The organism is Planosporangium thailandense, assembly GCF_011947195.1.
Taxonomy (GTDB): domain Bacteria; phylum Actinomycetota; class Actinomycetes; order Mycobacteriales; family Micromonosporaceae; genus Planosporangium; species Planosporangium thailandense.
Genome location: NZ_JAATVY010000008.1, coordinates 57,672 through 173,014, shown reverse-complemented (window position 1 = coordinate 173,014; position 115,343 = coordinate 57,672). Strand labels below are relative to the sequence as shown.

The following is a 115,343-nucleotide window of genomic DNA, read 5'->3' as shown; positions in this document are numbered from 1 at the left end:
GTCGTGGCGTTGAGCGGTGACGTTGACCTTCTCGTACCCGAATTCACCGTCTGCGATCACGGGGCGGATCGGCTTCTCGGCGCCGGAGAACCCGCCGCCGGCCGACGGTGACCACTGCATCGGCGTACGGATCGAGTCGCGGCCCGGCAGCGACAGGTCGTCACCCATGCCGATCTCCTCGCCGTAGCGCAGCACCGGGGTGCCGCGCAGGGTGAACTGCAGCGAGTAGGCGAGCTCCAGCCGGCGCCGGTCGTTGCCGAGCATCGGGGCCAGGCGGCGGCGGATACCCCGGTCGTACAGTCGCATGTTCTCGTCCGGGCCGAACGCGGCGAAAACGTCCGCGCGTTGTTCGGCGGTCAGCCGGGACAGGTCGATCTCGTCGTGGTTGCGCAGGAACGTCGCCCACTGCCCGCCGAACGGCAGCTTGGGGGTTTCCCGCAGCGCCTCGATGATGGGCTCGGGATCCCGGCGGGCCAGCGCCAGCATGAGGCGGCCGTTGAGCATGAAGTCGAACAGCATGTGCAGCCGGTTGTTGGAGCCGCCGGCGTCGGCGAAGTAGTTGACGAGCTGGTCGGGCTCCACGTTGGCTTCGGCGAGCAGTACGGCGTCGCCGCGGCGCCACTGGGCGTGCTGGCGAAGCTCGGTGACGAACTCGAAGTCCATCGGGCAGGGTTCCTTGCCCGGCTCGGTCAGCTCGATGATGAACGGCACGGCGTCCATGCGGAAACCGGCGACGCCGAGCTGCAGCCAGAACCCCATGATCTTTTTGATCTCGTCGCGCACCTGCGGGTTGCGGTAGTTGAGGTCGGGCGGGAAGTCGTAGAAGCGGTGGTAGTACCAGGCCTTCGCGGTCTCGTCGTACGACCACGTCTCGCGCTGCTCGCCCGGGAAGACCAGGCCCTGGAACCGGTCCGGCGGCTCGGTCGGCGACCACACGTACCAGTCGCGGTACGGCGAGTCCGGCGACGACCGGGCCGACTGGAACCACGGGTGCTCGTCGGAGGTGTGGTTGACGACCAGGTCGATCATGACCCGGATGCCCCGGTTGGACGCCTGGTGCAGCAGCTCGGCGAAGTCGCCGAGGCTGCCGATCCGGGGATTGACGGTGTAGAAGTCGGTGATGTCGTACCCGTCGTCGCGGCCGGGGGAGGGGTGGATCGGGTTGAGCCACAGGCATGTGACGCCGAGGCGCGCCAGGTAGTCCAGCCGGCCGATCAGGCCACGGAGGTCACCCACGCCGTCGCCGTCGGAGTCGGCGAACGTCTCGACATCGAGACAGTAGATGACCGCCTCCTTGTACCAGTGCTCGCTCATGCTGTCGGTCTCCATCGTTGAGGGGGCGGTCTATGTGTGCCCGCCCCCTCGACGTCGGTAAACCTAGGCAGCTGTGACGGCGTCGAACTCGACCTCCAGCCGGGCCGGTCCGCGCAGGTTGAAGTTCTCCTTGTACGCCACCGTCGGCGTCGCCAGCCGGGGCGCCACGACCCGCTGCGCGAACGCGTCCAGCGCGACCGCCGACTCCAGCCGGGCGAGCCCCGCGCCCAGGCAGAAGTGGATGCCGGCGGCGAAGGCGAGGTGGCCCGTCCCGCCGCGGGTGATGTCGAAGCGGTCCGGGTCGTCGAACACCTCCGGGTCCCGGTTGGCCGCCGCGATGAGCAGCACGGCGATCCCGCCGTCGGGTACCTCGGTGTCGCCGACCGGCAGCGGGCCGCGCGCGATGCGGGTGGTCAGCTGTACCGGCGGGTCGAAGCGCAGCGTCTCCTCGACGCAGGGCTCGACGAGCGCCGGGCGGGCCCGCAGGGCGGCGAGCTGGTCGGGTTGGCGCAGCAGCGCCAGTACCGCGTTGGCGATCAGGTTGGCCGTCGTCTCGTGCCCGGCGACCAGCAGCAGCACGCACGTGGCCAGCAGTTCCTCCTCGGTGAGCTGGTCGCCTTCGGACTCGGCGTGCACCAGCAGCGACAGCAGGTCGTCGGCCGGGTGCGCCCGGCGCTGCGCGATCAGGCGGCCGAAGTATCGCTCGAACTCCTCGCGCGCCTGCGCGGCCGCGTCCAGGCGCTGCTGGTCGGGGTCGGCGAACTGCGGGTCGAGCGAGCGGGCGAGCCGCGCCGACCAGACGCGGAACTGCTCGTGGTCGTCGGCGGGTACGCCGAGCAGCTCGCTGATGATCTGCACCGGCAGCGGGTACGCCAGGTCGGCGACGATGTCCGCGCGCCCCTGCTCGGCGATCCGGGCGAACAGCGCGTCCACCACCTCGGTGATCCGCGGCCGCAGCCCCGCGACGACCCGTGGGGTGAACGCCGAGGACACCAGCCGGCGCAGCCGCGTGTGATCGGGCGGGTCCAGCGACAGGAACGACAGCGCGCCTCTGGGCAGGCCGGCCGGGACGAGCTCCGAACGGGCCCGCTCGGAGCTGGCGTTGGGGTGGCGGAGGAGGGCCGCGCAGTCGCGGTGCCGGGCGGCCACCACGAGCATCCCGTCCATCAGCGACAGCGGGGAGGCCGCGCGGAGCTGGCGCAGCAGCGGGTACGGGTCGGCGCGCAGGGCGGGGTCGGCGAGGAGGCGGAGGTCAACCGTCGGCGTGGACATACCTCCAGGCTCCCGCGCCCGATGCCCCCGCCGGAACCCTTGCCGGTTTCGAGATAGTAGGACCAGCCAAAAATAGAGGAGAGCTGATGTCCTTCTTCGACACTCCGGGCATCCTGCCGGCTCAGATCGCCGGCGCCCGGTCCAGGGTGGTCTCGGCCGGCGTCGACCCGGCGCAGTACGACGCCGTGACGTCCCGCCTGGCCTCGCTGCGGGAGTGGCCCGAAGCGTTCGCGGCGACCGCGGCCGGGCACCTGGCGCGCGGCGAGCGCGCCGAGGCCGCCGGCCGGCTCGTCACGGCCGGCGAGGCGTACCGCGACGCGGCGCTGTGGTTCCACTTCGCCACGATCCTGCCCACCGCCGTGGCACGGGCGCACGAACGGGCCGCCGGCGCGATGTGCCGGGCCCTCGGCCTGCTCGACCCGGCGGCCGAGCACATCGGTGGAGCCCGCTTCCGCGCCGTCCTGCGGCGCCCGGCCGGCGTCGAACGCCCGCCGGTCGTCCTCGTGATCGCCGGAATGGACTCCAGCAAGGTCGAGTTCCACTCCATCGCCGAGGCCCTGCTCCGGCGTGGTATGGCGACCTACGCGCTGGACGGCCCCGGCCAGGGTGAGCTCGCCGTGGCCTGCGCGCCGGAACCGGACTTCCACGAGGTCGCCGCCGCCGCGATCGACGCGCTCGACGGGCGCGCCGACCTCGACCTGAGCCGACTCGGCGCGATCGCGCTCAGTCTCGGCGGCTTCTACGGCGCCGTCACGCTGGCCCACCTCCCGCGCGTCCGGGCGGGTGTCATCGTCAGCTGCCCGTACGCGCTGTCCTTCGACGACCTGCCGCCGTTCGTGACCGAGACCCTCGCCCTGCGTACCGGCAGTCGCGACGCCGCCCGCGCGTTCGCCGACCGGGTCCGGCTGGACGGGGTGGCCGCGCGGATCCGGCAGCCCCTGCGCGTCGTCGACGGCGGCCGCGACGTCATCCCGGGGGTCGCGGGCGGCGCGCGGATCGCCCGCGAGGCCCCACGCGGCGAGTACCTGCTCGTCGAGGAGGGCGAACACCTGGTCGGGAATGCGCGCTGGGCCTGGCTGCCCGACACCGCCGACTGGATCGTGGCGGCTGTCAGCTGAGCGCTTCGACCGCCCGGGCGAGCCGGCGGACGCCCTCGTCGAGGATCTCGGGCGGTGCGGCGGCGAACGTCAGGCGCAGGTGCGGCGCCGGGGGCTCGGCGGCGAACCACGGGCGGCCCGGGAACACGACCACCCGCTCGCCCGCCGCCGCCACGGTCAGTTCGACGTCGTCGAGGCCATCGGGCAGGCGGACCCACAGGTGCAGCCCGCCGCGCGGCGCGGCGGCCGGCACGAGGGCCGGCAGGTGCCGGTGCAGAGCGGCGAGCAGCGCGTCCCGCCGCTGGCGCAGGGCCGCGCGGAGCGCCCGCCGGTGCCGGGACCAGGCGGGTGCGGTCACGAAGTCCAGCGCCGCCTGCTGCAGGGGGCCGGCTACGAAAAAATCGTCGAGTACGCGGGCCGCGCGCAGTCGCGCGCCGGCCGCCCCGCGCGCGCCGATCGCCGCGACCCGCAGCCCCGGCGCGGCCGACTTGGTCAGCGACCGCAGGTACACGACGTGGCCGTACGGGTCGTCGGCGGCCAGCGGGGCCGGCGGGTCGCCGTCGATCGCGAGGTCACGGGCGTAGTCGTCTTCCAGCAGGAACGCTCCTGCGGCGTGGACGGCGTCGGCCACCGCCGCGCGACGGTCGGCGGCGAGCACGGCGCCGTGCGGGTTGGCGTACAGCGGCTGGCAGTAGAACAGGCGGGCGCCGGTGTTGCGGAGCGCGGTCGCGAGCAGGTCCGGCCGTACGCCGTCGGCGTCGGCGGGCACGCCGACGACGGTGAGCCCGGCCGCGCGGGCGGCCGCCAGAGCACCGAGGTAGGTCGGGGACTCGACCAGCACCGTGTCGCCCGGCGCGGCGAGCGCGCGGAACGCGGTGGCAAGGGCGGCCTGGCCGCCGGGGCAGATCACCATGTCCTCGGCCCGCAGCCCGCCACCGGCCTCGCGGGCGAACCACGCGCGCAGGTCCGCGCGGCCCTCGACGGGGCCGCGCTGCCACGCGGTGGGGTGCCGGGCGGCGCGGGCGAGGGCCGCGCCGAGCGCCGCCGCCGGCTGCAGGTCCTCGTCGAGATAGCCGCCGGACAGCGGGATCGCGCCGGGCCGGGGCACCGCCAGCAGCGCCTGCATCGCCTCCTCCCCGGCCGGCCTGGGGCGCAGGGCCACCGCCTGCCACGACAGGTCGGCGTCCGGCCGGTCTGCCGAGCGGCGGGCGACGAACGTGCCCAGGCCCGGGCGCGCCTCGAGCAGCCCTTGGGCGGCCAGGGTGCGGATCGCCCGGGCCACGGTGACCGGCGACGCGTGGTGCCGGGCGGTCAGCTCGCGTACCGAGGGCAGCCGCGCGCCCGGCTCCGCCGCGGCCGCGAGCACCCGGAGTTCTCGGATAACGCGAGCGGATGCGTTATCGTGATCCATGAGAGAGCACAGTAACGCTACCGAGCCGGGTCGGGTAACGGGTATCGCGTTCGGCGCCATCGGGGTCCTCGCCTTCAGCCTGTCGCTGCCAGCCACCCGGGCCGCCGTCGCCGGGCTCGACCCGTGGTTCGTCGCCTTCGGCCGGGCGGCCGGCGCCGGCCTGCTGGCCTGGGGCTACCTGCGCCTGACCCGGGCCCCGCGCCCGACCGCGGCGCAGTGGCGGCGGATCGCCGGCGTCGCCGCCGGAGTGGTGGTCGGGTTCCCGCTGTTCACGTCGCTGGCCCTGCTCACCCGGACCGCCGCACACGGGGCCGTCGTCATCAGCGTGCTACCCGCGGTCACCGCCGTGTTCGCCGTGGTCCGCGGCGGCGAGCGTCCACCCCGTACGTTCTGGGCCACCAGCATCGCCGGCCTGCTGGCGGTGCTCGCGTTCCTCGCGCTCAGCGGCGGCGTGTCCGGCGCCGTCTCACTGGCCGACGTGTTCCTGCTCGCCGCCGTCGCGCTCTGCGGCCTCGGGTACGCCGAGGGCGGCGCGCTGGCCCGCGACCTGGGCGGCGCCCGTACCATCTGCTGGGCGCTGGTCGCGTCGCTGCCCGCGACCGTGCCGGTGACCGTCGTCTCCGTCCTCGCGCACCGCCCGCACGCCGACGCCACCGGATGGCTCGGTTTCGGGTACGTGACCGTCGTGTCGATGTTCCTCGGATTCTTCGCGTGGTACGCCGGGCTGGCCCGTGGCGGGGTCGCCCGCGTCGGCCAACTGCAGCTCGCCCAGCCGGTGTTGACTCTCGGCTGGTCCGCCCTGCTGCTGCGGGAACGGATCTCAGCCGGGTCCGTCGGGATCGCACTGCTCGTTCTGGTCTGTGTCGTGCTGACCCAACGGGCCCGTACGGTCAGCTCACGTGCAGATGCGACGCGATGGCGTCGCCGATTCCCTGCTGTACCCGCGGATCGAGCATCGCGTTGAGGACGGCCGTGTTCACCTGGTCCTGGGTGGGTGCGCCGATCGCGTGAACGGCGCTGTCGAGCGCGTCGACCTTCCCGTTCAGCGTGTCGAACGAGTCGTTGAAGGAGTTGAACGTCTGCTTGACGCCGTTACGGGCGCCGCCGGCGGCGTTGGCCGCATCCCACACCGCGGGGTCTCCACCCGCCGCGACCCACTGGTCCCTGGTGGGGTCCCAGTTTTCGAACAGGAGCTTGAGGCGGTAGTTCTGCACTGCGTCCATGTCTACTCCCGTGATGAGTGCGCGCATCTGGGCGACGGTGCCGCGGAACGCGTCGGCGTCGCAGTACGGCTGCGTTCCGATCGTGAGCCGGCTGCCGTACTGCAGGATCGTGGGTGTGCGGCCGCTGTAGGACGCCCAGCCGGACGAGCCGTCACCCGGATACGCCTGCCGGTACGGCACTGCCGGATTGGCGCCGTAGGACGACGCCCACAGTGGATCGTTACCGGGAATGCCGTCGCCGTAGGCCCAGCGCGGGGCGTAGAGGACCACCCACTTGCCGGTCCGGGCGCGCAGGAGGGAGCAGGCGGTGACGCCGTACTGTGGCGCGACGTCGTCGTATCCCCAGTGCTCCGTGTCGACCTGGATGAAGAATTCGGGGGTGGTACGCCACCACGGGGTCTGTGAGTCCAGGTACGCGAGGGCGTAGTCGACCTGCGCCGGCACGGCGCCGTGGCCGTTGTTGCCGGGCGTGCGCACGACCATGTACGCGCCCATCAGCGGCATTCCGGCGGCGCGCGCCCGGTTGAGCGCCTCGCCGTAGTGGACGTGCCGGATCGTGGTGCCCTCGGTGGCCTTGTGGGTGAAGAACGTGATCCCGTCCCGGACCGCGGCGTCGACGTCCATCGGGCCGCGGTCCCAGTCGTAGTCGGATGCGTCAATCCCAGCCGAAGATCGACATGGTGGCATCACCGCCCTCGAGTGCGGGGTGTCGTTGGCAGATAGGCCGTCTGTCGCCGGTGTGGCCCTGTGGTGTGCGGCCCTGTGTGGTGTGTGGCCCTGTGGTGTGTGGCCCTGTGGTGTGCGGCCCTGTGTGGTGTGCGGCCCTGTGTGGTGTGCGGCCGTGTGCCGCGTGTGCGGCCGTGCGTGACCTATGTGGCCGCGTGCCGTCTGAGGCCGTATCGCCGATACCGTCACCCACGGTGACGAAGCGGAGGTTGAAAATATATTCCGTCTACTCTGTGTAGTCAAGACGTTGCTCTTAGTGCTTGCACAGGGAGTCCGACCCTGGCTTACCACCGTATGCATCCCTCAGAATTCGGCGGTCCCGGTCGATGGGGGAAGCGACGGCTGACCGCCATCCGCGTGAGAGGACCTCCGAGCGAACGCCATGACCCCTGCTGACCCGACCGTCACCCCGCCTGACCCGCTGTCGCGGCAGGTGCGGGCGATCCGTGTCAGCAACGTCTACTCGGCAGTCGGCCCTGTCATCGCGCTCGGGTACGTCCTGGGAACCCTAGGGCAGCCGCACCGGCCGACGATGCTCGCCGTGCTCGCCGCCATGCTGGCCGTCGCTGCGCTCGGCTGGTGGCAGGCGAAGACGATCGCCCGGTCCCGGTTGAGAGTGCCGATCCAGCTGTCCGGCGTCGTAGCCAACCTTGCCAGCTCCGCCCTGCTCGGGCTGCTCGACGGCGGAATCGCCAGCCCGCTCGGCGACCTGATCCCGTTCTCGCTGGTGTTCTTCGCGATCCTGGTACCGCCTCGGCTCTACGCCGGGGTGGCGGCACTGAGCCTGGCGGCCTACTGGAGCGTCGTACAGTTCGGCGATCCGGCGCCCGCCGGATACGCCGTCGCCCACGTGCTCGGCTTCCTCGGCACCGGGTACCTGTGCCTTTGGCACGCCGGCCTCGTCGCGCGGCTACGGCGCCGCCTCGTCGAGCTGTCCCGGATCGACCCGCTGACCGGCTGCCTCAACCGTCGCGGCTTCGACCAGCGGCTGGAACGGAAGCTCGCCGCGGGCACCCCCATGACCCTGGTGCTGGTGGACCTGGACCGGTTCAAAGACGTCAACGACACGTACGGCCACCGGACCGGCGACCGGCTGCTGTCCTGGGCCGGTCGTACCCTGACCGACGCGCTGCGCGCGCCGGGCGCGGTCGGCCGGCTGGGCGGCGACGAGTTCGCCGTCATCGTCGGCGACACCGGACCGGACGCCGCGGCCGCCGTCGTCGAGCGGCTGCGTGACGCGATGCAGGTAGCCGCCACGGCCAGCTTCGGCCACGCCAGCTTCCCCGCCGACGCGTACACGATGGAGGAGGTCAAGCGGATCGCCGACGAGCGGCTCTACGCGGACAAGGCCCGGCCCGACCGACGCGCCCCGTCGGCCGACCAGGTGGCGGCCGCCCGCGTACCGGTGGAGCGCCGCGTCCCGGCGCCCGTCGCACCCGGGGAACGGCGCCGGCACTCCATCGCCGACACCGGCCGGATGGCGGTCATGATGGGCGTCATCGGCCTGCAGTACGTGGCGTTCTTCGCCACTCACCACCCGCACCGGCTCGGCATGGCGCTGCTCAGCGTGTTCGGCGGCATGGTCGGGCTGGGGATCATCGCGATGACCGGCTGGCTCAGCCGGTCCCCGGCCGCCCGCATGGTGATCAACCTGGCCGCGGTGGTCCTCTTCGCCATCATGGCCAGCGTCGCCATTCTGGACGGCGGGGTGAGCGCGCCGACCGGTGTCGGGCTGCTCATGGCGATGCCGCTGCTCGCCCTCGGTACGCGGGCCCGCGCGGTCCTGCCGGCGCTGACCGCCGCGTCGCTGCTGTACCTCGGCATCGCGGTCTTCGCGGGGACCTCCAGCGGCTGGTACGCGGCTACCCACCTCGCCGGTGCGGTCGCCGCCTCCCTCGCCTGCGCGCTGCAGGGATGGTCGGCAGCCCGCCAACGCGCGTTGGTCGACCAGCTCTCCCGGATCGACCCGCTGACCGGCTGCCTCAACCGGCGGGGCTTCGAGGAGCGGTTCACCGCCGAGCTCACGGCCGCCCGCAGCTCCGGTCGCCACGTCACCCTGCTCATCCTCGACCTCGACGGGTTCAAACAGACCAATGACTCCGGGGGCCATGCGGCCGGCGACGAACTGCTCCGCTGGGTCGGGCGGACTCTACGCGACGGCGTCCGCCCCGACGACGACGTCGTCGGCCGACTCGGCGGCGACGAGTTCGTCGTCCTGGTCGTCGGAGGCGATGCCGATACCGTCACCGCGCGGCTGCGCGCCGCGCTGAACGTACGGGCGTCCGTCAGCATCGGTGCCGCCACCCTGTGGCGCGACGGCCACGACTTCGACACCTTGTACGCCCGCGCGGACGCCAGACTGTACGCCGAGAAGGCGCAGCGCCCCTACGCTTCGGCCCCGGTCGAGAACTGATCCGGTTGTCCGACCGCTCGTCTAGCCGCTCTAGCCGCCCATGACAACGTCTGCGGCGATGATCAGTACGCCGAGCAGCAGCAGCGCCGTCGCCGAGACGGTCAGGTGCCCCGATCGTCCCCGGTCACCCGCGCCCAGCACCTTCGCCGCCGCCACGAACCCTGCGGTCAACGGCACGAACGCGACCGCGATCACGACGCCCAACGTGCCGTGTGTGAGGAAGTACCGTTCCTTGCCCGTCACGATCAACCCGACCGAGACCAACAGGAAGAAGTAGACGAGGATGACGCCGCGCGCCACCCAGCGCCGCAACATCCGCGTACGGTCGGACGGGCCTCCAGCGATCGGCATGTCCACAGCTCCTCCCCAGGGGGCACCGAGTCACAACCTGACAAGTACGTGAACCGGCCGCCGGTGGTTCACGGTCCCGGTGGGTGACCAATACTGGGAGGCGCGGAAGGGAGCCATGATGGAGATCGCCGGCAAGGTCGTCCTGGTCACCGGAGCCTCCTCCGGCATCGGCGCGGCCACGGCCCGGCTGGCCGCCGAGGCGGGCGCCCGGCTGGTGCTCGCCGCCCGCCGCACCGACCGGATCGAGGCGCTCGCGAAGGAACTGCCCGACGCCGTCGCCGTGACGACCGACGTGACCGACCCCGACCAGGTACGCCGCGCCGTACGGGCCGGCCTCGACGCGTACGGCCGGATCGATGTCCTGGTCAACAACGCCGGCCAGGGCCTGCACCTGCCGTTGGAGCAGGTGGCGGCCGACGACTTCCGCGCGATCATCGAGCTCAATGTGGTCGCCCCGCTCGTCGTCATGCAGGCGGTGATCCCGGTGATGCGGGCGGAGGGCGGCGGCAGCATCGTCAACGTGAGTTCGGGGACCACCCGCGGGGTACTGCCCGGCGTCGGCGCCTACGCGGCGACGAAAGCCGGGCTCAACATGCTCTCCGCGGTCGCCCGTCAGGAGCTCGCCGACGACGGCATCGTCGTGTCGACCGTCTATCCGTTCATCACGGCGACGGAGTTCCACGACGTCCTGCGCGCCGGCCGGTTGGCGAACGGCTCGGGCCGGCCGCCCGCCCAGAGCGCGGAGGAGGTCGCGGCGGCGATCCTGGGGCTGCTCCGCTCCGGGGACGAGGAAGCGGTCCTGGTGCTGCCGGGGTTCGGGCGCTGAGTTCGTCAGTGTCGTCGGCTTCGTCGGCTTCGTTGTTTTCGCCGGTTCCGTCGGCGGTGGCGGCGCTGGTGGCGTTGGCGGCGCTTCCCGGCGAGCGGTCGGGACACTGTAGTCGTTTCATCACCGAAATTCGATATCGAGTTTCTCCTGGTCAGCTTGGTAACATGCCGCCAATCCTGGCCGGTGTCCCCGCTGCGACGCGGGGCTGACGACGAAACACCGGACGTCGGCTCGATCGACCGACGTCCCATCGACATGAAGCCGCGCGTGTGAGCTCGAACCTACGGAGGCCTTCCGTGACTGACAACCGGATGACGGAGCGGGTCAAAGTGATGCTCAACGGGATGCCGACCCCGGACATCGCCGGTGCCGAGCCTCCACTGGCCGCGCCGGAGCCCGGCCTGCCGAGCCAGGCTCTGCAGGTGCTGACGATGGCTCAGCGTACGGCCGACGAGCATGTCCGGAACGCGCACCGGCAAGCGGACAAGATCCGCTCGGATGCGATGGCGGCCGCGGAGCAGATCGCCCGCGACGCCGCAGCGCACGCCGAGAACATGCGGCGCGAGGCGGACAAGGTGCTCGCCGAGGCGCGGGCGGCGGCCGAACGCGCGGCGCGGGAGGCCCAGGCGCGCGTGGAGGAGGCGCGGCGGAACGCCGACGTCATCGTGGCGAAGGCGCGGACGCAAGAGGAGACGATCGTGGCCCACGCCGAGCGGAACGCCGAGGAGCTGAAGCAGCAGGCCCAGCGGCGCTACGACGACGTGGTGGGCAGCCTGGCCACCCGGCGTGAGGCGCTGCAGGAGCAGATCGAAGCTCTGGAACGGTTCGACCGTGAGTACCGGGCGCGGCTGACAACCTTCATGCAGGGTCAGTTGCGTGCGCTGTGGGTCGACCAGCCGCAGGTGACCGGCGAACTCGACGAGCCTGACGCCGAGGCCTCGGACGAGCCGGCGCCGCCGGAGCAGCAGGCCTCGGAGGGGCCGACGGTGTCCGTACCGCCGCAGCGGAAGACTCCGGGACACGCGGCCCAACCGATGGCGGCGGCCAGCGAAAGCTGAGTGGGACAGGCGCTCGGCCGGGACGGCGCCTGATACGCGGCGGACGCCGGTGCCCTGCGGCGGTCGCCGGTACCGTGCGGCGGTCGCCGGTGGACGGGTGGTGAACGCGCCCCACAAACGTTGCCGGCCGCAGCGCGGCGGCCGGCAACGTCGTGACGTCCTACGCGGTCGTGACGTCCTACGCGGTCGTGACGTCCTACGCGGTCGTGACGTACTACGGGACCGTGGCGGTCAGGTGCCGACGTAGGTCGCGAGGTGCTCGCCGGTGAGGGTGGAGCGGGCGGCGACGAGGTCGGCGGGTGTGCCCTCGAAGACGATCCGACCCCCGTCGTGGCCGGCGCCGGGGCCGAGGTCGATGATCCAGTCGGCGTGCGCCATGACCGCCTGGTGGTGCTCGATGACGATGACCGACTTGCCGGCGTCGACGAGCCGGTCGAGCAGGCCGAGGAGCTGCTCGACGTCGGCGAGGTGGAGGCCGGCGGTCGGCTCGTCGAGGACGTAGACGGCGCCGTTGGCGGCCATGTGGGTGGCCAGCTTGAGCCGCTGCCGCTCGCCACCGGACAGTGTCGTGAGTGGTTGGCCGAGCGTGAGGTAGCCGAGCCCGACGTCGGCGAGCCGACCGAGGATGGCGGCTGCTGCCGGCGTACGCGCCTCACCGGCACCGAAGAACTCCACGGCCTCGGTCACCGACATCGCGAGCACCTCGCTGATGTCACGGCCGCCGAGGGTGTACTCCAGCACCGAGGCCTGGAACCGCTTCCCCCCGCACTCCTCGCAGGTGGTCGCGACGCCGGCCATCATCGCCAGGTCGGTGTAGATCACCCCGGCGCCGTTGCAGGTGGGGCACGCCCCCTCGGAGTTCGCGCTGAACAGCGCCGGCTTCACGCCGTTGGCCTTCGCGAACGCCTTGCGGATCGGGTCGAGCAGCCCCGTGTACGTCGCCGGGTTGCTCCGCCGCGAGCCACGGATTGGGGTCTGGTCGACCGACACCACCCCGTCCCGCCCGGAGACCGAGCCGTGGATCAACGAGCTCTTGCCCGAGCCCGCCACCCCCGTGACCGCGACGAGCACGCCGAGCGGGATGTCGACGTCGACGTCCCGCAGGTTGTGGGTGCTGGCGCCGCGTACCTCGAGCACTCCCGACGGCGTACGCACCGACGGCTTCAAGGAGGCCCGGTCGTCCAGGTGCCGCCCGGTGAGCGTGCCGCTGGCCCGCAGCCCGTCGACGGTGCCCTCGAAGACCACCTCCCCACCGCCGGTACCGGCGCCGGGGCCGAGGTCGACGACGTGGTCAGCGATCGCGATCGCCTCTGGCTTGTGCTCCACGACGAGCACCGTGTTGCCCTTGTCCCGCAGCCGTAGCAGCAGGTCGTTCATCCGCTGGATGTCATGGGGGTGCAGACCGATGGTGGGCTCGTCGAAGACATAGGTGACATCGGTGAGCGACGACCCGAGATGGCGGATCATCTTGGTTCGCTGTGCCTCGCCGCCCGACAGCGTGCCCGTCGGCCGGTCGAGCGAGAGGTAGCCCAGGCCGATCTCCACGAACGACTCGAGGCTGTGCTGCAGCGCGGCGAGCAGCGGTGCGACCGATGGTTCGTCGAGACCGCGCACCCAGTCAGCAAGGTCGCTGATCTGCATTGCGCACGCGTCGGCGATGTTGATGCCCTTGATCCGCGACGACCGGGCGGCGTCGCTGAGCCGGGTGCCGTCGCACTCGGGGCAGACGGTGAAGGTGACGGCCCGCTCCACGAAGGCGCGGATGTGTGGCTGCATCGCCTCCGTGTCCTTGGAGAGCATCGAGTTCCGGATCTTCGGGACCAAGCCCTCGTACGTGAGGTTGATCCCCTCGACCTTGATCTTGGTCGGCTCCTTGTAGAGAAGGTCGTGCAGTTCCTTCTTGGTGTACTTGCGGATTGGCTTGTCCGGGTCGAAGAAGCCGCAGCCTCGGAAGATGCGGCCGTACCAGCCGTCCATGCTGTACCCAGGGATCGTGAGCGCACCTTCGTTGAGCGACTTGCTGTCGTCGTACAGCGCGGACAGGTCGAAGTCGTTCACGCTGCCCATGCCCTCACAGCGCGGACACATGCCGCCGAGGCGGGTGAAGGTGGCCTTCTGCGCCCGGGCCTTGCCGGCACCGCGCTCGATGGTGATCGCACCGCTCGCTCGGACCGAGGGCACGTTGAAGGAGAACGCGTTGGGTGGGCCGATGTGCGGCTGCCCGAGCCGGCTGAAGAGAATACGCAGCATCGCGTTGGCGTCGGTCGCGGTGCCGACCGTGGAGCGGGGGTTTCCGCCCATCCGCTCCTGGTCGACGATGATCGCAGTCGTCAGCCCTTCGAGCACGTCGACCTCGGGCCGCGCCAGCGTCGGCATGAAGCCCTGCACGAAGGCGCTGTAAGTCTCGTTGATCAGTCGCTGCGACTCCGCGGCGATCGTGCCGAACACCAGAGAGCTCTTGCCCGAGCCGGAGACGCCGGTGAACACCGTAAGCCGGCGCTTAGGGATCTCGACGCTGACGTCCTTGAGATTGTTCTCGCGCGCGCCGTGCACGCGGATCAGATCGTGGCTGTCGGCAACGTGCAGCGCAGGCGACTGCGCGTCCGTACTCGTGGCCATGCTCATCGTGTCTCCATCTGTTGGACGGGGCCGCCTTCGCGGTCCCCATCGGCGTCGCCTGGCTCGATCTGACCAGCTTCGAGCGGTACATTTGGTTCTTCTTAGCTTCGGCCTGTTCTTCTTCGCTTCGGCCGGTTCTTCTCGCTTCGGTTTGTCGAGCGGCTGGCCCCGGCCACGCGGCGTGCCCGCCGAGGCGTCAGACCGACCAGTGGCCGTCGCGCATCAGCTCACGATCGGGCCGTTCGTTCACCTCGCGCCCGGCCCGGGTGCGGCGCGGGGAGATCCGGAACCAGCGGTCCGGGGTTGCCAGCGCACGCGGGTCGAAGCCTCGATCGTGGACACGTCGCGGGTGCGGCCCAGCCCAGCCGAACGGCTCGGCGTGCCTGACGCCACGCCGAGCCGCAGACCAGCCGCCGCTGGGCGCGGGGGCCGGGGTCGCACTCACCGGTCCTGAAGCAGCCCGAGGACGTTGCCATCGGGGTCGGTGATGCTGGCCACCAAACGGCCGCCACCGACGTCGCGGACGGGGTCCTTCACGGTGGCACCCGCGGCGGTCACCTCGGCCAGCTTCGCCTCGATGTCCGGCACGTGCCAGTAGGCCACCGGTGCGGTCATGCCCTGCGGTCCACCGCCCGGCACCAGCCCGATGTGCTGGCCCGCGGCCTCGAAGCCGACATAGTAGGAATCGTCGTGCTGCGGCGGTACGCCGAGCAGGGCGGTGTACACCTTCTTGGCCGTCTCCAGGTCGGAAACGGGATGCAGCACGGTCTTGATTCCCTGGGTGGAAGAGTCGGTCATGGTCACTCCTGAAGTCGTGGGTCTGGTCGGGATTGTCTGGCTCGGAGACAAATGGGAAGTTCGGAAATCGACAGCCCGATCGTCCCGGATGGGGATTTCGCCGTTGGCCGTTCGTGTTCACCGGGCAGTTGGCCGTTCGTCTCAACCGGGCCCAGCGCGGGAGAGAAGATCGCCTCCGGGTGGCCGCGATGGAAGGCCAGAGACCCGTCCTGGTCGTCGTGCGAGAGGAAGCTCGCGTGAACGGCGATGTCCATGACGATCACGCTAGCTGCGGCTCGGGAGTCAGCGCTTCTCGAATCCTGATCGGTCCGGTCAGCTGTTTCGCGACGGACGACGGGATCCCCGCCGTCGCGCGCTCGATGCGCCGTGTCATGAGGTAGCCGTACGGCGACTCGTCGTAGGCGCGCCGGAGTTGCGGCTGAAGCGGCCGGCTGACATGTACGCGCCGCACGCGGGCACCTCGACGTCCAGCGGCTGCGCGTACTCCCGGTCGGGCCGGTCGCGGACGCGGCGCAGTCGCGCGAGGTCGTGCAGGTGCTGCGCCACGGCGTGACCCGCAGCCCGATCCCGGCGGTGCGATACACCACCCGACCCGCAGCCGGATCTCGACGCCGAGGCATGGACCACACCTCATCACACCGGTCCGACAAAACCTGGCCGACGTTTGTGGTCACAGCGCCGGTGAGGCGATTCCTATGGTCTGTCACCGTCGGCTGTTCCACTGTGGATCATTCGCCTGTCAGCGTACCCTGACACCGGGGCCGCGGGGGTAGCGTGGCCCGCCCAGTTGCCCCTGGGAGGCATGGATGCCGCACGTCATCGACCCCCGGTTCCGTGACCGGCTCGTCACGCTGATGAAGGGCGCCGACATCAGCGCGAAGACTCTCGCAGCCAAGGTGCCGATGCAGCGTTCATACCTGAGCGAGATCATCAACGGCCGCAAGATGCCGAGCGAAGACATGGCCCGGAAGATCGACCAGGCCCTCAACGCCGGTGGCCAGCTCGCCAACCTCGTCGGTGTCGCCACTCTCGCCGGCGACCGCGACCACCTCGCGGACGCGGCCGTGTTCCCGCACCGCATCAGCGACACCACCCTCGATGCGCTCTCCCGCATCCTCAACGCCCAGCGCTACCTCGAGGACAGCGTCGGCGCGGCAGCCGTCATCGGCCCGGTCCTGCCACAGCTCGACACGATCCTCGCCATGGCCCGCAGTGCCCGCGGAACGATCCGAACCCGGGCTCTGTACGTCGCCGGCCAGTGGGCCCAGTACGCCGGTTGGCTGTACACGAGCCTGGGAGAGTGGGACGAAGCCCGCGTGTGGAACGGTCGCGCCCTGGAGTGGGCTGTCGAGATCGCCGACCCGGACCTCACCGCGACGGTCCTGTCGTACCAGGCACACGTCGCCTGGCTGAACCTGCACGTCGGAACCACCATCGGACTCGCCCGGGCGGCTCTGCGCGACGAGAGGGTGTACCCCGGCCAGCGCGCCTACGACGCCCTCCAGGCCGCCCGCGGCTACGCCTACAGCGGCGACATCATCGAGGCCGAGCGCCTCCTCGAAGCCGCCGACCGGATCATCGACCAGGTCGACGTCTGGGACGGTGAGACTCCTCCCTGGCAGTACTACCGCGAGCCGTGGCTCTGGGAGCTGGAGCGCGGCCTGGTCCACCTGTACCTCAACCGCTGGGAGCGCGGGCACGCCGAACGCGCGGTGGCGCACCTGTGCACCGGGTACCACGGGATGCCCGAGCAGATGCACGCCTCGGACTGGGCCGCTGAATACCGGGTCCACCTCGCCAACGCCTATGTGAAGGCCGATGCCCCGCACACCGCCCGCGAGGTGCTCGCCGGGGCCCGCCAGGTCGCCGAGGCGACCGAGTCGCGACGCGTGCTGTACCGAGTGGTCGACCTGGAGCGTCAGCTCCGCGACGCGATTTAGTTCGCTCGTTCGCTCGTTCGCTCGTTCGCTGGTGTGTTCGCGACCAGCGACATCCTGTGATCCGACCGCCGCACGCATGACCTTGGGATTAGGCGCGGCGCTCGTAGACCCTCCCTCCCTGCATGTCGCGGGCGCCGCGTCCCCTGTCCACTCAAGGGAGGCGATGCCAGTGCGATGGCCACGGTGGTTGAGACTGCGACGAAGGCGGCCGGACGAGTCCGCCATGCCGGCGGGGAAGCCGCCCGAGTGGCCGATGTGGCCGACCGAACAGATCCAGGTCCTGCCGGCGTTCAGACCTGAGGAGCCGGGGATCGTGCGGCCGTATGTGGAGCGCGAGTGCGACGGGTGAGCAGGGGAGTCAGTTGGTGCTGGCGTCCTCGCCGCTGTCCGGGCTCTGGAGGTCGACGAGGGCGCGCTCAACGCTGGCGGGATGGATGCACCTGTCCCCGCGTGCCAGGAGCCGGCGCATCGGCACCGGGGCGTTGAAACGGCCGGCGTCGGCGTACCGGCGGGCAGTGTTCGTGTCCACGTCGACCAGGTCGGCGACCTGTTTGACGGCTCAGTTACGGCCCACAAACGACCCTGAAGATCGGCGGTCAGCGCGGCTCCGTGGCGCGGCGCGCCGGATCATCAGTCGGTCTCGGCGATCAGGTAGATGTCCTTGTCCTTGCCGTTTGGGTCGACTACCAGGTAGATGCGCTTTCGCTCCCCGATGGCTTGGTCGTAGGCGGAGTAGGTGGCCGTCGGGTTGAAGGTCCAGCCATAACTCTCCGGCACGTCCCGGAAGTGGTAGTCAAGCTGGTCGCCCATGACGGCGTGTGGCTCGCTGGCTGAATCGTCGGTCATGCCGAGGCTGTGTACGAGGGTGTCGAGGCAGCTCGCGGAGGTGGTGAACCGGAGGTACAACTCGCCTCCGGACCCGACCAGCGACGTGTCCTCGGCGTACCGCAGGCGCTCGACGCCGCACGACAGCCGGATGCCGTATTGCGGCAGGATGTTCTTCTCCAAGTCGCGGTCGGCCAGGCGGACGACGTTGCTCGGTTGGGGATACTCACGAGGGTCCATTGGTCGCGTGTCTACCAGCATGGAGTACAGCACGCCCAGCAACGCCAACGGCACACCGAGTGTCAGCGCAGCCCACCACACTGGTCTCGGAACCCGACGCTTGCGAGCCGCCAGCTCCCTGTCCGCCATGGCGTCAGAACCTAGCCCTTCGGGGAGCGGGCCAGCTCCGGGGCCGCCACGATGCGCGGACTGGGGAGCGGCTTACGGACGCTGGCGGCCCCGGGTGACGGTCTGCTCCGTTTCGCCTGGTCGATGGCAGAGGGGAGGGCCGCCGAAGGCATGTTGGTTTCAACCGCCGCGCTTTCGGGGTGCCTTGACCGAAGTTGGCACGCGCTCCGAGCCAAGGTCAGCATGTACGTGCACGTGCTCCCCCGAGATCGAGCGGGCTTCGGCCGACGCCGTGACAGAGCATCTGTTCGGCTGATGGCTGTACGAATGGCTGTACAGGCAGTGTGGCGGAACCGTCCGTCAGCGGCCCGGCGACTGACCTGGCGGTATGCGTGCGCCCGGCAGGATTCGAACCTGCGACCTTAGGATTAGAAGTGAGGTCCTCCGGATTGACCGTGGCTTCTACCTTGAACTTTAGCGGCGGTCGGGTTGGCTCCACGGACTCTGGCGACGCGGGTGGGCTGTAGTTCGCTCCACGAATAGCTCCACGGTCCTGGTTTCCTGAGGGCCGCTGGCGGCCTGCAGGGGAGCCGGCTGCCAGTCACCGAGAGTTGCGTGGGTGGGTGTGCGGACCTCCCCGCACAGTACGGGCTGGGGTGCCGTCCCGTCGCCTGGTCATCGACATGCCCGGCGTTCTGCCGGGGCGCAAGGGATCGGGCGAAGCCCGACCGCGGAGCGGCCTGTCCCTTGCGGTCCGGCAGGTTGTCGGGCATCCCCTTAGGGCAGGGGAGGGGATGGCACGACCCGATCCAACCTACGGCCGCGGCGTTCGGACGGATCTTGCTGCTCCCGGAGCCTGCCTCGCCGGCGAGGCGTGGGGTTAAGTGTTGCCCCAAGACTAGATGCGTCGAGGACGCCAAACTACTCACAGTGCTGAACGAGCGCTCCGTCATGGTCGGCTTGATCGGCCAGCGAAACTGTGGGCGGACAGGCTCTCGGCGGCATCCTGGTTCCCTGTCGACCAACTGTCTCCGTGGCCCATAGTTTGCCGGCCAAGTTGCTCTCCTATTCGTGAGTCGGCGATGTTGAGCGCTGGCGAAGTTGTCGTTTGCTTGACTAGCAAAGGTCGATACGCGATACGCTCCCTCCACGACCTACGGGCAAGATCATGAAGGGGACACGGTGGCCGAGGCAGAGTGGAATATGGGCGACCTCGTCGTTCAATCGAGCGACATGGCGCTCATGAACGTTTCGGCGTTGGCGAGCTCTGGCGCCCTCGATCTGAGTCCACGGTTCCAGAGGCGCAACCGATGGGAACGGGACAGGCAGAGCCGCCTAATCGAGTCCTTCATTTTGAACGTTCCAGTGCCGCCTGTGTATTTGGCGGAGGAGCGACGCGGCAAGTTCTCAGTAATCGATGGCAAACAGCGTCTGACAGCTATCGCGAAATTCTTGAATAATGAGATCCGGCTTACGTCGCTCGTCTTCCTGCCCGACTTGGATGGCTTGTCCTTTGAAGAGTTGTCGCCCGCTCTGCAGAGCACCCTTAATATGCGTCCCCTGCGTGCCGTTACGGTGATGCGGCAGACGCCCGAATGGATGAAGTACGAAGTCTTTATTCGACTTAACACTGGCGGGCAGCCGCTCAATGCCCAAGAGGTTCGTAATGTGGCCTTTGCGGGGCCCCTAAATGATATGATCATCGAACTGGCGAATGACAAGTTTCTCCGCCAGCAGCTGAAAATTCGGTCGTCGGCTTCGCCCGCATATGCTGCCATGCTGGACGTTGAGTATGTTCTCCGCTTCCTGGCGTTGTCGAGCAATTGGCAAAGCTTCAGCGGAAGTTTGCGTTCTACCCTAGACGATTTCATGTTGAAGAATTACGAGGCGCTACCGCGTGACGTCGAAAGGTATGGGGAACGATTTACTCGGGCGATATCGGCATGCAGGGACATCTGGGGATCGTTGGCATTCAAGCGCTACGATTCCGGTTATTGGCGCGACCAGATGATAGGTGGCGTTTATGACGCACAAATGGTTGCTTGCGCCCTGGTCTCTGATGACACGCTTGAAATTGTGAAGAGGCGTAAGAAAAGAGCAACTGATGCAATGGTTGACCTCTTCGGTGATCCCGATTTCGACGCAGCTGTGCGAATTGGAACGAACACACCGTCACGTGTTCGGCTACGGATTGAATTCGTTCGCGATCTGCTGACTGTTGTCGCGGCGGAGTGAACCATGGCCGCGGTTGACGACCTCTTGCAGCGCCTTCGAGCAATTGACCGGGCCATTGACGCTCTTAGTGAGCCAGCGTTCAACGAGCAGGAGATTCAGGACCACCTCATTCGAGGAATAGCGGTCAATGGCCTCGTCTGTGTTGAATCCTTCTTGCGTACGCGAATGCGAGAGTGGGTATCTGCGCTAGCTGGCGCCAGAGTGCCGCCGTCGCGTTTGCCGGGTGGGACCAAGCAGTACGAGGATCGACTGATCGAAGTACTGCCGAGGAGTTTGCGCGACCAAGATGTTGTGCAACGGTCGGCGCTCCTTGACGAGGTTGGAAAGTCTCTCACATCGCTCTCGACCGGCATCTTTGTCCCGCATGCCCTTGCGTTCAGCTGGTCGGGATACAACGTTCAGTCTTCGGATATTGAGTCAATTGCGTCACTTGTTGGCGTGGAAAGAAATAAAGTGTGGTCAGATTTGACGCGAATCTGGCAGTTGGTTGATCAACAGTTTCCGGGAAACAGTAGTCTGAAGCGCGTGTTCGAGGAGGTTGCGGAGTTGCGCCATATCGCCGCACACTCAGCAAATCCGAATATCCCAATACCTAATCTTACTACGATTTCTCGGAATGTTAAAATCGTGTGCCTGTGTGTCGATATTCTCGCCTCATTTAAACTTCGGAATATAATGTATGTCCAAAGCTCTGGGGGTGTCAGAAGTCAGGCGCTGAGCATAAAGATACGCCGAATTGTGCGCGATGGAGGGAAGTGGCCCGAGTACGCTCCGGGAGTAAAGCGGGCGGCCAAGCGGCACAATTCTTTGGAAGAGGCGATGCAGCTCGCTGCTGGAAGGGCGCGATTGACTGGTGAGCTGGTGCTGGCGACGAACTCGGGTGACGTCGTTGACTGGTCGTGTCCGATCCCATGACCGTGATGGCATTTTGGGTTGGCGCTCACTGGCGGGTCTTCCTACGTGCGACGAGCGGGGCGATTAGCGTCTGAAATGCGCGGGGTTGGCACGTCGAGGCGGCCGCCGGGCTCGTGGGCCTCGATCGAACACCCGGCCGTGCCCTGGGCGACTCGAGTCATGACGCCTGGTCGATGGCGCTTGTGCCAGTCGACTGCCCTGGATCCGCTCGCTCGGTCGCTCTGGTATGCCTCGGACCAAGCGGCGCGGAGCGCTAACAACTCCTCGACGATCCAGGGGTGGAAGGACCAGCACTGACCGAGCGCGTCGGCGGTGCCGGGGTAGTGGATGAGTACCTGGTCCATCCACCCGACGAGTTCATCCAGAACTGCGGGTCGAGATGCGGCCAGCCAGGACTCCACGCCGACACGCCGGCCGTCCTCGGTATTGCCAGCGCCAACCGGGCGGTTGTCGGCAACCGCGGCCACGCGGTCCACGAGGTCAGCAATAACCCGGTGCGCGGTGTCGCCGGTCTCCTGGGCGCGGTCGATCTCGGCCCGGTGCTGGTCCACCTCTCGGCGCAGCTGCTCGACATCACGAGCCAGCGCGACGACTGCCGGATCCGGCGTTGGCCGGTTCATGCCGGCACCTCCGCGTCTGCGTCGGCCGGGCGCGGGTCAGTCACTGACACCCGCTCTGCGGCACGAACTGCCTTCCGGTCGGCGGCCGCAGCCCGGCGCACGTCGCGACGCTTCCAAGCGATTGGGGTGCGGGCGAGCGCGACCGGCATGCCGCGCCGGATGAGCAGGGCGTGGTGGTTCTTCAAACTGGCCAGGTGCGAGGCGGCGATGACCGGGTACCCGGCGCATGCTGGTCGACGTGACGTTGCCGTCGGCGTCGCGTACCACGGTCACCTCGTCACGCTCGCCGGCGAGCTGACCGAACATGGCAAGGTCGGACGCGTCCTTGGCGCCGCCGAAGACAAGCACGGCCGCAGCCGAGTTCACGATCATCGAGGCGCCAACGACGAAACCGAACCGGGGACCGGACCTGTGAGTGAACGGGGCCGATGAGCAATGTCCTAGAGCCAATTGACGCCGAGCGCGCTTCATCTCCGGCCTGTTCCGCCGTCTCGGGACGGAGGTCTTCAGGCCGCCGCCTTCCGTGTTCGGACGCCGCGAACGGCGGCGATGACGGCGAGGGCGATGGCGGTCATCTCGGCCTTGCCGATTATCTGACCGGGCACGTAGCGCCAGGTGTGGAAGGCGACGACGACAAACAGCACCGAGTCCACGACAAGGCCGGCGGTCGCGGCGAGGCTGTAGGCAACGAGCATGCGACGTCGCCGTAGCCAGGTGTAGACGGTGAAGTCGGCCAGTTCGCTAAACCCGAACGCGGCGGCCGAGGCGATGGCGAGTGTCGGTGTAGCGATGGCGTAGGCGAGTACGGTGCCGGCGGCCATCGCTGCGACGGTGGGAATGCGGCCGGCGAGGTCTTGAGCTGCGTTGCGCAGGGTGAGTGCGAGCCCGGCGAAGGCAACGCCGGCGGGGGCGACTTGGCCGAAGCCTACGGGGATGGGCCCGTGGTGGGCGACGGCCCAGTTGGCGGCACCGATCGTGGCGATGTAGGCGGCGAGGATGGCCGCTCCGAGCGTGGTGCGGGTGTTCAAGCGGCGAACTCCTTCGATAGCAGACTGGTGTGCGGCAGCGGTTGGCGGGGCGGTCACGCGACCATTACCCGGTGTCGGTCGTTGCCGGCCGCGGTTGCGCGAGCATAGTTCTCGACTAGCCGGAAGGGCCGAGGCACTCCCTGCCGGTAGACCCCATCTGGGTTGTCCCATTTGCATTCAGAGGGCCGTGATTGTCAACCGCGGTCGGGGGTCGCTGCCGGCTTCGATAACGGCTTGGACCAGTGTGGTCGGCAGTGTGGTCTGCGCCGCTACGTCGTGAACGCTGAACTGTTGCCCGGCGAGCAGGTCCACAGCTTTGCCTAGTAGCGATGGCGTCTCGCGCGGTCCGATGTCGCCGGGTTCGGGGTCGCCCCACTCGGCGAGTAGGTTCATGCCACGGCGGTAGCTGTGCTCGCGGTAGACACCTATGGCGTGACCGCGGTAGATCAGCGCCTTAAGGGAGATGCCCCAGCGACGCTTAAGTTCGTGCAGTCGGTCGAAATCGAGCCGAGTCGGTAGTTCGTCGCCTAACACGTTGGTGGGGGCGAGGAACTCGGAGGCGAACGCAGTGGCCTGCCGCTCCAGGATCTGGCTGCCGGGTTCGGCGTCGTGGTGCAGCAACAGGTGCGCTAGTTCGTGAGCGGCGTCCATCCGTGAGCGTGCCTTGTCGTTCTTGCTCGGGCTGGCGAACACATACGGGCGTTGGCCATACCAGTGCGAGAAGGCGTCGACCCGATCGGAAACCTCAGGCAGGGTCAGCACGATCACACCGTGGGCCTCAAGCAGTCGGACCATGTGCCCGACTGGACCGGCACCGACGCTGAATGCGTCTCGGGCTGAGGCGGCCACGGTTTGCAGGTCGGCTGAAGTGGAGGCGTCGGGCAGGTCGAGGTGGGGCAGTCGGAGTTCGGGGAGCCGGATATGGCTCTCGATAACCTCGACGACTCGGCGGGCGATCTCGCCGAACGCCTCGGCCTGGTCGCGCTCGGCCTGACTAGTAGCTCGCAAACTGCGGAAGTGGGCCTGCCCCGCCATCGCCGGCGCAGGGAAGGCCGCAGCGAAGAACTCCACAGGCATGGACAACGCCAGCGCCAGCCTGGCCAGTACTGCCGCCGAGGGGCGGACCTGGCCGAGTTCGTACTGGCTGATTGCTGCCGCCGTCACTCCGACCTGCCGGGCGAGTTCGTTTTTGCGCATCCGCCGCCACCGCCGCGCTAGTGACAGTGCCCGCGGCTGGAACGCTGCCGCGGCCACCGTGGGTGACACCGGTCCCCGTGCGCCACCTGTCATGAACTGACGATGGTGCCGGTGCGAGTGGCGCCTCGGCGGAGACGTAGCTGCATCTCGAGTTCGGGGATGGGCAACTCGTCGTGACGCTGACGCGGGATCTCACCCTCCGCGCTGCTTTCAGATGAGGCGGCGGAGGTGCGGGTCGGCTCGCCGAACCACAGTCGTACGTCGAACCAAGGCGAGCCACCGTCGCGGTTGTCGCGCGGTAGCCCGATGTAGGCTACTGCCTCGCCAGTGGCGATGTCGCCGGCGTGCGCCACTCGCAGGTGCCGCTTGCGCGGAACAACGCCGACGAACGCGGGACCGAACTGCCCGTCGTCATCAAGGGCGAGCTGCTCGGCCTGGCTGTTCTCCACGGCCCCACCGAGCCGGGCCTCACTGCCCTCCCATCGGATGGACTGCACGTTGCTGTCCAAGCCGCCTTGCAGTGAATACAGCCTCAGCACGTACCCAGCAGAGAGGATCGCGAGCGAGTTGTCCTCGATGCGCGTCTCCACGCACGGGAGGTCCTGGAAGGCTGCGGCGCCGAGGTTGACCAGGTTGCGCCACACGGTGGTGCCGAAGCTCATTGCGTCGTCGCCGAGGTCGGGCTCGTGCCGATCGGCGGTCCGCCGGTAGACCTGTTGGATCAACTCCGCCAGCCGGCCTAGCACACCGCGCTCGCTGAGAACCGTGACTGCCTCGCCCAGCAAATCCATGAGCTGAAACCTAGCAGGGGCACAGTTTGATGTTGGGAAAATCAAGTCCGACACGCTGGTGATCTTCATGTCGCCTGGTGGTCCGCCCGGTCGGGCGACCCTGAAGGTGGGCGGGGTTCAGGGCCGACCGCATCGACAGGGCTGACCCGGTAAGGTGCGTTGTCGGCCGAGATGGGGAAGTCCGAAAGTGCATCGGCAGTTCCAAGCGCCGCGCTGCACTTACTGGGGGAGATGTGGCCCACATGCGTCCCGTCGTGACGCTCGGCCTGTCGGCTCGTTGCTGGTCGTGGGCAGCCCATGCTGACCACCAGATCTCGACGAACCTGGCGGCGTGGGACCTTTCCGTCGTACCCCTCGTGTAGATAACGTAGTGGCGTTCTTGGCAGAAAGTGCGGCCCACTGATGGCAAGGGTTGGCGCAGTTTCACCGCGACCAGGAGAGGAAGAGGCCTGTAGATGGCGACGGAGAAGCCCAAGGCAGTTGTCCTGCTCAGTGGAGGTCTCGACTCCGCGACCGTGCTGGCCATTGCAGTTAATGAGGGGTTCGACGCCTACGCCTTGAGCTTCCGCTATGGTCAGCGCCACACGGTGGAACTGGATGCTGCCGGACGGGTGGCGCGTGCGCTGAGCGCCGCCCGGCACGTGGTCGCCGACATTGATCTGCGGGTGTTCGGGGGATCGGCGCTGACTGACGACAACCTCGCCGTACCGCATCACGACAGCGTCGACGACCTCGGCTCGGACATCCCCGTTACGTACGTGCCGGCACGCAACACGATCTTCTTGTCGTTCGCGCTTGCCTGGGCGGAGACGCTCGGTGCATCGGACGTCTTCATTGGGGTGAACGCACTCGATTACAGTGGCTACCCCGACTGCCGTCCGGAGTACATCGCCGCCTACGAGCTGATGGCTAACCTCGCGACCAAAGCGGGTGTCGAAGGCCGCCAACAGCTGAAGATCCACACGCCGTTGATCCAGTTGACGAAGGCGGAGACCATTCGCCGCGGTCTTGACCTTGGCGTTGACTACTCGTTGACCCACAGTTGCTACGACCCGGTCGACGGGCGCGCCTGCGGCTCCTGTGACTCGTGCCTGCTGCGCGGTCGCGGCTTTGCCGAACTCGGTTTGACGGACCCCGCATTGGCAGCGGCGAAGTGAGATCGCGGTACCGGGTCAAGGAGATCTTCTACACCTTGCAAGGTGAGGGCAGCCATGCCGGTCGACCGGCGGTGTTTTGCCGCTTCACCAGTTGCAATCTGTGGACTGGCCGTGAGTCTGACAGGCATCGAGCGATATGCCAGTTCTGTGACACCGACTTTGTCGGCACTGATGGCCCGGGCGGGGGACGGTTCAGCAGTCCGGCCGACCTCGCCTCAGCTATCGCGAGCACGTGGCAGGGCAAGGATCATGCCCGCAGCCGACCGTACGTCGTGTGCACGGGTGGGGAGCCGCTGTTGCAGCTCGACGCCGAAGCCGTCGAGGCGCTGCACCGTAAGGGCTTCGAGGTTGCTATCGAGACCAATGGGACCCGGCCGGCACCATCCGGGATCGACTGGGTCTGCGTTAGCCCCAAGGCGGGTGCTGATCTCGTGCTGACCAGCGGCGACGAACTGAAGTTAGTGTTCCCGCAGCCGGGCTTGGACCCGGAGCAGTTCGTCGAGCTGGACTTCACGCACCTGCGACTGCAGCCGATGGATGGGCCCGATCTGCCGGCGAACACTGAGGCTGCCATCGAGTACTGCCTTGCGCACCCGCAGTGGCAGCTCAGCCTCCAAACTCACAAGTACATAGGGATCCGATGATGGAGATCTTCCGCGAGTTCACCTTCGAGGCGGCCCACCGCCTACCGCAGGTACCTGAAGGCCACAAGTGCGCGCGACTGCATGGCCACTCGTATCGGGTCGAGGTCTACGTCAGTGGCGAGGTGGATCCGTCGGCCGGCTGGGTGATGGACTTCGCAGAACTCAAGGCCGCGTGGGCCCCGCTGGACAAGCAGCTTGACCATTACTACCTCAACGAGGTCCCAGGACTGGAAAACCCGACCAGCGAAAACCTGGCGGCGTGGATCTGGGATCGGCTCGCTGCGGCGTTGCCCCTGTCGAAGATCGTTGTCCGTGAGACGTGCACGTCGGGCTGCATCTACCGGGGGCCCGCGGCATGAACCTCGAGGACGTGCAGCAGCGGCAGGATCACCGCCGGCTCCCCATCGACGAGGTCGGCATCTCAGGTCTCCGTTACCCGATCACTGTCTGGGACCGTGACGAGGGGCAGCAGTCGACTATTGCAGAGTTCTCGCTGTCTGTAGACCTTGAGGCGAGTACCAAGGGCGCACACCTGAGCCGGTTCGTCGAAGACCTTCGCGACTATGCCGCGGGAAGCCCCCTGGGGCCGTCTTCAGTGGCTGAACTGGTCGTCAAGATTCGGGAACGCCAGCGCGCCGGCCGGGCGCGAATCGAGATCACGTTTCCGTTCTTCTCACACCGACCGGCGCCCGTGACCGGGGCAGGGGCACTGATGGATTACCAGTGCACCCTGGTGGCACAGAGTCAGGGCGACGAGGTCACGTGGCGCCTGGCCGTACGCGTTCCCGTCACCAGTGTCTGCCCTTGCAGTAAAGCGATCAGCGACTACGGCGCCCACAACCAGCGCGGCCATCTCACCTTGACCGTGAAACCGGCTACGGCAGGCCAAGCCGCAACCGTTTGGATCGACGACCTCATCGACCTCGGTGAGGCCTGCGGGTCGGCACCCGTGCGGCCGCTGGTCAAACGGCCCGACGAGCGTCACCTCACCATGGCCGCATTCGACAACCCCGTTTTCGTCGAAGACATGGTCCGCAACGCAGCTGACGCGCTGCGGAAGGACGACCGCATCGGCTGGTTCTCCGTGGAGGCGGTCAACGACGAAAGTATCCACAACCACGAGGCGTACGCACGCATCTACTCCACCGCAGTCGGCGCATCCGCTCCGAAGTCTGGGCGTGGGTAATGGGACAGCCGTTAACCGCACGTACTGCCAGCGGGCGGCTCCATATCGTGGTGACCTGCTCAAACCGCAAGACCCGGAAAGTACCGCCGCAACTTCACCTCGGCGTGGTGCCCGGTTCGACACCGACTGCACGCCGCCAGTGGTGGACTGGTCGTCTGTCGATCCCCCACCTGCCAGCCCAAGCGGCCCGGGACACCTATGCGGGCGAACACTGGTCCATCGCGACAACGCTTCCCGACCTGCACGCCGGTCCAGGAGGGGCGCGGCTATGGGTTGCCTCGGCAGGCTACGGCCTGATCCCCGCCGAAGCGCCGATCATGCCGTACTCCGCGACGTTCGCTGCCGGCCATGCCGACTCCGTGATAGGGCCGTCCATCACTGCTGACGAGTGGTGGCAAGAGTTGTCGACGTGGCCGGGCCCGATGCCCGGTGCGAGCCGTACAATTGCCGCTCTCGCGGCAACCGATCCGGACGCCACCTTTCTGCTGGTGCTGTCGCCGCCGTACCTGCGTGCGTGCCGACAGGACATACTGACAGCCGCCGAGAAGATCAATGACAGCGAACGGCTAATGGTCGTCTCTGTCGGTGCGGAGCGTTCAGGACCGATCGCCGATCTGCTCGTGCGAGCCGACGGCCGCCTCCAAGGACTCTTCGGTGGATCGAAGCTGAGCATCAATGTGCGGGTGGCTGCCCATATGATCAAGGCAGGTGCGCTCGCTCGCTCGGCCGCGTCCGCGGCGCTGACGGAGCTCGCCCGCACGCAACCTGCTCCCGTCGTGTTTTCGCGGCAACCGCTGTCGGACGCAGAGGTCACCGCCTACATCAGTCAGAGCTTGGCCGCTGACCCCAAGGCGTCAGCCACCCGGCTCCTGCGGACGCTTCGTGACTCCCAGTTGGCGTGCGAGCAGCATCGCTTCCACCGGCTCTACCGCGACCTGGTGGGAGGGGCCCATGGGCACGCGCGCTAGCGCGGTACTGAGCCGCCGAGCGGTGAGGATCACGCAGAGTCAGCGATCGCCGCTTTACCTGTTCAGTTTGACCGCCCGGGAGATCCTCGAGGTCGCTGACATCTCGCGGGTCAGCCGTGACAAGGGCGGCAAGCTCATTGGCTACCAGCGTCGAGAGGTCCGCCAGCACGTCCAGGAGATTGTCGACTATCTCGATGGCGACGACGTTCTGTTTCCGAACTCGATCATCATCGCGTTGCCGTCGTCGGTGAAGTTCGTCAGCAGTCGTGGTCTGCACGTGTCAGATGGGGTGGCGGTGGCGGGCAGCATAGAGATTCCGCTGCCCCAGCCGAACGAGCCAAAGCCGGGCTGGATCGTCGACGGCCAGCAGCGTGCCCTTGCCTTGGCGCGTTGCAAGCGAGATGACTTTCCCGTTCCAGTGAATGCCTTCGTGGCCGACTCCGTCGACCTGCAACGGGACCAGTTCGTTCGGGTCAACAACAGCAAACCGCTACCACGTGGGCTGGTTACCGAACTGCTGCCGGCCATCGACACCCCGCTGCCGCCACGCTTGTCGCTACGACAGACCCCATCCGCGCTGTGTGAGCTACTCAACCAAGCCAACGACTCTCCATTCGAAGGCTTGATCAAGCGACCGTCGACGGGCGCCGAGGAGCGGCGATCTGCAGTCATCACCGACACGAGCATCATCAACATGCTCGAGGAGAGCCTCAAGTCTTCCGCCGGCTGCCTCTTCCCATACCGCAACCTCACCAGCGGGGAGACCGACTTCGGCGGCGTGTGGGCCTGCCTGGTGCAGTACTGGAGCGCCGTACGCGACACCTTCCCAGGCGCGTGGGGCAAGGCTCCCACTCAGAGTCGGCTCATGCATGGCACTGGCATCCGCGCCATGGGCCGGCTCATGGACCGCATCATGGCCACCGTTGATCCTCAAAGTGCCGACGCGCCGCGCCGAGTGCGAGAGGAGTTGGCACTCATTGCTCCGTACTGTCGCTGGACCGAGGGAACCTGGGAAGCGCTCGGAATGCGGTGGAACGATCTTGAAAACGTTCCCCGCCATCTCAACGAACTGTCCAACTTCCTCATCCGTACGCATATCCAGGCCCGCTCCGCGGCGCAGCGCACCTCATAGAGGCCAGACATGAAGTTCTACTTTCCTGACAGCCAGGACATGATCAGCCCAACGTACGACTTCGTCCACGACGAGTACTCGCCGTACCGAGTCCGTCAGCGTGACGATCAGTACGCTCACGAGGCGTTAACCCCACGGCCCTACGACGGCATACTGGTCAGCAAGGCCATCGTCGACGGCTCCGTGCGCGGCGCGGGCAAATACACGGCGGCACAGCGCGAGCGGCTATACCGGCTGGGGGTTCGGACCTTCTTCCGCCTCCCTGACGGCGTCGCCACGCTCGGCGACTGCGGTGCCTTCAACTACGCCGATGAATATGAACCGCCCTACACCGTTGACGAGGTGCTCGACTTCTACGAGCGTTGCGGGTTCGACGCCGGTGTGAGCGTCGACCACGTCGTCTTCCAGTACGACGCGGCCCGCACCGAGGCCACCGCCGACCCGGATTGGGTCCGGCGCCGGCAGGTGTCCCTGCGCTACGCCGAGGACTTTCTGCGGGCCGGCAAGCGGCGGGGGAGCCGTGTCCAGCCTGTTGGAGCCGCTCAGGGCTGGAGCCCGGAAAGCTATGCCGACAGCGTGCTCCAACTGCATCAGATGGGATACGAGCGGATCGCCCTGGGTGGCATGGTGCCCCTGAAGAGCCCCGACATCATTGCCTGCCTCGAGGCCATCGCGGCCCTGGACATCGACAGACCGCAACTGCACCTGCTGGGCATCACCCGTGTTCGAGACATGGCCCGATTCGCTGAACTCGGTGTCACCAGCTTCGACAGCACCGCGCCGTTCCGCCAGGCGTTCATGGATGACCGCGATAACTACCAGACCGCTGACACCACCTACGTGGCTGTCCGAGTGCCGCAGGTTGACGCCAACGTTGCCCTCAAGCGTCGAGTATTGGCCGGCCACGTTGCGCAACGCGAGGCCATCGCTGCGGAACAACAGTGCCTGAAGTTGCTGCGCTCCTACGACCGAGGCGACGCGGACCTCGACACCGTGCTGGGCGCGCTCGGCGACTACGAAGAGGTCCTCGGGGTCAAGAAGTCGTACCTAGGCGACTATGCTCGGACCCTCGGCGACCGGCCCTGGGCGGCCTGCCCATGCTCGCTGTGTGCTGAGCACGGCGTTGAACTGGTCATCTTCCGTGGCACAGAACGCAACAAGCGCCGCGGCTTCCACAATCTTGCCGTCTTCGCGGAACGCGTCCACCAGCTCGGACTGTCCGCCGTCACCTCGAGGAGCAGCCGTGGCTGACCGATACGAACTCGTGCTGCCCGCTCTTGAAGTTCGGCAAGGTGAACGCCGGATCTACTCCTTCGCGGTTGACGGCAAGAAGCTGTCCGACTTCACGGCCGTGTCACGGGTACGGCGGGACCAGCAGCACGCGCTGAAGGGCTACCAGCGGCCAGAGGTCACCAGCCATATCCGGGCCATCCGCCGCTACCTCGAATCACCCGGCGCCATGCTGCCCAATGCGCTTGTCGTGGCCTTCGACGACCGGGTCCGGTTCGAACCGGCCTCCGGCAGCGCCGCTGTTTCGTATGCGCAATTGGGCGAGTTGATCGTACCCGTCGATGAGTCATGGGACGACGCCGAGAAGCCTGCCTGGTTGGTCGACGGGCAGCAGCGCACCGCGGCGGTACGCGACGCCGCTATCGACGAGTTCCCGCTCTGCGTCGTCGGTTTCCTTGCCGACAGTGATGCCGAACAGCGGTCGCAGTTCATCCTGGTGAACTCCACCAAGCCGCTCCCGGCCGGCCTCATCCACGAACTACTCCCGGCGACCCAGGGCGAACTACCGGTCCGCTACCTCCGCCGACGGCTTCCCGCCGAGGTGCTCGCCCGGCTGAACCTCGACGAGGACTCGCCCTTCTGGGGCCTAATCGCTACGCCGACCTCACCGAACGGCGTGATCAAGGACAACAGCATCCTCAAGATGCTCGAAAACAGCCTCTCCGACGGCGCGCTGTACCAGTACCGCGATCCCGCCACCGGAACCGGCGACGTCGACGCTATGGCGAAGCACGTGAAGACCTTCTGGACGCTGGTCAAGGCCTGCTTCCCGGACGCTTGGGGCCTGCTGCCGCGCCAGTCCCGGCTGATGCACGGGGTCGGAATCCAAGCCATGGGTTACGTCATGGACGCGCTGACCGACGGCGTCAAGGCGGGGCGCCTGCCGGTCAAGAAGATCGAGAAAATCCTTGCTGAGCTGTGGCCGGAAGCGGCCTGGACCTCCGGGACCTGGACGTTCGATGACGGAACCGAACGGCGGTGGAACTCGCTGCAGAACACGCCGAACGACATTCGGCTGCTGACGGATCACCTGTTGCGGCGCGTCCGACTGCTCTCTTAGCGGGCACATCCAGTCGCCTGCGTCGCACGCCGGTTGGAAGCGTACCGACGGGCGGTGCGGCACTTGCAGCGAGACCGTTTTGCCTCTTTGCCGCCGCCCCTTTGGGTGTAAATAGTACTTTTGGCCTACTCGATCGGCTGATTGGCGGTCTTGATTGTGCCTTGAGGTCGATACTCTTCGTAAGTGCCACGCAGCGTTTTCCCGAATATTCCGGCCGTCGGCAAGTTCGCGAAGGGCACCTCGGCGCGCGGTGCTGGCCCGCTCGTGGCAGTCGCCGATGGCGCGATCCGAGGAGGCCCCCCTCGGGTTTGCTCAGAATCCGTCGTCCTCGGCCGAATGGTCGCGGCGGGCGGGCTCCGGCCAGGCGGGATCGCCTCATCTGTCACCGGCTGCCCTCGGGGTCGGACGCTGTCAGGGTTCGGGAGCACGATGCAGGTCGATCGGCGTGGCGAAGTTGCGAAGTCGGAGGAGTAGGTGGGCCAGGTTGACGCCGGCTTTCTAAGGTCGACCCCAACGCAGCCAGCCCGCCTCTTCGTCTTCCCTGCTCACGAGGGTATTCCGAGCATCGTCTTCTCTCCGCATGGTGGTGTCGCATCGGATTGGATGTCGGGGTGAAGGCTCGGTCGGCAGGGCAGTTTGCGCTCTTTTCCATGCGGGAGCGGGGGCACCTGGCGGGACGATTCGTGCGCGAACTCGGGACCGACGACGGCTTGGCCTGGTGCCAGCGTGTTGAAGGAGGCGAGGCGCACCTGCTCTACATCGACATACCAGGCGTCGCTGAGGAGGTTCGTGTCGTCCCCAGCGACCGGGTCCGTGTGGCGACGCTGCGCCGCGGTGCTCGGGTTTGGGTACCCAGCAACATATTTGGGTGGCTCGCAGGTGAGGTGGCAGGGCATCTCAGCCGCGGCCGATACCTAGTGCGGGTTGCTGGTCTGTCCCGTGAGGTGCCGTTACTCGAGGACCAACTACGGGTTCGCTGGGACCGGCCGTTGACCGATCCGATCAGCGCAGTGGCCAAAGGGCTCTGCGACTCTCCGGAGTATTACGAGGCGCGCCGGCCCTTCGTCGACCAGTTGGTGCGTCAACGGAGCGCGTCCCGCGGATATTCGGCCGTGCTCTCGGCGCCGATCGAGTTGTACCAGCACCAACTCGACACCGTCTCTCGGGTGCTGTCGGACCCGGTACTCCGATACCTGCTGGCCGACGAGGTGGGATTGGGTAAGACTATCGAGGCCGGTTTAATCCTGCGCCAGTTGCTCCTCGACGACAGCCAAGCGACCGTCCTTGTGTCCGTCCCGGTCGAACTGGTCCATCAATGGGAAGGCGAACTTCGGAACCGGCTCCTCCTCGACGACGCCACCATGGAACGCCGGTTACGGTTGGTCCCCCATGATGAGACGGCCGACGAGAGTGGGATACGCCAGCATTCGCTCGTCGTCGTGGATGAGGCACACCGCCTAATTCCTCATTTCTCGCGCAGACCAGAGCTCCGGGAGGACCTGTTACACACGAAGGGCCTGTTGCTACTGTCGGCGACCCCGTTGCACGGGCACATCTCCGCTTTCCTCGACTTGCTTAACCTGGTCGATCCCGCTGCCTTCCCGCGCGACGACCTCGATGGTTTCCGTGAGCGGGTAGAACAGCGGGAGAGAGAAGCCACTAGTCTGCAAGTCCTCGCCTCGCGGCGAGCGAACCTCCGGCAGCGCGGCGCCGTGCTCGACGGTTTGTTGGTGCGCCACGGCGTCGACCCCGTTGTCGCAGCACTCGTACAAGAATGCCGATCAACGGATGACCTGACTGCGCCGGCTTGGTCGGATCTGATCAATTATGTGCGGGAGACCTATCGCATTAGTCGACGCATGATCCGGCACCGGAGGAACAGCGCTACCACGGAGGAGTACCCCGTGGCCGGCCGACAGGCCACTGTGGTGGCCATTGCCGACCCGGCGCGAGCCGTTGTTGACGAGTTTCTTGAGCAGTACCGCGATCATCTCGTCGGGCGGTCCGCCTGCCTGCCCTTTGCCCAGGCGGTCCTATACGGGCTCGGTGGCCCGCGCGCGTTGATGCATCACCTCGAGCGACGCCTGGCGGCCGAACCGGACAGTCCGGAGGCAGTGCCTTTGCTGGACCGAGCACTTCTCGAGGCCACCGTCGCGCGCCTCCAGTTGACCGATACCAGTACCCGCCTGCGGTTGGCCATCGAGGTCGTCCAGGAGCGTTTGGACCGCAACCTCAAAGTCGTTGTCATCGGTACATCGTCGGATATTGCCCGAGAGTTTTTAGAATTCGCCAAAACCCAATGGGACGGCCTCGTCGTGGAACACCTAAGCGGCGTTGAGCGGGACATGGGGGAGAGAAACGTCTGGTCATTCCTTACCGGACCCGGCGGTCGAGTGCTGGTCGGGGACCACACTCTCGAGGAGGGGCGCAATCTGCAGGATGCGCAGGTGCTGGTGAACCTGGACCTGCCGCTTGACCCGAATCGCTTGGAGCAGCGAATCGGACGCCTGGACCGGTTCGCCCGGCGGACCCAACCCGCGGAGATCGTCGCCTTCACCGAGCCCGACAGCGACTGGGTTACCGCGCACCTGCGGTTGCTCGACGAAGGCATCGGAGTGTTCGATCAATCGGTTGCAACGCTGCAGCGCAAGCTGGGTGAGCTGTTTGAAGATGTGCTCGGCCGACTGCCGTGCGAAGGTAGCCGTGCGTTCGACGTGGATCTGCCGGCCCTTCGAGCCAGCCTCGAGGATGAACGCGTGGAGATCGACCTCCTCGAAGAACTTGAGTCTGTAACGGCCGCGTCCGACTTCGACGAGGCTGGTCTTGCGGAACTTCGCGACGCTGAGAGAGATGTCGCCGGGCTGCGAGCGTCTTTCGCTCGCCTTACCTCAGCGCGCGGCGGAATCGGTCTGCGCCCGCAGGAGGACCCGCGCACAGGCCTCGTTCGTTTCGGTGTCGAACACGGCGACGTAATCTCCGGCGTACCGGACGATCGCGCAGAGGAACTGCTGCCGCTGCTTGCGCGCCCGCGCACCTATGCCCGCGACGTGGCGATAAGCCGTGGGGGCGCGGCGCCCCTTCGGATCGGGGACCCGCTCGTCGACTGGCTCGCAGACTACCTACACGCGGATGAACGAGGCCGTGCACGCGCGGTTCTCAGGCGTTACGCAGGAGTGCGCGAAGCAGCATTGTGGTTGGCGTGCGACTTTCTCATCGAGTTCGATCCGGCCTACCTTGGCGCGGCGGACAAGGCCGCCCGTCGACGTCTCCGCCGTCGCGGTGACGCACTCCTCCCGCCGACCATCGTTCGTACCTGGACCGATTCAGTTGGCGCAGCGCCGATCATCCTGGAACGGGAAGTGTTGGCGTTACCGTTCGATCAAGGTTCCGACCTTGTCATACGGGGACAGGTGTGGAACGACGTGTTGTCGGCGCTGCCTGACTGGCGACAACTATGCCGGGCAAGCGGCGAGGCCGCTTTCGATCAGGTGCAGGCAATGCCGATCCTCACCAGCGTGCCGATGGTGGCGGCCGAACGTGCGTCCCAGGAGGCTGCAGCGCGCCTTGCCGTCCTGCACGCCAGGTCTCAGTGGCTACGCTCTGCATCGGAGCGAGCAAGCGCAGAACGCGAGCTCAAGCGCGAGGAGTTGCTCGGGCAGGCTCTGGTGCAGGGAACCCTGCGCCCAGCCGTTTCGATCATCGCTTGTGGCGCCGTCGTTCTTTGGCCCGCCTCATGACATCGGAACGGGCCTCGATCGACCACGATGAAATTTTGCTTGGCATCCTTGGCGGCTCGGCCGAGGTTGATGCGCCGCCGTTCCAGGACGACCTGTATGCGCGACTGGCGCAGGTTTGCCGGGAAGCGGAGAGCAGTGATATCGACCTTGCTGTGCTCGTCCGTCACCTACTGCGGAGGTGGTCACTGCGTGATGGCCGAAGCGTCCGGGTCGTCACGGCGGCCTCCGTTTCCATCCGGCTGCGCCGATTCGCCGCAACGGTCGACCTTCGTGAGTATCCCTCGAATACCTGGTCCGCAACTGACTGGCAGCCCGAATGGCTCGATGCGTTGGGAGTGCCAGACGCCGCGGCGGCGGCGGGCACCAACTCGGGCCGACGGTTTCATGGGGGCGAACTGGCTGCTGATCCGTTCTTCGAACAGAGCACAGGGTACGCCAGTTACCGTACGCCGGGGCAGCGGGCGGCCTGCCGAGCGGTGGTTTCCGCCCCGCGCGGCAGCACGGTCGTCGCGATGCTGCCTACCGGTTCCGGTAAGACAGAGGTCGCGCTGTGCTTGGCGGATCAGCACCGGTTCGCAGTGACCCTCATAGTCGTCCCGACTGTCGCCTTGGCCTATGATTTCGAGCGGCGATTTAGGGATCACTACGCGCGTCGTTATCCTCGGGCGGACAAGGCATCTTTGCACTTCGCCTGGACGGCCAGCACCGGCGAGGAGTTGCGGGACCGGTTGCGGTCCCGGATCCGTGATGGCAGGCAGCCCATCCTCATTACGTCGCCAGAGTCGGTTAGCCGCGCGCTTCGTTCGTTGTTGATGGACGCCGCCGCGACGGGACGTCTTGGCGGCCTGGTAATTGACGAAGCACACCTCGTCACCCAATGGGGGCGCGACTTTCGCCCCGAGTTCCGCACGCTCGCTCACCTCCGTGACGAGCTACTCCAACAAGCCATCGACGCTGGGCACCCCAGACCGACGACGCTGCTACTTAGTGCCACGCTGGGCCCGTACGAACTGCGGGACCTGCACGCTCTGTTCGGCGAGCCCGGACCGTGCACGCTGGTGGCGGCCAACGCGCTGCGGGCCGAGCCCGACCTGTGGGTGGCAGAAGCGAACACCGGACAGCAGCGCGAGGAGTGGGTGCTGGAGGCGCTCGCCCATCTTCCACGGCCGGCTGTTTTGTATGTCACGTCGCCGGATAGGGCTGAAGAGTGGTTCGCGCGGTTGCAACGTGCTGGTTATCGACGGCTCGCAGTGGTGACGAGCCGAACCAGTCACGAGGACCGTTCGCGCACTCTGGCCGGGCTACGCGCGATAGACAGCAACGCGAGCTCCGTCGACCTGGTCGTTGCAACGTCTGCATTCGGCCTGGGTATCGACTACCCGCACGTACGCAGCGTGGTGCACGCCTGCCTGCCAGAAACCGTGGATCGCTGGTACCAGGAGTTGGGGCGAGGCGGCCGCGACGGGCATGCCTCGACCGCGCTCCTGCTGACGGCACCCGGAGACCGCGGAGAAGCGACAACGCTCGTAACGAAGGTGCTTACCGACAAAACTGCGTTGAAACGTTGGTCGGACCTGTGGGACCACCGTCAGATGCTGGGGGACAGGGCTTTCGTGGACCTCGAGGGAAGCCGAGGCTCCGTTACCCGAGGTTCGTACAACCACCGCTGGAACGCCCAGCTCGTACAGGGGTTGGTCGAGTTGGAGGCGCTCAGCCGGCAGCCGACGGATGTCGAAGATCGACAGGAGTTGACAGACGAGAGCGGGCAACACCGCGACTGGATGTCCATCGAGTTACGCCGGGCTGATCTACGCAGTATGACCTTTTGGTCCGAGCGTTGGACGCCATGGCAGCAGGCGGAGTCGGAGAGGTCGAAGCAAGCGCTGAAAATGGTCGTCTCGTTGGTCAGCGGGTCGGTGCCGGCGTGCGAGGCGATCGCACAGTCCTACCGTCCGGACGCGGAAACGTACCGACGTTTCGGCCGGGCAGCGGAGGGCGTTGAGCCGCTGGCCCCGTGCGGCAGGTGCCCCGGGTGCCGACAGGCCGGCATCGTACCGCCAGAAGATCCGCCGCCGCGACCAGCGCAGGTTTGGCCGCTTCCGGATGATGCCACCCCTCGGCTAGACGACCTTGCGGAAGCCGCCGGCGCCCAGGATGGGCTGGTGCTGTTGGTGACTGACGACCACAGCCAGGTCGCCCACCGTCTCGCACAAGCGTTGATCCGTCGGGGCGTGCGTCACCTAGCCGGACCGATCGGAGACCCTGTCCAGCATCAAGACTGGCTCTTCATCGATCCCCTCCCCATCGGGCCTTCCGACTTGACGCCCTGCTCGTCTTTCGTCGTATACCCCCCGACAAGCCGAGTCTCTAGCCTGTGGTTGAGCCCTCGGGCTCGACTGGCCCTCCGCGAGCACGCGCCACCTGCGTTCGACGTGCTACTCCTTGCTCGAGGCGCGACCGTGGGAAACCGCCACCCGGGCCGCGATCTTCCGGCGCTCGACGCACTCACTGCTCTGCACGTCTTAGGAGCCTGACCGTGGACTACCTGAAGCAGCAGAATCTCGCCAGCGTGCCGGCGCTGTTCGTGATTTGTCGATACCTAGCTACCCGGCCGGACGGTGAGGACGAAGCCGCCTTGCGGCGCGTTCTGCAACCGCGCGCCATGATTGCCAACCAGGGTCCAGCACCGCGAGATGATGAACGACGAGATGTGCTGCCGGCCTCGCTGGAGGTCGGCAGGGATATCGAACTACTCGACGCGCAGGGGAGCAGACGTGAACGCGTCTGGTCGCTACGCGAGAGCGTGCGAGCCGAGGTCGCGGCGGTCCCTGCTGCGGATTCCCGCCCATTCCGCAATCTTGTCCTGCGGTCTCTGGGCGCACGGGCGATGCAAGTCATCGAGTCCGGCGAGCGTCCGGCGGATGTCGCACTGGCGCTCACCTGGCTTCTCCAAGGGGACCCGCTCAGCCCCTTGTCAACATCGTGGAGCGATGGACCGGAGATGGCGGTCCGGCGATCCGGGCTCGACCTTGCCGTCAGTAGCCCCGAGCAATGGCGTGCGCTCGTGCGGTGGGCCCGCTCGCTAGGACTGGCGACCGCCACAGCGGCCCGGCAGAAGTCCTACTTGGTCGTTGACCCCACCAAAGCGGTGGACGACACTCTCGGCCGACTGCCCCGCCAGGGGCCGGCGGAAACGTGGTTCCGGCAACTGCACTCGCTTCTGCCTGTCCTCGGCCACCGCGCCTTGATATCGGCGCTGCCGGGGCCACGCGGTTCCGCCACCGAGATACCGGCGGCGACTGCGCTCGCCGTGTGCAAACTGGAGCGAGCCGGTCGGCTACGACTCCTGCAGTCCGACGACGCGAGCAGCACGGTCGTCCTGCGACTTGGTCATCAAGTCCGCCAAGTCGGCGAGGTACACGTTGTGGAGGCGGTCGCATGACCAGCACGATGAAGGGCTTCCGTTGCTGGAACGCGGGGTCAGTACGTCAGACGGTCTATTCGGACATTGGTGCTCTGCCCAGCGATGCCGACGCGGTCTTCCTCGCCGCACACACGCCGGTGACGCTCGCCCATCCAAGAGGCGAGGAACTTCCGGGCGCGACTTCGGGTGAACGCCAGGTACTCGACGCGCTTCTGGCCAGCGTTGGTGATGTTGACAGGAACACCATCGTCGCCGTGACCGGCGGGTCGGGTACGGGCAAGAGCCATATCGTCCGCTGGGTGAACGCCCACCTCGACGCGTCCGATGCCCGGTTCCATGTCCTCTACGTGCCGCGCGCGGTGCAAAGTATCCGGGAACTGCTGAGACGACTGGTGGTCGGGCTCCCCGACGGCGGCGGGAAGGAACTCCTGACCCGCATCGACGCGGCGATTGGTAACACCAATCCGGCAGAACTGCAGGATCGCCTGCTTGAGGAGATGCGCCTAGCACTAACCTGGACGCTCGAGCCTCAGATGGCGACCGACGACGAGTCCGCGGCCGAACGCGCTGTCCGCGAGGAGCGAAACAGCCTACTGGGTGAACCCGATGAGCAGGGTAAGCGGCGCGACGGACTCGCTGACCTGCTTGCTCTTCCCGAAGTCAACCGTGCCCTCCTTCGCCCAGAGGGCCGGCTCTATCGGCTGGTGCAGTCCCTGTATTCGGAGACGTCGCGCAGGGACGAGCAACAGGAGGCATTCACTCCCGCCGACCTGCCGCTGCGCCAACCCGGTCTGCGTCGGGCGTTGGCTGGCAAGAGTGGCTTAATCGAACTCTGGGACATCATCTGCCATGATCCCAGGCCGGCCCTCGACTTGCTCGACGAGGCTTTGCGTTCGGCGCTGCCCAGGACGTTGGGCTTGAGGGCGCACAACGGGGAGACCTTGGACCTGTTGTTCCGGCGGTCCCGCCAAACGCTGCGAGACCAAGGAAAGGAACTAGTCCTACTCTTCGAGGACTTGGCCCAGTTCGGCCTTATCGACGGTGAGCTGTACGACCAGTTCACCATTCAGCCTGGCTCGGATCTGGCGCCGCTGCGGGTGCTGTTCGCCGTGACGGATGGACCGTACGACAAGCTCCCGCTCACCGTGCAGACGCGTATTTCGCATAGGTTCATCGTCAATTCCTCGGCGCTGCAGGATCGCGAGGCCTTCGTGGCCCGGTACCTGAACCTTGTCCGTGTCGGCCGTGCCGAGGTGGAGACCAGGTGGTCGCAAGCTCAGGATAGCGATACCGGCGACTGGGTCAGAAACGCGTGTGACACACGTGAGGATGGGTTGCCCTGTCAGTTCCGGGACGAATGCCATAAGTATTTCGGAGCCGTCGAGGTGGCCGGCCTTGGACGAGTCGGTCTTTATCCCTACAACGGGTTGGCGTTGCGTCGTGCCCTGGACGCCCGAGGACCGAGCGTCACGCCCCGGGACGCTCTGGACGTCTGCGTCTCGGAGGTGCTCATCGAGGCGGACGCGCACATCGGACGAGGCACCTACCCGCACGAGCGCGTACGTGAACGCTTTGACTTCAAAGTCCAGCGCGCAAAGGACGTCGTGCTCGGAGGACGGACGGGTGAGCAGGCAGAACGCCTATACCGGGCATTGGTGGTATGGGGCGACGAGACCGAGCTCGCACCGGTCATCGCAGAAGCGTTCTCCCTCGAGGTAGGAGTTTCACGGAGCCAGGGGACGCCGGCGCTCAGCAAGTCGGGCCCGCAGACCGAGCCGAGGGCTGCGACCAAGACCAGCTCGCCAAGTCCGCTACCGCCGCTGTTCCAGTGGCGAAATGACGACCACCTGGCAGACGACCAGGTCGACTTCTATCGAGCTTGTCTCCTCCGGCTCGTCAACTCCCGGCTCGATCTTGACCAGGACCTGTTCCACACCGCGAACGGTGAGGGCGCTGAAATTCTGACCCGGCTTTTCAATCGGATGTCGTTCGACTTCCCAACGGATGCTCGGGGTCGCCGGCCCGGTGCCGGAACCGTTACCTTCCCGATTCAGCGCAACGACGACGATGTGCGGGTGCTGGTAGCTGCGCGGTGGTTCGACGAGCATGGACATTGGGACCCGGAGCGTGGCACGTGGCCTTGGCCCGACGGTCACGATCCGGTCGACCTAATGCTGGCTCTCGAATGCCGCCTGGAGCAGTGGGCAAACGAGGTACGTGTGGCCTTTTTGAGCAAGGTCGCAGGTCGTGACCTGGCCCGGACCGTTGTCGGCACGCGGGCCGTCGCACTGATCGCGAGCGGAATGCCACCCCACGATGTATCGGATCTCGACAGGGTGCTATCTAGTCCGACGTCAACGAGCTCCGCAACCCCAGCGTGGGCCTCGGCCTGGCGGGCGGCGGCCGAGGCGTTGCGTAAAGTGTCCGCCGTCGGCTGGGTTGGGCAGTTCGCCGCGGTCAGGCAGGGGGATAGGGGCGGCCCGCAACTTATTGATGCGGCCGAACTCACTGCGGGCCTTCAGACGGTTCTTCGGTCGCCAGTTGCGCATCTTCGACGCGTGGTCGAGGAGTTCAATGATTCGGCCCCGGTTGTAGCTAGCGCAGCTCGGGACTTGCTGTCCGCCGTTGAGCAGGACGCTCCGAGTCTTCTGCGGGACGTGACGAGTGCGGTCGAGACACTCGCTGAGGGCTTAGAGCACGCGGAACCGCGTGCGGTGGCCAAGGCCGCGCGGGAGGTCGGAAGGCGCGCGCGCGACAGTGGGCTGTTCCGACCCGCCGACGGTTGGAACGACTTCGCCGAGGCTTTGGACACTCTCGAGGCGCTACCGGCAGGACTTCCGCTTGATTGGCGCAGGAACGAACAAGAGTCGGAAGCGGCAGAGGCGCTTGCTGTGGAGCACTGGGCGGGGTCGGCGATTGCCGGTGCCCTAGCACTGCAGGTGGTCCGGAACAGTATGGCCGCGACACGTCAGGAGTGTGTACGGAGCAATAGCGTCGCCGGCGATGTGGATCAGCGCAGACGAGAGGTCCGAAAGAAGCTGAAACAGGTTGAGGAGCATCTCCAAGCGCTGGGTACCTCGGAGGTCCGACATGGCTAACAGCGACAGCATCAGTTGGATTGATGAGACGCGCGAGGCTGTCGACCGGGCTAGCAACGTGGTGCAGGCACAGTCAGAATTGGAGGTCCTGGCCACCGCGGAAGAAGACCTCGATAACGCTATTCGAGACCTGTCGGATGTGCAGACGGCAGCCGTTGTGGGACAAGGAATCTGGTGGACCGGTTCCGACGCCCCAGCCGAACTTTGGACCGAATTGCGCTCGGCTCATAAGGACCTTGGGCAACGTCAGTTAGCGTTCGTCATGCGCAAGCTCGCCGAGTTCCGGCGTCGGGTCCGCGATGCGGTCCAGACCGGATGGGCCACTCATGTAGCTTCCCGGGCGGGCGATGCAGGTGACCTGCGGGACCTGATCCAGGTGCTGTCGGGAGTCGAAGGACTTGCCGAAATCGCCCGCAGCCTGGACCAAGCGTTGGGCAGGTTGGCCCGGCTCCAGACGAAGCTGCCGGATTCTCAAGCGGTCCAGACACTGGATGAGGCCGTCGACCTCCTTGACGCCTTGGAACGGCGATTGCCGGCCGCGGTGAAGGTATTTGTCTCCACAGCCGCACGTGGCGGTGCTTCCATCGACCTGCTCGGCGCCGACGTGCGTGGGTGGCTGGTAGACAACGGGGCTCTCAACAATTTTCGGATAGTTCCCGGTCGGCCGCAGGAGGTTTCGGGTGGATGAGTCGCTTCGCGACGCGCTGACCGCGGTTGAACTTCGAGAGGCTGAGCTGCTCTCGTGGGGCGCCGTCGGCGCGGCGTGGGCCGAGGACGAGCTCCTGGCGGTGCTGGCGGATCACGGCAATGCCCGGGAAACCCTGGAGAATTTTCTCGACGCCGCGCTCGTCGTCCGTACCCCCACAGGCGGCTACCGGTCACGAAGCGCCGAGACAATGCGACTGCTCGCCACGCTTCGGCAGGCCTTTCCCGGAACTCGGGTAACTGATGGGCGCGCGTTGGTATTGGATCACAGGTTTCTACACCGGCCTCGACGCAGTCCCAAACGAGATGTCCCCGCGCAACATGTGTTGGCGGAGTTGGGTGACTACCTTGGGCCGGCCGGCACCACCGCGGCCCAACGGCTTCTCCCCAAGGATCTGTCCGGCTTTCAGCGCCGCAGTGCGCGCGCGGTACTGCAGGCGTTAAGGGGCGGACAGTCCGCGGGCGTCATGGTCACCGCGGGCACGGGCCAGGGCAAGACGTTGGCCTTCTATCTCCCGCTACTTTCATGGTTGGCAGACCGGGTAGCGCGCGAGCGGCAGCAAGAAACGCTCGGCTTGGCCCTCTACCCGCGTAACGAACTCCTCAAAGACCAGTTGCGGACGATCCTCGGCTATGTGACGCGCCTTGGAGTAGGCGCAGGGACGTCCGCGACCACCCTCAGTCTGGCCACGTGGTTCGGCCTCACACCCTCCTCCGCCCGCGCCGTGCGCGAGGGCTGGGCCCGGGGCTGGGAGAAGCGTGGAACCGGCTACATCTGCCCGTACCTGCGGTGCCTAGACTGCGACGCCGATTTGTTATGGCTCAACAGCGACCTGACCCCCGATCGCGAACGCGAACGCCTTGTCTGCAGCGCGCCCTCCTGTGGCGCAGAGGTCGACGGACGGTTCTTGAGACTGACCCGGGAAAGCGCCCGGCGACAGCCCGCTACGTTGATGCTGAGCACCACCGAGTCGCTCAACCGCCAACTCGCCGCGCCGGGCAACCTCGGCGCGTTCGGTATCCGCCCGGCGACCCTCGCCGCCGTCCTCCTGGATGAGGTCCACACCTACGAGGGCACTGTCGGGGCCCAGAACGCCATCCTGCTGCGCCGACTCCGGCACGCTCTCGGGCGCTCGCCCGTCTGGGTCGGACTATCGGCGACGTTGAGTAACGCGGGCGACTTCTTCGCCCGGCTGGTGGGTTTGCCGACTGGAGCCGTCAACCTAGTCCAGCCCGACCTCGAAGAACTAGAGGAATCGGGGGCCGAGTATCTCGTGGCACTGCGCCACGACCCGCACTCGCAGGCAGGCACGCTGTCCACCACCATCCAGACCTGCATGGCGTTGGCCCGCTGCCTCGACTCCACCGCGGATGATCCATTCGAACCGCCGCCGTCTTCCGGAGGCGTCTTCGGCAGTCGCCTGTTCGCTTTCACTGACAAGCTCGACAGCACGAACCGGCTCTACTGGGACCTCCTGCATGCCGAGGGCTGGCAGTGGCCCGGGCGTCCACACGCTCGTCGGCCGCTAACTCTCGCACATCTACGTGCAGACAGGCAGGAACGCCTTGCGCCCGGCCGCCGTCAACCAGCAGCCGACCGCGATCCCGACGGGCAGTGGTGGTGGCTGCCAGAGCAGTTGGGACACGGCGTTGAGGCTGACCGGCAATTGCGTCTTGGGCGCACCAGTTCCCAGGACCGAGGCGTCGCCGCCGACGCCCAGGTCGTCGTAGCAACTGCCACGCTTGAGGTCGGATTTGACGACGACCGGATCGGCGCTGTGCTGCAGCACAAGGCGCCACACGATGCTGCGCAGTTCCTCCAACGCAAGGGGCGCGCAGGACGTGCCGCTGACATGCGGCCCTGGACAGTGGTCGTCCTTAGCGACTGGGGCCGGGACCGACTGGCATGGGAGGCCTACGACGCACTATTCGACCCGGAACTACCTCCGCGCAATCTCCCTCTCGAGAATCTGTACGTACTGCGGATCCAGGCGGTCTATGCACTTCTCGACTGGCTTGCCATGGAGCTTCGCTACTCCGGAACAGACTCCGCATGGGAAGATCTCGCAGGTCCAGCGTCGGCCCTGCACCCCCGCAATGCGACGCGGCAGGCTGCAACACGCGCTCGTCAAGCGGCTCTGTCGACGCTGCTCAGTCGGCTGCTACGGCCCGGGCCGGAACGAGAACGCCTCCGCCGGCACCTGCGCGGCGCGCTTGGCCTTGGCATCGGAGAGCTTGCCGAGTCGGTAGTGGACACCCTGTTGTGGGAGGCCCCCAGGCCGCTGCTGCTGGCGGTCGTCCCCACAATGCGTCGCCAACTAGAAGAACAGTGGCGGGGCGAGGAGCCGTTCGAAGACGACGCCGGGCTGCGTACCCGTACGCCGCTACGGCAGTTCGTTCCCGGCAACCTCTTTGATGACCTCCTCGTCCCTGACGTCGAACTCAAAGTGCCCGGCTTGCAGGGACAGATCGAAGTTGAACATCTCCCCGCATTGCGAGTGGTGCGCGAATTCTGCCCAGGAAACGTGACACGACATTTCGGAGTATGGGCGACGAACAAGCGGCATTGGCTTCCGCTGCCGCAAGTCGCTCCAGGTGAACTAGAGGTACGCGTTGACGTGGAGCGGATCTATCGGGCTACGCCCGTGGACGTTGTCGGTGCCGGCCCCGATCGGGTGGCTGTCTATGCGCCCGTTGCGGTGACCCTCCAGTCTGTACCGGACGAAGTAAAGGATGCGTCCGCGGTCCGCCCCGACTGGGAATTCCAAGTGGAAGCCCTGGGCAGTGGTTCCGCCATCCGTCTGGCCGGTGGAGCCGACCGACTCCTCGAAGCAGTGATGGCTCACCTACATGTCCAGGGTGGCGGGGTCCGAACCATGCGCTACGCCCGGACGGCCCACGGTACAGTCTGGAACCCCAGGCCTGCGCCAGTCGGCCTTTGCTTCGGTGTCAACGGCCCAGACGGCTGGACACCGGCGGCGCTCGGCGTAGACGTCCACTGCGACGCGCTGGAGGGCATCGTCAAGATGCCCAATCGGGTGTTGAGCCCTTCGCCTCAGGAGCGAACGCAGCGTTTGAGGCACCGCCTGGAGGCCGAGGTTGATCTTCCGGATACGATGTCAATCTTCGATCGAGAATCGCTTGCTGAAGTGGTTCTCCTGGCAGTCGCCGATGCCAATATCGACGAGGTTGAGCTCCTTGAGGAAGGCGAACTGGCAGCGGCGCTGCTACGTGCCGCTGCGACGCTCGGCCTGATCGGCGATCAGGACCAGGCGGACCATAACGATGAGGACGAGGAACGCTGGAGGCACTGGCTCAGCGACGGCCGCCTCCTTTCCGCCGTCAGCGACTCAATACAGGAAGTGTCGGGTGAGGAACGGTCGCCCGCATGGACCGCCTGGTGGCGACGCCGATACACGCTCTCGGTCGCACACCTCACTCTGTCAGCGCTCGCGGCGCTCTGCCCGGGGGTCGACGTTGACGAACTCGTGGTCGACCTCTCTCCCGGAGACGACACGGTGTTTTGGTTGTCGGAACCGTCCCCTGGGGGAACCGGACATATCGAAGCGTTCCACCGCGTCCTGGCGCAGGATCCAGAGGCGCTTACCCGTGCCCTAGACGACGCCCTGACCCCCTCCGCAGCAGAGACCATGGATGAGGAACTCACGTTGCTGTTGCGATCCGAGGCTGGGGATGTTCGCTCGGCGATCGAGGAACTTCGCGCAGCGTGGCGTGCCGGCCATACCGTCGTTTCCCTAGCCATCGCGCGGCTGGATGACGTCGTGCGCGCCCAAGACCTCGCCCTCGGCGGCCCGGCACGCTCGGCGTTGAGCACCCGCCTCGCGGGGCCCGGCGCTCACCCCAATCTACTGGCCGAGGTGGCATCGTGGCTCGACCTGCGTGATATGGCGGCCGACCGCGCTCGGGTGGAGGTGAGTGCCCGTACCCTCGGCGCGCTCTTGGCGGAGGACAAGCGCGTTGACGAGGTACTTCACCTCGAGGAGGATACGACCCCGCAACGGCGTGCCCGGGCCGTAGCCAACGTCCTCTGGCCCTGGGGCCAAGCCGCGCAGGCGACCCTGTCTTATAACCCATACGCGCCGCATCTCCAGGCGTCAATCCCGACCGTGCGTGAACATGTGGACCTACGTCCGACCGCGCTCGATGTGGTTCCGTGGGACGACGATCGCCGCGCCACCGTCCATGAAACCCTGATCGAGCAGCGCGAGGTAATCCTTCGCGCCCGACACACTGATCGTGCCATGCTGCGAACGGCAATCCTGGACTTGCAAACCCGGCCGGTGGAGGTCGGAGCGCTGTTGTGCCACCCGGTCGTCGTCGGGATGCGGCAGTCGGTCCACTTAGTCGAGGCCCGCGTACACCTGAGGGAGGCGCCGTGAACCGGGTCATCCGCAAGTCCACCGCACAGAGTGCCGGGGAGGTACTAGATCTACTCGGCGCGCTCTTCTCCGCGGAATTGGTCAGTTCGAGCAGGTGCCTGTGGCTCGTGTCACCGTGGATTTCTGACGTCGACATTATTGACAACAGTGCTGGCACATACCCGGCGCTCACCCGCCACGGACGCAGGCGGATCCGCCTCGCCGAAATCCTCGTTACGCTGGCCGCAGAGGGGACGCGTGTCGTTGTGGCGACGACCTCCGACGGTCATAACGACACATTCCGCCGACGCCTCACGTTGCTCGCTGGCGACCTTCGTGTCGGCGAAAAAATCAACGTGGTTGTCGATACCACCCGCAGTCTGCACACCAAGGCGCTGACAGGGGACGACTACGCACTGGTTGGCAGCATGAACATCACGCACAACGGCATTCATCTGCGCGAAGAATACGTGGAACTGAGAACTGAACCGGACTTTGTGGCGCAGGCCCGCATGGACGCCTTTGACCGCTACGGGGGCGTGCTGTGACGATCCTGGAAGCTCTGCAGTGGGGCGTGGGAGACCCCAGTCGGTTCGGTCCGTTCCGCGACCGGCTGGAGATTCTGATCGAGGAGCAGGCGCGGACTTGGGCTAGCGGCGCCAGTGGTTGGATCGTCGTGCCGATCCAACGCCACCCCGCGGGTTTCTATCTCCTGTCGGAGGACAGAGAGGGCCAGCGCCGAGGACGCGAGGTATTGCAGGCATTCCTCGGCCCAGCAACAGCGACGATTGAGTCGGTGACGCTCGTGCCCCAAACCGAGGACGCTGACCGGCACTTCCATGCAGCCGGACTCGTCCACCTGTCGTATGTGCGGCGAACTGATGCCACGTCCGCGGATCTGCTCGATCGAGTCGAGGACGCGATTGCGACGATCAAGGGTAAGGACGCGCGCCCGCGTCCCGTTCGGCTGTCACATGTGGATCTACTCCGCGACTTCCGACTCGCCTTGTTGCAGCGCGACGGTCGTGTAGCCGACCGAGTGCTGGAGGAGCTTCGGCTCACTGGGCAACTCAGCGCCGAGAATCTCCGGTTTTTGACTATCGAGATGCTCGGTCGTCTGGAACGCTGGCGCGAACTGCGCGAGCTGCCGTACCTGATGCAACTCTTGCAGGCACGCCGTCCGCGGGCTGTCAACGAGATCCTCCTGGAGATGCTGTGGTGGACGGAACTCGCTGAACCCTGTGCCACAGGCCGTTCGCCCCGCGACGTTTACTCGGACGCTGACCTAGGTGCCCGTTTCGGCGCAGTTCTTAGCGCTATCGACGTGCCCGGCAGCAGCGCGGGCCGCGCTGTCGGAGTAGTTGCAGCGCTGGCCCTCGACGACAGCGACCGCCTAAAGCGGTTGCTGAACTCGGCAAGTGACGAAGTAGAGCGAGAACGGTTGCAACGGCTGGTTCTCCTCGGGCAACCGTCGAGGCCACGCGAGACCGCAGTCGGAAGCGACGTCCAGACGCTTTTCGGCGAAGGACAGTACGGTGCGGTCATCCAAGCCTTCCTTGAGTTGCCGGACCCTTCCACGGCCGACCTCGCCGTGCAGGCGATCCTCGAGACCGAAGACGGCGCGACGGCGCCTGCGGTGCTACGCAGGGTCCAGACATTCATCGCGGAGGAACAACTGCGTCCTGGGCGGCGATTACTGCGGGACCTGCAAGACCTAGCCCGTTTCGTCGACAATTCCTGCACCGGTTGGGTTCAGTGGTGTACCCGGCTGGGACGCGATGAACGCTGGCCGGACGCGGCTCAGATCCTCCGTACGCAATACGCACAGTGGGAAGACCTACGCGTTCTACCGCCTGCCATGGTGGAGCAGGCCGCGATCGGCGTGTTCGACGCCTGGACGGGCACCAATCAGGACCAGGTCGTCGCTGGACTGGACGTGCTATGTCGAGTCGCTGCAGCAACGGCTTTAGTGCCACACGCGGCCGAGTTCTGCGAGGTCGTCCTGTTGGTGCTGGCTGAGCAGCACAACCTCAGCGCCCCTGTACGCGAGGCGTATCTGCTGCTTCTAGAACAACTCCTCGAAAGCGGTCCGGCGGAGTCGCGCTACCGGAAAATGGTGGAACAAGCGGCCCTTCTATGGCGACGGATCGCCGCGCCGACGGCAGTGGACTGGGGTCTTGGGCTCATCGACATTCTGCTCAACGCGTCAGCCCCCGCCGCGGATTTCCGGATGACAGTGGTCGCAGAAATACTGAGCAAGACGCGGGACTTCCAGAGGAGGCTGAGCCTGCGTCAGCGGTCCGAGTGGGAGGCGCTGGCAGAGGAGATTGGTCTCCAGGTTCAGCGCCTGACCGAGCCGACAGACGAGGAAGACACTGTTTGGCGCCGGCTCGATGGTGCGGTGATAGGCGTGTATACGCTTCTGCCTAGGGCTGCGGACTCCCTGGGCAGGCGTCTGTCGCGGCTTTGCTCCCCTAGCTCAGTCGAGGGCAATGCCGACACGGTTGCCACGGAGGCGCTGCAATCACTCGCAACTCGGGCCGACTACCTGATCGTCGATACCTGGCACGCGGCGCATGCCGCGACGGCCGCTATTGACGCTGTACGACCCAGGAGGGGGCAGATCATGCCGCAGGGCCGTGGAGTCACGGCCTTTCTGCAGGCACTAGAGCACTTCCTTGCGTTGACTGCGTCCTGATGTGGCAGTGCATTCCGTGCTGAAGACGGGAGGAATTGGCCGGTCAAGGCGGCCGCCGGGTTGGTGAGCTTCGACTGAACAGCCAGCCGTGCCTTGAGTGATCCGTGCTATAACGCCTGGCCGGTGGCGTTCGTGCCAGTCGACGGCCTTGGTGCCACCCGCGCGATCGCCTTGGTATGCCTCGGACCAGGCAGCGCGCAGGGCGAGCAGCTCTTCGACGATCCACGCGTGCAGGGACCAGCATTGACCAAGAGCGTCGACGGTGCCGGGGTAGTGGATGAGCACCTGGTCCATCCACTCGACGAGTTCCTGCAGGGCCTCGGGCCGAGGCGAGACCAGCCAGGACTCCACGCCGGCGTGCTGGCCGTCTTCGGTGTTGTCAGCGCCAACCGGCCGGTCGTCGGCAACCGCGGCGACTCGGTCCACGAGGTCGGCGAGGACCCGGTGCGCGGTGTCTCCGGTCTCCCGAGCACGGTCGATGTCGGCCCGGTGCTGGTCAACTTCGCGGCGCAGCTGCTCGACGTCACGAGCGAGCGCGACGAGCGCCGGATCCGGCGTTGGCCGGTTCATGCCGGCACCTCCGCGTCAGCTTCGGCCGGGCGAGGCTCAGCCACCGACACCCGCTCTGCGGCACGAGTAGCTTTCCGGTCGGCGGCTGCAGCGCGCCGCACGTCCCGACGCTTCCACGCGATCGGGGTACGGGCCAGCGCGACCGGCATGCCGCGACGGATGAGTAGCGCATGGTGGTTCTTGAGGCTCGCGAGGTGCGAGGCCGACATGACCGGCGCCCGGCGCATGCTCGTCGACGTGACGTTGCCGTCGGCGTCGCGCACCACGGTCACCTCGTCACGCTCGCCGGCAAGCTGACCGAACATGGCAAGGTCGGACGCGTCCTTGGCGCCGCCGAATACAAGCACGGCCGCAGCGGAGTTCACGATCATCGAGGCGCCGTCATCACCCCAGCGCTGCCGGAGCTGTCCCAGACCCTGACAGGCGGCGTGGATGGTGATCGAGCGCTTGCGGAGTTCCGCCATCCACCGGTCCAGCGGTACCGGGCAGACCAGCGCGATCTCGTCGAGCACCATGGTCAGCGCCGGGTCCAGCCGCCCGCCGGGCTGGCGGGAGGCGATCTGCCGCGCCTGATAGGCGATTTCAGCCGTCAGCGCGGCGACGAGCGGGCCGACGGTGCCGTCATCGTCGCCGAGCAGGTAGAGCGTGCCGGCCCGGTCCAGGAACTCGGCCATGTCGAACAGCCCGTCCCCGACTGCGTCGCCGGCCTCGACAGCGGCGGGGTTGGTTACCCATGACACGGCCGGTGCGATCGCAAGCATGACGCCGTCCCGTGTCTTCGGCGTCGTGTTGATGGCGTGTTCGGCTGCCTGGCGCATCGCGACGGCGTGCGGGGAGCGGTCGAGCGCGGCGAGGACGGCGTTGCGGCCGGCGTCCGGGTTGGCGACCCACGCCTGGACGTCGCGCATGCGGTACCCGCCGAGCGCCGCGGCGTGCATTAGTACCCCGAGTACCCGGCGGCCCTGGATGTCCCAGCGCTCGCCCTCGGTACCGGCCTTCACGGGCCCCATGAGGTCGATCGCGCGGCGGGCCGCTGTCTGCGGATCGCGGCAGCCGGCCAGTGGTGACCAGCGCAGCGTCGACGGCCGGCCACCGATACCCCCGGGGTTGAACAGGTGGATCGGCCCACGGGCCCGGCGCAGCGGCTCGGTCAGCTCGACCAGATCCGCCGCGGTGGAGGTGACCACCACCGCGCCAGGCGCGTCGATGACCCGGCAGGCCATCTCGGCGGACTTGCCGGTACCCGGAATGCCAACGCGTAGCGTGGACTCCTCGCACGAGGTCCACACCTTCAGGCGCCCGACCGTGCACAGCGGCGTCGCGTACGACATGACCGGCGTCCGCCAGCGCTCCAACAGCGTCGCGCCGCGCAGCGACGGGCGCAGTACCGCCGCCTTGCGGCGCATGGCCAGCGGTGAGGACGTGGCGAGGATGTCCCACCGGGAGGCGGTGCCGCCGTGGCGGCGGCTACGCCGGTCCCACTTGCCGATCAACGCGTTACTGCCGCGTGCCGGTCGGAACCGGTAGTAGATCGTCCCGGCGGTCATCGCGGCGCCGCCGACGAGCAGGGCCGGGCCGTAGTGCTCGGCTGGCGTACCGGCGGCGAGGTCGGTCCAGGCCCAGCCGACGGCCGTCGTAATCAGGCCGCATCCGGCGGTCCGGAACGGGAACCTGCGGTCAGTGCTGGACATGCGTTGCCTCCGAGGGGTGGTGTCCGGGGTTCGCGCTCGAACTCGTGGATGCGATCTGTCGCACCCCTGTGGGACCGTCAGAGTCATGGCCGTGGCAATCGCCATCTCGGCGGCCGATTGCGGCGCGATGATGGCGGCGTTGATCAGGCAGTGCCGCGCGACGCAGGCACCGCGCCCCGCCGGCGCGCTCGCCGCGCTGAGCTGGCTCACCGGCGTGAGCGACCGGCGTCCGGTCAGCCGTGACGTGCAGCCGGCGACCGCCGGCACGGTCGGCGTCGAGATGGACCTCGCCGATCGCATCGCCCGGGGCTTGGTCGCCTCGGCGATTCCTGCCGCGTACGCCGCCGGTACGGTCGACGCGGTGCTGTGGGCGCTGGGCCGGCGGCCCCGCCAACCGCTCACCTGACATCGGCGTCCTCCCATTCGGCGGCGCGGATCTGGTCGCGGCGGCGGCGTGCGGCCTCGCGTAGCTCCTCCTCTTCTTCGGCCTCGGCGGCGCGCTTGGCTTCCTCCTCGGCCTTGCGCTCCTCGATGCGCCGCAGCGCCTCCCGTGCCCGCAGGGCCGCGGCCGCCGTCTCCGCCGGAGACGGCACTCTGTCAGGCAACGACTGCCGTTTGTCGTCGGCCGGTTCGGCTGCGGCCTGGTCCGCGTCGTCCCGCTCCGCCTGACTGCTCTCGGACTCGCCGGCCGCGTTCCGGTCGGCCTCGTCGACGGCGTCGCGGTCGTCGGTCACGTCGGCTTCGGCCACGGGACGGTGCGCGTCGTCCTCGAGCCGGGCGAGGCGCTCGGCCTCCAGCCATTCAGCGGCGGTAACCCGCTCCTCGCTGGCGTCCAGGTCGACACCGCGGGACTTCAGCTCCGAGGCCGCGCGCTCAGCGGCCTGCCGGGTCGGGGCGGTGTGCGCATACCAGGCGCCACGGCCCTCGTCGGCGACGTCGAGCTGCCGTTCCGCTTCGGCGAGCACATCGGCCAGGGCGCGGCGCTGCTCGGCCTCGGCCAGCAGCTCCCTGCGGCGTCCCTCGTCGACTTCGACGGTGGCGCGAGCGGCCGCCATGGCGGCCTCCTGCCGGCATCGGGCAGCGGCCTCGGCGGTCGCCTTGAGCTCGGCACCGACGTACCCCGGGGCCCAGGTCTGCTCGCGCTCCCAGGCGCGTACCCGGACCCGGAGCTGCCCCTCGCTCATCTCCGCCTCGTCCCGGCCAAGCTCTGGACGGCCGAGCGCACGCCACGCCGCCGCCCACGCGGCCCGGTGTTCGGTCATACCGGCCGCTGGCGCCGGCGGGATCGGGTTCTCCTCGTCGGTGTGCCCGGTCAGCTCCCGGTACGCGGCGACCGCCCCGGCGCGGTGCTCCCATTCGAGCCGGTCGGCCGGTCCGGTCGGTACCGGTCCGAGCGTCTCGGTCGCCCACACCGGGAGGTTTTCGGCGGTCTCGGTGCCGAGCTGGCGGCGGCGGTCGTCGACGGCCTCCGCGAGCTGACTGAGGTAGCTGCCCCACGTACCGTCGACGGTGGGTACTGCCTCGGCGACGGTCTCGACCGTCGGCGTGAGCTGGCCGCGCATGGCGTCGTTGATGCGGGCGTGCAGCACCTGGGCGATGCTGCGGGCGCCGGTGAGCGGTCGCCCGTCGACGGCTTCGGTGACGACCCGGTCGACGTCGTGGCCGGCCAGCTCGACCGAGCGCAGCAGCCAGCCGAGCTGCTGAGTGGCCGGGTCGGCGGCCACCGCCACGCGCTCGTCCTCGCCGAGTAGACCGTTGACGGTGAGCCGGTCGAACAGGTCTCCGATCCGGGCCTGCTGCACCTGTTCGACCCCGGCCGCGTACTCCTCGACGAGCGTCTGCACGCTGCGGCTGCGGTCGACGGCAACGGCGGCCTGGTCGACGGCGGCGAGCTGCTCGTCCGGGCGGTCGACCGCACTGGCGAGCACCTCCAGCGCGGTGCGCTCGGACTCGCCGGACGTCGCGGTCTCGGCGTAGACGGTGTTGCGCTCGCGGCCGCGGGTCATCTGTACGTACAGGCTGGACAGCCGCGACCGCGACGACACGACCGAGTGGGTGGTGCCCTCGGTCGCGCCCTGGCAGGCGTGGACGGTCACGGCGTAGCCCAGCTCGACCGACGTCTCGACGTAACCAGCCGGCAGGACGACCCGCCGGCCCGGGCAGCCGTCCGGTTCAACGACCAGGGTCCCGTCCTCGCGGGTGGTGACGACCCGGTGAAGCTGGCGGTTCGCCACCTCGGCTGGGCGGCCGGTCTCGTCGTCGAGGCGGTAGTTGTTGGCGCGGGTGACGATGATGTCGCCGACTCCGGCGATCGTGTTCTGCCGGGGGAGATGCACACCGTCGGGTTGGACCCGGCTGAGGGCGATCAGCTCGTCCCGCAGTGAGGCTGACAGCCGGGCGGCCTGCTCGTTGGTGTCAACCACGAGCAGCGACCGCACGCCGGAGACGGTGTCGGCGAGCCAGCCGCGGGCCGCTTGCGCTTCGGCGTCCGCGAGCGACCCGGCGGAAACGATCCGGCCGTGCCGCTCGTAGTCGAGCAGGGCCGAGGTGTCGCCGTCGCGCAGCCGGAGCGAGGCCTGCGCCTCCCAACGGTTGGCGAACCGGCGGACGGTGGTCAGCTCGTACGTCGGGGCGGCGCCGACGAGCGAGGCCATCATGCCGCCGGCACCGATCGCGCCGAGCTGGCGGTGGTCGCCGGCCCATACCCATCGTGCGCCTGCGGTCTGGACGTAGGCCTCGATCTCGCGGAGGGCGTCGGTGTCGGCCATTCCGGCTTCATCGACCACGATCACGTCGTCGGCGGTGAGCCGGTGGTTCCAGTCGTCGCCGTGCGCGGTACCGGCAGCGAGCCGGCGCTGGATGCCGAGCCAGCGGGCCACGTTCAACGCCGGTACGCCGTCGGTGGCGAGGTTGTTCGCGGCGGTCTGCGAGATGGTGAGCCCGATGAGGCGGCCCGCGGCACCGTCCCACAGCTCGGGGTCGGTCCAGGCCTGGGCGAGGACTGCCGCGACCCGGGACTTGCCGGTACCGGCCGGGCCGACGATGACCGACAGCTGCTGCCCGCCGGTGAGCACCCCGCGTATCGCGGCCTCCTGGTCGGCGCCGAGGGTCAGCCCGGCGGCCCTGCGGCGGGCTAGCCAACCGTCGACGGCGGCCGGGTCGGCGACGCGGCCGGAGGTACGGATGGCGGCCTGCCGCAGCGCCAGCTCCGCGGCGATGGTGCCTTCAGCGGCGTACCGGCGTTCGGTCGGCCGGGTGAGCGCGGAGCGGCCGTCGGCCAGGCGCAGCTCGTCGGGGAGTACGTCGGCCGTCGACCCGGATACCGATACGGCTCCGTACCGGGAACTGGCCCCGACGATCGGGTCCCGGTGCTCGCCGCGCTCCGCCATGGTCAGCGCCTCGTCCACCAGACCTTCGATGAGCGACTCGACCTCGTCCGGCGCAAGGTCGCCGAGGGCAGGAAGCGCAGCGGTGATGTGGCGCGTCAGGTGGTACCGGGTCCAGGTCGCTCCCGTCGCCGACGCCTGCGCCATCGCCTCGGTGATCACCGCGCGCGGGTCGAACGGCTCGGCCTCCGGGGGAGTGCCCTCGTTGGCGACGAGGTCGTCGGCGAGCTGATGCAGACCCGCGCCGACCTCGGCCCGCATCTGCCGGTCCATCCGCTCGGCGCGCTCCGCCAGCCCTTCGCCGTTGTGCTGCTTGCCGGGCCGGCTCGCCATGGCGACCGAGCGCATGATCCTGGTCTGTTCCAGCGCCGTCGCAGGCCTGCCGACCCGCGCCTCGTATGCTTCGATCAGCGGCCGGGCGGCATTGACGATCGCGGTACGGCGCGGCGAGAACGCGGTCAGCACGGCCTCGGAAACCTGCGTGGACTCGCGGCACACGCCGTCGGCGCGGGTGTCGAACGCAGCGCCGAGTAGCCGGCCGAGCTCAACCTCGGTGACCCGGTCGCCGATCGCGCCACCGGCCTGGTGGGCGTCGACGATCGCCGCGTGGTCGAGTGACCGCCACTGGCCGTCCGGGCACTGCACCCGCGAGAGCACGACGTTGTGGACGTGCAGTTGCGGGCCCTCGGCGCGGTTGGTGTGCTGGAAGAACTGGGCGACGGTCCAGTCGTGGGCGTCGGTCCACCGCCCGCCGGCGCCGCCGTGGTGGCCGATCCGGCTGTACCCGGCGTGCCGGGACATGTATCGCAGCATCGCGTCGTTGCCGGCCCACACCGCGTGTTCGACCGCCTCGCGGCGGCCGCGCCAGGCGGCCTCCGCCTCGGCGTCACCGGTACGTCGGGCGGCGGCTTCCCTGGCTGCAAAGGCGGTGTGCATGACGGTGACGGACTTGACGGGGGAGTACGTCAGGTCGACGAACGTACGGGGCCGGCGCACCTTCCCGGCCGCGGCGAGCCGGATCTCCTCGACCCGCTCCGGGCTCGCGTCCGGCTCCGCTGCCAGCATCTCGGTCGCGATCTCATCGGCGCTGCGGTACCGCCCCAGCGCTCGGCCGATGGTGGCAGCCTCCGTCCATGTTGTTCGGTCGTGCGAGCGTGGATCACGTGGGTCGAGGTAGCGGTCGAACAGAGCTGCCATGGTCTGGGCTTCGACCTCGCCGGCCAGACCGAGTGACTGCGCGCCAGCACCCCACCAGCGGCCCGGAGGCTCACCCAGCGTGGCGTCGTCTGTGTAGTACGCCGTCCTGGTCGTGCCCACTTCGGCCGTGTAGTAGGCCGAACCGCTGGCGGTGAAACCGACCGTCAACATTCCGACCTACCTCTCTTTTCAGGCGCCGCGGAGCGGGCGTGGTTTGTACCGTCGGATCGGTGATGCATGGGTGTGCGTTGTTCTTCGTGGGATTCGTGCGGCGTGATGAGAGTGAGTTGACGTTGGTGAGAGATCTGGCCTAGCTGGGGCTTGCGGTGGGTTGTTGATGCTGCGGCTGGAGTGCGGGTTGGCCGGTTGCTGCTAGTGACTGCCTGTAGTGGCGGTCAGAATGGCGATGACCTGCCGGAGCGCATGTGTGATCGCTCGGAGAATGTGATCGGCGACGATGGCACGCTGCTCGTCGTTGTCGCCCATGAGCGGGATGCTGATGCGCAGTTCGAGGTGTTGCCGGCTGTCGTTCTTGGCCACGCGCGTCCCGACGACAGACGCCCTGCCGACCACGACGGTTACCGGGTCGCTGCGGTGCTCGCCGAGCGCGGCATCGTTGGCCCGACAGCGGTTCGAGCACCAGACGGGGGGTGCCCCGCGGCGGTGCCGCGGAATCGGAGCCAGGCGGTCACGGCGCACCGTCCGTAGTGGGTGCAAGATCGGCCGGTACGGCGCTGCCATTGACCGGAGCAGGCGTATCGGTACGGGTGGCGTTGGACTTCGATGTTCGTAGGCCGGCGAGGTCGAGGAGCCGGTACGCCCGGCCCTGGCTGATGCCGAGGGCGTCCATGGCACGGCGTACCGGTACGGTGCCGTCGGACCGGCGGGGTAGCTCCGCCAGCCGGGCGAGTAACTCCTCGTCACCTGGGCGCCGGGTTCGAGCCGGCGTATCGGCTGGCTCGTCGGCGCCGGCAGGACTGGGTTCGTTGGCGCCTGTCGGCTGCGCGTACTCCCACGGGTCGCGTATCGGCGTCCAAGGTTCAGCCGCCTCGACCGTCAGCGGCTCGATGGCGGCCGGCGCCACAGCGGTATGCGTATCGGCTGCGGCTGTATCGGTACGGCTGGCCGATACGGGATCCGGCGTAGTGGATTCGCGTACGAGCAGAGCGCGCATGTGTACCGCCAGGGCGGCGAGCGCGGGTGGCAGGGCACCGACCGCCCCGGCGAGCCACGCCCGCCAGGACTGAGCCGGCATCGCCTGGCCGACGCTCAGCGCGTGGTACGCCGACTGCGCCACGATCCCGACCGCGGCCGCGACGTACGTGTTGGTGCGGGCGAAGCGAGCAACTCGCTGCGGCACCGGTGCCATCCACAGCACCAGCGCGACTACCAGGTACCCGTCGACCGCGACCGGCAGCGCCCAGGACAGACCAGGGTCGGAGAGCGGCCGGTGAGGATTCGTGGCGGCTACGTAGTCGCCGCCGTCGAAGCCGGCGGCCCGACCGATGGCCACCCACGTGGCGGCCGACAACCCGAACGAGGCCGCAAGCACCGCCCACGAACCGGCGGCGGCCAGCCGGGGCTCCCCGGCGCGCCTGGCGCTCACGGCCGCACCTCCCAGTGGTTCTGGCGCAACAGCGCGGTCACGTAGACGCGGACCTGGCTCGAGTGGCCGTGATTCGGATACGGGGCGCTGATCGACACGACCGCGATGCGCTCGCTGGTGCGCAGCAGGGCGACAGCGGCATCGGTCTCGGCGGGCGTTCCCATGACGCGGATCTGCATCGGGTTCACCGCCCATCCGCGCCGTCGAGTCGTGCCGGGCGGGTGTCGCGCAGTCGGACCGGCGGCACCACTGTTGGGCCGGGCAGTCCCGGCCGCCACACCACGACCCGATCAGGGCCGGCCTTCGCCGTGTACATCGCACGGTCCGCCTCGGCTAGCGCCCAGTCCAGGATGGTCGGACCTTGTAGCGCTCGAACGCCGATTGAGGCGGTCACGGTCACCTCTCGGGTGCCTCGTATCCGTATCGGTGCGGCGACTATCGAGGCGACTCGGCCGGCCAGCTCTACCGGGTCGACGACAACGGTGGCCAGGGCGAACTCGTCGCCGCCCAGGCGGGCCGAAACCGTACCCGCCATGGCTGCAAGACGGGTGCCGATCGTCGCCAACACCTGATCGCCGGCCTCGTGCCCGAATTCGTCGTTGACCGGTTTGAAGCCGTCCAGGTCGGCCAGCAGCAGGCCGGTCGCCCGAATGGTCGGCCATGCTTCGAAGAGGCCGCGCCGATTCAGCAGGCCGGTCAGCGTGTCGTGAGTCGCCGCATACTCTGCCTCCGCCGCGGCCCGGCGGGCCGCCACAAGCTCCCGGGACAGCCGTCCGGCGTACCGGCGCAACCGCAGGTGGCGGCGGGCAAGCGCTGCGGTGGTCACCGCTGGCCCCGTCGAACGTGGCGGCTGGGACGCCGTCCACCGGCGGTGGCTCGCGCGCATCGGCGGACGTCCGTTCGCTGGTGCATGGATCTGCCTCCTGCCTTCGAGGAGCGGTCGGATCCGGGCTTCGGCGGGTGGTGGAGTCGTCGCGTCGGAGCCGTCTTCGGCCGGGGTCGGCCGACTGCCAAACGGCACGTCGAAGAGCTGCCGGCGATTCCGAGTCACGCCCGCTCCCGGTGCCCGGCAAGCTCGGCCGGGTCGACGACGCTGCCCGTCGAGACGGCCGTCTCCTCCAGGTCGTCGAGCGCGCGGCTCGGGATGACGTAGCGGCCGCGAATCTTGATCGCCGGGAATTCGCCGGCGCGGATCGCGCGGTACAGCGTGACCTCGGACGTACCGAGGATCTCCGCGACCGCGGCGACGGAGTGGAAGCGGACCGGGCGCTTGCCGTTGCTCGGCTGTTCCTGAGTCACTGCGTCCTCCTGAGTCGGCCGGCGCTTCTGGCGCGCCGTTGGTGGACTCAAGATGGCTCTGCGGACAGTGACGACTTCACCTATTCACTGGACACCCATTGACGTCTTTGGAACAATGAAGTCGTCCCTAGGCGTCCCTAGGAGGAAGCAGTGGCGAACGACCGGCTTCGAGACTCCCTGCTACGCAATGGTTTGACACCCTCTGCGGTGGCCGAGAAGGTCGGGGTCGATCCCAAGACAGTTGAGCGGTGGATCACTCAAGGCCGGCCAACGTACCCGAAGTTCCGCCACGCTGTAGCAGCGATGGTGAAGGAGAGCGAGTCGTATCTCTGGCCCAACGCGATCCCGCCCGAGCGGGCCGCTCGCGTCGCTCAGTCGGAGTTGGTGACGCTCTACCCGTGCCGGTCGGTGGTACCGGAAGCGCTCTGGAACCGGCTGTTCAACGAGGCCACCGAGCAGATCAGCATCCTGGTGTACGCCGGCCTGTTCCTGCCGGAACAGCGGCCGAAGCTGGTGCGCGAGCTGAAGGCGAAGGCGGCAGCCGGCGCGAAGGTCAGCGTCCTGCTCGGCGATCCGGACTGCGACGAGGTTCGCCGGCGTGGCATGGACGAGGGTATCGGCGACGCCGTACCGACCAAGATCCGCAATGTGTTGACGTTCTATCGGCCGCTGCAGGGCGTCCGCGGCGTCGACGTGCGCTTCCACCGGACGACCCTCTACAACTCGATCTACCGGTTCGACGACGAGATGCTCGTCAACACGCACGTCTTCGGCTTTCCGGCGGCCCACGCGCCGGTACTCCACCTGCGCCGGCTCGCCGGCGGCGACCTGTTCGAAATGTACACCGACAGCGTCGATCGGGTCCTGGCCGGCTCGGTACCGGCGTGGACGGAGGCTGTGGCAGCCTGAACGCATGGCCCGCATCGAGCACTTCAACGATCCCGACGCGCCGAACCCCAACAGCATCGTCGTTGCGGTGACCGCGTTCGTGCTCGACGACCAGGACCGGGTCCTGCTTATCCGGCGTACCGACAACGGGCTGTGGGCGCTGCCCGGCGGCGCCCAGGACTTCGGCGAGTACATCGCCGAAACGGTGGCGCGTGAGACCCGCGAGGAGACCGGCGTAGAGGTGGAGGCGACCGGGATCGTCGGCGTCTACACCAACCCGAACCACCTGATTGAGTTCAGCAACGGCGAGGTGCGTCAGCAGTTCTCACTGTGCTTCCGCGCGCGGTACCTCGGGGGAGAGTTGGCCACGAGCGACGAGTCATCCGAGGTGCGCTGGGTCAGCCGTGATGAGCTGGACTCGTTGCCGATCCATCCGTCCATGCGGCTGCGGATCGACCACGGGTACGAGCGGAGAGCCGAGCCCTACATCGGTTGACCGGTGGCGGCGAGCCTCGCCTCCGTTCGACGTACGGCCGCGACGGCGACCGGCTCGGCCTTGGTCCAGAACTGGGTCACGAGGTGATCAGGGCCGTACCGCTCACGGATCTCGGCTAACCGCTCCAACACGTCGAAGTTCTGCCCATCCGGGCCGGTCGTCAGGTCGGCGTACCAGAGGGCGTCTTTGAGGGTCGACTCCTCGTCCACGAACTCGGCGGTCAGTTGGTCGGCGAGGCCGCGCTCCTTGGCCTCGAAGATCGCGCAGGAGTGGTACGCGACGAGCGACATGATCCGCTCGTTGAACCCTTGCTGTCGGAGCCATCGGGCGCCGTCGAGGGGGTGGAAGCCGGTCGTCGCCAGTCCTGGGGCGTACCCGATGTCGTGCAGCCACGCTGCGGCGATGAGTAGCGGGCGGTCCTCGGCACTCAGGGTCGAGGACACCCTCTGTGCCTTCGTCGCGACGGCCTGAACGTGCCGCCATCGCCGGGGGAGGGCCTCGGCGAGTTTTGCGCGGGCATCGCGCTCGGCTGCGGCGGCAACTTGCATCGGAATAGCCTACGGATCGGCGTCCGGGCTGACCAAGTCGCTGGCGTCCATCGGCTCGCCGCGAAAGCCCACGTAGGTCGGAAGATCACGGATCTCTGTCGTCGGCACACCTCTAGTGACCTCTTGCGTGTCAAATATCGGCCGCGGGATCGCTGAGGATCGGACACGAGGTCAGGGCCCATCCTCGGTCCAACCTCGGCCGTCTCTGGCCAGTACGGTTGCTGTACTTCGCTGCTGTACCACGGCGCGTCTGCAGAACGTGCGGCACTCACCCACTACGGCTGTCGCGGGCGGCGCAGCCGAAGACGAAGGCCGTTGTCGCGAACCAGGTCCCGCCGAGCAGTTCGGACGAAATTTCGGCGGGCCGCGCTATACGTCCCCAACCGCTCATCCCAGGATGGTCCCTCGTCGGACTCCATCTCGAAGAGCGCGAGCGCAGCCTCGCTAAAGGCATGTCCCGTCTCTGCGACAGTACGTGGGCAGATGAGCTCAACTGATTCAACCGCAAGGCCGAGTTCGTTGGTCGCTTCCCGGAGTTGTGTAAGCCTACCTGTCTTCCCTGCTCCCAGGCGTTCAGTGATGAGGTCAACCACCGGCTGCTCTACTCGGGCCGTCACTGACTCAAGCACCCCGCGAACCGCACTGTCCACGTCCTTCGAGTCATTTTCTGGATTCATTCGGCGAACAAGCACCTTTGCGCCGAACCGGGCTAGAGGCTTGAGGACGCGGCCTTTCGGGCCAGAGTTCAGGAGCTGCGTGAACTGGTCAAAGGAGTTCTCCAGTATGAGTGGCGTAGTGGTGGCGGCCGCCTGGTGGAAGACCGCTGCCGTCATTGCGGCGTGACCTGAATTGAGGAGCTGCGTACACGCCCGGTGCCGCTCGGCTCGCCGCCACTTCCTATACTCCATGCTCCGGTTCAGCACGTTGCCAACGAGCAGGCCGAACAGCCCGACCACCGGCGTCACCCAATCTGACATGTCGTGTAGTGCATCAGACTGTGGCGGTAGAGTAAACATCGCCTTGGCACTCAACTAATGGCCGGCAACTTGACCATGGTTGCGGGATGCCTACGAGCGGTTTAGAGCCGGTACGTCCACAAGCGCCCTTGACCCCCAGGCAACAATCATGACTGCTTGACCTGCAACTTCACACGCCCTGACCTGCCGGAATGGTCCACCAACGTCCGGGGGCGTCCGTTGATGTCCGTGCGGGTTGTCACTCAGTTAGTCACTCACCGGAGACGCCAGAGCCGCATGGTGCCACCGTGACGGGCGACATGCTCGCAGAAGACGCGATGCTCGTAGCCACCCGGAACACTGTCACCGACAGCCCGCCAGAACGGCCTTGAATCTCTCATGTGCCCGCTCCCGGTATGCCACGCCAGTTCCCGGTTCTCGATCCGAAGCGCTCGCAGAGCAGCCGATGCAATGCCGTTCCGCTGGTACTTCTCGACCGCGTACGGCTTGTCCACCCAGCCAAGGCTGCACTTCCGGCAGATGACGTACTCGACGGCGAACGCGAATTCGCCATTCAGACTCGCTTGCCGACAGCGCCAGCCGAAGTACCGCCCCGACACCGTGTCCTGCCACGGCGTCCCCAACCGAGGCAACTCCCCCACGGTCGGCCTGGGTCGCTTGTCGATCCGGCCGCGGGTCAGTTGGTAAAGGGCAGACCGCACTGGTGTTCGCCCGGCCTTGCGGCCCACGTGGGTTTGTGCCTGCGCGACAAGCGTTCGTATGGCATCGACCTCGACCGCTCTCTTCATGTCAAGCACCGTAGCGCGGAGTCCCCACGGACCGCACGTGCAACCACTCCTACTTGATCGCAGCACGGGCCGCCACTTGGCGTTGAATTGATCTCCACCTCGATCAGAGATGGACTAAAGGTGCCGATCGGCGCCGTGAACAGCGGCAACGTTGGTGGTAGGCGGTGGTTATTGGTGGTCCCAAGTCGTCACATCACGGCCTGGAGACGGCCTGATCTTGGCCCACCGGCCGCACAGCTACCGCGTCCGGCCGTAAATCTCACAGCGACGAGGCTGTTGTCCGGAACGATCTACCGCCCAACACAGCAGGCCGAGCGTGAGCTGGACGGCTGCCGTCAGGTACCCGACACTGCTGACCCTTTGGGTAGGGAACACTCCCGATCGGCGATGCCACCTGGTCATCCAGTGAGGTCGACGGATTGAGAGAGGATGAGCTTTGTGGGGAATGGACAGGTACCAATTCCTGGCAGGCGCCATTGCCGCCCTTGCCCTGCTGGTTTCCCTATGTTCGCTGCTGGTCGCAATTCTGGCCTGGAAGTCGGGAGGACCAATGGTCCGTGTGGACGCGCTTATCTTCCGCTCCCAGGACGACTCCCTGTCACTCCAAGTCCAAGTTCACAACACGCGCAGAGGGGCCGCCTCGGTGCGAATCGAGAAAATTGTGTACTGGAGCCCAGCGTCCGGCATGATACCTAACGACAGTATGGTGCCCCGAACACTCAAACTTCAATGGAACGGCCCCGAATTCCCGCATCGCCTCGACGGCCACTCTTGGGGCGAATGGAAAGCAGATCTCGGTAACACCAAGCTTGAGTATCACCTGTGTCACAAATTCGGATCCGACGACCGGGCTTATGTATACACAAGGGTAGGAAGAAAGCACATCAGCACTCGTATACGTTATGTCGAACCAAAAATGGTGTTTGTCGAGAGAAGGCGCACCCGCTAGAGAAGGGAAGGCGGGCCTAGGCTCTGCGAGGGGACGAGGGACCGCAAGCTCTCAGAGTCGGAGACCTCCACCAACGAGAGGGCCGTGACCGCCGAACTACCCTCGACGATCGACATGAACAGATCAAGCCTGAGATAGTAAGGCGAGCTAATTGGCCTGTGTACCAACATCGGAGGCTTCGTGGCATCCAAGAAGAAGCGAATCCCGATACCCACAGAACTTGCCGCCGAGGTCCTGTTTCGGTCCGACCGCACGTGCTGCGTATGCCGCAAACCTGGTAAACCTGTCCAAATACACCACATAGACGATAACCCGGGAAATAACGACCCCAGGAATCTTAGCGTGCTCTGTTTCGACTGTCACCGCGAGACTCAGATTTCAGGCGGATTTGACAGAAAGTTGGACGCAGACCAGGGAACACTATATCGAAACGACTGGCACCAAATCGTTCTCGAAACACGGGCAAAGTCTGCCACGGCCAAGGAAGAATCCCTAGATTTACGCGTGGACCTGGAGTTGGTCACGTCGCTTGCGGAGATATACAGGGATGAAGAGAGCTACTGGCGACTTGCGATGCACTATGATGCGATCCAAAATATTGAACTTCGCGACAAGTACATCGATCTAGCACTCCAGCAGCAGGACACAGATGACGAGACCCACATCTTCCTCAGAGCAATGCAAGGACGCGCCGACCTGATTCCGCTCGACGTGATTAAACGAGAGCGCGAACGCCTTGCAGACAATCCGTTGCAACTCGCACGACTCCATAAGCACCTGGGAGAATATGGTGAGGCTGCCGCAGCCTACGTGCGGGGCGTGGTCGATAGGCTCTCAACAGGCAACACATTTGCCGCCGCCTTCTATCTCAAGGAGTTGTATAAAGACGGGCTGGTGGAAGAGCTATTCAAGCTCGCACTCAAGGATGCCATCCAGCGGAAAGACATCTACTGGCAATCGCGCGCACTCGAAGAACTCGGTTGGAGAAGCGAATTACGGGAACTACTACTGAAGCATGCAAGCGAGATTCGAGAGTCTGACGACCTATTCTTGCAGGAAAAGCTCGCATGGGCAGAGGACGATAGTCGCGCGTATGTTGACCTACACAAGGAGATTGCTCGCCGATACAGCGACGGTTAGGCCGGCATGGCAGCTGCCTAAACCGCCGGCGTGGTTGGTTCGAGCACCTCTACCTCATCCAGCCCCTGACACGGATACATACAACCGTGGCACCATAGCTGCGTGGTAGCTTCCGGCACTTTCCCGAACTGTCGAATAAGTTCGGCGTTATCCACACCTCTGCTGGTAATCCGCGCTAGAGGATCACGTGGGCGCTTGACGAGCGACACCTCTTGTAGAACAACATCCCGGACTCGGACCGTTGCGATTAGGCGGTAAGGCTCACCAAGAACGTGGTTACATTCACCTTCCTCGTAACATATGTTGCACGTTCCGTCTATGCGTTTTGCCAAGGTTTCATATTCCTCCCCAAGACTGTGGCAGCATTCTCCTGGATCGTCACCGCAAACGCTGCAGGCATACTTCACGACCATCCCTGGGCTATTCCCACGCGGAATATGCATGAGCTGCGTCGCACACTTTTCGCTCCATCCGTGCTCATCATGCACATAGAGGCATCCGAAGATTCCCCCCACGAGCTCACCAGCCCGATGCGCAAACAGGTGCGCCTCATCGAAAATCTCACCTAAACTGACGACGCCATCGACCATTTGGCCATCGGCATAATCGGCAACCAATTCGAACGTTGTCTGTCTCGGATAGTCAAAAGTGATGTCGCGGAGCCAGTGAAACGCCTCGACGGCTAGAGTCAGCGAGTCACGCGCAAACTCCTCCGCCTTCTCACTCTCTTTCCGGCAATAGAGCGCCCTCGCACGGTCAATGGCCCACCACCGCGGCCACTTCCCAACCGTATCCCGCCGCCGATCCGCAAGTTCGTCCCGAACCGAAAACCACTGACGCACCCGTTCTTTGCCTATACGTAGCGCATACTGTCGACACAATCCCTCATGGAGCGGGATGGGTTCCGGCAATGAGCGAATCCCTCTCGAAAGCAGCGGAGCCAGAATTAAAAGCGCCGTCCCGTATTTCACACGCGCGAGATTCAAAGCCTCTATGCCCTTGCCGAGGCAGTACCCCGTTCGCGCCGGCCCTACAGGTGGCGGCGGCGTACCGACACGTAAAATAAGGCCAGAAGTGCGTAATCCACTGCGTTCTGATGACTGCGGCGAGAGCCCCAACTTTAGTCCTCTTCGGATGAATTTCCGTCTTGGTCAACCTCATGCGCGTCGAGTTCCACGAGCTCTGGCGTGGCCGCGTGGCCAACCAAAGCCCGGACAGCCGCTTCTACATTCTCCGGACTTCCTTCGATTACCAGATTGTCAATACGAACCGCTCCATCGGCTTCCCGCTCATACCGAGCGAGACCGAGGCGCATCGGGACCGATTCAACGGGCCCAGAATGGTGTCCGACGCCGACAACATACTTCGCCCTCTCCCATAGGTATGCCCCTATACCTGTTGCGATATCTTGCGTCATGCCCTGCATGACAGCCACCGCTAGTTCGAGAACCCACTCAGCGGAGTACTCCTCCAGGTAGGTCCGGTCTTCTGCAGGAACCAAGTAAGCAGCATCCAGCCCTCCCTTTCGGGCTACCTGAACGGCAACCACATCATCCGCAAGGTAGTGCGTCGTCCCGCCTCGCGTTTGGGTTGGCAGAATGAGCACCTGGCGGCTAAGCGCTGTCGGATCCAAGTTCCGTAATCGCGCCTCGACATCACGAGGTAGCGGCTCGGTGGTCGGTGTGCCGTTCATCGGACCTTGCTTCACAACTCTGGCCTTTCTGCGTTTGCTTCGTCGAACCGTCCGGCGTTAGTAGATTCCTGCATGCGAGCGGAACGTGAGCGACTGTAGATACCAGAGAATCTTATGTTGCTGCCGCATCGACAGTCATGCCCTGCAACAAAAGTCCCCCCATCCCGTCCGCCGTCGACCCGCCTTTCAGGGAGCGGGCCGCCGCCCGGGCCGCCACGTCAAGCGGACCTCGACGTTCGTACGGACGCTGGCGGCCCGGGCGGTGGTCTGCTCGGCTCGCCCGGGTCGACGGTGGGCGGGATGGCTCCGCGCAACCACCCACGCACCGCGACGCGCGTACAGGATCTTCGCCATCCCGGGGCCGGAGATCCCCGCCGGAGGCAAAGAGCCCGACCACCGCAGACCGCTATCCCGCGCTACGGCGCGGCGCGGTCGGTCACGCCGCGCACCGGCTCGCCACCGGCCGGCTGCCGGCCCACCCAGATCAGCCGCCCTCGGTACTGTCCGTTGCTTCGGCGGCCCGCCATCTGTCCCCTATTCGCGCCAGCCGATGGGCACTGGGCCTGGCCGCCCGGCCACCCCCGGCCGGGCGGCCAGGACGCCCAATCGGCGGCGTGTGCGGCCCGTCCGGGCCGCCTTGAAGCTGTACAGGAACTGCTCCCAGCCCGGAAGCGGCTTCCGTGTCGTACTCCGCTTGATGCGTTACGTCGTGGCTTCACTTGATACGTGACACTCCGCTGAGTGCTGGTGGAGTTGACCGTGACAGAGCAGCGCTATCGCGCCGTGTTGGAGGTCGAGGCCGGGGTGCCGGTGACCGAGGTCGCCGAGCGGTTCGGCGTCTCGCGGCAGGCGGTGCATCGCTGGTTGGGCTGGTATCGCGACGAGGGCCTGGCCGGGCTGGCCGACCGGTCGCACCGCCCGCATGCGCATCCCGCGCAGACTCCGCCCGAGGTGGAGGCGGCGATCTGCGAGCTTCGCCGTAACCATCCGCGCTGGGGACAGCGGCGGCTGCATTACGAGCTGGGCCGTAATGGCTGTCCGGGCCCGATTCCGTCGGTGAGCACCATCTATCGGGTGCTGGTGCGCCACAGCCTGGTCGACGCGCTGCCCCGGCGCCGACGTCGTGAGGACTACCGCCGTTGGGAACGCTCGGCGCCGATGGAGCTGTGGCAGATGGACATCGTCGGCGGCGTCCTGCTCGCCGACGGCACCGAGGCCAAGGTCGTCACCGGCGTCGACGACCACTCCCGGTTCTGCGTCATCGCCACGGTGGTGGCCCGGGCCACCGGCCGCGCGGTCTGCCTGGCCCTGGTCGCCGCACTGCGCGCATACGGGATCCCGGAGGAGATCCTCACCGACAACGGCAAGCAGTTCACCGGCCGGTTCACCCGACCCCGCCCCGGCGAGGTGCTCTTCGAGCGGATCTGCCGCGAGAACGGCATCGTCGCCCGCAACACCAAGCCCCGGTCGCCGACGACCACCGGCAAGGTCGAGCGGTTCCACCAGACCCTGCAACGCGAACTGCTCGACGCCACGCCGGTCTGGCCCGACCTGGCCAGCGTGCAGGCCGCCATCGACACCTTCCGCCACGAGTACAACACCAACCGACCCCACCAGTCCCTGGACATGGCCTTCCCCGCCGACCGGTTCACCCCACGACCCGACCAGGCACCGCTGCCGCTGCGGCTACCGTCCTCCCTCGCCGCACCCCAGCTCGACCCGACGCCGCCGACCACGCCGCTGCGGTCCACCGCGCCGCTGGTGATGGCGGCCAACGGCCTGGAGCCGGTCAACCTGGCCGTCGAGGCCGAGCGGGTGGTGCCCGCCTCGGGCAACCTCGGCGTGGGCGGCCAGCAGTTCTGGCTCGGCCCGGCCCGCGCCGGTCAGACCATCACGCTGTGGGCCGACACGACCGTCGTCCACCTCATCGTCGACGGGGTGCGGCTCAAGACCGTGCCGTCCCGGCTGACCACCGCCCACCTGCGCCAGCTGCTGGTCGACGGTGCCCGACCGGCCGGCCCACCACCGCTGCCCACCGGGGCCCTGCGCCCCGGCGCGCCCATCGAGGTCGACCGGCTGGTCAACGCCACCGGCCTGATCGGCCTGGCCGGCCGCCAACACCCCGTCGGCTACCACTTCGCCGGCCGTCGGGTCACCGTCCGCCTCGCCGGCGCACTGATGCAGATCACCACCGACGGGCAGTTGCTCCGCAGCCTGCCCAACCCTCTGACCTCCACCGACATGGCGCGCATCCGCGACGCCCGCCCCGCCGGACCTGCGCCGCAACCGCCGTCGGACCCGCTACGGGTGCAGCGACGGATCAACTGCCGCGGCGCCCTGGTCGTGGCCGGCCAACGTATCCACGTCGGCATCCGCCACGCCGGCGCCACCGTCACCGTCGAAGCCGCCGACACCACCTTCCGCATCCACGACGGCGACCGGCTCATCACCGAAGTCGCTCGCACGACCACCAAGCCCATCGCTAGATTCAAGGTCCGCAAACCCGAGCCCCCACGCCGGGGCAGCTGAAACCGGAAGCCCCGTGCCATGAACCAGGTCGACATCAAGTACGTGGTCCTGTACCGAACCCCGCGATGCTGGCGCGTCTCCGTGTTCGAAGAGCCACCAGGCGGCATCGGGTGCGGAGAGCTGCCAGGCACCTCACCCGACGCGGCCGTCGAAATCGCACAACGGGACCTGCTGGAATACCTACGTCGGGAGTGGAACTTCACCGGGGAGCTGGCCTGGGAGCAGACCAAGCCGGACTGGTGGGCCGCCGAAGTCATCACCAACCCAAAACCATGATCGTCTAGCCGGAGCTGTCACGGATCATCTGACCGCGATCCGTAACGCATCAAGTGGAGCCCGACACGAAAGTAGCCTCCGGCAACCGGCCGGCCCCAAGCCAGCGTTGCGGCTAGCCGAGGTGGTCCCGGATGTTCTTGGCCTGCTTCCCGTTACTCCAGTGCATCCACATGACGGTGTCGAGAACTCGGACCGTCGATGTGCCTGGCCGGAGGGCGGACAGCCGCTGGCGGCGTTCCTCGCAGGTGAGGACCTCGCGGTAGGTGGTCCAGTAGGTCATCGACGCACAGTTCAGTTTCTTCGCGATAACGTTGTCGACGATTGGAATTAGGTCCGGGCGTTTCCTTGCCAACAACTTGCCAGCGATTGACTTCCCGACTCCGGGCACTTGTTTTGTGTTCAGTAGCTTCCACAGGGACTCCGCCCAGGCAAGGTGCACGTCTGTGGCCTCCCAGAGGGGGACGCCGAGCGGGATCGCCGCGAGGTGTTGCTGGATCTTGTCGTCTAGTTCACCACCCGGGAGTATCGTGCGTACGGCCGTGGGCCAGAACCGGACCTCAAGCAGCGTTACGGCAAGTAGGTCTGGGATGGTGATCACGTTCGGTTCGTTTGGTGCGAGCGCGAGGAACGTGTCTCCAGCAAAACCATTCGCTGGGTGATAGAAGGCCGCGACTAGCTTGGGCGTCTTGGGGTCTTTAAGTAGATCATCGATGACTTCGCCCACTCTTTCGGACTGTCCCTTCGGGGGTCCGGGTGGAGGTGGCGGGTCGAGATCGAGGGGTGTCCGTGAGGTCATCGCCGGATCATCCCGCGGTCCGGTTGTCGGGCGCCATGGATGGTGCTTGGTAGTCCTGAGGCGGGTGCGGCGTGAGCCGTCGCAGTCTTGCGCTCGACAGGTGGCCACGGTGAGGCGTTGCCAGTGCTGGTTGTCGTACTGGTCATCTAATTGACAACAGCTCGACGTCCGCGGACGACCTCGACCAGACCCTCGTCACGAAGCAGTGCGACCGCTCGCTGCGCCGTACCACTGCCTACTCTGTGCTGCGCTGCCAGCTCGACCACCGTGGGCAGGTGGTCGCAGGGCTTGAGCCGTCCCGACCTGATGTCGTCGCGCAGCGCCTCCGCGATCACCTCGTATGGGTTCGGCCCCGTCCGCCGCGGCGCTGTCGGCTCGGTCGGTCTGGCGGGCATCCGCGCCGACAGCGTCGCGGCCGCCCGCTGGTCCGACTCACTCAGCCAGGCCGCGTACACCTTCAGCGTCGTCGTACCGCCCCCGCCATGTCCGAGCCGCCCGGCGACCGTCCGCACGTCGACGCCCGCATTGATGAGCTCAGTCGCTGAGTAATGCCGCAGCGCATGAATAGTGGTGGAGATGCCGAGCCGCGCCGCGAGGCGCCCATACCGCTGCGTGACCGAGTCGGGCCGGAACGGCCGGCTGCCGTCCGGCTCGGGCGAGAACACGTAGGCGCCGGCGTCCAGATCCAGCCCGACTGAAGCCAGCCGCGACACCGCCCGCGCCCGGTGCTCCTGCAGCACCGTCATGGTCTCCGGATCGAGGGCCACGCGGCGCTGCTGGTGCGTCTTGGTGTCCTTCTCCTGCAACTCGCCGTCCTCGTCCATGTAGATGCTGCGTCGCAGGGTCAGAACGCCGGCGTCCAGGTCGACATGCTGCCACCGAAGCGCGCATAGCTCACCGCGGCGCGCCCCGGTCGTCATCGCCAGCCAGATCAGCGTTCCCCAGTCGGGATCGGCCCACGCCGCTTCCACGATCCGAGCCGCCTCGTCGAGCGACGGTGGGTGCGGATCCGGATGGGGGAGTGACGGCGGCGATGCCTGCGACGCCGGGTTGATGCCGAGCCAGCGCCAGCGCACCGCCCGCTCGAACGCCCCACTCAATATCCAGTGGAGCTGCCGCACCGTCGACGCGCTCAGCCCCCGGCACTTGTGCGGACGGCACTTGTCCGTGCACTCGTGCGAACCGGCCTTGCGGTGCTCGACGTACTTTCGTCCGCCGCACCGCTCGCCGCACTTGCGCAAACTGGCATAGAAGGATTCGAGCGTCTCCGGGTCGAGCTTCGTCAGCGGCAGCCGGCCGAGCACCGGCCGCACGTGCTTGTCCAGCTTCGACTTGTAGTTCACTCGCGTCGTCGCTTCGAGCTCGACGACATCCAGCCAACGGTCGAGCAACTGGTCGAGCGTCGCTCGGGTCCGCGGGTTGCGCCGCTCGTCGACCTGGCCAAGCAGCCGCGTCCGCACTCTCTCGGCTTCCCGCTCGGCCCCACGTCCTCCCGGAACCGTCTCCACGAGGTAGTGGCGCTTGCGAGTCACCGGGTCGGTGCCTGCGTACACCCTGACCCTGAGTGACCCACTGGGAAGGACTTCAATCTCGCCGCGGGTTCGCTTCCGTGCTGCCGCCGGGGGAGCCATGGAGCCAGGATACCGGCGACTAGCTCCACGATCGGCTCCACGAAGCCGGGCCGAAGATCAAGAAAAACGCCGTGAGCAGGGCGCGCCCGGCAGGATTCGAACCTGCGACCTTAGGATTAGAAGTCCTCTGCTCTATCCACTGAGCTACGAGCGCATGAACGACGCCACGCTGCGTCGCGGGAAAAGGCTACCGCCATACCACGCCTCTATGCGGGTCGAAAGGGCTGACGGTGGGTTGGATTTCCCACCATGTACGCAGGTGGTATGAGGCGCCCACGCTCGGTAACCAGAATTTCACCATAAACCAGACAAGTGGGATCGTCCCGACCTGGCTGTACGGACGATGCCGAACGGGACTCCCGACAACTACGGTGCACCCGTGCACGTGACGAGTACCACATTCCTTCCGCTTCTCGCTCGTGCGGAGGACGACCCGTACGGTGACCCCGCGGCACCGGTACTCGACGAATTTGCCGCCGAGCTGGCCGTCGCGTACTCATTCGGGCCGCCGTACGGCCAGCGCTTCGTCAGCTGGCTCGACCTCGATCGACTCGGGCTGTCCCGGCGGGTGCTGAAGTCCCGCGCCACCGAGAACCTCGGCACGATGGTGGGCAGCGTACGCGTACACGGGGAGTCGCCGACCCTGATGCTGTCGTTCGACGGTATCGAGTCGAGCCTGCTGCTGGTCGATCTCCTCTGGCAGCAGCTCGCGGGCTCGGTTCAGGGCGAGCTGGTCGTCGGGGTGCCGGCCCGCGACGTCGTCGTGGTGACCGGCTCACAGTCGTCGCAGGGCCTTGACAAGGCGAGGCGCGCGGTCGAACGCGTCTTCTTCGCTGGCGACCAGCACCTGCTGACCCAGCAGCTGCTGGTGCGCCGCGACGGTGGCTGGGAGATCTTCAAGCCGTGAAGTACGCGTCCATCCAGCGGCCCAGCTCGTCGAAGAGCTGCTTACGGGACGGCTCGGCCGACAGCGTCAGGTCGTGCAGGCCGCCCTCGACACGTACGAGAGTTGTACGCCTGCCGAGCGCCGGCGTCCACCGGGCCATGTGGTCGACGTCGAGCACCGAGTCCGCCGCGCGAGCCGCCTCGCCCCACCGGGCCCGCTTGTAGCTCGCGGTGGACGAGGCCACGATGATCGGCGCCTGGATGTCGAGGCCGACGTGCAGCCGCTTCTGCGCCACCAGGATCGCGCGTAGCCAGCCGGCGTAGACCGGAAAGCCCGGCAACGGCTTCCACTCGAGCTTGTACTCCCATTCGCCGTACCGGTCACGGTGGATGCTGCTGCCGTACACGTCGTTGAGGCCGACCGGCATCTTGTAGTACGGCTGGGTCCGGCCCTTTCGCAACGCTATGGGCGTCATGGCGAGCTTGATGTGCCGGGGCACGTTCATGTCGAAGAACGGGCTGTTGAAGAACATGGCGTCGACCGCGCCGGTGCCGCGCCGGTCGTGGGCCCACAGCGCGGTGATGAGGCAGCCGGTGGAGTGCCCGGTCACGAGAAGTCGGTCGTGGCCGTCCTCGGCGCGGATGACGCGGGCCGCCTCGTCGAGCTCCGGGTAGTACTCGCTCAGATCGCGGCAGAAGTTCGGCGTCTGGTGGGGGAGCAGACTACGACCGTACTTCCGCAGGTCCAACGCGTAGAAGTTGATGCCCCGGGACGTGTAGAAGTCGGCCAGGTGCGACTGGAAGAAGTAGTCGGAAAACCCGTGCACGTACAGCACCGCACGCCCGTCGGGCTGCTCGGCGTGGCGGCGTACGAGGGTCGCCGTCACCGGCCCTTCGTCATCGGTGCCGAGGTCGATCGTGTGTCGCTCGTACGGCATGCCCAGCAGGTCGGTCTCCACGCCACGCAGGTTACCGCCGAGTCAACTAAATGGCTGCCCCGTAGCACACCCTCGTTGTGTGCGCTGCCCCATCCACAGGCACCCTTGCCATCCACAGGTTCAGGTGTACGGGCTGCCGCGCGCCCCCGCGCTGGCGCAGGCTGTGCCGCGAGTCGACTCACACAGCAGACCACGGCATGGGGAGAAGCGATGTTTGACACGACCGTGACGATTGTCGGCAACGCGCTGAACGCGCCGGAACTCCGGCGTACGACTGGAACGAACACGCTCGTCGCCAGTTTCCGGGTGGCGTCCACGTCACGCCGCTATGACAAGGACAATGGTCGCTGGATCGATGGGCCGAGCCTGCGGGTGCGCGTCACCTGCTGGCGGCGTCTCGCCGAAGGGGTGGCCCAATCCATCGTCACCGGCGACCCGCTGGTGGTGACCGGCCGGATGTACACCCGGGACTGGATCGGCGACGACGGCCAGCCGCGCGTGTCCTACGAACTCGAGGCGATCGCCGTGGGACACGACCTGTCGCGAGGCTTCGCGAAGTTCGTCCGGCACCGCGCGGCCGGCCTGGTCAGCGCGGTGGAGGACGCCGAGTCCGACGCCCGCATCGCGGGTGAGCCGACCGTGTCGGTGAGCTCGCCGGGCTCCGAGCACGGCTCCGAGCACGGCTCCGAGCACGGCTCCGAGCACGGCTCCGAGCACGGCACCGAGCATGGCGCCGTGCCGCAATCCGAGTCGCAGCCCGAGCCGCGCCCCGAGGAGATCTCCTTCGGTCCGGGCCCGGCGGATTCCTTCGGTGATTTCGACCTGCCGACCAGGGACACCGAGAACGGGGACCTCGCGGGTGCTGCGCCGGTCGAGGACGACGCCATGAACGCGCTCCGCGAGGCCGGGCTCGGCGGCGTAGCGGACGCCGGGGAGGCCGAGGCGCAGCCCGAGACTGGCGAAACAGGCACCGGGACCGAGCGGGATCGGCCCGCAGGACGGCGCAGCCGGTCCAGGGTGCCGGTTCCGGCCTGATCGTCGACGCAACGGGGGCGGCCGAGATCGTTCCGATCGACGGTCTCGGCCGGCGTCCGACGGGAAGGCGCGGCGTCCGTCGGGAAGGTGCGGTGTCCGACGGGAAGACCCGGCGTCCATCGGGAAGGTGCGGTGTCCGTCGGGAAGACGCGGCGTCCGGCGGGAAGGTGCGGCGTCCGACGGGAATACCTGACGCCCGACGGGAAGGCGAGGAGACCGGCACTGGCGCCACCGCCCGACCCGACCGTGTCCCGCCGTTCGTCGCTACGCTGCACGGGTGTCTCGGAAGATCGCCGTCGCCACCGGGGCCGGACTGCTCGCCGGCGCTCTGCTCGATGCCGCCCTGGGGGACCCCCGGCGGTGGCATCCGATCGCAGGGTACGGGCGGGTCGCCGGCGCCCTCGAACGGTGCATGTACGCGCCGACCACGCAGGCGGGCGCGCGGTACGTGGCGGTCGCCGCCGGCGTGCCCACCGCGGCGGCGGTGGCGGCCAGCCTCGCCACCCGACGCCGCCCGGTGCTCCGTGCGGCCCTCGTGGCCGCCACGACGTGGACCGTGCTCGGCTCGACCTCGCTACGACGGGAGGGAACGGTGATGGCTTCGGCTCTCGGCAGCGGTGACCTCGCCGCCGCCCGCAACCGGTTGCCGCACCTGTGCGGGCGCGACCCGTCGGCGCTCGACGGGTCCGAGCTGTCCCGGGCCACGGTGGAATCGGTCGCGGAGAACACCTCCGACGCCGCCGTCGGGGCGCTCTTCTGGGGAGCGGTTGCCGGCCTGCCCGGGCTCGTCGGATACCGCGCCGTCAACACCCTCGACGCCATGGTGGGGCACCGGTCGAGTCGGTACGCCCGGTTCGGCACCGCGGCGGCGCGCCTCGACGACGTGGCCAACCTGGTTCCCGCCCGCATCACGGCCGCGTTCACGGTGGCCGCGGCGCCGCTGGTCGGCGGCAGCCCGCTGCGGGCGCTGTGGACCTGGGCGCGCGATGGGCGCCGGCACCCGAGCCCCAACTCCGGACAGTGTGAGGCTGCGATGGCCGGGGCATTGGGCGTACGGCTCGGCGGGCGCAACGTCTACGCCGGTCGGGTAGAGGATCGGCCGGTGCTCGGCCGGTCCGGTCGCGCGCCGCAGGTCGGTGACATCCATCGGGCGGTACGGCTCTCCGGGCTGGTGACCGCCGCCGCGACCGGGCTCGCGGTGCTCGCCACCGCCGCGCGAGCCCGCAGATCTTGGACACCTAGGCGACCTATAGCCGGCACAAGTGTCCAAGATCGCCGAGGAGGACGGCGATGAGTGGAGGACTGCTCGTCGCCGGTACGACCTCGGACGCGGGCAAGAGCCTGGTGACCGCGGGGCTCTGCCGGTGGCTGGTGCGCCGTGGGGTCCGGGTCGCCCCGTTCAAGGCACAGAACATGTCCAACAACTCGGCGGTCGTGGTCGACGACGCCGGTCGGGGCGGCGAGATCGGCCGGGCGCAGGCGATGCAGGCCGCCGCGTGCCGGGTGGCGCCGAGCGTGCGGTTCAATCCGGTACTGCTCAAGCCCGGCTCCGACCGCAGCAGCCAGGTCGTGCTGCTCGGCCGGGCGGTCGGGCAGGTCGACGCGATGACCTACCGGGAGTTCCGCGGAAAGCTTCGACAGACAGTGTTCGATACCCTTGCTGAGCTGCGGGCCGAGTACGACGTCGTGATCTGCGAAGGGGCCGGCAGCCCGACCGAGATCAACCTGCGGGCCGGCGACTTCGTCAACATGGGCCTGGCACGGGCCGCCGGCCTACCCACGATCGTCGTCGGCGACATCGACCGGGGCGGCGTGTTCGCCGCGCTGTACGGCACGCTGGCCCTACTGTCGGCCGAAGACCAGGCGCTGCTGGCCGGGTTCGTGGTCAACAAGTTCCGCGGCGATCCGGCGCTGCTCCAGCCCGGCCTGGACGACCTGCGCCGGCTGACCGGTCGACCGGTCTACGGCGTGCTGCCCTGGAGCAACGACCTGTGGCTGGATGGCGAGGACTCGCTGGCGTACGGCCGTACCCTCGGCCGTCCGAGCCAACCCCTTGGCACGGAGTGGCTGACGGTCGCCGTGGTCCGGCTGCCCCGCATCTCCAACGCCACCGACGCGGAGGCGCTCGCTGCCGAGCCGGGCGTACGGGTCCGCATCACCACGGAGCCGGCCGACCTGGCCGACGCCGACCTGGTCATCCTGCCCGGCAGTAAATCCACTGTGGAGGACCTTGCCTGGCTGCGGGAGACCGGTCTGGCCGAGGCCGTCACCGCCCACGCGAAGGCCGGCAAGCCGCTGCTGGGCATCTGCGGCGGGTACCAGATGCTCGCCGAGCGCATCCACGACGAGGTCGAGAGCCGGCGCGGCACCGTCGCCGGGCTCGGGCTGCTGCCGATCGAGGTGGCGTTCGCCCCCGAGAAGACGCTCCGCCGCCCCGAGGGCGCGGCCCTCGGCGCCGGGGTGCGTGGCTACGAGATCCACCACGGGTACGTGTCCCGCAGCGCCGATGTCACGCCGCTCATCAGGACCGCCGACGGCACCGGCGAAGGCGCCCACAGCGGCAACATCTTCGGTACGCACTGGCACGGCGCCTTCGAAGCCGACGACTTCCGCCGCGCGTTCCTGGCCGAAGCCGCCCGGCTGGCGGGCCGGCACGGCTTCCGGGGCGCGCCAGACACCGACTTCGCCGGCCTTCGTGAACGGGGCCTTGACCTGCTCGGCGACCTGGTCGAGGAGCACCTCGACACCGGTGCGTTGTGGCGGCTCATCGAAGCCGGGCCGCCGGCCGGTTTGCGTTTCGTTCCGCCTGGGACGGGTGATTCAGGACCGGCGTAGCTCGATCACATAGTTGTCGCTGACCAGGCGCAGGGTGTTGCCGGTACACGTGTAGCGGTCCGTCGGCGGGTTGACGCCGGCGGGTCCGCGGTAGAGCGCCAGACCGTTGACCTTCCAGGTGAACACCGCGTCGGACCGGGGATTCGTGTACACGATCGTGCCGACTTCGGTGTGGAACTCGAACCTCTCCGTACCGGAGAAGACCGCCTCCAAGGTGTCGCCCCGCGCAGTGCCGGAAAGCGCGACTCCGTCGCCGTAGTCGACCATCAGCGTCCCGTCGGCCCCGAACCGTCGGATCGTCCCTGTCCCGACGAGCGTCACCGCGCCGTACGGCTGCGGATGCGCCTCCTCCCGGTGGGAGACCTCGACCCACGTACCGATCACGCACGGATCCGACCCGGACACCGGACCAGGAGACGGTGACGGCGGCCGCGACGCCGACGTCGACGGCTGCGCCGACACCTGCGCCGGCCGCAAACCTCCAACCGGACCCGCCACGAGCGTCGCCACGAGCACCAGTTCCAGAAGCACCGCGGCGAGCGCGATGACCGGTCGGGACCGGGCGCGACGCCAGCGTACGAGCGGCCGGCCGGCCACGGCGTAGGCGACCACGCTGACTGCGACCCCGGCCAGCAGCGCGGCGATCGCCCCCTCGACGACGATGCGACGAAGAAGGTTCAGGACGTACCCGGTATCGAACTGCCACGGACACGCGGCGGACCGGAGTCGGAACGTGGGGATACAGCCGCCGAGGCAGATGACGCCGATCATCGCGGCCGTGGACACCACGGCGGTACAGAACGCGGCGAACTGGCCGAGCACCAGACCCAGCGGCCGGACCGGGGCCGCGACAACGCCACCGACGACCGCCTGTGCCAGTACCGCCACGGCAGTGGCGGACCAGTAGTAGTACGACGAGAAGGCAGCGGAGCCGGCCAGGTCCGGGGCGAAGCGGTGTAGCAGCGCCCTGGCGGTGACCAGCACGGCCGCCACCGCCGCGCCGCCGATGACACCCGCCGTCAGCGCCCACCGGAGCCGAAGGACAGGGCGAGCAGACGCACCGGCCGGCCGTCGCAGCCAGGCCGCGAGCGGATACAGCCACGCCACCATTACCACCGGGACGGCCAGGGGCCGCCCGAGGAAGATGCTCAGCGGCGGGTAGAAGGTGGTCAACGCCGCGAAGCCCGGTCCCTCCCAGACCGAAATCCCCAGCCGCGCGGCGTCCGCTGCCCCGAGGTGGTACAGGCGACCGACGAGGTAGGGCGCGCTGCGGACTTCCGACCAGATGCCGTACCAGACGGCGAACGGCACGGCGGTGACGAGCGTGGAGGCGAGCCAGCCCCGGCGAGCGGTGTGACCGCGCAGGACCGGTAGCCAGCAGCGCGCCGCCGCCGACACGAGGCCTGCCTGACAGAGCATCCCCGCGGCCAGCAGCAGGGAGCCGGCGACGGCCGCGTCGAGGCTGAACCCGCCTACCCGGGGGACGTCGGCGTACGGCAGCCAGCCGGTGGAGACCGCACTGCCGAACACTCCCCAGACGAAGGGGCCGAGCGGGGTCGCGAGCAGGTCGCCGCAGAGCCAACCGAGGCCGAAGCCCAGGGCCGCCGGCACCACCGAGAGCCGATGGTGTGGTGCGGACGCGACCGCGGCACGCCAGGCGGCAGCGGCCAGCAGCCCGGTGGCCACGGGCGCGACGAGCCAACTGGAGACCCGATCGGCCGGATCCCCGGTGTGCGGGAGCGCCAGATAGGCGTACGAGGTGAGAGCGTCGGCCGCGATCGCGGTGGTCAGTCCGGCGCCGAACAGCTCTGCGAAGCACGGTCGCACCACTAGCAGCGGGTCGTCGATCGCCCGTAACCGGACGAGGCGGAGGGGGTGTGCCGCGATCCGGGCCCGCCACCGGGCCTCCCCGGCGGCCTTCGACAGGATCCGGCGCAGGGCGCCGGCGGCGTGCGCGGCGGCCCGCGCGTCGGCGTACAGCTCACGGCTGCGCAGCACCGCGTTACGACTGAGGTACACCACAGCCGCGAATGCCACCGTCCGGCCGCCGTCGACGAGCAGCCCGCTGCCGTAACCGGGCCACGACCACGGCGCGGCCCACGGATCGGTCAGGATCGGCGGATCGAGCAGCACCACCACGAGCGGCACCATCGCTACGGCGATGAACGCGCGCCACAGCGCCACCGCGGCGTACGCGAGGTCGACGTCGCGGTTACGGATGTGCGCCAGTTCGTGCAGCACCACCGCGCGGAACGTGGCCGGCTCGGTGGACAGCACAGGTACCAGGCCCGCGTTGAGCCGTACGGTGTACCGGCCGAGCCGACCGAAGGCCAGCCCGCCCGGCGTGCCCGCCGCCGCGTCGATGACGAAGATCGGGGTGCGTCGCAGCCCGGCCGTCGCGACCAGCGCCGTAAGTTCCGCGTACAGGTCGGGGAAGTCCTCGCGGGTGACCGGGATCAGGCGGCCCCGCCGCCGGGTCCACCAGGGGGCCAGCAGGTACAGCACCGCTGCGACCACGAGCAGGACGCCGAGGCCGGCCAACGCCCACATCGCCTCCGCGTGCTCGAACGGGGCGACGCACCGGCTGTGGTCGCGCAGCGACTGCTCGGTCGCGGCGGTGTAGCTGTCGACGTCGACCACTGCCGTCGGGGTGTGTGCCCAGAGCACCTCGGCGCAGCGGGTGTATGTCTCGGCGCCGCGCCGCGCATTCGCCGGCACCGTCGTGTACAGCACGTTGAACGCGAAGGTGGCCGTACCGAGCACCGCGGCGATAAGCGACGCGAAGCGCAGCGTAGTCCCGGAGACCAGCGAGAACAGGGGGCCCGCCACGACCTTTGCCGTCTCGTCCGTGGACTCCACGGCCTTCAACGTAGTGTGGTCGCGGCACGTGTCGGCGACGTCGTCGCGATGGCGACAAACGGTGGAAGGGGGCGAGCGTTCCGTGTGTATCGAGCGCTTCGCCGACCTCGCGGCCCAGGTCGTCAAGAGTCCGGCGAAGCTGGGCCCGGTCCGGCTCGTCGCCGTCGACGGACCGTCCGGCGCCGGGAAGACGATGTTCGCTGCTGGTCTCACCCGGGTGCTCCGGGCGAATGGGGCGGCGACCGTCGAGATCCACACCGACGACCTGCTCGACGGCTGGGACGACATGGTCGGCTTCTGGCCGCGCTTCGACCGCGACGTGCTTGAAAAGCTGCGGAAAGGGCAGCCCGGAGAGTACCGCCGTTACGACTGGCACGCGGCCCGGTTCGCGGAGCGGATCCGGGTACCCGTGCCGGAGGTCCTCGTCGTCGAAGGGGTGACCAGCGCGCGGGCGGTGATCCGTCCGGAGCTGACGCTCTCGGTGTTCATCACCGCGCCCCGGCACCTGCGGCTGGCGCGGGGCCTCGAACGCGACGGCGCACACCTGGAGCCGCACCTGGTGCGGTGGTTCGCCGAGGAAGAGGGCCATTTCGCCGCCGACCGTACGGCCGATCACGTCGATCTGTTGGTCGATGGTGCGCCGGATGTACCGCTTGACCCGGGGGAGCAGTATTTACGGCGGACCGCCGCAGGAGGACGATCCGGGGAACGGTGACGCGCGGGAAGGAGACGGCCATGAGCACCGACGACGAGGTGACCGGCGCCGCTCCGGCGCGCAGACGAGTCGTCCTGACCGGGATCAGCTCGCGGTCCTGGGAGCACCCCGCCGACCGGGGCGCGCTCGCCGCGCTCCGTGAGCTGCGCGGGTTCGACGACGTCCTCAAGGCCCTGTCCGGCCTGTGGAACGAGCGGGCACTGCGGCTGGAGTACCTCGGCAGCGCGATCCGGGTCGACCACCGGCAGTACCCGCGGGTCTACCGGCTGTTCGCGGAGGCCGCCGCGACCCTCGACATCGCCGAACTGCCCGAGCTGTACGTGCAGTACGACCGCTCGATCAACGGCATGTGCATCGGCATGTCCAAGCCGTTCCTCGTGGTCAACTCGGGGGCGCTCGAGCTGCTCGACGACGAGGAGCTGCGCTGCCTGCTCGGCCACGAGCTCGGCCACCTGCTCAGCGGCCACGCGCTGTACCGGACGATGGCGATGGTCCTGCACGACTGGGCCACCCGCCTGGCCTGGCTGCCGGTCGGGTCGCTCGCGCTGCGGGCGATCTCGGCGGGGCTGCGCGAGTGGTGGCGCAAGGCCGAGCTGTCGTCCGACCGGGCCGGCCTGCTCGCCGTGCAGGACCCGCATGTGGCCCTGCGGCTGGGCATGAAGCTCGCCGGCGGCGGGGATCTGTCCGAAGTGGACGTGACCGCGTTCCTCGAGCAGGCAGCCGAGTACGAACGGGCCGGGGACCTGCGTGACAGCATGATCAAGGTCGGGATGGTGCTCGACCGTACCCATCCGTTGCCGGTCGCCCGGGCGGCCGCGCTCCGGTCGTGGGTCGACTCGGGGGAGTACCAGCGGATCCTCGCGGGTGAGTACCTGCGGCGTGACGATCCGCGCGCGTCCTCGGTACGCGAGGACGTGAAGGCGGCCGCCGACTCCTACCGGGAGACCTTCGCCCGGTCCCAGGATCCGCTGGTGTCGCTGCTGCGCCGGCTCGGCGACGGCGCCGGCGAGTGGGTCGGCAGCGGCGCCGGCCGGGTCCGCGACTGGATGGCCGGCGGGCGTCGACCGCGCGCCAACGGTGGGGAATCGTCGCGCGCCGACAACCCGTGGTCGGCGGAGGCCGACGACGACCAGCCGGGCGACCCGACCTGACCTGACCCGGGCTGCCCGCGCCCGGCAACCGGGACAAACATACGATCGCGGTCATGGACGAGATCGAGTTGCGCGCGGCCATCGACCGCGTACTGCCAGGGGTACGGGCGGATCTCGAACGGCTGGTGCGCATACCGGGCATCGCGTTCGAGGGGTTCGACCACAGCCAGGTCGAGCGGTCCGCGGAGGCCGTGGCCGACCTGCTGCGCGGCGTCGGGCTGCCCGACGTCCGGATCGTACGGGCCGGGGGCCAGCCGGCCGTCATCGGCCGCAGGCCGGCTCCGCCCGGCGCGCCGACCGTGCTGCTGTACGCCCACCACGACGTCCAGCCGCCCGGCGATCTCACCGAGTGGCGCAGCGATCCGTTCGAGCCCGTGGAGCGGGACGGCCGGCTGTACGCGCGCGGCGCCGCCGACGACAAGGCCGGCATCATGACCCACATCGCGGCGCTGCGGGCGTTCGGCGACACGCTGCCGGTCGGGGTCGTCGTCTTCGTCGAGGGTGAGGAGGAGTACGGCTCCGAGTCGCTGGAGACGCTGCTGCGCGAATACCGCGACGACCTGCTCTCGGACGTCATCGTGATCGCCGATTCCGGGAACTGGGACATCGGCCAGCCGGCGCTGACGACCGGGCTGCGCGGCATCGTCAACGCGTTCGTCGAGGTCCGTACGCTCGACCACGCCGTGCACAGCGGCATGTACGGCGGCGCGGTGCCCGACGCCCTGACCACCCTGTCCCGGTTGCTCGCCACGCTGCACGACGACAACGGTGACGTGGCCGTCGCCGGGCTCGTCCGCGGCAGCGCCGCCCCGCTGGACTACCCCGAGGACCGGTTCCGCCAGGAGGCGGGCCTGCTCGCTCGCGTCGAGCTGATCGGCACCGGGCGCATCGTCGAGCGGCTCTGGGCCAAGCCGGCGCTGTCGGTGCTCGGCATCGACGCGCCGTCCACCGGCGAGGCGCCCAACGCGCTGGTGCCGGTGGCAAAGGCCAAGCTGAGCGTACGGATCGCGCCCGGCGACAACTGGAAGTCCGCGTACGAGGCGCTCGTGGCGCACCTGGAGCGCCACGCGCCCTGGGGGGCGAAGGTGACCGTGACCCTGGAACAGGGCGGTGAGCCCTGCGTCGTGGGGACCTCGGGGCCGGCCTACGACGCGGCCCGGGCGGCGTACGCCGCGGCGTGGGACGGGGTGGCCCCCGTCGACATGGGCATCGGCGGGTCGATCCCGTTCATCGCGACGTTCCAGGAGCTGTTCCCGGGGGCCGAGGTCCTGGTCGTCGGCGTCGAGGATCCCGACTCGCGGGCGCACGGGCCGAACGAGAGCCTCCACCTCGGTGAGTTCGCGCGCGGCTGCCTGGCTGAGGCGCTGCTGCTGGCCGGCCTGGGTTGATCGCCAGATCTTGGGGAGTTTGGCACCGGATCCGGTGTCAGACTCCCCAAGGTTCAAAAGGGTTCAGGCGCGGGGCGGCAGCTTCACCACGCTGACGAAGAAGTCGTCGATCTGGCGTACGACCTCGATGAACCGCTCGAAGTCGACCGGCTTGGTCACGTACGCGTTCGCGTGCAACTGGTAGCTGCGGACGATGTCCTCGTCGGCCTGGGAAGTGGTCAGCACCACGACCGGGATCTGGCGCAGCTGCGGATCGTTCTTGATCTCGGCCAGCACCTCCCTGCCGTCCCGCTTGGGGAGGTTCAGGTCGAGCAGGATGAGGTCCGGCCGCTTCGCGCCGGCGTACTGGCCCTCGCGGCGCAGGTACGCGATCGCCTCGGCGCCGTCGTTGACCACCGACAGGCTGTTGCGCACCTTGTGCTCCTCGAAGGCCTCCTTCGTCATGAGAACGTCGCCCGGATCGTCCTCCACGAGCAGCACCTCGATCGGGGTGGGCGCGGGGTTGTGCAGGGCGTCGCTCATGACGCGGTCTCCTCGGTGCGGCCGGCGTCGGCGGCCACCGGAGCCAGCTCCGGGTGCTCGGCGGCGGTCTGGTCGGTGGTGGTCGTCGGGTCGGCGGTCGGCTCATGGGCCGTCGTCTCGTGGGCCGTCGTCTCGGCCGGTGTGTCCTCGCCCGCGATCACCGGTAGGGCGATCCGGATCACCGTGCCTTCCCGGGCCTCCGTGTCGAGCCAGATGCGGCCGCCATGGTACTCGATGATCTTCTTGGCGATCGCGAGGCCGATGCCGGTGCCCGGGTACTCGTTCTTCGGGTGGAGCCGTTGGAAGATGATGAAGATCTTGTCGGCGTACTCGGGTTCGATGCCGATGCCGTTGTCGGCGCAGGAGATGTGCCACTCATCGCCGACCCGCTCCGCCTGGATGTGGATGCGCGGCGGCCGGTCCGGGTGGCGGAACTTCAGCGAGTTGGACATCAGGTTGGTGAACAGGGCCGACAGCAGCGGCTCCTCGCCGCGCACGGTCGGCAGATCCGACCAGGTGATCGTGCCGCCGGCCTGCTCGCTCCGCCAGCTCAACTGGGCGGCCGCCTCGGAGACGACCCGGTCCAGGTCGACGTCGGTGAACCCGCTGGTGATACGGCCGATCCGGGAGAACGCGAGCAGGTCGTTGATGAGCCGCTGCATCCGCTGGGCGCCGTCCACCGCGAACGCGATGTACTGGTCCGCCCGCTCGTCGAGCTGGCCGGCGTAGCGGCGCTGGAGCAGCTGGCAGAAGCTGGCCACCTTGCGCAACGGCTCCTGCAGGTCGTGCGAGGCCACGTACGCGAACTGCTCGAGGTCGCGGTTGGACCGGGTCAGCTCCTCGGCCTGCTGTTCGAGCAGCTGATTGGCCTTCTCCAGCTGGAGATGCGCCCGGCGTACGGTGCCGAGGTCGGCCACGATCTGCTGGCGCATGGCGTTGATGTCGCGGGCCAGCCGGGCGATCTCCGTCGGCCCGACGCTTTCGATCTCCCGCTCGTACTCACCTCTCGCCACCCGGCGCACCTCGCCGGCGAGGGAGACGACCGGGACGGTGACCAGCCGGCGCAGCAGCAGCGCCATGGTCAGACCGGCGACGACGATCAGGATCACGGCCAGGACCAGGAGTATCACGAGCAGCCCGAGCGTGCCGCGGACCTGCGTGACCGAGGCGTCCCGGACGGCGGTGACCCGGTCCAGCAGCGCCTGCGCGGACTCGCGCGCCTGGCTGGACCTGGTGGAGTTCGGATCCGCCACGATCGACGGGACGTCGCCGGCCCTACCGTCCCGGACCGCGGCGATCGTCGGCTCGGCCACCTGCGCCCGCCACGCCGCCGACCGCGCCTCCAGCTCCGACAGCCGCGCGAGCACGACGGCGTCGTGCGACAGGCCGCGCATCTCCCGGATCAGGCGCTGCTCCTCGGTGACCCCGTTCCGGTAGGGCGCGAGGGACGCGTCGGACCGGGTCAGCGCGTATCCGCGTACCCCGTTCTCCTGGTCGGCCAGGACCGTGAGCAGCTGCCCGCAGTCGGTCCGCAGCGGACCGACCTCGTCCATCAGGACCTTCACCTGTGAGCGGCTGGTCTCCGCCGTGGCGACCGCCGCGACCCCGATGACGGTGAGCAGGAGGCCGACGAGCGCGCAGATGACCGTGATCCGCCGACCCAGTGTCCACTTCACCATGTCGTCTTCACCATGTCGCACCAGCCGCGTTGACCAGCAGCATCGCCACGTCGTCGGCCAGCGGCTCGCCGTTTCGCAGCTCCGCCTGGCCCACGAGCCACCGGGGCAGCTCGTGCGGCGTGGCAACGCTCTCGCGGTACTCCTTGAGCAGGGTGCACAGACCCTCGACGCCCAGCCGGTCGCGGGCGCTGCCGCCGAGGCCCTCGATGAGGCCGTCGGTGTAGGTCAGCAGTGCCCAGTCCGGGGCGGGGAGGTCGACGTCGACGGCCGGGCACGAGGTGCCGGGCACGACGCCCAGCACCAGGCCCGGGTCGACGTCGCAGGGGACGGCCCGGCCACCCGTCAGCAGTACGGGCGGCGGATGGCCGGCCAGCCGTACGGTGGCGCGAGCGGCGGGCACGTCGACGGTGACCATCGCCACCGTCGCGAAGAGCTCGTCGGAGCGCCGCTCGCTGACGAGCACCTGCTCCAGCGCCGGAAGTACGTCGTCGTCGGGCACGCGGGCCAGGACCAGCGCCCGCCACGCCACCCGCAGCGTGACGCCGAGCGCCGCCTCCTCCACGCCGTGGCCGCAGACGTCGCCGACGAGCAGTTGGAGCCGGCCGGGTGAGACCTCGACGACGTCGTAGAAGTCGCCGCCGAGCAGCGCGCGGTGGCGGCCCGGCCGGTAGAAGGAGACGAGCCCCGCGGTGGTGGGGTCGATGAGCGGCTGGGGGAGCAGGCCGCGCTCCAGCCGCGCCGACTCGGCCTGGCGCAGCTCCGCTTCGCGCAGCCGCCGGGCGTTCTCGTCGGCCCGCTTACGTTCGACGGCATAGCGCAGGGCGCGCGTCAGCAGGACCCCGTCAACCTGGCCTTTGATCAGGTAGTCCTGGGCGCCCTCGCCGACCGCCGCGATGCCGAGGTGCTCGTCCTCGAGGCCGGTGAGTACGCAGACCGCGACGCCCGCCGCCTCGTCGAGCAGTTGGCGCAGGCCGCTCAGGCCACTGGCGTCGGGAAGGCCGAGGTCGAGCAGCACACAGTCGACCGACCCCAGCAATGGGCGGGCCAGAGCCATGGTGGCGGCGACCTCGAGATCGACCGGGGCGCGGGCCTCGTGCAGCAGCTCCTGCACCAGGAAGGCGTCACCGGAATCGTCTTCGACGAGGAGGACCCGCAGCCGATCGGTCGCGCCGACGGGCCCGGGCGGTGCCAGGTGGCCGAGGCGTGCCTGCTCATGGCGGGCGGTGGTCGTGTCGGGAATGGTCACGCGGGCAGGCTCCACCGTCCGGCGGTGCCCCGCCCATCCGTACGGTCCGCTCTGGCACGCATGCATGGATCCTCTCGCAGGCCGGTCGGTAAAGCCAAGCCGGCCGACCGGCTAGTGCCGTCCAAAACGGGTGCAAGTGGTTATTTGTGTGAAAACGACAACGCTCTCGCGATCGTAGGTGGCGGGGGCGTGACGCAGAGCCGATGTGCGGTCCGCCCCTCGGTGAGCGGCGCAGCGGCGATCGCGCTACGCACCGTATTCCACCCGGGCGATGGGTGTAGCTCGGCGAGACTCGTCACACCGACGTGTTAGACAACAACGCCGGAACGTTGAATGTTTCGCGTGTGGCGGTCGACCCGGGCGTGTCATCGATGGATTGCTCGGGTACGGCAGGATCGAGAGGAACTCATGTATGGAGGTGCAGCCGTGACGGCTCTCGCGTCGGGACCGGTCCAGGATGCGCTCGGTGACGTCGCCCGTTTCGTACCCAGATTGATTTTGTTCCTGGTGATCCTGGCCCTGGGCTGGCTCGCCGCCCGATGGCTCCGCGCCGGCGCGAGTCGGCTGCTGCAGCGCGTCGGCTTCGACCGGGCGGTGGAGCGTGGGGGACTCGGGCGGCTGCTGGCCAAGACCTCGTACGACGCCCGGAGCCTCGTCGCGACCCTTGTCTACTACGCGGTGCTGCTGTTCACGCTCCAGTTGGCGTTCGGCATCTGGGGGCCCAACCCCGTCTCCACGCTCATCGCGGGAATCGTGGCCTGGCTGCCCAAGGCTTTCGTCGCGATCATCATCGTCGTGATCGCCGCCGCCGTCGCGTCCGGAGTGCGCAACATCGTCACCGGCGCGCTCGGTGGCCTGTCGTACGGGCGGCTGCTGGCCAACGTCGCTAGCGCGTTCATCATCGGCATCGGTGTCATCGCCGCGTTGAACCAGATCGAGGTGGCCACCTCCGTCACCACACCGGTGCTCATCGCGATCCTCGCCACCCTGGCCGGGATTCTCATCGTGGGCGTGGGCGGTGGCCTGGTGCGCCCGATGCAGGTGCGCTGGGAGACCTGGTTGAGCCGGGCCGAGCTGGAACGGCTGCGGGTACGCGAGCAGCTGCGCGTCGCCGCCGAGCAGCGGGAGGAAGCCGCCCGCCGGGAGCAGGAGGCGCGGGAAGCGGCCGAGCGCGAGGCGCGTGAAGCGGCTGAGCGTGAGGAGGCCGCCCGCCGCGAGCGGGAGGCGCGGGAGGCTGCCGAGCGTGAAGAAGCCGCGCGGCGGGAGCGCGAGGCGCGGGAAGCTGCCGAGCGTGAGGAGGCCGCCCGCCGCGAGCGCGAGGCGCAGGAGGCGGCTGAGCGGCAGGCTGCCGCTGAGATGCAGGCGAGCGCTGCGGCTGCTGCGGACGTGACCCAAGCATCCGAGGCGCTCGCGGCACCGGCTGCATCCGAGGTGCCCGAGCAGGCGGCGCCGGTCGAGCCGCCCAGGAAGCGGACGAGTCGACCGAGGACCACCGCCCGGGATCGGGCCGGGCAGGCGGCGCAGCGGGCCGAGGCCGAAGCGGGCACGTTGCCGCAGGCACCGCCGTCCGACGACCCGACCATCGCGATCTCTACCAGCGAGGTCCAGGCGCTCGCGGGAGGGGCGGCCGGCGGGACTCAGGATGCCGAGCCGACCCAGCCCATCGCGCTGCCGGTCACCGGTACAGCGGACGCTGCCGGTACGGCGGACGCTACCGGTACGGCGGACGCTGCCGGCGGGGCGGACGACCCGGAGCGTACGCAGGTCATTCCCACCGCCGAGGTGCCGCAGCCGGAGAAGCCGGCCACCCCACGCCGCCGACGGCCGCAGGGCGGCACCCAGAAGTGACATGATCGTGAAGGGTTCGTGGGGCCAGGACCCCATGAACCCTTCACGATCACGAATGGCGCTGACACATCCGCCGGTACGTGCCGTCCACGGCAACGAGATCGTCATGGCCGCCGCGCTGGACGATCCGGCCGCCGTCGACGACGACGATCTCGTCGACCTCCGCCAGCCCGGTCAGCCGGTGGGTGATCAGGACGGTGGTCCGCCCGCGCGTCACGGCGAGCAGGTCCGCGGTGAGCGCGTCGGCGGTCTCCTCGTCGAGGTGCTCGGTCGGCTCGTCCAGGATCAGGATCGGGAACTCCGCCAGCAGCGCGCGGGCGAGCGCGAGCCGCCGGCGCTGCCCGCCCGACAAGCGGGAGCCCTGCTCGCCCACCATGGTGTCGAGGCCGTTCGGCAGCGAGTCGACCCACTCCAGCAGCCGGGCGTCGGCGAGCGCGGCCCGTAGCCGCTCATCGTCGGCGCCGCGATCGCCGATCCGCAGGTTGTCCCTGATCGTGGTGTCGAACAGGCGGGCGTCGTCGGTGAGCAGACCCACGACGGTGCGGACGTCATCACCGGCGAGGTCGCGGGTGTCGACGCCGCCCAGGGTCACCTTCCCGGCGCTGGGGTCGAGGAACCGTACGAGCACCGCGGCGAGCGTGCTCTTGCCCGAGCCGCTCGGCCCGACGACCGCGACCCGCCGGCCGGGTGACAGGGCCAGATCGACATCGTGCAGCACGTCGGGCCCGCCGGGCCACCGGGCGCTCACGCCGATCAGCTCCAGCCGGTGATCGGCGGGCAGGGGCGCCGGCGCGGCCGGTTCCGACACGGGGTCGGGCTGGTCGAGCAGGCTGAACACCCGCCCGAGGGCCGCGCGGGCCGTCGCCAGTTGGGCGGCCGCGGCGGGCAGCCCGGAGACGGTGTCGAAGACCGCGAACGGGGTGAGCACCACGACGGCGAGGACGACGCCGTTCAGGGTGCCCGCCCGTACCGCACCGGCACCCAGCGCGAGGCCGGCCCAGACGCAGGCGCCGGTGGCCAGGGCAACCAGGCCGGCGCCGAGCCCGACGCCGGCCGCCGACCGGGCGGTCGCCCTGCGCAGCCGGTCGTCGGTCTCGGCGAGGGCGGCGAGCCGGCGGCGGGCCGCGCCGAACGCCACGAGATCCGGCAGGCCGCGCAGCAGGTCGACGGTTGCCGCGGACAGCTCGCCGCGCAGCGGCGCGGTACGCCGGTCGGCGCGCCGGGCCACCGTGTGCTGGATGGCCGGCACGCCGACCGCCACGAGCAGGAGTCCGGCCGCGAGTACGACCCCGGCGCCGGGCAGCAGGGCGCCGAGGAAGCCGGCGGTGGCCGCGCCGATCAGCGCCGCGACGATGTAGGGCAGGACGACCCGTACGAGGACGTCGAGCGCCGCGTCGACGTCGGCGACGAAGCGTCCGACCAGGTCACCGGCGCGCAGCACCGGCAGGGCCGCCGGCGCCAGCCGCTCCAGGCGCTGGTACGCGAGCACCCGCAGCCGGGTCAGTACACCGAACGCGGCGTCGTGGCCGGCGAGCCGCTCGACGTAGCGGAACACCCCCCGGGCGATGCCGAAGGTGCGTACCGCCACGATCGCGACGGTCAGGTAGAGCACGGGCGGGTGCTGCGCGGCACGTGAGATCAGCCAGGCGGAGGTCGCGGTCAGGCCGATCGCGCTGCCGGCCGCGAGGACGCCGAAAAGGACGGCGAGCGCGAGCCGGGGCGCGAGCGGCGAGGCGAGACGCAGCAGCCGCAGCATCGGCCGCCGATCTTGGACACTTGTGCCACCTATAGGTCGCTCAGGTGTCCAAGATCGCGGAGTGGCGGTCATGTTGTCACCGCCTCGACCACCCGGCCGGCATCCATCCGGACCACCCGATCGGCCAGCGCCAGCAGCGCGGGCCGGTGCGCGACCAGCACGACGGTGCGGCCGGCCGCCAGCCGGCGCACCGCCTCCAGTACCGCCGCTTCGCTCTCCCCGTCGAGGTTCGCGGTCGGCTCGTCCAGCAGCACCAAGGGCGCTTCGGACAGGAACGCTCGCGCGAGCGAGACCCGTTGCCGCTGGCCGGCCGACAGCCCGGCGCCGCCGTCGCCGACGCGCGTGTCCAGGAAGTCGGCGGCCAGCGCCGCCTCGGCCGCCGAGCGCACCGCATCGGGAGGGGCGTCCGGGGTGCCCAGCCGGATGTTGTCGGCGACCGTGCCGGCGAACAGGTACGGCCGCTGCGACATCCACACCACGTGCCGGCGCCACGCGTCCGGGTCGAGGTCGGCCACGTTCACGCCGCCCACGATGACCCGGCCGGCGTCCGGCACCACGAAGCCCAGCAGCACCGAGAGCAGCGTCGACTTGCCGCACCCGCTCGGACCGGCCAGCGCCACGACCTCGCCGGGCACGATGGTCAGGTCGACGCCGTCGAGGGCCGGCACCGCGCGGTCGGGGTAGCGCACCGTGACATCGGAGAGCACGATCGGGCCGGCCGGGACGTCGGTACGGGCGCCGCGCGGCGGGGGCTCCTCTTCGAGTACTGAAAAGACCTGCTCGGCGGCCGCGAGCCCCTCCGTGCTGGCGTGGAAGTGGGTGCCGACCAGCCGCAGCGGCAGGTACGCCTCCGGGGCCAGGACCAGCACCAGCAGGGCAGTGTGCAGGTCGAGCCGGCCGTTGACCAGGCGCAGCCCGACCGCGACGGCGACCAGGGCCACCGAGATCGTCGAGATCAGCTCCAGTACCAGCGACGACAGGAAGGCCAGCCGGAGGGTACGCATGGTGGCCCGCCGGTGCTCGTCGCTGACCCGGCGGATCGTCTCCGCCTGCGCCTTAGCCCGGCCGAACACCTTGAGGGTGGGCAGGCCGGCCACCACGTCGAGGAAGTGGTGGGCCAGCCGGGTCAACATCCGGAAGCTGCGCCGGTTGCGGGCTTCGGTGGTGAGCCCGATGAGCGCCATGAAGATCGGGATCAGCGGCAGCGTGACCGCGATGGTGACCGTGGCCAGCAGGTCGGCCGGCACCAGCCGGGCGAGCACGATGAACGGCACGATCGACGCGAGGACGAGCTGGGGCAGGTAGCGGGAGAAGTACCCGTCGAGCGCGTCCACGCCCCGGGTGGCGAGCGTGGTCAGCTCTCCACCCCGCTGGCCGGTCAGCCAGCCGGGGCCCAGGCGTACGACGTGGTCGAGCAGCCGCTCGCGGAGCTGGGTCTTGACCGCGGCGGACGCGCGGTGCGCGGCGAGTTCCTGCGCCCAGGCCGCCACCGCCCGGCCGACGACGACGGCGCCGAGCGCGAGTAGCGTGCCGCGCAGGGCGTGCAGCCCGGCGCCGTGGAGGAAGACGTCGGTGATGCCGCCGGCGAGCAGGGTCGCCTGCGCGACGATCAGCCCGGCGACGGACAGGCCGAGGGCGACGGAGGCGGCCAGGTACCAGCGGGTCGCCTGGGCGTAGCGGAGCAGCCGGGGGTCGAGCGGTTTCACGATCTCGCCGCGCCGGCGGGGGACGGTCTGGACGTCACGGGCGGGATCTGCTGGGCGCCGATACGTTTGCGGAACACCCAGTAGGTCCAGCCCTGATAGAGCAGCACCACGGGAATGAACGCTACCGCCACCCAGGTCATGATCCGCAGCGTGTACGGGCTGGCGGCGGCGTTGGTGATCGTCAGGCTGTACGCCGGGTCGAGCGTCGACGGCAGCACGTCCGGGTGGAGCGCGCCGAACAGGGTCGCGGTCGCGGCGACGATCGTCACCGCGGTGGCTCCGAATGCGCGCCCCTCGCGACCGGCGCGGACCGCGATCAGCGCCGCGAGCAGGGCCGCCGCGCCGAGGGCGGCGGTGACCGCGGTCGCGGTGGTGCCCCGGGTCAGCTGGAGCCAGGCCAGGCACCCGGCGACGGCGACGAGGGCCGCGACGCCGGTCCGGCCGGCGACCGCCCGCGCGCTGTGTCGGATGTCACCGGTGGTCTTCAGTGCCACGAACACCGCGCCGTGCGTGGTGAACAACAGCAGGGTCGCGGCGCCGCCGGCCAGCGCGTACGGGCTGAGCAGGTCGAGCGGCCCGCCCGCGTACTGGTGGTCGGCGTCGAGCGCCACCCCGTGCACGACCGAGGCGAAGATCGCGCCCCACAGGACCGCCGGCGCGAGGCTGCCGAAGACGATGGCCCGGTCCCAGTTGCGCCGCCAGCGGTCGCTGTCGACCTTTCCCCGGTACTCGAACGCGACGCCGCGCAGGATGAGCGCGACCAGGATCACCAGCAGCGGCAGGTAGAAGCCGGAGAAGAGGCTCGCGTACCACTCGGGGAAGGCGGCGAACGTGGCACCGGCGGCGACGATCAGCCACACCTCGTTGCCGTCCCAGACCGGCCCGATCGTGTTGATCAGCAGTCGGCGGTGGGTTTCCGACCGGCCCAGCACCGGCAGCAGGATGCCGACGCCGAAGTCGAAGCCCTCCAGGAAGAAGTACCCGGTCCACAGCAGCGCGATGAGCGTGAACCACACGTCGGTGAGCGTCATGGTGAGCACCTCTCAGTACGCGAAGGCAAGCGGGCGGTCTTCGGCCGGGCGTTCGTCGCCCGTGGGCACCTGCGGCGGGCCGGCCTTGGCGTAGCGGACCAGCAGGAACACCTCCACCACCGCCAGACCGCCGTAGAGCAGGGTGAACACGGTCAGCGACGTGATCACGCCGCCGGCGCCGACCGCCGGCGAGACGCTGTCGTCGGTGTGCAGGATCCCGAAGACCGTCCAGGGCTGCCGGCCCGTCTCGGTGAAGATCCAGCCGAACGAGTTGGCCAGCAGCGGCAGCGCCACCGACCAGCCGGCGGCCCGCCAGAACACGCGGCTCGTCGGGGTCCGGCCGCGCCTGGTCAGCCACAGCCCCACCAGTCCGAGCGGCACGCAGATCAGGCCGAGGCCGATCATCAGCCGGAACGACCAGTACGTGAGGGGAATGTAGGGCTTGTAGTTGCCCGGCCCGAAGCGCTGCTCGTACGCGCGCTGGACGTCGTTGATGCCCTCCACGGCGGCGTTCGGGTCGCCCTTGCCCAGGAAGGACAGGACGTGCGGCACCCGCACCGCGAACGTCTCGGCGCTGCCGTCCAGCGGCCCGATCGAGAACAGCGAGAACGACGCGGGCTGCGAGGTCTCGTACAGCGCCTCGGCGGCGGCCATCTTCATCGGCTGCTGCTCGGTCATGATCTTGCCTTGGACGTCACCGGTGACGGCGACGGCGGCGCCGGAGAGGACGATGGCCCACAGCGCCAGGCGCAGGCTGGGCCGGAACACCGTGATCTCGTTGCCGCGCGCGAGGTGCCACGCGCAGACGCACAGCATCAGTACGGCGGAGGTCAGGAACGCCGCGGCGACGGTGTGCGGGAACGTCACCAGCGTCGTGGAGTTGGTCAGCACGGCAACGATGTCGGTCAGTTCGGCCCGGTGCGTGGCCGGGTTGATCCGGTACCCGACGGGGTGCTGCATCCACGAGTTGGCGGCGAGGATGAAGTACGCCGAAAGGATCGTGCCGATCGAGGCGAGCCAGATGCTCGCGAGGTGGGCCTTCTTCGGCAGCCGGTCCCAACCGAAGATCCACAGACCGAGGAACGTGGACTCGAGGAAGAACGCCAGCAGCCCCTCGATCGCCAGTGGCGCGCCGAAGACGTCGCCGACGAACCGGGAGTACGCGCTCCAGTTCATGCCGAACTGGAACTCCTGCACGATGCCGGTGACGACGCCCATCGCGAAGTTGATGAGGAAGAGCTTGCCCCAGAACTTGGTGGCGCGCAGGTACTGCTCCTTGCCGGTGCGTACCCACGCGGTCTGCAGGAGTGCGACCAGGGCCGACAGGCCGATCGTGAGCGGTACGAAGAGGAAGTGGTACAGCGTGGTTACCGCGAACTGCCACCGTGCGAGGTCCAGCGCGTGCATGAGACCCGTCCCTTCCGATCCCAGCGGGGAGGCGGTTACGGACCAAGCGTGCGGCCGGGCAGGCGACCGACCGTCCAGCGGGGGCATCGATCGCGGGCCTGGTCACATTTAGGTACCGTGCCTACATGTAGACACGGTACTCTTAGCGGCTCAGGTGCCGGCGGGAAGCGCTCAGGCGGCGGCGGGCTCCGACCCGTCGTCCTCGGCGAGCGTGATCAGGTTCTCGATCTCGGTCGAGCGCAGCGGCTTGGCGAAGTGGAACCCCTGGGCCAACCGGTACCCAAGCGTGTGCAGCCGTTCCGCCTGCGCCCCGGTTTCGACGCCCTCGGCGATCGCCCGCAGCCCGAGCGCCTGCGCGATCTCGATGATGGAGGTGGCGATCGCCTCCTGCTCGACCGTACCGGTGACCCCGTCCACGAAGGACTTGTCCACCTTGAGCACGTCAACGGGGCAGGTACGCAGCAGGCCCAGCGAGGAGTGCCCGGTACCGAAGTCGTCGAGCGCGATGCTCACGCCGAGCGCGTGGATGGCCGCGACCGTCTCCACCGCGCGGCCGCCACCGAAGACCGCGGTCTCGGTGATCTCGACCGTCAGGTGGCTCGGATCCAGTCCGGTCTCGGCGAGCACCGCCGCGACCGTCTGCGGGAACGTGGGTTCGAGCAGTTGCCGGGCCGACACGTTGACGCTCATCCGGTCCGGTGCGGCGTCGCCGTACCGCTCCTGCCACTCGGCGGCCTGCCGGCACGCCGTCCGCAGGATCCAGGTGCCCATCGGCACGATCAGGCCGGTGCGTTCGGCCACCGGGATGAAGTGCAACGGCGGCACCATCCCGTCGCGCGGGTGCTCCCAGCGTACGAGCGCCTCGACGCCCACGATCCGGCCGGTCGGCAGGTCGACGACCGGCTGGTACATCAGGTGCAGCTCGTCGCGTTCGAGCGCGTGGCTGAGCTCCGCCGCGAGCTGGGCGTGCTCGACCGCGCGGGCGTCCAGCTCCGAGTCGTAATGGACGTACCGGTTCTTGCCCAGCTCCTTGGCCGCGTACATGGCCAGGTCGGCGCGGCGCAGCAGGTCCTCGGCGGTGCAGTCGGCCTCGTTGTCGGCCAGCCCGATGCTCGCCTGGATCAGCAGGTCGTGGTTGCCGGCGTTGAGTGACGCGCCGAGCGCGCCGATGATCCGTTCCGCGACGTGCGAGCCCTCGCCGGTGCGCAGGTCGGTCAGCAGGATCCCGAACTCGTCGCCGCCGAGCCGTGCGACCACGTCGTCGGGCCGCATGCAGGCGCGCATGCGGGCGCTCACCGCCACCAGGAGCGCGTCGCCCACCCCGTGTCCGAGCCGGTCGTTGATGGTCTTGAAGTCGTCCAGGTCGACCAGGGCGACCGCGACGGTGCCGGGTGCGGCGGTGGCCAGGGCGCGTTCGATGCGCGTGGTGAACAGCGCCCGGTTGGCCAGCCCGGTCAGCTCGTCGTGTGACGCCTGGTAGGCCAGCTGGTCCTGGTAGCGCCGGGTGTCGGACACGTCGCGCGCGTTGGAGACGTAGCCGTGCACGCTCGGGTCGTGCAGCAGGTTGGTATAGGTGATCTCCATCCACCGCCACGAACCGTCAGCGTGGACCATCCGGGCCTGGTGGCGGAGGCTGACGCTTGGTTCCCGCTTCAGTTGCCGGAACAGCTCCTTGACCTCGAGCAGGTCGTCGGCGTGTACGGTCTCCTGGGCCCGCTTGCCGATCCAGTCCTCCGGCTCGAAGCCCATCACCCGCCGCGAGCCGGGGCTTACGTACACGAAGCGTCCGGCCGCGTCGATGATGCTGATGACGTCGTCGGAGTTCTGCACCAGGGACCGGAAGCGCCGCTCGTGCCGGCGCAGTTCGAGCATGCTCGCGTCCACCTTGGCCAGGAGCCGGCTGTTGTCGGCGAACGCGAAGAGCTGGCGGATCACGACGAGCGCGGTCATCGCGACCGAGCCGGCGACCATCATCTGGATCCCGCCGCGGCTGTCGCGCACCGCGATGAGCAGCAGCGCGTCGGTGCAGGCGATGGTCGCGTACGGCATGACGTTGAAGGCCCGGCGGCGTCGGTGGCCCCTGACCTGCAGTTCGGAGGCGGCGCGCCGCTGCAGCACGGCCGCGACGACCACGCCGAGGTAGGTCGTGGGAATGGCGGGCATCAGGATCGACAGGTCCGGCCGGTGCGCGAGCATCGACGAGTTGACGACCAGGAGCGCGCTGAGGGCGGCCACGCCGGCGAGCACCCCGATGGAGCGCCGGTCGACGCCGTGGTTGCCGGCGAGACTCGCTCGCATCGAGACCGTGATGACCATGGTTGCCAGTACCGCGATCGCCGTGAAGACCATGGCATTGCTGCCGAAGAGGTACCGGTTGGACGGGCGCTCGAGGATGAAGTACGACAGCAGCAGCCCGACCGCCACGGCCATGATCGCGATGTCCAGGCCGGCGGTGAGCCATTCCCGGATGGCGCGACCGCGTACCGGCTTGCGTAGCAGGCCGCCGGTGACAAAGACGACCGACATGCTGAACAGGGCGACGCTGAGCGGTCCGACGTGCTGGACCGGGGCGGCGCCCGCCAGTGCGTCGTACGCGCTGCTGACGAGCGCGAGGGTCACGAAGATCGCGGCGATCGCGAGGCACCGCCAGAAGCGCCGGGCCGGCGGGGCCAGGCCCGGCTCGCGGGCCGCGCTCCAGGCGGCGACCAGGCCGAGGAGAGTGCTCAACGGCAGCGGCAGCCACCCGAGGACCGTCGATCCGAACGGGTGCACCAGGCGCAGGACGAACCAGGCGACCGACGCGACGGTGACCACCGCACCGGCGACGAGCAGGGTCGACACCGACGGCTGCATTGCTGGTACCGACACCACGCCGGACGGGCGACACGCCGGCGGCGTCGCCGGGGCGGCGTCGCTGCGCGTATCGTCATCACGGTCCATTTCCTGCACCCTCTGACGTAGCACCACTCGCTGATGCGAGACATGTTTGACGTCGGCGTCCGGCGTGCGGACCTGAGGACTCTTTTCGTGGATCTTGCCGCCGCCAGTGGTACTTTGTCCCCATTAGCGCTGAGTCATTGACCCGTGAGACCGCCCGCAGGTACGTGGATGCCTGGACCGGCGGTGACCGCGATGGTGTCCGCCGCCTGCTCGCCGACGACATGCGCGCCGAGTCCAACCTCGACGGCGAGAGCGATCTCGGTTCGCCGGAGCGGCTGGTGGCGGCGCTCGGCCGGTTCGCCGACCACCTGGACGGGGTCAGCCTCGTCACGGAGACGTACGCCGCCGGCCGGGCCGTCCTGATGTGCGACTGCCGGGTCGGCAACCGCGCCGATCCGATCCGTGTGATCGACTTTCTGGATATCCGCGCCGACGACGGCTTGATCGAGCGGATCCGACGCGTCTACGACGTTGCGGCCCTGAAGCGGGTGCTACCCGGGTTGTCTGGATAACCGTCACCAAACCGTCGCCGGACGCCAGAAGGGGCGCCGGAAGACCGGCGCCCCTTCTGCCCCCGTGCCGACGACTCAGCCGTTGACCATCGCGGTCGGTACCGAACTGCGCATCAAGCCCTTACTCCCGCTGCGACGGCGTTGACGACCACCTCGAGCGGAGGCATCGGCACGGGCAGCGTGGTGTCGAGGCCGAGCAGGACGGCGACGGCCTGCTCGGTGCGCACGGACGCGAGCCCGTCGCCGTAGGGGTTGCCCGACGCGGTCATCGAGTCGCGCAGAGCCTTGTCGTCGAGCAGCCGGGAGGCCTCGTCGACGATCAGGTCAGCGTCGGTGCCGACCAGCTTGGCGCAGCCGGCGTGCAGCGACTCCACCCGTTCGGTGACCTCGCGCAGCACGAGCGCGGGTACGCCGAACGACGGCGCCTCCTCCTGGATGCCGCCCGAGTCGGTCAGCACCAGGTACGCGTGCGACAGCAGCCGCGACAGCGCCGGGTAGGGCAGGGGATCGGTGACGATCACCCGCTCCACCCCGGCGAGCCCGGCGTCCACCTGGGCGCGGACCGCGGGGTTGGGGTGGCTGGGCAGGACGACCTGGATGTCGGGGTAGCGGCGCACCAGCGCCCGTACCGCACCGAGGATGCGGTCGAGCGGGGCGCCCCAGGACTCCCGGCGGTGCGCGGTGACCAGCACCAGCCGGCTGCCACCGGCGACCGCGCGCTCCAGGCGGAGGTCGTCGAACGGAAGCTGGCGGGCGGCCACCGCGAGGGTCGCGTCGACGACGGTGTTGCCGGCGATGAAAACCTGCGAGGCCGGCACCGACTCGTTGAGCAGGTTGGTGGCCGCGAGCGACGTGGGGGCGAGGTGGAGGCTGGCCAGTTGGCCGACCAGCCGCCGGTTGGCCTCTTCGGGGAACGGCGACTCCAGGTCGCCGGAGCGCAGCCCCGCCTCCAGGTGCACCACGGGGATGTGGCGCCAGAACGCGGCCATGGCGCCGGCCAGGGTGGTCGTGGTGTCGCCCTGCACCACGACGGCCGCCGGCTGGCGCTCGGCGAACAGCGCGTCGAGCTGCTTGATCATCTCGGTCATCAGCTCGGGCTGGGAACCGGTGACCCGCTCGACCCGCAGGGTCACGTCCGGCTCCAGGGCGAAGGCCTCGAGCGCCTGGGTGACCATCGTCGGGTGCTGGCCGCTGGCCACGAGGACCGGGGTGACCCGGCCCGCCGCCCGCATGGCGGCGGCCACCGGCGCGAGCTTGATGGCTTCGGGGCGGGTGCCGGCGATGAGGTGGACTTCCGGGAGGGACATCGGGTGCCTGTCTTCCTGGGTACCGCATCCGTGCGAGGGGTTGAGACCGGCGTCCGTGCCGTTGTCGCTTCTGTTGGTGAGTGCTCTCACGTCGGGTTTGTCGCTTCGGCCAGCCGTTCGGTCTTGGCCCAGGCGTTGCGGCGGGTGAGCTGGCGGCCGATCGCCCGGTACGTGCTGACCAGACCGAGCAGGAGGAACGCCGGGTAGCACAGGCCGGCCAGGAGGCAGCGGCGCAGCTTCTCGTCGCGCAGTTGCAGCCGGTGCAGCACGCCCCAGGTGAGGAACGGAGCCACCATCGCGGCGAGCCACACCGCCACCGTCGCGAGCAGCTGGAGTCGGGAGTGGATGGTCGGGCCGTCGGCGAGATGCCACAGCGAATATCCGGTCACCGCGGTCATGACGACCGTGCCGACCGCGTTGAGCCACGGTGCGAGCAGGTAGTACAGCATCTCGACCATTGCCGCGTTCGAGATGTGCGCGGCCCGGTACAGCTTGGGCACGTAGCGGATGCACTGGAGGTTGCCCTGTGCCCAGCGGGTGCGCTGGCGCAGCAGCCGGCGGACGTCCACCAGCCCCTGTTGGGTGACGGCGGCCTGGGCGGTGTAGCGGATCCGTACGCCGGCCAGGTGCAGCCGCAGGCCCAGCTCCAGATCCTCCACCAGGCACGACGACCAGGGGGCGTCGCCGAGCAGGGCCAGCGCCGACAGCCGGGTGAACTGTCCGTTGCCGCCGAGCCCGACCGTACCGAGGGAGTTGCGCATGAGCTGGCTGGCGTTGGCGATGCAGGCGAACTCCATGTCCTGCACCGCGGCGAGGATCCGGTCGCGATTGTGGATGCGCACGCGGCACTGGACGGCGCCGACCTCGGGATCGCGCATCGCGTCCGAGACGTTCACCAGCATGTTGGCGCTGCCGCGACCGTCGCCGTCGATGACGCCGACCGCGACGCGCGCCGGATCGTCGCCGTCGTCGGCGGTCTGTTGCCGGATGTAGCGGTAGGCGGCGTTGAGCGCTTCGCCCTTGCCTTTCCGCGCGTTGGGGAGGGTGCGGCGGAGCACCCGGAGGTTCGGGTCTTCGATGGCGGCGATGACGTCCGGCGTACCGTCGTCGGAGCCGTCGTCGACGACCAGGACCCGGGTACGGGTGCCGGCCGGTCCGCGCAGCGCGAGCGCGTTGCGGGCGGTCCGTCCGATGACCCGCTCCTCATTGAGGCAGGGCACCACGATCCAGAAGACGCCGGGCTCGTGCCCGGCAGATGGTCCGAGGTCGCCGCGTCGGGTGTCACCGGGCGCGGTGGCGCCGAGCCCGGTGTCACCACGTCTGGCAGCGCGGCGTCTGTGCCGTGCCGCGTACACGCTGTCGCGGGCGGTGTAGAACACCAGCGCGACGTTGTACAACGGCCAGGCCACCAGCAGCGCAACGCCGATGAGGAGCAGGGTCATCGTCGGGTTGGTTCTCTCGCGTTCGGACGCCGTTGCTAGCGGACGTCGCCGCGAGCGCGAGCCGGGCGGACACGACCGGATCGAACCAGTAGCAACCCGGTTGCTACCAGAAAGAACCCGATCAGCGCCACGAGGGCCGCATTGTTGCCGGTTACCGGGAGCATCGCTGCTGATCCTCCCGATACAGCGATCGGCCCGAGCACCTTCGGTTGTGACATGTCGGCCTCCCCTGCCTGACATATGGCTGATTCGCGAAGCGATGAGGCGCCAGTTGCCGCTGGCGCCTTGTCGCGTTCCGAACGCTATGGGTCGTCACTGACCGTTACAAGGGCCAGAAGGCCGCAGCGCAGGAATCTGTCCGACCAGGGGACAACGGCCCATCATGTTCATCGATTGCTGATCACGATTAGTAATCATCGTCGAACGGTATGCGGTATCGTCCCTGCTCAAGTCGGCTTGCGAATGACCGCACCACCCTTACTCTCCGCGTTGATGCCGAGAGGTCCCACTGTGGACGGGCAGCCGATCGGGTTTCGCCGCCTCTGGGTCGGACATAACGGGTGATTACCGTCTGTCACGGCGCATTGCTAAGTAAGGTCATCTCCTGGCGACCGAACCGACGTTGCGATCCCACAGCTCGAAGGCTTTCAGCCGGACGTCGACGGGCACCGGTGTCGCCTTCGGCGCGTCGCTGATGAGGCTGTCGTACTCGGGCCGGCCGAACTGCCTGATGACATCCTGGCTGTCGGCCGGCGCCAGGTCGATGGTCGCGCCCTTGACCGCGGGGCCGGGGTAGAAGTACCCCTTGTCGAAAATCACCGCCTGCTGATTCGGCTGCAGCGCGTACCGGATCAGGCTGAGGACGGCCGCCAGCTTGTCCCGGTCGACGCCGACGGGGACCACCGCGTAGTGGGCGTCCATCACCCAATGGAAGCCCTGGAGGGTGGAGACCTTCATTTCGGCCGGTACGGTGCCCAGCGCCCGGGAGTTGATGTCCCAGCCCGTCGTGGTGGCGATGATGTCGACCGTGCCGCTCGCGAGATCGGTCATCGTCTGCCCCGTGCTGACCGGGTACGGCGGGTTGTACGGCGCCATCTCCGCCAGGTACTCCCAGGTCCTGGTCCAGGTCTCGGGCTGGGTCGGGCTGCGGTCGCCGAGGATGTACGGCAGGCCCATCAGCAACGCCCGCGCCGGCCAGGAGTTGCGCGGCTGGGCGTACTCCACCTTCCCCGGGTGCTGCTTGGCGTACGCGAGAAGCTCGTCGGCCGTCGTGGGTGGGGTGGGCACCGTCTTCGGGTTGTACATGATGAGCGGCCCGACCGGGCTCTCGGCGAGGGTGACGCCGTACCCCTGCGCCAACTGCTGCATCATCGCCGCGTCCGGGGTGTGGATGGTGCTCAGCGCGGGCAGTCTGGCGTCGTACGCGGGGGTGAGCTTCAGCCACGTCCCCTGCGCCAGGCCGGTGGCGAGGCCATCGGAGTCGGTGAGCACGAGATCGACGTCGAGCCGTCCCGCCGCCTGTGCCGCCTTGATCTCCGCCGGCGCCTGCAGCGGGCTTCCCTGCGCGGTGACGATTCTGGTGACGACCTCCGGGTGTTCTTTCTGGAAGTTGTCGAGGATCCCCTGTGTCAGCTGGAGATCGCCGGCGAGGTCGAGAACCTTCAACGTCTGCGGCTTCGACGGCTTGTCGGGAACGGCCGCGCCGGTGGTCGGCGCCGGGCGGGCCTTCTTCGCCGGCTCCGACCAGGTGCATCCGGTAGCCGTGAGCGCGCTCGCGGCCAGGGCGACGGACAGCGCGGCGGTGACCGCGCGGGCGCGCCCGCGCCGGGCGGGGCGGCGGGGCAGAGGTCTGGTCATCGTCGTCGCTCCCCAACCGGTTATGGACCGAGTCAATCCGGGCCCCTCTGCTCGCGTCAACCCCGCCTGTGACAAACAGGACCGGTGGCGGCCATCCGATCGGACCGGACCCGCCGGGCCAGTAGGCTTCCCGCCGTGCGCCCGACCGAACTGCTCGCCCTCGACCGCGCCCACGTGTGGCATCCGTACTCATCCGTGCCCGGAACGTCGGCCCCGCTCGTCGTCGAGTCGGCCGCCGGCGTCCGGCTGCGCCTCGCCGAGCCGTTCGAGGGTCACCGGGAGCTGATCGACGGCATGTCCTCGTGGTGGGCGGCCATTCACGGGTACGCCCACCCGGTGCTCGACGCCGCCGTCCGCGATCAGCTCGGCCGCATGAGCCACGTCATGTTCGGCGGCCTCACCCACGAGCCGGCCGTACGGCTCGCCACCCGGCTGGTCGAGCTGAGCCCGGCCGGCCTCGAACACGTCTTCTTCTCCGACTCCGGCTCGGTCGCCGTCGAGGTCGCCGCGAAGATGTGCCTGCAGTACTGGCGCTCGGTCGGCCAGCCGCGCAAGCAGCGGCTGCTGACCTGGCGGGGCGGATACCACGGCGACACGTTCCACCCGATGTCGGTGTGCGACCCCGACGGCGGCATGCACCACCTCTGGACGGGCGTCCTGCCCCGCCAGGTCTTCGCCGAGGAGCCGCCGGTGGAGTTCGAAGCCGCGTACGCCCGGCACCTGGTCGCGCTCATCGAGGCGCACGCCGACGAGCTGGCGGCCGTCATCGTCGAGCCGGTGGTGCAGGGCGCCGGGGGGATGCGGTTCCACTCGCCGGAGTACCTGCGGGTGCTGCGCGAGGCGACGACCGCCGCCGGCGTGCTGCTCATCTTCGACGAGATCGCCACCGGCTTCGGCCGTACCGGCGCCTACTTCGCCGCCGACCACGCCGGCGTCAGCCCCGACGTGATGTGCGTGGGCAAGGCGCTGTCCGGCGGGTACCTGTCGTTCGCCGCGACCCTGTGCACGACCGAGGTGGCCGACGGCATCTCGCGGGGGAGCGTTCCGGTGCTGGCGCACGGGCCGACCTTCATGGGCAATCCGCTCGCGTGCGCGGTGGCGAACGCTTCGCTGGACCTGCTCGACGGCGGTGCCTGGCGGACCGATGTCAAACGCATCGAAGCCGTCCTGCGGTCGGCGCTCGCGCCCGCCGTCGGGGCGCCCGGCGTGGCGGACGTACGCGTGCTCGGCGCGATCGGGGTCATTCAGCTCGACCACGAGGTCGACATCGCCGCCGCGACCCGGGCCGCCGGCGCGCAAGGGGTGTGGCTGCGGCCGTTCCGGGACCTGGTGTACACGATGCCGCCGTACGTGACCGAGGACGCCGACGTCGAGCGGATCGCCGAAGGGATGGTGGCCGCCGCGACCGCCGGCTGACGCTGTAGAAGTCGACCTGCGTTGCCGTCACGGTTGCTGCCTATGCGATGGCGGCTATGTTGCCGTCGTCGAAGTAGATCGCCTGGTGCAGCCTTCCGCCGAGCGCGGCGGCGTAGCGGGCGACCACGTCCTGGCCGGAGATCTTGCCTTGCTCGATCTGGGATACGCGGCCCTTAGTGACGCCCATGTGCTCGGCTACCTGCTGCTGGGTCAGACCTCGGGCGCGGCGCACCTCGGCCAGGCGGTGCCCGACCACGCTGGCGAGCAACTCCTGCTTGCCAGCGTCGACGGCCTTTTCGCCGCCAGCGCGCTCGACCTGTTCGGCGCGGATGTCGTTCCATCGAACGTAACTGCTCATGGCTGCTGGCCTTCCTCCTCGGCGCGTTCCTTCAAATAGGTCTCGTAGCGTTGCTCGGCCAGGGGGATGGCTTCGACGTACCACTGGTTCCACCGTCCGGCCTTGTCCCCGGCGACCAGCAGGATGCTGGCGCGCCACGGGTCGAAGGCGAACAGGATGCGCACGGTGCCGGGGCGTAACTCCTTCAGGTTGGCGATCGACGATCCATGAATCGTGTCGACCAGTGGTCGGCCGAGCCCCGGCCCGGCTTCGGCGAGCAGGTCGATCGCTTGCACGACGCGGGCATGGGTGGCCGGGTCGAGGCTGTCGATCCAATCGCGTACCTCGCTGACGAGGTAGATCTCCCATTCCTCGGTCGCCACGGGTCGAGTATAGCGAATGGTAAACCAGAAGTGTCGGCACGGACCGGGGGGCGCTGATCGGGCGGCGTCGGACTATTGACTGGGTAAAGGATCTTGACGACTTAACCTATTAGCTTGATAGGTTATTGTTCTTCGCGATTCCTCGAAAGGCCGTAGGGTCAGTGGTAGCACCGTCCCAACCGGCTTCACTTGCGGCCAAGGAGGCCCAATGGCGCTGTGGAAGCCTGACCCGAGTTTCTACCCGTCGCCGCGGCAGGCGGTGAGCGCTCCGCCGGAGAAGCTGGCCTACCTCGCGGCCTTCGACCGGTCGGCGCAGCAGCCGGACGCGATCGCGGTCCTCGACGTCGACCCCGACTCCGGCCGGTACGGGCAGGTCGTCGGCTGGACGGACATGCCCTACGTCGGCGACGAACTGCACCACTTCGGCTGGAACGCCTGCAGCAGCGCGCTGTGCCCGTACGCGCCCCATCCGCACGTCGAGCGGCGGTACCTGATCGTGCCCGGCCTGCGCTCGTCGCGCCTCTACGTGATCGACACCAAGTCCGACCCGCGGCAGCCGGAGATCGTGAAGGTCCTCGAGCCCGAGGAGCTGGCCAAGCAGGCGGGCTACTCCCGCCCGCACACCATCCACTGCGGGCCGGAAGGCATCTACGTCTCGGCGCTCGGCGGGGCGGACGGCAACGACGGGCCGGGCGGGATCGCGCTGCTCGACCACAACACGTTCGAGGTGCTCGGCCGGTGGGAGCTGGACCGGGGGCCGCAGTACCTGGCGTACGACTTCTGGTGGCACCTCGGCCACGACACGCTGATCACCAGCGAGTGGGGCACCCCCTCGATGGTCGAGGACGGCCTCGTCGGCGAGCTGCTGCTCGGGCGCAAGTACGGGCACGCCCTGCACTTCTTCGACCTGCGCAAGCGCCGCCACCAGCAGACCGTCGACCTCGGCGACCAGTACCAGATGGCCCTGGAGCTGCGGCCGGCGCACGACCCGACCAAGGAGTACGGGTTCGCCAGCGTGGTCGTCAGCGTCGAGGACCTGTCCGCGTCGATCTGGCTCTGGCACCGCGAGGGCGACCGTTCCGGGTCGCACGGCGCAGCCTCGCGGGCCGGAACGGTCGGGCAGTGGGCCGCCACCAAGGTGATCGACATCCCGGCCGAGCCGGCCGACCCGGCGCTGCTGCCGCCGATCCTGCAGCCGTTCGGCGCGGTCCCGCCGCTGGTCACCGACATCGACCTGACGGTCGACGACAAGACGCTGTACGTGTCGTGCTGGGGGACCGGTGAGCTGCTCCAGTACGACGTGAGCGACCCGTTCAAGCCGGTGAAGACCGGCTCGGTGCGCATCGGTGGCATCGTCGGCCGGGTTCCGCACCCGGCCGCGCCCGACCAGCCGCTGCGGGGCGGCCCGCAGATGGTCGAGCTCAGCCGGGACGGGCGGCGGGTCTACGTCACCAACTCGCTCTACGGCTCCTGGGACGACCAGTTTTACCCGGAGGGCGTCGGCGCCTGGGCGATCAAGCTCGACGCCGACCCGAACGGCGGCATGAGCCTCGACGAGCGCTTCTTCCCCAACGGCGACGACTTCCGGGGCCGGCGGGTGCACCAGGTACGGCTGCAGGGTGGCGACGCCTCCTCCGACTCGTACTGCTACCCGTGACCGGTTGGCAGTGGCTGGCCCTTGCCGGGCTCGGCGCCTTCCACGGGCTCAATCCCGGCATGGGCTGGCTGTTCGCGGTCGCGATCGGCCTGCAGGAGCGCAGCCGGACAGCCCTGCTGCGCGCCCTGCCGCCGATCGCGGCGGGGCACGCGGCGTCGGTACTGGTCGTGGCCGGCCTGGTCGGCGTCTTCCAGTCCGTGCTGGCGACCCGGTTCGTCGCGATCGGCGGCGGCGTCGTCCTGGTCGGATTCGGCCTGTGGCGGGCGCTGTCGAAACGCCATTTCCGGTGGGCCGGCATGCGGCTGTCACCGGTACAGCTGATCTCGTGGTCGTTCCTGATGTCGTCGATCCACGGCGCCGGACTGATGCTGCTGCCGGTGCTCGTCGCCGGCCCCGCCCCGGCCGGAATGGCCGGCATGCACGATCACCTGGCGGCGGCGGGCGCCTCGCTGTGGACCGGGCTTGCCGCCACGGCGGTCCACACCGTCGCGATGGTGGCGGTGGCCGGCGTGATCGCGACGGTCGTGTACGAGGTGGTCGGGCTGAGCATCCTGCGCTCGGCCTGGATCAACCTCGACCGGCTCTGGGCGTACGCCCTGGTCGGCGCCGGCGTGGCCACGGTCGCGGTCGCGGTCTCGTCATGACGGTCAGGCGTACGAGTACCAGGCCGTGTGCGACAGGACGTCCGCCGGGGTGACGTTGTTCCAGGGCGCCATAGCGTCGTGGAGGTCCACCACGTCGGGGGTGCCGCCGACGGGCAGGTACCCCGAACCGGGGTGGGCGCGCTGCCAGTCCGACCACAGCTTGTCGATGTAACAGTGGTGCAGCCAGAAGACCGGGTCGTTGGGTGACATTCCGGTCTGCATGTTGCCGCCGACCCAGACGTGCACCCGGTTGTGCAGATTCGGGCCGCGCCAGCCCTCCACGCTGTTGCGGAAGCCGGTCGCGGCGCGGCTGTTCCACGGCGCCGCGTCATAGGTCGCGATCGCCAGTACGCTCCTGACGTCGGCGGCGGTGGGCAGCACGTCACCGCTCCCGCCGAGCTGACGACGCAGGTAGGGGCGGCTGTCCGCCCGTACGGTCAGCGTCCAGTTGCCGGAGCCGTAGGCGAACGGCCCCGTGGTGACCTGCCCGTCACCGGCGCGGCCGTCGCCGCCCATGAAGTCCGGCGCCCACACCGACGACGTGGCGCTACGGTCGACGGTCCAGTCCCAGTACGGCAGGGTCACCGCCGGGTTGACCGCCTGCAGCGCCTGCTCGAACTCCAGCAGGAACCGCCGGTGCCACGGCAGGAACGACGGTGAGCGGTGGCCGACGCGGACGCTGTCGTCGGTGTCGCTGGTGATGAAGTGATTGTGGGTCTGCACGAACCGGTCGTAGTGACCGTTGCGTTTGAGTTCGAGGATCGCGTTGACGAAGTCGCGCTTCTCGGCTGCGGTCAGGTCGCGCTGGTTCTTGCGGGTGCCCATGCTGTGGGTGTCCCTCCGATGTGGGGAGTGAGTGGGAGACGGGGCCTCAGGCGCGGATCGGGAGAAGTTGGGCGCCGTTCAGGTCGTCGACGGCGGCGCGGGCCACGTCGGTCAGGGTCCGGAAGGACTTGTAGTGGTTGACGACGCTGGTGTAGGAGCCGTCCGCGTTCACCATGACGTGCAGTTCGGCTTCGTCGATGCGGACGAACGGGGCGGCGGCCAGCGGTACGCCGAGCGCCGTGCGTCGGTCGTGGTGGTGGCTGGCGCCACTGACACCGCATTCGATCCGCCGTCCCCGGTAGACCTCCTCGAAGGTTTCGTCAGCGGTGGAGTGGTTGTGGTCCTGCGGTGCGGCCTGGGAGCGGGTCGCGGTGACCAGTTGGGTGCCACCGGCGACTCCGGTCACGGCGACCACGCCGGTCGCCGCCAGTTTCAACAGATCCCGGCGCCTGATGTCCGCCACGGTGCGTTCCTTTCGTGGATCGTCGGGGGTGGGTTCATCGCGCTGCGATGGCCACGGTCGGATAACCGACCTGTGCTCGGCGCCGACGGTTGATAGGAAAAAGCCTTAATGGGCCGAACAATCAAAGGTCCGCCGACGTCTGGGCGAAGGTATCAATGGTCATCGCTATCGGCAACCGTTGATGTCGGCCTCATTTCGGCGCACCGTGGCCCAGCGGTGAAGGCCGGAACCCTTGCCGCGTCAGCGGTCGTGGAGCGCGATCTGTCGGGGCTGCTCAGTCGCCGTTAAAGATCGATAGACGACAATCAGTGCGGCGATCCTGCGGGTTCGCGCAAGGGGAGTCGATCGCGGTGAGAGTGGCGCACCTCATGCGCAGAAGTGCCAGTGCTGGCCGGGGTATGCGGCCCGGCGCTGCGGCGGCGTGGCAAGGGTGACGACGCGGCGACAGTGACGGTGACGGCGTGGCAACGGTGACGACGCGGCGGCGTGGCGGCGGTGACGACGTGGCGATCCGCCGCCGGTGGGTCTACAGACCGCGCCGGCGGCGGATCGCGATGCCGATCATCCCCACGCCCACGAAGATCACCGACAGGATGCACAGCGCTTTGAACAGCACGCCGATCAGGATAGGCGGCTTCAGAACGCCCGACGGTACTGCTGCGGCCACCCCGGCTCCGCGCCCAGCTTCATGGCGGCACGGCGCGGCCAGTACGGGTCGCGCAGCAGCTCGCGGCCGAGCAGCACCAGGTCGGCGTGGCCCTCGGCGAGGATCTCCTCGGCCTGCTCGGGCTCGGTGATGATCCCGACGGCGGCGGTGGGGACGTCCGCTCCCGCCCGTACCCGCGACGCGAACGGCACCTGGTAACCCGGCCCAACCGGGATGCTGGCCTGCGGCACCACACCGCCGGTGGAGCAGTCGATCAGATCGGCCCCGGCCGCCTTCAGCTCGCGGGCCAGTACCACGCTGTCCTCGACGGTCCATCCTCCGTCGACCCAGTCGGTGGCCGAGATCCGGACCAGCACCGGCACGTCCGGGCCGACTACTGCCCGTACCGCCTCGGTCACCTCGACCGTCAACCGCATCCGGTTGGCGAGGCTGCCGCCGTACTCGTCGGTCCGGTCGTTGGACAGCGGCGACAGGAACTCGTGCAGCAGGTAGCCGTGCGCGGCATGGACCTCGACGGCGCGAAAGCCGGCGTCGAGGGCCCGCTGGGCCCCGGCCGCGAACGCCTCGATCACCTCGGCGATGCCGGCGGCGTCCAGGGCGCGGGGGATGCGGTACGTGAGCGTGAACGGAGTCGGCGTGGGCCCGACCGGCTCCCAGCCGCCTTCCGCGTCGGGTACGCCGCCGCGCTCGAGCGCGAACGGCGAGTAGGTCGAGGCCTTGAAGCCGGCGTGCGCGAGCTGCATGGCCGGTACGGCGCCCTGGGCGCTGAGGAACGCGGCGATCGGCCGCCAGGCGTCCACGTGCCGCCCCGACCAGATCCCGGTGTCCTGCGGCGAGATGCGGCCCTCGGTGGTCACCGCCGTGGCTTCGGTCACGATCAGGCCGGCGCCGCCGACGGCCCGGGAGCCGAGGTGTGTGGCGTGCCACGGCGTGGGTAGACCGTCGTCGCCCGCGCTGTACTGGCACATCGGTGACATGCCGACGCGGTTCGGCAGCGTGACCGCTCGCAGTGTGAGCGGTTCGAACAGCAGGCTCATCCAGTCAATCCGTTCAGGTGGTGAGGTAATCCCTATCTAACTCATAGGGAAAGTGGGGTATCGTGTCGGGCATGCGAGCTTCTCACGCCTCGCCCGGCTGGCACCGCGCCGCCGGTGGCCTCACGCGCTGTCGCTAGTCCCCGCCGTCCGGCGCGTCCGGACGTCATCGGCAGTTTCGCGTACCCATCCAGGCCGACCTCTTCCCACGAGAGAGCAACCATGCCCGTCACTTTTACCCGTGGCCGCGACATTCACTCAGTGAAAAGCCTCGCAGCCCTGGCCCGCCGCTACGCCCAGGACCCGGCGCGCTGGCCTCTCGCGCCGCAGTTCGACGCCGAGTCCCGCTGGTACGCCCGGCTCGGCAGCGACCCGACCCATGAGGTCTGGCTGCTGACCTGGCTCCCCGGCCAATCCACCGACCTGCACGATCACGGCGGCTCGGCTGGCGCGTTCCACGTCGTCCGCGGAGCGCTCACCGAGCAGGTGGTTCGCCCGGGGGAGCCCGGGCCGGTCGTACCCCGGGAGGCCACCCTGCACCGCGGCGCGACGCGCGCCTTCGGCTCGCGGCACGTGCACCGGATCGTCAACACCGGCACCGAGCCGGCCGTCAGCCTGCACGTCTACGCCCCGGCGCTCGGTGAGATGACCAGGTACCGCCTCGACGGCGGGGTGTTGCGGGTCGCGGTCGTCGAGAAGGCCGGGGTCGACTGGTGACCGGCCGGCGCACGATCGACCAGATTCTCGCCGCTGCCCGGGCCCGCCTGGACCGGCTGAGCCCGCAGGCTGCGTACCTCGCGCAGCGTGACGGCGCCGTCCTCGTCGACATCCGGCCGGTCGCGCAGCGCGTCGCCGGCGGCCAGATCCCGCACGCGCTCGTGGTCGAGCGCAACGTGCTCGAATGGCGCTTCGACCCGGCAAGCGACGCCCGGCTGCCGATCGCCGACCGCTACGACCTGCCCGTGATCGTGTACTGCGAGGAGGGCTACACCTCGTCGCTGGCCGCGGCCGCGCTGCAGGACCTGGGCCTGTTCCGGGCCACCGACCTCATCGGCGGGATCAGCGCCTGGCGCGCGGCCGGCCTGCCCGTCGAGCCAGCAGTGGAGCAGAACGCATGACCCGGCGATGTCGTCGGCACTCCGCCCACCCGACGCCTCCACGTTCCCACGACCGAACCCGAGGAGACCCGTGACCATCGCTGTGGAACCCTCCACGCTCGTCGTCAGCGTCCAGATCACGGTCGCGCGCGACACCCCGGCGGCCGAGCAGGCGTTCGCGCTCGCCGACCGGCTGCACGCACTCGCCCTGGACGGCGCGGACGCCCCGCGCGTGTCCACCACCGTCGCGGTCGTCGACGAACCGGTCGTCGACGTACCGGTCGTCGACGTACCGGACTCGGAGGTCTTTGACCTGGCACCCGCGATCCTGCCCGGTCCGGTGCCGCAGCTCGTACTGTTCGCCGACCGCCGGGTCGCGCTCCTCGACGGGCGGCTCCTGCACCTGACCAGGCTCGAGTACGACCTGCTGTGCTACCTCGCGGACAACGCCGGTCGCGTGCTCACCCGCGGGCAACTGCTCCGGCAGGTCTGGGGGTACGCGGTGGCAAGCGGTGGTCGTACCGTCGACGTCCACGTCCGCCGCCTGCGGGTCAAGCTCGGCGGCCGGGGCCCGGTCATCAGCACCGTCCGGGGAATCGGCTACCGGCTGGACCGCGCCGCGCGGGTCGCCGTGATCCGTGGCCCAGCACGGGAACTCTCATGATCCTGGAGACTTCGGGGGGCTATGGGCCCCCAGATCCTTCAGGATCATGAGTTGGCTACGTCGGCGTGGCCCAGTTGCCGGTGCTGATCCGCCACGCCGCGGTCGGCGGACGTGACCTCGGCGCCCGGTACCACTCGAACAGCAGCCAGCCGACGCCGACGACCGCCACCACGATCAGCCCGGCCCAGTCGAGGAAGGTCATCAGCCGGACCTGGGTCTCGGTCGGCTGCGGGAGGTAGCCGCGCGCCAGCAGGTTGTACTGCCACGCCGTCCCCGTCCACAGCAGGGTGAGGATCATCGCGATCTGGTGCATCGAGTCCCACAGGGCGTGCAGGAGCGACACTCCGAGGTACGCCACGAAGAGGCGGCCCGACAGCAGGAAGTGCTCCCGGGTGCTGGGGGAGAACAGCACACCACCCAGGATCGCCGTCCACAGACCGTGTCCGACCGGCGAGAGCAGCCCGCGCAGCAGCTCCGTCTCGACCAGCTGCATCAGCGACAGGCCGTGCTCGGTGAACAGCGCGGTGAACGCGTAACCGGCCGACTCGAAGGCGGCGAACCCGAAGCCGACCGAGGCCCCGAGGATCATCCCGTCGCGCACCGACTTGACGTGCAGTCGCCGGGTCAGCCAGGCCAGCGCGACCAGCTTGACGCCTTCCTCGATGAGGCCGACGCCGAAGAACAGCCCGGGCGAGGGGTGCAGCAGGTACTGCTCCAGCAGGGAAGCGGCCAGGACACCGAGCACCCCACCGGTGATGAACGTGTTGAGGATCAGTTCAGCGTTGATCTCGCCGGTGTCGCGCCGTTCGAAGGCCCACGCCACGAACGTGACCGGTACGAGGAAGCTACCGAGCAGCACGAGCGTCGGGACCAGGTTGGGGTTGCCGGTCACGAACGTCACCGCCACGGTGAGCACCCACAGCAGCAGCCCGGAGGTGAAGATCCGCAGCCACGCTCGGCGCTGGACCCGCCGGGGAGTACCCACCGTCGTCATGCCCGCCTCCCGTGGTCATCGATACCCGACTCGATCTACCCCGGTGGGGCGGGGGTCAACCCGGTGCCCGGCACATCGGGGTGGAAACACGTTCACCGGCTGACTCGTTCACCGGCTGACCAGCGCCTCCAGCGGGCCGCGCAGGAAGTACAGCGTGAACAGGACCGCCACCAGGTACAGCAGCGGATGCACCTGCCGGCCCTTGCCGCCGACGAGCTTCAACACGGTGTACGAGATGACTCCCGCGCCGATGCCGGTGGAGATCGAGTAGGTGAACGGCATCAGCACGATCGTCAGGAACGACGGGACCGCGATCTCGTAGTCGCTCCAGTCGATGCCCCGGACCGCCGTCATCATCAGGAAGCCGACCACGACGAGGGCGGTGGACGCGGCCTCGAACGGCACGATCGTCACCAGCGGCGAGAGGAACATCGCCAGCAGGAACAGCCCGCCGGTGACCAGGTTGGCGACCCCGGTACGGGCGCCTTCGGCGACCCCCGCCGCGCTCTCGACGAACGAGGTGACGCTGGACGCGCTGACCGCGCCGCCGGCCGCCGCCGCGACCCCGTCCACGAAGAGGATCTGTCCGGCCCTGGGCGGAGCGCCGGTCTCGCGGAGCATGCCGCCTTCCTGGGCGACCGCCACCATCGTGCCCATCGTGTCGAAGAAGTCCGTCAGGATCAGGGTGAACGCGAACATCAGCGCCACCAGCCAGCCGACCCGCGGCCAGGCGCCGAGCACGTCGAAGCGGCCGACCAGCGAGAGGTCGGGTACGTCGACCGGCCGTCTGGGCAGCGTCGGCACGGTGAGGCTCCAGCCCTTCGGGTTCGGCACGCCGTTCACCACCGGCGGACCCGGTCTGGCCAGCGTCTCCACGATGATCGCGAGAACGGTGGAGCCGGCGATGCCGAGCAGGATCGCGCCCCGGACCCGGCGGACCAGCAGCACCATCGTCAGCAGCAGGCCCACGACGAACACGAGCGCCGGCCAGCTCGCGAGCGTGCCGCCGAGGCCGAGGCTCAGCGGAGGCGAGCCGGTATGGCCGTGGACGAACCCGGCGTCGACGAAGCCGATCAGCGCCAGGAACAGCCCGATGCCGACGCCGATGGCGGTCTTCAACTGGGTGGGCACCGACCGGAAGATCGCCGTACGCAGGCC

The 115,343-nt window shown here is 68.5% G+C and carries 93 protein-coding genes, 1 tRNA gene and 2 pseudogenes (2 of these 96 cut by a window edge); 45 read left to right on the top strand and 51 right to left on the bottom strand.

Annotated features, from left to right (window positions below):
- Both HC031_RS14315 and HC031_RS14310 read right to left on the bottom strand, forming a co-directional pair.
- Positions 1–1,314, bottom strand: the 5' portion of a protein-coding gene (locus tag HC031_RS14315; RefSeq protein WP_167925777.1) for an alpha-amylase family protein. It extends 333 nt beyond the left edge of the window; the window shows 1,314 of its 1,647 coding nt (coding positions 1–1,314); it begins with the start codon at positions 1,312–1,314; its stop codon lies off the left edge, out of view.
- Positions 1,315–1,377: 63 nt separating this feature from the next.
- Complete coding sequence (locus HC031_RS14310; RefSeq protein WP_167925776.1) at positions 1,378–2,586, bottom strand: cytochrome P450; 1,209 nt, start codon at positions 2,584–2,586, stop codon at positions 1,378–1,380.
- 86 nt (positions 2,587–2,672) lie between these two features.
- On the opposite strand from HC031_RS14310, the gene HC031_RS14305 reads away from it, so the two are divergent.
- Positions 2,673–3,704, top strand: coding sequence for an alpha/beta hydrolase family protein (locus HC031_RS14305; protein ID WP_205862725.1), 1,032 nt, complete (start codon positions 2,673–2,675; stop codon positions 3,702–3,704).
- Here HC031_RS14305 and HC031_RS14300 read toward each other — a convergent pair.
- Positions 3,697–5,094 carry an aminotransferase-like domain-containing protein gene (locus tag HC031_RS14300; protein WP_167925775.1) on the bottom strand — a complete coding sequence of 466 codons (1,398 nt, stop codon included), beginning with the start codon at positions 5,092–5,094 and terminating at the stop codon, positions 3,697–3,699. The genes HC031_RS14305 and HC031_RS14300 overlap by 8 nt on opposite strands.
- On the opposite strand from HC031_RS14300, the gene HC031_RS14295 reads away from it, so the two are divergent.
- Complete coding sequence (locus tag HC031_RS14295) at positions 5,093–6,058, top strand: DMT family transporter (protein ID WP_167925774.1); 966 nt, start codon at positions 5,093–5,095, stop codon at positions 6,056–6,058. The genes HC031_RS14300 and HC031_RS14295 overlap by 2 nt on opposite strands.
- Here the strand turns inward: HC031_RS14295 and HC031_RS14290 are convergent.
- Positions 5,985–7,004: a GH25 family lysozyme gene (locus HC031_RS14290; RefSeq protein WP_277349701.1), complete on the bottom strand. Its 1,020-nt coding sequence runs from the start codon at positions 7,002–7,004 to the stop codon at positions 5,985–5,987. The genes HC031_RS14295 and HC031_RS14290 overlap by 74 nt on opposite strands.
- A 421-nt stretch (positions 7,005–7,425) precedes the next feature.
- On the opposite strand from HC031_RS14290, the gene HC031_RS14285 reads away from it, so the two are divergent.
- On the top strand, positions 7,426–9,456 hold the full coding sequence (locus HC031_RS14285) for a GGDEF domain-containing protein (RefSeq protein ID WP_167925772.1): 2,031 nt from the start codon (positions 7,426–7,428) through the stop codon (positions 9,454–9,456).
- A 30-nt stretch (positions 9,457–9,486) separates the two neighbouring features.
- Here the strand turns inward: HC031_RS14285 and HC031_RS14280 are convergent, their stop codons facing one another.
- Positions 9,487–9,807 (bottom strand): hypothetical protein, encoded by a 321-nt coding sequence (locus tag HC031_RS14280; protein WP_167925771.1) that lies wholly within the window; start codon positions 9,805–9,807, stop codon positions 9,487–9,489.
- 79 nt (positions 9,808–9,886) lie between these two features.
- On the opposite strand from HC031_RS14280, the gene HC031_RS14275 reads away from it, so the two are divergent.
- Together HC031_RS14275 and HC031_RS14270 are read left to right on the top strand one after the other, a co-directional pair.
- On the top strand, positions 9,887–10,633 hold the full coding sequence (locus HC031_RS14275) for an SDR family NAD(P)-dependent oxidoreductase (protein ID WP_205862724.1): 747 nt from the start codon (positions 9,887–9,889) through the stop codon (positions 10,631–10,633).
- A 296-nt stretch (positions 10,634–10,929) separates the two neighbouring features.
- A complete protein-coding gene (locus HC031_RS14270) occupies positions 10,930–11,691 on the top strand; it encodes a hypothetical protein (protein ID WP_338090654.1) in 762 nt (253 codons plus the stop codon).
- Positions 11,692–11,922: 231 nt separating this feature from the next.
- On the opposite strand, the gene HC031_RS14265 is transcribed toward HC031_RS14270, so the two are convergent.
- The 4 genes and pseudogenes from HC031_RS14265 to HC031_RS14245 all read right to left on the bottom strand — a co-directional run bounded on the left by HC031_RS14265 (position 11,923) and on the right by HC031_RS14245 (position 15,654).
- Positions 11,923–14,316 carry an ATP-binding cassette domain-containing protein gene (locus HC031_RS14265; protein WP_420813635.1) on the bottom strand — a complete coding sequence of 798 codons (2,394 nt, stop codon included), beginning with the start codon at positions 14,314–14,316 and terminating at the stop codon, positions 11,923–11,925.
- 435 nt (positions 14,317–14,751) lie between these two features.
- On the bottom strand, positions 14,752–15,108 hold the full coding sequence (locus HC031_RS14255; protein WP_167925769.1) for a VOC family protein: 357 nt from the start codon (positions 15,106–15,108) through the stop codon (positions 14,752–14,754).
- A gap of 2 nt (positions 15,109–15,110) precedes the next feature.
- Entirely contained in the window at positions 15,111–15,362 is a 252-nt protein-coding gene (locus HC031_RS14250; RefSeq protein WP_167925768.1) for a hypothetical protein, read from the bottom strand.
- A gap of 5 nt (positions 15,363–15,367) precedes the next feature.
- A pseudogene (locus HC031_RS14245) lies at positions 15,368–15,654 on the bottom strand (hypothetical protein).
- Between the two features lie 260 nt (positions 15,655–15,914).
- Here HC031_RS14245 and HC031_RS14240 point away from each other — a divergent pair.
- Positions 15,915–17,048 (top strand): helix-turn-helix domain-containing protein, encoded by a 1,134-nt coding sequence (locus HC031_RS14240; protein ID WP_167925767.1) that lies wholly within the window; start codon positions 15,915–15,917, stop codon positions 17,046–17,048.
- 358 nt (positions 17,049–17,406) lie between these two features.
- Here HC031_RS14240 and HC031_RS14235 read toward each other — a convergent pair whose 3' ends face one another.
- Positions 17,407–17,577: a hypothetical protein gene (locus HC031_RS14235; RefSeq protein WP_167925766.1), complete on the bottom strand. Its 171-nt coding sequence runs from the start codon at positions 17,575–17,577 to the stop codon at positions 17,407–17,409.
- A gap of 101 nt (positions 17,578–17,678) precedes the next feature.
- Positions 17,679–18,113, bottom strand: coding sequence for a hypothetical protein (locus HC031_RS14230; protein WP_167925765.1), 435 nt, complete (start codon positions 18,111–18,113; stop codon positions 17,679–17,681).
- 1,290 nt (positions 18,114–19,403) lie between these two features.
- On the opposite strand from HC031_RS14230, the gene HC031_RS14225 reads away from it, so the two are divergent.
- Positions 19,404–20,456, top strand: a complete 1,053-nt coding sequence (locus HC031_RS14225; protein ID WP_205862723.1) for a GmrSD restriction endonuclease domain-containing protein — start codon at positions 19,404–19,406, stop codon at positions 20,454–20,456.
- Between the two features lie 3 nt (positions 20,457–20,459).
- A complete protein-coding gene (locus tag HC031_RS14220; protein WP_167925764.1) occupies positions 20,460–21,371 on the top strand; it encodes a hypothetical protein in 912 nt (303 codons plus the stop codon).
- 41 nt (positions 21,372–21,412) lie between these two features.
- On the opposite strand, the gene HC031_RS14215 is transcribed toward HC031_RS14220, so the two are convergent.
- From HC031_RS14215 to HC031_RS14200, 4 genes are all read right to left on the bottom strand, one after another.
- Positions 21,413–21,991, bottom strand: coding sequence for a hypothetical protein (locus HC031_RS14215; protein WP_167925763.1), 579 nt, complete (start codon positions 21,989–21,991; stop codon positions 21,413–21,415).
- Positions 21,992–22,497: 506 nt separating this feature from the next.
- Complete coding sequence (locus tag HC031_RS14210) at positions 22,498–23,019, bottom strand: VUT family protein (RefSeq protein WP_205862722.1); 522 nt, start codon at positions 23,017–23,019, stop codon at positions 22,498–22,500.
- A gap of 177 nt (positions 23,020–23,196) precedes the next feature.
- Entirely contained in the window at positions 23,197–24,309 is a 1,113-nt protein-coding gene (locus HC031_RS14205) for an XRE family transcriptional regulator (RefSeq protein WP_277349693.1), read from the bottom strand.
- A complete protein-coding gene (locus HC031_RS14200) occupies positions 24,306–25,007 on the bottom strand; it encodes a hypothetical protein (protein ID WP_167925761.1) in 702 nt (233 codons plus the stop codon). Before HC031_RS14200 ends, HC031_RS14205 begins: the two co-directional genes overlap by 4 nt.
- 455 nt (positions 25,008–25,462) lie before the next feature.
- Here HC031_RS14200 and queC point away from each other — a divergent pair, with 455 nt between their 5' ends.
- From queC to dpdD, 16 genes are all read left to right on the top strand, one after another.
- Entirely contained in the window at positions 25,463–26,164 is a 702-nt protein-coding gene (gene queC / locus HC031_RS14195) for a 7-cyano-7-deazaguanine synthase QueC (protein WP_167925760.1), read from the top strand.
- Positions 26,095–26,808: a 7-carboxy-7-deazaguanine synthase gene (gene queE / locus HC031_RS14190; protein WP_338090653.1), complete on the top strand. Its 714-nt coding sequence runs from the start codon at positions 26,095–26,097 to the stop codon at positions 26,806–26,808. The genes queC and queE overlap by 70 nt, the downstream gene beginning before the upstream one ends.
- Positions 26,808–27,167 (top strand): 6-carboxytetrahydropterin synthase QueD, encoded by a 360-nt coding sequence (gene queD, locus HC031_RS14185; RefSeq protein WP_167925758.1) that lies wholly within the window; start codon positions 26,808–26,810, stop codon positions 27,165–27,167. Before queE ends, queD begins: the two co-directional genes overlap by 1 nt.
- Complete coding sequence (gene folE2 / locus HC031_RS14180; RefSeq protein ID WP_167925757.1) at positions 27,164–27,994, top strand: GTP cyclohydrolase FolE2; 831 nt, start codon at positions 27,164–27,166, stop codon at positions 27,992–27,994. Before queD ends, folE2 begins: the two co-directional genes overlap by 4 nt.
- Positions 27,994–28,962 carry a hypothetical protein gene (locus HC031_RS14175; protein WP_167925756.1) on the top strand — a complete coding sequence of 323 codons (969 nt, stop codon included), beginning with the start codon at positions 27,994–27,996 and terminating at the stop codon, positions 28,960–28,962. The genes folE2 and HC031_RS14175 overlap by 1 nt, the downstream gene beginning before the upstream one ends.
- Complete coding sequence (gene dbpB, locus HC031_RS14170; RefSeq protein ID WP_167925755.1) at positions 28,946–30,094, top strand: DGQHR domain-containing protein DpdB; 1,149 nt, start codon at positions 28,946–28,948, stop codon at positions 30,092–30,094. Before HC031_RS14175 ends, dbpB (HC031_RS14170) begins: the two co-directional genes overlap by 17 nt.
- A gap of 9 nt (positions 30,095–30,103) precedes the next feature.
- Complete coding sequence (gene dpdA, locus HC031_RS14165) at positions 30,104–31,345, top strand: tRNA-guanine transglycosylase DpdA (protein ID WP_167925754.1); 1,242 nt, start codon at positions 30,104–30,106, stop codon at positions 31,343–31,345.
- Positions 31,338–32,444 carry a DGQHR domain-containing protein DpdB gene (dbpB, locus tag HC031_RS14160; protein ID WP_167925753.1) on the top strand — a complete coding sequence of 369 codons (1,107 nt, stop codon included), beginning with the start codon at positions 31,338–31,340 and terminating at the stop codon, positions 32,442–32,444. Before dpdA ends, dbpB (HC031_RS14160) begins: the two co-directional genes overlap by 8 nt.
- 650 nt (positions 32,445–33,094) lie before the next feature.
- Entirely contained in the window at positions 33,095–36,181 is a 3,087-nt protein-coding gene (gene dpdE, locus HC031_RS14155; RefSeq protein ID WP_277349692.1) for a protein DpdE, read from the top strand.
- Positions 36,178–38,715, top strand: a complete 2,538-nt coding sequence (gene dpdF, locus HC031_RS14150; protein ID WP_167925751.1) for a protein DpdF — start codon at positions 36,178–36,180, stop codon at positions 38,713–38,715. The genes dpdE and dpdF overlap by 4 nt, the downstream gene beginning before the upstream one ends.
- 2 nt (positions 38,716–38,717) lie before the next feature.
- Positions 38,718–39,623 (top strand): hypothetical protein, encoded by a 906-nt coding sequence (locus HC031_RS14145; RefSeq protein ID WP_167925750.1) that lies wholly within the window; start codon positions 38,718–38,720, stop codon positions 39,621–39,623.
- Complete coding sequence (locus HC031_RS14140) at positions 39,620–42,703, top strand: hypothetical protein (protein ID WP_167925749.1); 3,084 nt, start codon at positions 39,620–39,622, stop codon at positions 42,701–42,703. The genes HC031_RS14145 and HC031_RS14140 overlap by 4 nt, the downstream gene beginning before the upstream one ends.
- Positions 42,696–43,391 carry a hypothetical protein gene (locus HC031_RS14135; RefSeq protein ID WP_167925748.1) on the top strand — a complete coding sequence of 232 codons (696 nt, stop codon included), beginning with the start codon at positions 42,696–42,698 and terminating at the stop codon, positions 43,389–43,391. Before HC031_RS14140 ends, HC031_RS14135 begins: the two co-directional genes overlap by 8 nt.
- The gene (gene dpdJ / locus HC031_RS14130; RefSeq protein WP_167925747.1) at positions 43,384–47,808 is read left to right on the top strand and encodes a protein DpdJ; all 4,425 of its coding nucleotides are present in this window, start codon (positions 43,384–43,386) and stop codon (positions 47,806–47,808) included. The genes HC031_RS14135 and dpdJ overlap by 8 nt, the downstream gene beginning before the upstream one ends.
- Complete coding sequence (dpdK, locus tag HC031_RS14125; RefSeq protein WP_167925746.1) at positions 47,805–48,335, top strand: phospholipase D-like domain-containing protein DpdK; 531 nt, start codon at positions 47,805–47,807, stop codon at positions 48,333–48,335. The genes dpdJ and dpdK overlap by 4 nt, the downstream gene beginning before the upstream one ends.
- Positions 48,332–50,485, top strand: a complete 2,154-nt coding sequence (dpdD, locus tag HC031_RS14120) for a protein DpdD (protein ID WP_167925745.1) — start codon at positions 48,332–48,334, stop codon at positions 50,483–50,485. Before dpdK ends, dpdD begins: the two co-directional genes overlap by 4 nt.
- Here the strand turns inward: dpdD and HC031_RS14115 are convergent.
- A complete protein-coding gene (locus tag HC031_RS14115; RefSeq protein ID WP_167925744.1) occupies positions 50,453–51,055 on the bottom strand; it encodes a hypothetical protein in 603 nt (200 codons plus the stop codon). The two genes, dpdD and HC031_RS14115, sit on opposite strands and share 33 nt — an antisense overlap.
- Positions 51,052–52,746, bottom strand: coding sequence for a type IV secretory system conjugative DNA transfer family protein (locus HC031_RS14110; protein WP_167925743.1), 1,695 nt, complete (start codon positions 52,744–52,746; stop codon positions 51,052–51,054). Before HC031_RS14110 ends, HC031_RS14115 begins: the two co-directional genes overlap by 4 nt.
- Before the next feature lie 91 nt (positions 52,747–52,837).
- Here HC031_RS14110 and HC031_RS14105 point away from each other — a divergent pair, with 91 nt between their 5' ends.
- On the top strand, positions 52,838–53,152 hold the full coding sequence (locus tag HC031_RS14105) for a hypothetical protein (protein WP_167925742.1): 315 nt from the start codon (positions 52,838–52,840) through the stop codon (positions 53,150–53,152).
- On the opposite strand, the gene mobF is transcribed toward HC031_RS14105, so the two are convergent.
- From mobF to HC031_RS14075, 6 genes are all read right to left on the bottom strand, one after another.
- Entirely contained in the window at positions 53,145–57,500 is a 4,356-nt protein-coding gene (mobF, locus tag HC031_RS14100; RefSeq protein ID WP_167925741.1) for a MobF family relaxase, read from the bottom strand. The two genes, HC031_RS14105 and mobF, sit on opposite strands and share 8 nt — an antisense overlap.
- Before the next feature lie 201 nt (positions 57,501–57,701).
- Positions 57,702–57,869 carry a hypothetical protein gene (locus HC031_RS14095; RefSeq protein ID WP_167925740.1) on the bottom strand — a complete coding sequence of 56 codons (168 nt, stop codon included), beginning with the start codon at positions 57,867–57,869 and terminating at the stop codon, positions 57,702–57,704.
- A gap of 148 nt (positions 57,870–58,017) precedes the next feature.
- The gene (locus HC031_RS14090) at positions 58,018–58,935 is read right to left on the bottom strand and encodes a hypothetical protein (protein ID WP_167925739.1); all 918 of its coding nucleotides are present in this window, start codon (positions 58,933–58,935) and stop codon (positions 58,018–58,020) included.
- The gene (locus HC031_RS14085; RefSeq protein ID WP_167925738.1) at positions 58,932–59,114 is read right to left on the bottom strand and encodes a hypothetical protein; all 183 of its coding nucleotides are present in this window, start codon (positions 59,112–59,114) and stop codon (positions 58,932–58,934) included. The genes HC031_RS14090 and HC031_RS14085 overlap by 4 nt, the downstream gene beginning before the upstream one ends.
- 5 nt (positions 59,115–59,119) lie before the next feature.
- On the bottom strand, positions 59,120–59,689 hold the full coding sequence (locus HC031_RS14080) for a diguanylate cyclase (protein WP_167925737.1): 570 nt from the start codon (positions 59,687–59,689) through the stop codon (positions 59,120–59,122).
- Positions 59,690–59,982: 293 nt separating this feature from the next.
- Positions 59,983–60,234, bottom strand: a complete 252-nt coding sequence (locus HC031_RS14075) for a helix-turn-helix domain-containing protein (protein ID WP_167925736.1) — start codon at positions 60,232–60,234, stop codon at positions 59,983–59,985.
- A 303-nt stretch (positions 60,235–60,537) separates the two neighbouring features.
- Between HC031_RS14075 and HC031_RS14070 the strand changes: the two genes are divergently transcribed.
- Together HC031_RS14070 and HC031_RS14065 are read left to right on the top strand one after the other, a co-directional pair.
- On the top strand, positions 60,538–61,143 hold the full coding sequence (locus tag HC031_RS14070) for a hypothetical protein (RefSeq protein ID WP_338090652.1): 606 nt from the start codon (positions 60,538–60,540) through the stop codon (positions 61,141–61,143).
- A 4-nt stretch (positions 61,144–61,147) separates the two neighbouring features.
- Positions 61,148–61,618 carry an NUDIX domain-containing protein gene (locus tag HC031_RS14065; protein ID WP_167925734.1) on the top strand — a complete coding sequence of 157 codons (471 nt, stop codon included), beginning with the start codon at positions 61,148–61,150 and terminating at the stop codon, positions 61,616–61,618.
- Here HC031_RS14065 and HC031_RS14060 read toward each other — a convergent pair.
- The 3 genes from HC031_RS14060 to HC031_RS14050 form a co-directional block, all read right to left on the bottom strand.
- On the bottom strand, positions 61,606–62,166 hold the full coding sequence (locus tag HC031_RS14060; protein ID WP_167925733.1) for an HD domain-containing protein: 561 nt from the start codon (positions 62,164–62,166) through the stop codon (positions 61,606–61,608). The two genes, HC031_RS14065 and HC031_RS14060, sit on opposite strands and share 13 nt — an antisense overlap.
- Positions 62,167–62,441: 275 nt before the next feature.
- Positions 62,442–63,143 (bottom strand): hypothetical protein, encoded by a 702-nt coding sequence (locus HC031_RS14055; RefSeq protein WP_167925732.1) that lies wholly within the window; start codon positions 63,141–63,143, stop codon positions 62,442–62,444.
- A 254-nt stretch (positions 63,144–63,397) separates the two neighbouring features.
- Positions 63,398–63,931, bottom strand: a complete 534-nt coding sequence (locus HC031_RS14050; protein WP_167925731.1) for a hypothetical protein — start codon at positions 63,929–63,931, stop codon at positions 63,398–63,400.
- Positions 63,932–65,222: 1,291 nt separating this feature from the next.
- Between HC031_RS14050 and HC031_RS14045 the strand changes: the two genes are divergently transcribed.
- Entirely contained in the window at positions 65,223–66,020 is a 798-nt protein-coding gene (locus tag HC031_RS14045; protein WP_205862719.1) for a hypothetical protein, read from the top strand.
- Positions 66,021–66,037: 17 nt separating this feature from the next.
- On the opposite strand, the gene HC031_RS14040 is transcribed toward HC031_RS14045, so the two are convergent.
- Positions 66,038–66,991 carry a hypothetical protein gene (locus HC031_RS14040; RefSeq protein WP_167925729.1) on the bottom strand — a complete coding sequence of 318 codons (954 nt, stop codon included), beginning with the start codon at positions 66,989–66,991 and terminating at the stop codon, positions 66,038–66,040.
- Positions 66,992–67,140: 149 nt separating this feature from the next.
- Complete coding sequence (locus HC031_RS14035; RefSeq protein WP_205862718.1) at positions 67,141–67,569, bottom strand: hypothetical protein; 429 nt, start codon at positions 67,567–67,569, stop codon at positions 67,141–67,143.
- A gap of 885 nt (positions 67,570–68,454) precedes the next feature.
- Here HC031_RS14035 and HC031_RS14030 point away from each other — a divergent pair.
- Positions 68,455–70,242 carry an IS481 family transposase gene (locus HC031_RS14030; RefSeq protein WP_167925727.1) on the top strand — a complete coding sequence of 596 codons (1,788 nt, stop codon included), beginning with the start codon at positions 68,455–68,457 and terminating at the stop codon, positions 70,240–70,242.
- Positions 70,243–70,260: 18 nt separating this feature from the next.
- Positions 70,261–70,518, top strand: a complete 258-nt coding sequence (locus HC031_RS14025; RefSeq protein ID WP_167925726.1) for a hypothetical protein — start codon at positions 70,261–70,263, stop codon at positions 70,516–70,518.
- 112 nt (positions 70,519–70,630) lie between these two features.
- On the opposite strand, the gene HC031_RS14020 is transcribed toward HC031_RS14025, so the two are convergent.
- The 3 genes from HC031_RS14020 to HC031_RS14010 form a co-directional block, all read right to left on the bottom strand.
- Positions 70,631–71,242: a DUF6308 family protein gene (locus tag HC031_RS14020; protein WP_167925725.1), complete on the bottom strand. Its 612-nt coding sequence runs from the start codon at positions 71,240–71,242 to the stop codon at positions 70,631–70,633.
- 218 nt (positions 71,243–71,460) lie between these two features.
- A complete protein-coding gene (locus HC031_RS14015; RefSeq protein ID WP_167925724.1) occupies positions 71,461–72,945 on the bottom strand; it encodes a tyrosine-type recombinase/integrase in 1,485 nt (494 codons plus the stop codon).
- 81 nt (positions 72,946–73,026) lie between these two features.
- Positions 73,027–73,099 (bottom strand) — tRNA-Arg (locus tag HC031_RS14010).
- 225 nt (positions 73,100–73,324) lie between these two features.
- Between HC031_RS14010 and HC031_RS14005 the strand changes: the two genes are divergently transcribed.
- Positions 73,325–73,852, top strand: coding sequence for a DUF1444 family protein (locus tag HC031_RS14005; protein WP_167925723.1), 528 nt, complete (start codon positions 73,325–73,327; stop codon positions 73,850–73,852).
- Here the strand turns inward: HC031_RS14005 and HC031_RS14000 are convergent.
- Positions 73,842–74,789, bottom strand: a complete 948-nt coding sequence (locus tag HC031_RS14000; protein ID WP_338090650.1) for an alpha/beta hydrolase — start codon at positions 74,787–74,789, stop codon at positions 73,842–73,844. The two genes, HC031_RS14005 and HC031_RS14000, sit on opposite strands and share 11 nt — an antisense overlap.
- Before the next feature lie 189 nt (positions 74,790–74,978).
- Between HC031_RS14000 and HC031_RS13995 the strand changes: the two genes are divergently transcribed.
- The 3 genes from HC031_RS13995 (at position 74,979) to HC031_RS13985 (ending at position 78,638) form a co-directional block, all read left to right on the top strand.
- On the top strand, positions 74,979–75,803 hold the full coding sequence (locus tag HC031_RS13995; RefSeq protein WP_167925722.1) for a single-stranded DNA-binding protein: 825 nt from the start codon (positions 74,979–74,981) through the stop codon (positions 75,801–75,803).
- A gap of 289 nt (positions 75,804–76,092) precedes the next feature.
- Positions 76,093–77,097: a cobalamin biosynthesis protein gene (locus HC031_RS13990; RefSeq protein ID WP_167925846.1), complete on the top strand. Its 1,005-nt coding sequence runs from the start codon at positions 76,093–76,095 to the stop codon at positions 77,095–77,097.
- Positions 77,094–78,638 carry a cobyric acid synthase gene (locus HC031_RS13985; protein WP_167925721.1) on the top strand — a complete coding sequence of 515 codons (1,545 nt, stop codon included), beginning with the start codon at positions 77,094–77,096 and terminating at the stop codon, positions 78,636–78,638. The genes HC031_RS13990 and HC031_RS13985 overlap by 4 nt, the downstream gene beginning before the upstream one ends.
- Here HC031_RS13985 and HC031_RS13980 read toward each other — a convergent pair.
- Positions 78,624–81,497 (bottom strand): M48 family metalloprotease, encoded by a 2,874-nt coding sequence (locus HC031_RS13980; RefSeq protein ID WP_167925720.1) that lies wholly within the window; start codon positions 81,495–81,497, stop codon positions 78,624–78,626. The two genes, HC031_RS13985 and HC031_RS13980, sit on opposite strands and share 15 nt — an antisense overlap.
- Positions 81,498–81,579: 82 nt before the next feature.
- On the opposite strand from HC031_RS13980, the gene HC031_RS13975 reads away from it, so the two are divergent.
- Genes HC031_RS13975 through HC031_RS13965 form a run of 3 tightly spaced genes read left to right on the top strand, consistent with a single transcriptional unit; the run spans position 81,580 to position 84,751 of the window.
- The gene (locus tag HC031_RS13975; protein ID WP_205862717.1) at positions 81,580–82,212 is read left to right on the top strand and encodes a hypothetical protein; all 633 of its coding nucleotides are present in this window, start codon (positions 81,580–81,582) and stop codon (positions 82,210–82,212) included.
- Positions 82,213–82,232: 20 nt separating this feature from the next.
- On the top strand, positions 82,233–83,363 hold the full coding sequence (locus tag HC031_RS13970) for a M48 family metallopeptidase (protein WP_167925718.1): 1,131 nt from the start codon (positions 82,233–82,235) through the stop codon (positions 83,361–83,363).
- Positions 83,364–83,416: 53 nt separating this feature from the next.
- Positions 83,417–84,751, top strand: coding sequence for a dipeptidase (locus HC031_RS13965; protein WP_167925717.1), 1,335 nt, complete (start codon positions 83,417–83,419; stop codon positions 84,749–84,751).
- A gap of 63 nt (positions 84,752–84,814) precedes the next feature.
- On the opposite strand, the gene HC031_RS13960 is transcribed toward HC031_RS13965, so the two are convergent.
- The 3 genes from HC031_RS13960 to HC031_RS13950 are packed head-to-tail and all read right to left on the bottom strand — an operon-like array spanning position 84,815 to position 88,198.
- Positions 84,815–85,273, bottom strand: a complete 459-nt coding sequence (locus HC031_RS13960; RefSeq protein ID WP_167925716.1) for a response regulator — start codon at positions 85,271–85,273, stop codon at positions 84,815–84,817.
- A complete protein-coding gene (locus HC031_RS13955; protein ID WP_167925715.1) occupies positions 85,270–86,952 on the bottom strand; it encodes a sensor histidine kinase in 1,683 nt (560 codons plus the stop codon). The genes HC031_RS13960 and HC031_RS13955 overlap by 4 nt, the downstream gene beginning before the upstream one ends.
- Before the next feature lie 7 nt (positions 86,953–86,959).
- Entirely contained in the window at positions 86,960–88,198 is a 1,239-nt protein-coding gene (locus HC031_RS13950; RefSeq protein ID WP_420813634.1) for a PP2C family protein-serine/threonine phosphatase, read from the bottom strand.
- Positions 88,199–88,606: 408 nt separating this feature from the next.
- Here HC031_RS13950 and HC031_RS33090 point away from each other — a divergent pair.
- Positions 88,607–89,458 (top strand): annotated as a pseudogene (locus HC031_RS33090) (membrane protein); the annotation flags it as partial.
- A 637-nt stretch (positions 89,459–90,095) separates the two neighbouring features.
- Here the strand turns inward: HC031_RS33090 and cydC are convergent.
- The 5 genes from cydC to HC031_RS13920 all read right to left on the bottom strand — a co-directional run bounded on the left by cydC (position 90,096) and on the right by HC031_RS13920 (position 98,886).
- Positions 90,096–91,802: a thiol reductant ABC exporter subunit CydC gene (gene cydC, locus HC031_RS13940; protein ID WP_205862716.1), complete on the bottom strand. Its 1,707-nt coding sequence runs from the start codon at positions 91,800–91,802 to the stop codon at positions 90,096–90,098.
- Between the two features lie 68 nt (positions 91,803–91,870).
- A complete protein-coding gene (gene cydD, locus HC031_RS13935) occupies positions 91,871–93,508 on the bottom strand; it encodes a thiol reductant ABC exporter subunit CydD (protein ID WP_167925711.1) in 1,638 nt (545 codons plus the stop codon).
- Positions 93,505–94,539 carry a cytochrome d ubiquinol oxidase subunit II gene (cydB, locus tag HC031_RS13930; protein ID WP_167925710.1) on the bottom strand — a complete coding sequence of 345 codons (1,035 nt, stop codon included), beginning with the start codon at positions 94,537–94,539 and terminating at the stop codon, positions 93,505–93,507. The genes cydD and cydB overlap by 4 nt, the downstream gene beginning before the upstream one ends.
- Positions 94,540–94,551: 12 nt before the next feature.
- Positions 94,552–95,946 carry a cytochrome ubiquinol oxidase subunit I gene (locus tag HC031_RS13925; RefSeq protein ID WP_167925709.1) on the bottom strand — a complete coding sequence of 465 codons (1,395 nt, stop codon included), beginning with the start codon at positions 95,944–95,946 and terminating at the stop codon, positions 94,552–94,554.
- Between the two features lie 171 nt (positions 95,947–96,117).
- Complete coding sequence (locus tag HC031_RS13920) at positions 96,118–98,886, bottom strand: EAL domain-containing protein (RefSeq protein WP_167925708.1); 2,769 nt, start codon at positions 98,884–98,886, stop codon at positions 96,118–96,120.
- Between the two features lie 137 nt (positions 98,887–99,023).
- Between HC031_RS13920 and HC031_RS13915 the strand changes: the two genes are divergently transcribed.
- Positions 99,024–99,398: a nuclear transport factor 2 family protein gene (locus HC031_RS13915; protein WP_167925707.1), complete on the top strand. Its 375-nt coding sequence runs from the start codon at positions 99,024–99,026 to the stop codon at positions 99,396–99,398.
- Between the two features lie 113 nt (positions 99,399–99,511).
- Here the strand turns inward: HC031_RS13915 and wecB are convergent, their stop codons facing one another.
- The 3 genes from wecB to HC031_RS13900 form a co-directional block, all read right to left on the bottom strand.
- Positions 99,512–100,705 carry a non-hydrolyzing UDP-N-acetylglucosamine 2-epimerase gene (wecB, locus tag HC031_RS13910; RefSeq protein WP_167925706.1) on the bottom strand — a complete coding sequence of 398 codons (1,194 nt, stop codon included), beginning with the start codon at positions 100,703–100,705 and terminating at the stop codon, positions 99,512–99,514.
- An 86-nt stretch (positions 100,706–100,791) separates the two neighbouring features.
- Entirely contained in the window at positions 100,792–102,147 is a 1,356-nt protein-coding gene (locus HC031_RS13905) for a glycosyltransferase family 2 protein (RefSeq protein WP_167925705.1), read from the bottom strand.
- Between the two features lie 597 nt (positions 102,148–102,744).
- Complete coding sequence (locus HC031_RS13900) at positions 102,745–104,004, bottom strand: extracellular solute-binding protein (protein WP_167925704.1); 1,260 nt, start codon at positions 104,002–104,004, stop codon at positions 102,745–102,747.
- A gap of 135 nt (positions 104,005–104,139) precedes the next feature.
- Here HC031_RS13900 and HC031_RS13895 point away from each other — a divergent pair, with 135 nt between their 5' ends.
- Entirely contained in the window at positions 104,140–105,420 is a 1,281-nt protein-coding gene (locus HC031_RS13895; RefSeq protein WP_338090649.1) for an adenosylmethionine--8-amino-7-oxononanoate transaminase, read from the top strand.
- Between the two features lie 40 nt (positions 105,421–105,460).
- Here HC031_RS13895 and HC031_RS13890 read toward each other — a convergent pair whose 3' ends face one another.
- Entirely contained in the window at positions 105,461–105,778 is a 318-nt protein-coding gene (locus HC031_RS13890; protein WP_167925703.1) for a helix-turn-helix domain-containing protein, read from the bottom strand.
- The gene (locus HC031_RS13885) at positions 105,775–106,140 is read right to left on the bottom strand and encodes a type II toxin-antitoxin system RelE/ParE family toxin (protein ID WP_167925702.1); all 366 of its coding nucleotides are present in this window, start codon (positions 106,138–106,140) and stop codon (positions 105,775–105,777) included. The genes HC031_RS13890 and HC031_RS13885 overlap by 4 nt, the downstream gene beginning before the upstream one ends.
- A 208-nt stretch (positions 106,141–106,348) precedes the next feature.
- Between HC031_RS13885 and HC031_RS13880 the strand changes: the two genes are divergently transcribed.
- The gene (locus HC031_RS13880) at positions 106,349–107,797 is read left to right on the top strand and encodes a selenium-binding family protein (RefSeq protein ID WP_167925701.1); all 1,449 of its coding nucleotides are present in this window, start codon (positions 106,349–106,351) and stop codon (positions 107,795–107,797) included.
- Positions 107,794–108,441, top strand: coding sequence for a hypothetical protein (locus tag HC031_RS13875; RefSeq protein WP_167925700.1), 648 nt, complete (start codon positions 107,794–107,796; stop codon positions 108,439–108,441). Before HC031_RS13880 ends, HC031_RS13875 begins: the two co-directional genes overlap by 4 nt.
- A gap of 3 nt (positions 108,442–108,444) precedes the next feature.
- Here HC031_RS13875 and melC2 read toward each other — a convergent pair whose 3' ends face one another.
- From melC2 to HC031_RS13860, 3 genes are all read right to left on the bottom strand, one after another.
- The gene (melC2, locus tag HC031_RS13870; protein ID WP_167925699.1) at positions 108,445–109,266 is read right to left on the bottom strand and encodes a tyrosinase MelC2; all 822 of its coding nucleotides are present in this window, start codon (positions 109,264–109,266) and stop codon (positions 108,445–108,447) included.
- A 46-nt stretch (positions 109,267–109,312) separates the two neighbouring features.
- Positions 109,313–109,729 (bottom strand): tyrosinase family oxidase copper chaperone, encoded by a 417-nt coding sequence (locus tag HC031_RS13865; RefSeq protein ID WP_167925698.1) that lies wholly within the window; start codon positions 109,727–109,729, stop codon positions 109,313–109,315.
- Between the two features lie 636 nt (positions 109,730–110,365).
- Positions 110,366–111,433: an NADH:flavin oxidoreductase/NADH oxidase gene (locus tag HC031_RS13860; protein ID WP_167925697.1), complete on the bottom strand. Its 1,068-nt coding sequence runs from the start codon at positions 111,431–111,433 to the stop codon at positions 110,366–110,368.
- A gap of 258 nt (positions 111,434–111,691) precedes the next feature.
- Here HC031_RS13860 and HC031_RS13855 point away from each other — a divergent pair, with 258 nt between their 5' ends.
- The 3 genes from HC031_RS13855 to HC031_RS13845 all read left to right on the top strand — a co-directional run bounded on the left by HC031_RS13855 (position 111,692) and on the right by HC031_RS13845 (position 113,191).
- Positions 111,692–112,147, top strand: coding sequence for a cysteine dioxygenase (locus HC031_RS13855; protein WP_338090648.1), 456 nt, complete (start codon positions 111,692–111,694; stop codon positions 112,145–112,147).
- The gene (locus HC031_RS13850) at positions 112,144–112,548 is read left to right on the top strand and encodes a rhodanese-like domain-containing protein (RefSeq protein ID WP_338090647.1); all 405 of its coding nucleotides are present in this window, start codon (positions 112,144–112,146) and stop codon (positions 112,546–112,548) included. The genes HC031_RS13855 and HC031_RS13850 overlap by 4 nt, the downstream gene beginning before the upstream one ends.
- A 70-nt stretch (positions 112,549–112,618) precedes the next feature.
- The gene (locus HC031_RS13845) at positions 112,619–113,191 is read left to right on the top strand and encodes a winged helix-turn-helix domain-containing protein (RefSeq protein ID WP_338090646.1); all 573 of its coding nucleotides are present in this window, start codon (positions 112,619–112,621) and stop codon (positions 113,189–113,191) included.
- 55 nt (positions 113,192–113,246) lie between these two features.
- Here the strand turns inward: HC031_RS13845 and HC031_RS13840 are convergent, their stop codons facing one another.
- Together HC031_RS13840 and HC031_RS13835 are read right to left on the bottom strand one after the other, a co-directional pair.
- Positions 113,247–114,185, bottom strand: coding sequence for a PrsW family intramembrane metalloprotease (locus HC031_RS13840; protein WP_167925694.1), 939 nt, complete (start codon positions 114,183–114,185; stop codon positions 113,247–113,249).
- Between the two features lie 108 nt (positions 114,186–114,293).
- Positions 114,294–115,343 carry the 3' portion of an NCS2 family permease gene (locus HC031_RS13835; protein WP_167925693.1) on the bottom strand. The gene runs 414 nt beyond the window's last position, so 1,050 of the gene's 1,464 nt are visible here — the last part of the coding sequence; its start codon lies off the right edge, out of view — the gene reads right to left on this strand; it ends in the stop codon at positions 114,294–114,296.

Coding starts and splice junctions, on each gene's coding strand:
- HC031_RS14310 (WP_167925776.1), bottom strand. CDS start 2,586: ATGTCCACGCCGACGGTTGACCTCCGCCTCCTCGCCGACCCCGCCCTG.
- HC031_RS14305 (WP_205862725.1), top strand. CDS start 2,673: ATGTCCTTCTTCGACACTCCGGGCATCCTGCCGGCTCAGATCGCCGGC.
- HC031_RS14295 (WP_167925774.1), top strand. CDS start 5,093: ATGAGAGAGCACAGTAACGCTACCGAGCCGGGTCGGGTAACGGGTATC.
- HC031_RS14300 (WP_167925775.1), bottom strand. CDS start 5,094: ATGGATCACGATAACGCATCCGCTCGCGTTATCCGAGAACTCCGGGTG.
- HC031_RS14290 (WP_277349701.1), bottom strand. CDS start 7,004: ATGCCACCATGTCGATCTTCGGCTGGGATTGACGCATCCGACTACGAC.
- HC031_RS14285 (WP_167925772.1), top strand. CDS start 7,426: ATGACCCCTGCTGACCCGACCGTCACCCCGCCTGACCCGCTGTCGCGG.
- HC031_RS14280 (WP_167925771.1), bottom strand. CDS start 9,807: ATGCCGATCGCTGGAGGCCCGTCCGACCGTACGCGGATGTTGCGGCGC.
- HC031_RS14265 (WP_420813635.1), bottom strand. CDS start 14,316: ATGAGCATGGCCACGAGTACGGACGCGCAGTCGCCTGCGCTGCACGTT.
- HC031_RS14255 (WP_167925769.1), bottom strand. CDS start 15,108: ATGACCGACTCTTCCACCCAGGGAATCAAGACCGTGCTGCATCCCGTT.
- HC031_RS14250 (WP_167925768.1), bottom strand. CDS start 15,362: ATGGACATCGCCGTTCACGCGAGCTTCCTCTCGCACGACGACCAGGAC.
- HC031_RS14240 (WP_167925767.1), top strand. CDS start 15,915: ATGCCGCACGTCATCGACCCCCGGTTCCGTGACCGGCTCGTCACGCTG.
- HC031_RS14230 (WP_167925765.1), bottom strand. CDS start 18,113: ATGGACCCTCGTGAGTATCCCCAACCGAGCAACGTCGTCCGCCTGGCC.
- HC031_RS14220 (WP_167925764.1), top strand. CDS start 20,460: ATGGCCGCGGTTGACGACCTCTTGCAGCGCCTTCGAGCAATTGACCGG.
- HC031_RS14215 (WP_167925763.1), bottom strand. CDS start 21,991: ATGAACCGGCCAACGCCGGATCCGGCAGTCGTCGCGCTGGCTCGTGAT.
- HC031_RS14205 (WP_277349693.1), bottom strand. CDS start 24,309: ATGACAGGTGGCGCACGGGGACCGGTGTCACCCACGGTGGCCGCGGCA.
- HC031_RS14200 (WP_167925761.1), bottom strand. CDS start 25,007: ATGGATTTGCTGGGCGAGGCAGTCACGGTTCTCAGCGAGCGCGGTGTG.
- queC (WP_167925760.1), top strand. CDS start 25,463: ATGGCGACGGAGAAGCCCAAGGCAGTTGTCCTGCTCAGTGGAGGTCTC.
- queD (WP_167925758.1), top strand. CDS start 26,808: ATGGAGATCTTCCGCGAGTTCACCTTCGAGGCGGCCCACCGCCTACCG.
- folE2 (WP_167925757.1), top strand. CDS start 27,164: ATGAACCTCGAGGACGTGCAGCAGCGGCAGGATCACCGCCGGCTCCCC.
- HC031_RS14175 (WP_167925756.1), top strand. CDS start 27,994: ATGGGACAGCCGTTAACCGCACGTACTGCCAGCGGGCGGCTCCATATC.
- dbpB (WP_167925755.1), top strand. CDS start 28,946: ATGGGCACGCGCGCTAGCGCGGTACTGAGCCGCCGAGCGGTGAGGATC.
- dpdA (WP_167925754.1), top strand. CDS start 30,104: ATGAAGTTCTACTTTCCTGACAGCCAGGACATGATCAGCCCAACGTAC.
- dpdE (WP_277349692.1), top strand. CDS start 33,095: ATGCGGGAGCGGGGGCACCTGGCGGGACGATTCGTGCGCGAACTCGGG.
- dpdF (WP_167925751.1), top strand. CDS start 36,178: ATGACATCGGAACGGGCCTCGATCGACCACGATGAAATTTTGCTTGGC.
- HC031_RS14140 (WP_167925749.1), top strand. CDS start 39,620: ATGACCAGCACGATGAAGGGCTTCCGTTGCTGGAACGCGGGGTCAGTA.
- HC031_RS14135 (WP_167925748.1), top strand. CDS start 42,696: ATGGCTAACAGCGACAGCATCAGTTGGATTGATGAGACGCGCGAGGCT.
- HC031_RS14115 (WP_167925744.1), bottom strand. CDS start 51,055: ATGAACCGGCCAACGCCGGATCCGGCGCTCGTCGCGCTCGCTCGTGAC.
- HC031_RS14110 (WP_167925743.1), bottom strand. CDS start 52,746: ATGTCCAGCACTGACCGCAGGTTCCCGTTCCGGACCGCCGGATGCGGC.
- mobF (WP_167925741.1), bottom strand. CDS start 57,500: ATGTTGACGGTCGGTTTCACCGCCAGCGGTTCGGCCTACTACACGGCC.
- HC031_RS14085 (WP_167925738.1), bottom strand. CDS start 59,114: ATGCAGATCCGCGTCATGGGAACGCCCGCCGAGACCGATGCCGCTGTC.
- HC031_RS14070 (WP_338090652.1), top strand. CDS start 60,538: ATGGTGAAGGAGAGCGAGTCGTATCTCTGGCCCAACGCGATCCCGCCC.
- HC031_RS14065 (WP_167925734.1), top strand. CDS start 61,148: ATGGCCCGCATCGAGCACTTCAACGATCCCGACGCGCCGAACCCCAAC.
- HC031_RS14060 (WP_167925733.1), bottom strand. CDS start 62,166: ATGCAAGTTGCCGCCGCAGCCGAGCGCGATGCCCGCGCAAAACTCGCC.
- HC031_RS14055 (WP_167925732.1), bottom strand. CDS start 63,143: ATGTCAGATTGGGTGACGCCGGTGGTCGGGCTGTTCGGCCTGCTCGTT.
- HC031_RS14050 (WP_167925731.1), bottom strand. CDS start 63,931: ATGAAGAGAGCGGTCGAGGTCGATGCCATACGAACGCTTGTCGCGCAG.
- HC031_RS14025 (WP_167925726.1), top strand. CDS start 70,261: ATGAACCAGGTCGACATCAAGTACGTGGTCCTGTACCGAACCCCGCGA.
- HC031_RS14015 (WP_167925724.1), bottom strand. CDS start 72,945: ATGGCTCCCCCGGCGGCAGCACGGAAGCGAACCCGCGGCGAGATTGAA.
- HC031_RS13995 (WP_167925722.1), top strand. CDS start 74,979: ATGTTTGACACGACCGTGACGATTGTCGGCAACGCGCTGAACGCGCCG.
- HC031_RS13985 (WP_167925721.1), top strand. CDS start 77,094: ATGAGTGGAGGACTGCTCGTCGCCGGTACGACCTCGGACGCGGGCAAG.
- HC031_RS13970 (WP_167925718.1), top strand. CDS start 82,233: ATGAGCACCGACGACGAGGTGACCGGCGCCGCTCCGGCGCGCAGACGA.
- HC031_RS13965 (WP_167925717.1), top strand. CDS start 83,417: ATGGACGAGATCGAGTTGCGCGCGGCCATCGACCGCGTACTGCCAGGG.
- HC031_RS13960 (WP_167925716.1), bottom strand. CDS start 85,273: ATGAGCGACGCCCTGCACAACCCCGCGCCCACCCCGATCGAGGTGCTG.
- HC031_RS13955 (WP_167925715.1), bottom strand. CDS start 86,952: ATGGTGAAGTGGACACTGGGTCGGCGGATCACGGTCATCTGCGCGCTC.
- cydC (WP_205862716.1), bottom strand. CDS start 91,802: ATGCTGCGGCTGCTGCGTCTCGCCTCGCCGCTCGCGCCCCGGCTCGCG.
- cydB (WP_167925710.1), bottom strand. CDS start 94,539: ATGACGCTCACCGACGTGTGGTTCACGCTCATCGCGCTGCTGTGGACC.
- HC031_RS13925 (WP_167925709.1), bottom strand. CDS start 95,946: ATGCACGCGCTGGACCTCGCACGGTGGCAGTTCGCGGTAACCACGCTG.
- HC031_RS13920 (WP_167925708.1), bottom strand. CDS start 98,886: ATGGACCGTGATGACGATACGCGCAGCGACGCCGCCCCGGCGACGCCG.
- wecB (WP_167925706.1), bottom strand. CDS start 100,705: ATGTCCCTCCCGGAAGTCCACCTCATCGCCGGCACCCGCCCCGAAGCC.
- HC031_RS13905 (WP_167925705.1), bottom strand. CDS start 102,147: ATGACCCTGCTCCTCATCGGCGTTGCGCTGCTGGTGGCCTGGCCGTTG.
- HC031_RS13900 (WP_167925704.1), bottom strand. CDS start 104,004: ATGACCAGACCTCTGCCCCGCCGCCCCGCCCGGCGCGGGCGCGCCCGC.
- HC031_RS13890 (WP_167925703.1), bottom strand. CDS start 105,778: ATGAGCAGTTACGTTCGATGGAACGACATCCGCGCCGAACAGGTCGAG.
- HC031_RS13880 (WP_167925701.1), top strand. CDS start 106,349: ATGGCGCTGTGGAAGCCTGACCCGAGTTTCTACCCGTCGCCGCGGCAG.
- melC2 (WP_167925699.1), bottom strand. CDS start 109,266: ATGGGCACCCGCAAGAACCAGCGCGACCTGACCGCAGCCGAGAAGCGC.
- HC031_RS13860 (WP_167925697.1), bottom strand. CDS start 111,433: ATGAGCCTGCTGTTCGAACCGCTCACACTGCGAGCGGTCACGCTGCCG.
- HC031_RS13840 (WP_167925694.1), bottom strand. CDS start 114,185: ATGACGACGGTGGGTACTCCCCGGCGGGTCCAGCGCCGAGCGTGGCTG.